Raw genomic sequence first — 80,798 nt, 5'->3', positions numbered from 1 at the left:
CCCGGCGGCGCATCAATCGCGGTAGACGCGGGCGACCCGCTTGACCGCGCAGGGCAGCTGGTAGGCGCTCACCCCGCAACGTGGCGCCAGTTCCGAAAGCGTCGGGGCCTGCCCCCACAGTTCCACCACGCTGCCAACGCCGGCCTGTGCATGTGCGGTCAGGTCCACCGTCAGCATGTCCATCGAAACCCGACCGATCAGCACGCCAGGCTGGCCGTCGATCAGTACCGGGGTGCCGTTCGGCGCGAACTGGGGATAGCCGTCGGCATAGCCCAGGGCCACCACGCCCACGCGTGTACGCGCCTTGGCCACGAAGCGCGCGCCATATCCCACCGGCTCACCGGCTTCGATCCAGCGCTCGGCAATCACCTTGGACTGCATGGTCATCACCGGGCGCAGCCGCGCGGTCAGATCCGTGTCGTCCGGCATCGGGTTGGCGCCGTACAGCATGAGCCCCGGGCGCACCCAGTCGCTGCGCACGTCGGGCCACCCCAGCAGGGCCGGCGAATTGCACACGCTGGTCTCACCCTGCAGGCCCTCGATTGCACGTGCGAAGGTGGCGGCCTGCTCGTGGGTACGTTCGCTGTCCAGTTCATCGGCACGCGCCAGATGGGTCATCAGCACGATCCGCTCCACCTGCGGCATCGCCTGCAGGCGCGCGTGTGCGGCGCGGAAGGTCTCCACGTCCAGACCCAGGCGATGCATGCCGCTGTCCAGCTTCAGCCAGACCGTCAACGGATGCGGGCTGTCGAAGGCAGCCAGCGCTTCCAGCTGCCACGGCGAGCCGACCGAGAACCACAGCGAATGCTCGGCCACCAGCGCCATCTCGCTGGCTTCGAAAATGCCTTCCAACAGCAGGATGGGCGCGCGGATACCGGCCCTGCGCAGCTCCAGCGCCTCTTCGATGGTCGCCACCCCGAAGCCGTCGGCCTCGTCTTCCAGGGCCTGCGCGCAGCGCACGGCGCCATGGCCATAGGCATCAGCCTTGATGATCGCCAGCGCCTTGCCGCCCCCCAGCTCGCGGGCGAGCCGGTAGTTGCTGCGCAGCGCGTGCAGATCGATCAGCGCGCGGGCAGGACGCATGTGCGGCTCTCGTGTTGCGGGGCATGGCCGAACTGGCCGTAGCGGAAGATGTCCAGGCCTTCAGTGCTGATCTGTGGCTGGCGTGCACTCATCAGGTCGGCCAGGTAGCGACCTGAACCACACGCCATGGTCCAGCCCAGGGTGCCGTGACCGGTGTTGAGATACAGGTTGCGGAAGGGCGTGGCGCCGATCACCGGCGTGCCATCCGGCGTGGCCGGGCGCAGGCCGGTCCAGAACTGCGCGCGCGACAGGTCCCCGCCCTTCGGGTACAGGTCACGAACCACCAGCTCCAGGGTCTCGCGGCGACGCGGTGACAGCGACAGGTCGAAACCGGCCACTTCGGCCATGCCACCCACACGGATGCGGTTGTCGAAGCGGGTTACAGCAACCTTGTAGCTCTCATCGAGGATGGTCGAGGTCGGAGCCATGGCCGGATCGGTGATCGGCAGGGTCAACGAATACCCCTTCAGCGGGTACACCGGCAGGCGCATGCCCAGCGGCGCGACCAGCGCCGGCGAGTAACTGCCCAGCGCGACCACATAGCGGTCGGCAGTCTCCAGCTTGCCGGCGATGCGCACGCCGGTGATGCGCTCTCCATCCGACTCGATGGCGCTGATGTCCTGGTCGAATCGGAACTCGACACCGGCGTCGGTGCACATCTGCGCCAGGCGGCGGGTGAACAGCTGGCAGTCGCCGGTCTGGTCGCGCGGCAGGCGCAGCGCACCGACCAGGCCATCAACGTGCGCCAGCGCCGGTTCCGCGGCGATGATGCCGGCGCGATCCAGCACTTCGTACGGCACGCCATAGCGGGCCAGGATCTCGATGTCCTGTGCCGAGGCATCCAGCTGCTGCTGGGTGCGGAACAGCTGGGTGGTCCCCAGGTCGCGCCCCTCGAACTCGATGCCGATCTGCGCGCGCAGCTCGTTCAGGCAATCGCGGCTGTACTCGGACATGCGCACCATGCGCGCCTTGTTGATCGCATAGCGCTCGTGGGTGCAGTTGCGCAGCATCTGCCACAGCCAGCGGTACTGGGCCAGATCCATGCCGGGACGGATCGCCAGCGGTGCATGCTTCTCGAACAGCCAGCCGATCGCCTTCTTCGGCACGCCGGGCGCGGCCCAGGGCGAGGTGTAGCCGAACGACAGCTGGCCGGCATTGGCGAAACTGGTTTCCAGCGCGGGGCCGGGCTGGCGGTCGACGACCGTGACATCAAACCCGGCCTGTCGCAGGTACCAGGCACTGGTGGTGCCGATCACGCCGCTGCCGAGAACTAGGACTCGCATGGAAATTCTCCAACCCGATCATTCCCTGCGTTTGAGCACGCCAGGGCCATAATCGGGGAAGTATATTCTTCCATTCATAGGCGATTTGCCTGTTTTTCACGCTGCGGGCAAGATGTTTCCCCGTGATTCACTTCCCCAGGTTGACGCCCATGGCCGCCCGCCCCCGTGAACTGGACAAGATCGACCGCAGGATCCTGCGCATCCTCCAGGCCGAAGGCCGCATTTCCTTTACCGAGCTGGGCGAGCGCGTGGGCCTGTCGACCACCCCGTGCACCGAGCGCGTGCGCCGGCTGGAGCGCGAGGGCGTGATCACCGGCTATCACGCTCACCTGGATCCCACGGCGCTGAAAGCCAGCCTGCTGGTGTTCGTGGAGATCAGCCTGGCCTACAAGTCCGGCGACATCTTCGAGGAGTTCCGGCGTGCGGCGCTGAAGCTGCCGAACGTGCTCGAGTGCCATCTGGTGTCCGGCGACTTCGACTACCTGCTGAAGGCGCGGATCAGCGAGATGGCCTCCTACCGCAAACTGCTGGGCAGCACCCTGTTGACCCTGCCGCACGTGCGCGAATCGAAGAGCTACATCGTCATGGAAGAGGTCAAGGAGACGCTCAGCCTGCCGATTCCCGAATGAAGGGCCAGAGCCCGCGCGGCGGGTTCCGGCCCTGTTCCAGGGGCGTCAGCGCTGCTGCGGGTGCTTCATCGAGCCCTGCTGCTGACGTGTCTCCTGCTGTTTGCCGCCCTTCTGCGGCCGCTGCGGGTCCATCTGCTGCTGTTGCTGCTGTTGCTGCTGCGGTTTATGGCTCTGCGCTTCCTTGCCGGGATGACGGTTCTGCGGGTTCTTCATGATCGCGATCCAAAGGACGAAGGACATGCGACGGCGGGATGCCGGCGCAGGGCCACGGTGGTCCTGCGGCGGTTAATCACAGGCGAAAAAGCCGTGAGCGGCGGCAGTGTGTTTTCAGGCGTTCAGCCGGCGCGGTCACCACCCGCCGCGGGCGGTGGCGGACTGCCCTATGGCTTGACCTGCTGGCCACTGCCGGCCGGCACACTGTCGTAGTAGCGGCCGGTACGGGAGTCGAACACACGGTTCGGGCCGACCGGCTTGACGCCGGGAACGATGCGCCCGTTGCGGTCATAGACCTTGTCCGGCAGCTTCGGCGCCGGCGTCGGCACCACCTGCGCCGGGCCGGTGGACTTGATCGGCTGCGTCGGCTGCGGTGACGGCAGGACCTGCGGCTGCGGTCTTGCCGGCTGTGGGGGCGGCGGCACCGGCGCTGGCGCCACGGTGGTGGTGCTGCGGGTGGTGGTCGGCGATGTGGTGGGCACCTGGGCCTGTGCCGACAGGGGCAGCAGAGCCGACAGCACCCAGATGGAAAGGGTCTTCATGGCACGCTCCAGCAGGAATCCTCCCCACCATGCGCCCGCGCCCGTGTGCCGCCCATGAACGCAGCTCACACTTGCAAGACGGCGGTCACACCCCCACGTCTGCAGGCATCCCCAGGCCATCGACCCCACGGAGAGCCAGCATGAGTGCCTTCGACCTGACGCCCCCTACCGCCTCCCAGACCGACACCCTGGTCGCCGGCCTCAGCAGCGAAGAACGCCGCGTGCTGCTGCAGCACGGCACCGAAGCACCGTTCTGTGGCGTGTTCCTGGACAACAAGCGTGAGGGTGTCTACTGCTGCCGGCTGTGTGGGCTGCCCCTGTTCCGCTCCAGCACCAAGTTCGATTCCGGCACCGGTTGGCCGAGCTTCTTCGCCCCCTACGACGCGGCACACGTGCGTGAGATCCGTGATACCAGCCACGGCATGATCCGCACCGAGATCACCTGCGCCCGCTGTGGCAGCCACCTCGGCCACGTGTTCCCGGACGGGCCGCCGCCCACCCATGAGCGCCACTGCCTGAACTCCGTCTCACTTTCGTTTGCCGGCAACGGCGAGGCCTGGCCCAACCCGTTGCAGCGTGGCGGTGCGGAAAGCGGCGTGGCGGGCTGAGACAACCCCGCCGACCGGTTTCACAGAATTCCCTCTTCAGAAATCCGCAGGGTGGGCCGACAAGGAGATATCCCCCCTCCCTGCGTTGCCCCATGCTCATCATCGTTGGATTCCTGGTCGTCATCATCAGCGTGATCGGGGGCTACCTCGGTGCCCACGGCCGCCTGGGGGCTCTCTGGCAGCCCTACGAGCTGGTCATCATCGGCGGTGCCGCGCTGGGTGCGTTCCTGGTCGGCACCCCGGCCAAGACGGTCAAGCAGACGCTGCAGGCCATCGTCGGCGTGTTCAAGGGCCCGCGCTACAAGCAGCAGGACTACATCGACGTCCTCAGCCTGCTCTACGAACTGCTCAACAAGGCGCGCCGGGAAGGCTTCATGGCGCTGGAGGACCATGTCGAACGCCCGGCCGAGAGCGCCGTGTTCGGCAACTATCCGAAGGTGCAGGCCGACCACCACCTGATCGATTTCATCACCGACTGCCTGCGCCTGATGATCGGCAGCAACATCGAGCCGCATGAACTGGAGCCGCTGCTCGAACTGGAGCTGGAAAAGCACCACGCCGAAGCGATGGCCCCGTCGCAGGTGCTGACCAAGGTGGCCGACGGATTGCCCGGTTTCGGCATCGTCGCGGCGGTGCTGGGCATCGTCATCACCATGGGCTCGATCGGCGGCGACATCGTCGAGGTCGGCGGCCATGTCGCCGGTGCGCTGGTCGGCACCTTCCTGGGCATCCTGCTGGGTTACGGGTTCGTCGGCCCGATGGCAGCGGCGATGGAAGCACGTGCCGAGCAGGACAGCCGCATCTACGAATCGGTGAAGACCGCACTACTGGCCTGCCTGCGCGGTTACAACCCGAAGATCGCGCTGGAATTCGCCCGCAAGACGTTGCCGTCCAACGTGCGCCCGGCCTTCTCCGATTTCGAGCAGCACCTGAAGACGGTCAAGTAAACCATGGCCGAGAGCAAACCCACCGTCATCGTCCGCAAGGTCAGGAAGCCCGGCCATGCCGCCCACCATGGCGGCTCGTGGAAGGTGGCCTATGCCGACTTCGTGACCGCGATGATGGCCTTCTTCCTGGTGCTGTGGCTGATGGCCACCACCAGCAAGAACGATCGTGCGGCCATTTCCGAGTATTTCCGCAACCCCAGCCCGCTCAGTGGCCAGAGCGCCACGCCGGCCCCGGGCATGGCCGGGCCGGGCGGTGCCAGCACGTCGATGATCAAGCTCGGCGGCGCCACCGACATCTCGCGTGGCAGCAGCAACGATCCCTTCCAGAACCAGCAGGAAGCCGTGCCGCACCCGGTGGACCAGCAGCAGCGCGACAAGCAGCAGCTGGAACAGCTGATGAAGGAACTGCAGGAAGCGATCAGCCGCAGCCAGGCGCTGGAGCCGTTCAAGGACCAGCTGCTGCTGGACCTGACCCCGGAAGGCCTGCGCATCCAGATCGTGGACAAGCAGAACCGGCCCATGTTCGACCTCGGCAGTGCCACGCTCAAGCCCTACACGCAGCAGATCCTGCATGAGCTGGCCGAGTACCTGAACCACGTGCCGAACCGGATCAGCCTGACCGGCCACACCGACATCACCGCCTACACCGCCGCCCGCGGCTACGGCAACTGGGAACTGAGCGCCGACCGCGCCAATGCGGCCCGCCGCGCCCTGATCGATGGCGGACTGGAGGACAGCAAGATCACCCGCGTGGTCGGCCTGTCCTCCTCGGTGCTGTTCGACCGGGCAGACCCGCAGAACCCGATCAACCGCCGCATCAGCATCGTGGTGATGACCCGCGCCGCCGAGCAGGCCGCGCTGGCCGGCGCCGGTCCACAGGTGGGTCTGTCGGCGCCGGTCATCGACGCGGACGTACAGGCGGCGCAGGGTGAGGCAAAGTAGACGGTGGGTGCGGACCTTGGTCCGCACATCCGGGAAAACATGCGGACCAGGGTCCGCACCCACCAGGGGCATGGCCCGGCGCACCCGGTACAATGGGGGTCTTTCCGTTTTCAGGTGACACCCCCGATGTCCAAGTCTTCCAAGGCCAAGCGCGACCAGCGCAAGAAGCAGCAGGCCAAGCGCCCGTTCCTCCGTCTGAACGCCCAGCAGCAGGTGCAGAACCACGCCGTGCTGACCAGCGAGGACGGCCAGGTGGTCGCCGCCATCGGCCTGCAGGGTCGCGAGTGGCTGCTGGCCATCGGCGGTCAGACCATGGGCAATGCCGAGAACCCGGTGCCGATGCTGGCCATGCTCAAGCACCTGGCCAACGTGCAGGAGAAGGAAGGCCGCAAGGTCAGCCTGGAGTATTCCGAACTGCTGCAGAAGCTGCTGGATACCCTGGCCGCCGAAGCGGGCCAGACCGCCGACGAGTACCTGGACGCGCTGGTCGCCGAGTTCGAAGGCGTGGAAGCAGAGGGCGAGACCGCTGAAGGCGATGTGGCCGAAGAAGCCAGCGCTGCCGAAGGTACCGCTGACGCCGAGGCTGCTCCGGCCGCCGACGCCGACGCCGACGGCAAGCCGCAGGCCTGATCCGGCCGCGGCGGTGACGGTCTACGTCGATGACGCAGTGCATGCCTGGCGCGACCAGCGCTGGGCGCATCTGATGGCCGACACCCTGGCCGAGCTGCACGCCATGGCGGCGCAGCTCGGCATCCCCCGCCGGGCCTTCCAGAACAAGGCCAGCGGCGCGCACTACGACGTCACCACCGAGCTGCGCGCACAGGCGATCGCACTGGGTGCCGTGGCGATTTCACGGCACACGGACCGCGCACAGGTGAAAGCGGTGATCGCCAACGCGCGGGCGCAGTACCGGCCGTAGGCCGCAGCGCCCCCGCCGGGCATGGCCCGGCGAACCGGGATGACGCTCAGAACGGGTCGCTGCCCAGGCGGATTTCCACGTTCAGCAGCGAGCACAGCGCCAGCATGGCGTCGTCGTCACGGGTCAGTGCCATCCAGCCGGTGAAACCCGCGCTGCCGGCATCCACGCTCCACAGCGTGTAGTTGTGCTCGCGCAGGCGGTCGAAGGCGGTGGACATCAGCTGCACGCCATCCAGGTCTTCGGTGAAATCCTCATCGTCCAGGTCGCCGCCCCAGTCAAGCTGCAGGTTGAAGCGCGCGGACAGCTCGTTCACCGCCGATATCAGCGTTTCCAGGTCATCCCGCTCCACCTCGAAGCCGGATTGCCAGCCGATCGCGGACAGCAGTGGCGGCAGCCAATCGGCGTCTGCTTCCAGCGGTTCGCCGGCTTCGGCCAGCAGCTCGCGCCAGCGGTTGAACTGCTGCAGCGCCAGTTCCTCGTCGCCCGGGTTGATCAGTACCAGCAGGTTCCAGACCCGCGCTTCGAAGCCATCCTCGTCGAAATCATGGACGTCCTCCTCGAAGTCGAAGTAGTCGCTGTTGTCGGGCATGGCGGGAACTCCTCGGGGCAGGCCGGCATTCTACGGTTTATCCTGTATCGCTGAAGCCGGCCTTGGTGGCCGTCACTGTGAATGAAGCGATGAGCGATACCCCTCCCGACCACCTGGCGATCAATCCGGCCAGCCCCTTCCATGATGCACAGGCGCTGGAGCGCGGCGTCGGCGTGCGCTTCAACGACGTCGAGCGCGACAACGTCGAGGAATACTCGGTCAGCGAAGGCTGGATCCGCGTGCAGGCCGGCAAGGCCCGTGACCGTCGCGGCAACCCGATGACGATCAAGGTCAAAGGCAAGGTCGAGGCCTACTTCCTCGACCAGAAGCCGGCCTGACGGAGCCCGGGGTCAGATCCCTTTCCGCGGGAAAGGGATCCGACCCCGATGCACAGGGCCGGTCACTCGCGCTTGCGCGACTCCAGCAGATCCAGGTTGCGGATCAGGCGCCTCGAGATCTCGTCGGAGATCACGCCGCGCCGGGTGAGGCGGAACAGTTCCTCGCGCTCGGCAGTGAGGCCGGCGCTGCGCAACTGGCGATAGCCCTCCTCCATCCGCTTCACCTTCTCCGGATCCACGTCCGGGTTCTCGCGATCCAGGTGCCGCTGATACAGCAGGCTGACCCGCGAGGCCGCGTCGTTGTACAACTGCACGTTCTCGGTGTTCTGGTTCAGCACCAGCTGCTGCCGCTTGCGCTCCACCCCGGCCAGCGCCGCCTTCGAGGACAACCGGCGGGCCAGATCCTCTTCCTTGCGCTCACCGGAGTCGGCCGGCAACTGCAGGCCCTTCAGCAGCTGCGGCAGCGCCACGCTGGCGCCGACCAGCGAGAACAGGATCACCGCTGCAGCCAGGAAGATCACCAGGTCGCGTGCGGGGAACGGGCTGCCATCGGGCAGGAACAGTGGCAGCGTCAGCACGCCGGCCAGGGTGATCGCACCGCGCACGCCCGCCACCGAGGTGGCCACCACGATGCGCCAGTTCGGCGCCTCGCCCCGCTCCAGGCCACGCCGACGCGCACGCAGCAGGTTCCAGCGCAGTGACAGCCACACCCACAGCAGGCGCAGGGCGATCAGGCTGGCATTGATCACCAGCACGTACACCAACAGCCACCATGCGCTCTGGTGACCGGTCTCGTTCATCGTGGTGGTTGCACGCTCGACGATGCCCGGCAACTGCTCGCCCAGCAGCACGAACATGATGCCGTTGAAGCTGAACTGCAGCATGTTCCACACGCCCGCGCGCTGCACGCGCATGCTGCCGGAAACACGGCCGGTCATTTCCACGTAGCTCATCGAGATGCCGGCCGCGACCGCCGCGAGGATGCCCGAGGCATTGATCTCTTCGGCCAGCAGGTAGGCCGCGAACGGGATCAGCAGGTTGACCAGCATCGCCGCACCCGGCTCTTCACCGAAACGGCGCCACAACCAACGCTGGAAGGTCGACACGCCCAGCGTCACCGCCACGCCCACCGCCAGGCCCGCCACCGCCACCCACAGGAAGGTCAGCGAAGCGGTGGCCAGCGAGAAGGTACCGGTCATCACCGCCGCCACCGCGAAGCGGAAGCAGACCAGACCGGAGGCGTCGTTGAGCAGTGATTCGCCCTCGAGGATGTGCATCAGCCGCTTGGGAATGGGGGCCTTGGAGGCGATCGCTCCAACGGCCACCGGATCGGTCGGCGAAACAATCGCCGCCAGCGCGAAGCACACCGCCAGCGGCATCACCGGGATCATCCAGTGGATCAGCAGGCCGGCGCCGATGACGGTGAACACCACCAGGCCGAACGCCAGCTCGAGAATCGCGCCCTTGTCGCGGAACAGGCCCTGCTTGGGGATGCGCCAGCCGTCAAGGAACAGCAGGGGCGGCAGGAACAGCAGGAAGAACACTTCCGGCTCCAGCGCATGGCCGCGGTTGAACACGCCGGCAATGACCGCGCCCAGACCGATCTGCACCAGTGGCAGCGGCAGTGAGAACGGCAGGACGCGGACGAGGTATCCGCTGGCGACGACCGCCACCAGCATCGCCAGCACGACTTCAATGGTATGCATGCTTCTTCCAGGAAGCGGCGCGCGGGGGGCATGAAGCCAGCGCCGGAAACCCGGAAAAAACTACCACAGGCGACCACGGCTGCGACAACCGCGGCGACGCTGCGTCAGCACAGGCTCATGCCCCGTCGAAGCGGTAGATGTCCATCGCCAGGAAGCCGCCATCGACGCCGGCATCGATGCGACGTGCGCCGAAGCGGTGGTCACCGGCCGCACCCATCGCGAAGAACAGCGGCAACAGGTGTTCATCGGTGGGATGGGCGCGTTCGGCGAACGGTGCCTGCCGGCGGTAGTCCAACAGCGCCGGGCGGTCATCGGCCGCCAGCCGCTGCTCCACCCACTCGATGAACGGCCGCACATAGGGCGCTTCCTTGCCGTCCTGGTAGTCGCCCCAGTCGTGCAGGTTGTGGGTGATGCTGCCCGAGCCGACCAGCAGCACGCCCTGTTCGCGCAGAGGTGCCAGCGCGCGGCCCAGCGCAAACTGGTGCGCAGGCCCCAGCAACGGCTGGATCGATACCGGCACCACGGGAATGTCGGCCTGCGGACGCAGCAGGCGCAGCGGCACCCAAGCGCCGTGGTCGAGACCACGCTGGGTATCGATGGCCACCGGCAGGCCTGCCGCGGCGATGCGCCCGGCAATGTCTTCGGCCAGCGCCGGATCGCCCGGTGCCGGGTACTGCAGTTCAAACAGCGCGCGCGGGAAGCCGCCGAAGTCATGGAGGGTCGGCGGTTGCGGGTGGGCGCCGACCAACGGCTGCCGCCCCAGCCAGTGGGCCGAGGCGATGACGATGGCGCGCGGCGTGGGCAGGTCGCGGGCCAGTTCGGCCAGGCGCACGCCCACCTCGCCCGGCTGCAGCGCAGTCATCGGGGAGCCGTGCGAGATGTACAGCGAAGGCAGGCGGGACATGGAATTCTCCGTTTGCAGTATCAGCCAGCGCTCAACGCGAACGCAGGGTCCAGCGACCGTCACCGACCAGGAACAGCACCACCAGCGCCAGCGCCCAGAAGGCCGGGTACTCCCAGCCACCGCCAGCATTGGCAAAGCCGAAGCCGTTCGCGCCGTGCACGGTGACGATGGTGCCCAGCAACAGGGGCACGCCGGCCAGCCCGAACCAGCGCGCGTAGACACCGAGCAGCAGGGCTGCGGAAATCACCAGTTCTGCCGCGAGGGTGAGGTAACCCAGCACACCCGGCAAACCGAGCGACTCGAAGAACGCCGCGGTACCGGCTGGGGTGAACACCAGCAGCTTGGTCAACGCGTGGACCAGGAACAGGACGCCCAGGGCCAGGCGCAGCAGCGTCGCGCCATAGGGCGCCAGGGGCGGAGCGGAAGCAACAGAGGTCGTCATGGCGGGGCCTCGAAGGGAAGAAGCACAGCTTATTGCGCCGACCCATGCCAATAAATACGATGATTCGACCGTATTTATTTCATAAGGCGCAACAATGGACACTCTGGACGCCATGCGTGTGTTCGTGGCCGTGGTCGAGCGCAACGGCTTCAGTGCGGCCGCCCAGGCACTGGATCTGTCCACCGCCGGCGTCACCCGGCAGGTTGCGGCGCTGGAGAAGCGCCTGTCGACGCGGCTGCTCCACCGCACCACCCGCCGGGTCAGCCCCACCAGTGCCGGCGCCGCGTACTACGCGCAGTGCGTGCGCCTGCTGGCGGAGTTCGACGCACTGGAGGCCAGCATCGGCGCACAGGCACTGGAACCGTCCGGTCTGCTGCGCATCAATGCGCCGGTCAGCTGGGGCATCGCCCGTCTCGGCCCGCTGCTGGCCGGCTTCCGCGAGCGGTTCCCGCAGGTGGAACTGGACCTGGCCCTGTCCGACCGCCTGGTGGACATGGTCGAAGAAGGCTACGACGTGGCCATCCGCATCACCCGCGAGCCCGGGCCCACGTTGATCGCGCGTCGCCTGGGCGAATCGCGGATCAGCCTGTGCGCGGCGCCCTCCTACCTGGCTGCGCACGGCGCGCCGGCCACGCCGCAGGCACTGCAGGATCACGCATGCCTGGGCTACAGCTACTGGGCCGGCGGCGACCAGTGGCCACTGCACGGCCCCGGAGGCGACGTCCAGGTCACGGTGAACAGCGTGCTGCGCGCCAACAACGGCGACGTGCTGCGCGAGGCGGCCATTGCTGGCATGGGCGTGATCCTGCAACCGGATTTCCTGCTCCAGGAGGCGCTGGCCGACGGCCGCCTGGTGCGCATCCTGCCGGACTGGGAAGCGGCGCCGATCGGCATCTTCGCCGTCTACACCAGTCGCAGCCACCTGGCGCCGAAGGTACGCAGCTTCATCGATTACCTGGTGGAGGCCGGGATCTGACCGCGCCACCGGACAACACCCGTGACACGCGGGCGCAAGGCCGTGCCCGGCGAGCCGCAACATGGGCTAGACAGCGACCTCGTCCAGCATGCCGATGATCCGCTCCAGAGGGGCCGGACGTCCCAGCAGGTAGCCCTGCACCTGGTCGCAACCGTGCGCGGCCAGCCAGTCGAGCTGCCCCGGCGTTTCCACGCCTTCGGCAATGATGGTCAGGCCCATGCTGTGGCCCAGCGACAGCAGCGCCCTGCAGATCGATGCGTTGCGCGGATTGGTCTCCACGTCGGCGACGAAGCTGCGGTCGATCTTGAGGATGTCCAGCGGCAGGTGCTGCAGGTAGGACATGCTGGAGTAGCCGGTACCGAAATCATCCAGCGACACGCAGATGCCCTGCTCGTGCAGGCGCTGCATGGTCTGCATCGCCTGCGCCGGCTTGCGCATCAGGCTGCTCTCGGTCAGCTCCACATGCAGCGCGCCGCGGGCCAGGCCGAAGTCCTGCTGGGCACGGGTGAACTCGGCCACCAGGTCGCTGTTGAAGAACTGCACGGCCGACACGTTCACCGCGATCGGCAGATCGCCCCAACCCGCCTCCACCAGGCGCCGCTGCGCCTGGGCCGCCGCACGGATCACCCAGCGCCCCAGGGCCAGGATCAGGCCGGTGTCCTCGCACAGCTGGATGAACTCGTTGGGAGGAATGAAGCTGCCATCGGCTTGCGGCCAGCGCAGCAATGCCTCCAGTGCCGCCGGACTGCCGTCGCTGGCGTGCCGGATCGGCTGGAAGTACAGCTGGAACTCGCTGTCGATCGCCGCATGGATGCGCCCGGCCAGGCGCAGGCGATCAGCCAGGCGCGTGGTCACCGCAGCGTCGAACCAGGCCACCACATCCCCTTCGGCGCGCGCGGCGTGCGCCGCCTGTGCCGCCATGCCGATCACCTGCTCGGCGCTGTGGCCATCATCTGCCGTGTGAACCGCCACGCCGATGCGCGGCTCGAACTGGTGCAGCGAATCCTTGCCACGCATTGGTGCCGACACGATCTGCAGCAGATCGTCGAGTACGCGCCGGGTGTCATGCGCGGCGCCGATGGCGAACACGAAATCTTCCGCCGGCTGGAAGGCCAGCGCGCCGTAACGTGCCGCCAGCACAGCCAGGCGCGAGGCCATCGACTGCAGCACCGCATCGCCGATCTCCCGGCCCAGCGTGTCGGCCACCAGCTGCAGGCCACGCAGCTGCACGAAGGCGATGGTATAGCCCTCCGCCTGGGCATCCAGCTGCTCGGTCAGCGCGCGCACGTTGAGCAGCCCGGTCGCCGGGTTGTGCCGCGCCTGGTAAGCCAGGTCGCGCTCATAGGCCATCCGCTCGCTGACATCCTCGGCCAGTACCAGGCAGGCCGGCTGGCCATCGAAATCCAGCCGGGACAAATGCGCGCGCACTTCGAACACACTGCCATCCTTGCGCCGGTGCAGGCGCACGGCAGCATCGGGAAGGTCGCCCACGCGCGCCCGCGCGATGGCTCCCTTGACCTCGTCCCACCCTTCCCGCGGCCGGATGTCGAGGATGCTCATGGTGAGGAATTCCTCACGGCTGTAGCCGTACTGCCGCACGGCCGCATCGTTGACCTCGATGAAGCGCAGCGTGTCCGGATCGAACACCCAGAACGGCGCAGGATTGCGGTCAAACAGCAGGCGGAAGCGCCGTTCGACCTGGTTCATCTGTTCACGGGCCTGATACCGCTCGCTGAGATCGGTGAGCGCGCCGATCATGCGCCGCTGGCGATCGGCCACCGGCACGCGCTGGCCCCGCGCGCCGACCCAGCGCACCGCACCCCCCGGCAGCACCAGGCGGAATACCTCATCCATCACCGCGTTGCCGGCAAATGCCTGGTCAAACGCCTTCTGCAGCCGTGCGGCATCATCGCGGTGCACCCGGGCAAAGAAATCGGCCACCGGCAGCGCGTCGGTCTGTACGCCGAAGATCTCGCGTGCCAGCGGTGACCAGCGCAGCAGTGCAGCGTCCTCATCGACATACCAGGTGCAGACCCGCCCGACCTGGTGGGCCAGCCGCAGTTCCGCATTGCCGGCCTGCAGTTCCTCGGCCATCGATTGCTGCCGGCGGATCGTTCGCCGGACGGCGAACAACAGCACCAGCAGCACGGCCACATAGACCAGCACGATGGCCACCGATGCCTGCAGGTAGGGCCACCACGGCGCCAGCACGTCCTTTTCGGCCAGGCCCACCTGCACCGCCAGCGGGTTGCGTTCCAGCGTACTGATGGTGGTGATGCGCGGCACGCCGTCGACCACGCCGGGCATGTTCCCCAGTTCGATCACCGCCTGCCTGCCGAGCAGATCGCGCCCGGGCAGCTCGTAGCGGTGTCCGACCGTGCCATGCGGATCGGGCACGCGCGCCAACATATAGCCTTCGGCATCACTGATCGACACCAGGCCGTTCGGGCCCACGTCCAGCCCGCCGATGATGCGCTGCAGTTCGCCGCAGCGCAGGCGCGCCAGCAGCCAGCGGTCGTCGTCCAGCGGCAGCGCCAGCGGCACCACCCAGCCATCATCGCTGCCCCGCTGCGGCGGCCCGATGTACAGCGCACTGCCAGGGCCGCGCCGTTGCGGATCGGTCCACAGGGGCAGCTGCAGGTCGCCCTGGCCCGCGGTCAGCGCACGTCCGTAGCTGTCGAGCACCACGATGCTGTGCAGCTCGGCGTGCCGTTGCAGCACGCCGGCCACGGCCGCATCGAGCAGCCGCGGTGCCTGTGCCGGCACGCTCCGGAACAGCTCGGCGGCGTCGGCGGAAATGCCGCCCATCGCCCGCTCCAGATTGCGCAGCTGCAATGCCAGCAGGCGCTCGCTGCCGACCGCCAGTGCCCGGCTCTGCCGCTGCGCCGCTTCCAACCGCCGATGGTGGTCATTGACCAGCATCATCGCCAGACCGGCCACCAGCAGCACGCCCAGCACCACCCCGCCCCAGGTGATGGCGCGCAGTGGCCGGGCCAACGCGCGTCTCAGCGCGGGCATCGGTGGGTGTTCCCTGTCCAGTCGGCTGGCTTCATGCGCGAACGATTCCTCCACATCCCCGACCTCAGCGGCCGGCGACTGCCATTCTTGACCGCCGGGCCCGCCAAGCCGGATCACCGCCCTGCGTCCGCGCAGGGGTCCGGCATGCAGCATGCACCACGGCGGTGACGGCGTGAAGATCGCCGCACCGCGTTCAGCCAGATCGTGCACAGCCTTGCGCCACAACGGTGCGACCCATCGCATCGGAGCGGATTAGACTTGGCGTTTTCCCGCCGCAAGAGAAGTCCATGTCCAAGCTGCGCCGTCCCACCCTGGCACTGGCCATTGCTGCCAGCCTGTCCCTGGCCGCCTGCGACCGCGCCGCCGATCCGGCGGCCAGTACCGCCGCGCCGGCCGCATCCGCCCCCGCAGCCGCCAAGCCGATGCTGGGCAGCTTCGGCTTCGATGCCAGCGGCATGGATCGCAGCATCGTCGCCGGAGACGATTTCTTCGGCTTCGCCAATGGCACCTGGGTGAAGAACACCCAGATCCCCGCCGACCGCTCGCGCTTCGGCAGCTTCAACGTCATCGCGGAGAAGACCCAGGCCGACACCCGCGCCATCCTCGAAGGCGCTGCCGGCAATGCCCAGGCCAACGGCGAGGACAAGCTGATCGGCGACTACTACGCCGCGTTCATGGATGAGGCCGGCATCGAGCAGCGGGGTATCGCACCGGTGCAGCCGCAGCTGAAGGCGATCGATGCGATCACTGACAAGGCCGGCCTGGCCCGCGCGCTGGGCGGCGACATGCGCGCCGATGTCGACCTGCTCAATGCCACCAACTTCTACACCGACCGCCTGTTCGGCCTGTGGGTCTCGGTCGATCTGCTGCAGCCGGACCGCACCGCGCCATATCTGGTGCAGGGCGGACTTGGCATGCCCGACCGCGACTTCTATCTGGGCGACGGCCGCATGGCCGAACTGCGCAAGCAGTACCAGGCCTATATCGCGCAGCTCCTGCAGCTGGCCGGCAGCGCCGACCCGGCCGGCAAGGCGCAGCGCATCGTTGCGCTGGAAACGAAGATCGCGCAGGCGCACGCCACCCAGGAAGAAACCAACGACGTGACCAAGGGTGCCAACCCCTGGACCCAGGCTGACTTCAACGCCAAGGCCCCGGGCATGGACTGGACCGCCTTCCTCGATGCCGCTGCACTGGGCAAGCAGCAGGACTTCATCGTCTGGCAGCCCAGGGCGGTGGCCGGCCTGTCCAGGCTGGTGGCCACCGAGCCGCTGGAGGTCTGGAAGGATTACCTGGCCTTCCATGCGCTGGATCGCGCCGCGGCGTACCTGCCGAAGAAGTTCGCCGATGCCCGCTTCGCCTTCCACGGCACCGCGCTGAGCGGCACGCCGCAGCAGAGCGATCGCTGGAAGCGCGCGGTGGATGATGCCAACCACGCCGTCGGTGAGGCCATCGGCAAGCGTTATGTCGAGAAGCACTTCGACGCCAGGACCAAGGAGCGCGCGGACGAAATGGCGAAGAACATCATCGCCGCGTTCGCCAGGCGCATCGACGCGCTGTCATGGATGTCGCCGCAGACCAAGGCCAGCGCCAAGGCAAAGGTGGCCGGCCTGACCGTGGGCATGGGGTATCCGGAAAAATGGCGCGATTACAGCGGTCTGGAAATCCGCCGCGACGACCCGCTGGGCAATGCACAGCGCGCCGAGCTGTTCGAGTACCAGCGCAACATCGCCAAGCTGGGCAAGCCGGTCGACCACGGTGAGTGGGCAATGCTGCCGCAGACCATCAACGCGATGAACGTGCCGCTGGAGAACCGCCTGGTGTTCCCGGCCGCGATCCTGCAGCCGCCGTTCTTCGATGGGGCCGCCGATGATGCGGTGAACTACGGTGCGATCGGTGCGGTGATCGGCCATGAGATCAGCCACGGGTTCGACAATGCCGGCGCGCTGTTCGACGAGACCGGCAAGCTGCACAACTGGTGGACCGCCGAGGACCTGAAGCAGTTCAACGCCGCCGGCGACGCGCTCGCGGCCCAGTTCAGCAGTTACGAGCCGTTCCCCGGCGTGCACGTCAACGGCAAGCTGACGCTGGGCGAGAACATCGCCGACGTCGCCGGTCTGGGAACGGCGTACGACGCCTACCAGCTGTCGCTGCAGGGCAAGCCGGGCCAGACCCTGGAAGGCTTCACCCCGGACCAGCGCTTCTTCCTCGGCTTCGCCCAGGCATGGCGCAGCAAGAGCCGCGAGCAGGCGCTGCGCAATTCGCTGCTGACCGACGTGCACGCGCCGGGCCAGTTCCGCGCGCTCACCGTGCGCAACATCGACGCCTGGTACCCGGCGTTCGAGGTGAAGGAGGGCCAGAAGCTGTACCTGGCCCCCGACAAGCGGGTCAAAGTCTGGTGAGATGAGGGAAACGGGCGCCGCGAGGCGCCCGTTTTCATCCGCACCGGGCCTGGCAGGCTGCGCGGTCGGTGCCGATTCAGGCCGAAGACGAGGCCGATTGCCGGGATCCCTGCTCATCCCCGGTTTCATGTGCGCCCGCAGCACGTTTCACCCTGCGACATCCTGTCGCAGGGTGCGGGCACTGTGCTGCATCGCACAAAACTTCACCCGGCCGGACAAGACCCTTACGCCGCTTGGCGTTCCGCCCATTGCACCGCTCGCTGGAAGTGCTAGAACTGAACCCGCCACACCGTCCAACGCTGATCGACGCACGTTCCACAAGGAGCCAGCCATGATTGCTTTGTTCAAGGGTTTGGGAATTCTGCTTCGCGACAACGAGCTCTACAGCAGCCCGTTCGACAAACAGGTCGCGCACTGGCGCAATCTCAGCGAGCAGCAGATCCGCGATGAAGTGGCGGTGCTGGCCCAGGCCAAGTGCCAGTGGCTGATCGCCTCCATCATCGGCTGGCAGGCGGCGTCGCTGGTGATTCTGGGCCTGATCGCCAACTACCTGTGGCGTGACGACTTCCATATCACCTTCACCCGCGTGGTGATCGTGTTCGGCTCATGGGTCTCGATCCTGTTCGTGATCTGGTTCATGGCCAACATGTTCGACCAGCAGGCCGGCTTCGAGCGCTGGATGAAAGCCTTCAACAGCCGGGCCCGCATCAGTTCCAAGGCCGACAGCGTCGAGCATGTGGCCGAGGCGTTGGACCTGGCCGAGCACTACCCGGAAGTGCTGGACTACAAGCAGGCGGTCACCGCCAGGCGCGAGCTGCGCCATGAGGACATCCGCATCATGACCGAGATCGGACGGATGAAGCAGCACTCCGAACTGGTCGGGCGGCTGAACCATGTAGGCGAAACCGAACACCATCACGAACTGACGCTGCAGCCTGCCTACTGACCCTTGCGGAAAACGGGGGGGTCCACAATGCCACCGTGATCACTCACGGTGGCATTGTTCTATCGGGTCCTGGCTGACGCATTGGTGGAAGCCCTCGGGCAGGCCTCGCATGGTTTCGGTTTGGCCTACGGCCACCGAAAAACGCCGCAGGGGCGGCGTGGCGCAGGTGGCCTCGGTGCTGCAGGCCGGATCCAGCACGAGATAGTGGCACCTGCCACTGCTGCTGGCGATGCATTGGAACCGCGCCTGACCATCGACGACGGTGCCCTTGCTGTACAGCGTGTCCACGCCGTTGGCGCGCGCGCGGGTAATCGAGGAATTACTGGATTTTTCGCAGCCGGCCAGTGCCAGCAGCACAGCACACACAAGCAGCAGACGGGGCATGGTCATTCCTCGGGGCAGATGCAACGTCGCGGCTACATGCCGCGGAACAGGCTCATGAAGGGCTGGCTGACCACCAGCGTTTCCGGCCGCTGGCGCAGGCGCAGCACACCGCGCCCGGTATCGTCGCGGCTGACCGCAGCGACCGATTTCATGTTGACGATGGTCGAGCGGTGGATCTGGCGGAAGTGCTGCGGATCGAGCACTTCCAGCAGTTCGCGCAGCGGGGTGCGCAGCAGGCTCTCGCCGGCGGCGGTGATCACGGTGGTGTACTTGTTGTCCGCGCGGAAGTAGACCACGTCCTCCAGCATGATCAGCTGGGTCTCGCGGCCATTGCTGGCGGTGATCCACGCCAGCGGCGGGCGGTCATCGTTCTGTCCCGGTCCCAGACGCTGCAGCAGGCGTTCCAGCACCGCATCATCGTGGCGCGTGGAGGGCAACCGCGCCAGGATGCGCTCGCGCGTGGCCAGCAGGCGCTCATCGCTGACCGGCTTGAGCAGGTAGTCCATCGCACCCTGTTCGAAGGCATCGATGGCGTACTGGTCGTAGGCGGTGACGAACACCACCTGCGTGCGCGGGCTGAGCTCGGACAGTGCACGCGCGACCTCGATGCCGGTGATGCCCGGCATGCGGATGTCGAGGAAAGCGATGTCCGGCTGCTTCTCGGCCAGCTGCTCCAGTGCACTGGCGCCGTCTTCGCACTCGGCCACCAGCTTCAGCTCCGGCCACAGCCGGCGCAGCTGGTCCACCAGCGACTGCCGCAGCAGTTCCTCGTCCTCGGCAATCAGGGCTTCAAGCGGCATGGCTGCGCTCCTTGCTGGATGGCGGCAATGTCATGGTCGCAGCAACGCCGCTGGGGAAATTGGCGACGATCGCTACGCCGGACTGCTCGCCGCAGGTCAGGCGCAGCCGCTCGCGCAGGTTCTTCAGGCCGATGCCGGTGCCACTGGTGGTGCCTTGGCTGAAGCCGAGCCCATCATCGGCCACGGTCACCGTCACGTGGTCGTCGAAACCGCGCGCCAGGATCCAGATCGTTCCCCCTCCGGGCTTGGGCTCCAGGCCGTGCTTGATCGCGTTCTCGACCAGCGTCTGCAGCGCCATCGCCGGCAGCTTCACCGCATGCAGTTCCGGCGGCACCTGCACCTCCACCGCCAGCCTTGCGCCCATGCGGATCCGCAGGATCTCCAGGTACGCGCGGGTACGCTCCAGCTCCACGCCGAGGGTCGACATCGATTCGTCCACCTGCGGCAACGAACTGCGCAGGTACTGGATCAGGTGCCCCAGCATCTGCTCGGCCCGCGCCGGATCGGTGCGGGTCAGCACCTGGGCATTGGCCAGCGTGTTGTACAGGAAGTGCGGCTCGACCTGCGCGTGCAGCAGGTTCAGGCGCGCCACCGACAGCTCCTTTTCCACCTGGGTCTGCTCCGCGGCGGCCTGCTCGGTGCGGCGCTGGTCGGCCACCCGACGGCTGATCGCACGGGTGACCGCTTCGGCATTCTCGTAGTTGCTGCCCTCGTCCAGCGCCAGCAGATCGGCCCACCAGCCCGCATCGGGCTCGAACAGCAGGGTGACGGTACTGGTGCCCTGCCCGGGCGTGACCGTGGCCAGCACACCGTTGCGCTTGATCGCCAGCCGCGCGGGCAGGTTCCAGCGCGAGGGCTGGCGGCCGTTCCAGGGGTCGACGCGGCGCACGTAGGCGCGCACCTGCAGGCTGCCGGCCGCGCTTTCCACGTCCTCCACCCGGGGCAGCTCGGCCACGGCCGCCTCGACCACGGCAAAGGCCTGGCCGGCATCCATCGGCAGTTCCACCTGCCGACGCTGGCGCCCGGACAGCGTGCTCGCGTCCAGGCGCCCGGCCACCAGCCAGACCCGGCGCACATGGCTGATCGCACTGCCCAGCGCGGTAATCATCAGGAACATCGCCAGCAGGCCGAAGATCCAGCCCGGGCCATCGTTCATGCCGCTGAAGATGCCGCTCCAGACCATGCCGGCCACGACCAGCGCCGCGGCCCAGGCCAACAGATGACGGAAAATGAGAGTGAGGCTGGCGAACACGGCGGCGCCTTGGTGAAAGGGGTAAGCCGAGCATAGGGCGGCCTGCCGGGCAGACAAGCGGCCTGCGACGAAGTGCGGGAAAGCCGCGATGGAACCCCTCACGGAAACGCCGGGCGTGGCCCGGCGCTACCGGGGGGGGCGGGGCAGCGCCCCGCCTTCCCTTACTTCCGCTGCCCCGCGCTTTCGTCACGCACGGCGCGGAACGACTCGTCCTTGCTCCAGTTCGGCCAGCTGCGCGAGTTCGCCAGCTGGTTGCCCAGGGTGTACAGCACCTCCAGGTCGCGGGCGGCGCCGGCGAACACCCAGTCGGGCTGCCACTCGTCGCCCTGCTGGTGGTAGCGCTTGGCGGTGTAGTCCTCCGACGCCTTCCTGCCAGCAGCCACGCCCCCGTCCACCCAGTCCTGTCCGGCCGACCAGGACAGCGCCGGCACGCCGCGCTTGGCGAACGGGAAATGGTCAGAGCGGAAGAACAGGCCCGCTTCCGGCTTCGGATCGGGCGTATAGCGGATGTCCCAGCCCTTGGCCACCTCTTTCAGCTGGTCCAGCAGCTCGAAGCGCGCGGCACCGTAGATGCCGAAGTCGCGCGAGGGGCCGAACGGCGCCATGCCATCCATGTTGATCACCGCCACGGTCTTCTCCAGCGGATACAACGGGTGGGTCGCGTAGTACTCCGAACCCAGCAGGCCCTTTTCTTCGGCGGTGACCGCCAGGAACAGCAGCGAGCGCTGCGGCTGCTTGCCCTTGGCGAAGCCACGGGCCAGTTCGATCAGCGAAGCGGTGCCACTGGCATTGTCCAGCGCACCGTTGAAGATGCGGTCGCCGCGGGCATCGGGCTCGCCCACGCCGATGTGGTCCCAGTGGGCGCTGTAGATCACGGTCTCGTCCGGGTGGCTGCTGCCTTCCAGCCGCGCCGCCACGTTGTGCGAGGTGATCACTTCGGTCTTCACCGCATACTTCGCGTCCAGGCTGGCGCCGGTCAGCGTGACCGGCGTGAAGTCGCGCTGCTGCGCCTTCTTCTTCAGTGCCTCGAAATCCTGGCCGGCCGCGCGGAACAGGTCCACGGCCAGGTCGCGCTGGATCCAGCCTTCCAGCAGGGGGTGACTGTCGGCCGGGTTGTCGCGCACCACATCGAACATGGTGTTGGTGTTGGAGCCGGCCACCGTTGCCCAGCCGTACGAGGCCGGTGCGGTCTCATGCACGATCAGCACGCCCAGCGCGCCCTGGCGTGCGCCTTCCTCGTACTTGTAGGGCCAGCGGCCGTACCAGGTCATGCCCTTGCCGTCGAAGTCGCCCTTGCCGGTCTCGAAGTCCGGGTCGTTGATCAGCACGACCGCGATCTTGCCCTTCAGGTCCACGCCCTTGAAGTCGTCCCAGTTGCGCTCCGGTGCCTTCACGCCGTAGCCGAGGAAGACCAGCGGCGCCTTGCTGATGTCCACCGTGCTGGCGCCGTTCATCGCCGCGCGCACGGCGATCTGCTTGCCCTGCTCCAGCGCGATGGTCCTGTCGCCCTGATGCAGGGCCAGCTGCGGCGTCCCCACGATGTCGCCCTTGCGCAGCGGCACGGCCTGGGTCCACAGGCGCTTGCCATCCTTCAGGTCGCCACCCGGCTGCAGGCCGGCGTCGGCAAACTGCTTGCTCAGGTAGGCGATGGTCTTCGCTTCGCCCGCAGTGGCCGGCGAACGGCCCTCATACGCGTCCGAGGCCAGTTCCTTCACGTCGGCGGAAATCCGCGCGCCATCGAATTTTGGCGTGGCCGCCATCAGCGCGCCCGACACCGACAGGGCCAGCACGCCCAGTGCTACTCGTTTCATTGCTCTCTCCAGCAGGGAAATCCCAGCCGAGTGTACAAAAGGGGCCCGAGGGATTTAAGGCGCTTTTGGCACTGTCGGATGGGCCCGCGCCAGCAGGTGATCGCGTTCGCGCACGTTGTCGGTGAGCGCGGCAGCGGCCTGGAACGCCTGCCGGGCGTCTTCGACCCGACCCAGGTGCTGCAGCACTTCACCACGGACGACCTGCAACGGTGCGTAGTCACGCAGACGGTCATCGGAGAGCAGCGGCTGCAGATGCGCCCAGGCAGCGAACGCGCCCTCGCTGCGCAGGATGGCCACCACCCGGTTCAACGCCACCACAGGCGAAGGCTGGATCTGCAGCAGCCGCGAATACAGCCCGGCGATGCGTGCCCAATCGGTCTGGTCGGCCTGGCGCGCCGTTGCGTGGCACTCGGCAATGCAGGCCTGCAGCACGTAGGGATCGTCGCTACCGCCGGCCGACAGCGCGCGCGCCAGCGCCTGCCGCCCGCGTTCGATCTGCAGCCAGTCCCAGCGTGCGCGGTGCTGCTGGTCCAGCAGCACCGGCCGGCCCTGCGCATCCACCCGCGCCGCGGCGCGCGACGCCTGCAGTTCCATCAGTGCCAGCAGTCCCAGCACGGCGGCGGCCGGCATGCGGTGGGCGAGAATGCGCGCCAGGCGAAGCGCCTCCTCGCACAGCGCTGGCCGCATCCAGTCATCGCCGGCACTGGCGGCGTAGCCTTCGTTGAACACCAGGTAGATCGCTTCCAGCACGGAGGCCAGGCGCGCGGGCAACGCTTCGGCACGCGGCACTTCATAGGGCACCTGCTTCTGCGCGAGCGTGCGCTTGGCGCGCACCACGCGCTGGGCGATGGTCGGTTCCGGCTGCAGGAACGCGCGCGCGATCTCGCTCGTGGTCAGCCCGCCGAGCAGGCGCAGGGTCAGCGCCACGCGCGCGTCCGCGGGCAGTACCGGATGGCACGCCACGAACATCAGGCGCAGCAGATCGTCGCCAAGATCGTCTTCCAGCGCGGTGCTGTCGTCCGGTGCCGGCAGCGCGGCCGGATGCAGTGCCTCGCCCCACTGCGCATGCTGCTGCGCCACCCGCTGGTGCTGGCGCAGTACATCGATGGCCCGGTTGCGCGCAGTGGTCATCAGCCAGGCTCCAGGATTGTCCGGGATGCCCTGCTCCGGCCAACGCTCCAGCGCAGCCAGCCAGGTGTCCTGGGCCAGTTCCTCGGCACGGCCGACATCACCGCCGAGCAGTCGCGCCAGGCGCGCGATCAACACTGGCGATTCCATCCGCCAGAGAGTCTCCAGGCGCTGGGTCAGGGCGGGCTCGTGCATGCGCCGATCACAGCATGCACGTTCCCGCCGCACAAGCACTGGCAGTCACGCTTCGACGATGGGCCTGAAACCGCCCCAGAACATCCGCCGGGTATCGAACGGCATGTCCTTCGGGCCGATGCCGGCCAGGCGCGGATCGGCCATCACCTTCGCGTTGATGCGGTCACGTGCCGCACGCGATCGGAACACCACGAAGGCCACGATCACGGTCTCGCCCGGCTTGGCCTTCACCGCACGCGGGAACGAGGTCGACGTGCCGGGTTCCACGTCGTCGGCCACGCATTCCATGTACTGAAGCGCACCGTGATCCTTCCACACCGCACCGGCCTTGCGGGCAAGGCGGCGGTAGGCCGCGACCTTGTCCTCGGGGCACGGCAGCACATAGGCATCGACGTAAGCCATGAGCGTTCTCCTGTCGTCGGGCGTGGCCGCTCAGCCCGGCTCGCCGTCCATGTGGGCGATTTCCCAGAGATGTCCGTCCAGGTCCTGGAAGCCACGCTGGTACATGAAACCATAGTCGCGCGCCGGCTGCGGTTCAGTGGCACCGGCGGCAAGTGCCTTGTCCACCATCACGTCCACTGCGTTGCGGCTGTCGGCGGACAGGCAGGTGATCACCTCGGTCTGCGCCTGCGCGTCGGCGATCGCCTTGGTGGTGAACTGCTGGAAGAACGGCTTGACCAGCAGCATCACGAAGATGCTGTCGCTGACCACCATGCAGGCCGCGTTCTCATCGGTGAACGCCGGGTTGAAGTGGTAGCCCAGTGCGGCGAAAAAGGCCTTGGACTTGTCCAGATCCTGCACGGGCAGGTTGACGAAGATCATCTGCGGTTGCGGTGTGCTCATTGCTCAGGTTCCCTGGGAAATGGAAAGAAGGCGGGCAATCAGGGCTGCTTCATGCAGTTGACCATCCACGGCTTGCCGTAGCGATCGGTCAACATGCCCCAGCGGTGCGCCCAGAACGTCTCGGCGATCGGCATCTGCACCTGGCCCCCATCGGCCAGCGCGGCGAACACGCGCTCGGCCTCCTCGATGCTGTCGACATCGACATTGATGGTGGTCGAGCCACCGTCGCCGGCACCGGGGCCGTCGGCGGCCATCAGGATGGCACTGCCGATTTCCAGCTGGCTGTGGGCCACGTGGTCAAGGGTGTCGGCCGGCATCTCGTTGCACCCCGGCGAGCCGTCGGAGGGGGGCATGTCGCGGTACTTCATTTCCGAGGTGACCTGGCCACCCAGGGCCTTGGCGTAGAAGGCCATCGCCTCGTGGGCCTGGCCGCTGAAGCCAAGGAAGGGAATCAGTTTCATCGGGGTGCTCCGTTCGGTTGAAGATGTCGAGTGTTCGCGGCGTGGCGGGGCTCAGCCTTCGAGCTGCTCGCGCAGACGCTGTTCCTGCTGCTGTAATTCGGGGGTGAAGGCTTCGCCGAAGTCTTCGGCGGAGATCAGCGGGCGCACCTCGAGCGTGCCACCACTGCCAAAGGGGGCGCGGCTGGCCCATTCCACAGCCTCGTCGAGCGAGCGGACATTCCACAGCCAGAAGCCTGCGATCTGGTCGGCGACGGGCGCGAACGGGCCGCTCTCGACCTGCGGTCCAGCGCCGCCGAAGTGAATGCGGCGGCCACGCGCGGTGGCATGCAGGCCTTCACCGGCCAGCATGATGCCGGCGGCAACCAGCTGTTCGTTGTAGGCGCCCATGGCCGTCAGCTCCTGCTCGCTGGGCAGGCGTCCGGCTTCGGAATCGGCGTTGGCTTTGACGATCACCATGACTTTCATGTGGGTCTCCCGTGGGGCGCAGGTGCGCGCCCTTCACTGTTACAACGAACGAGGGGACGGGGAATCGACAAATTCTGAAAGTTTTTTTTTGGGGGGGCATCGGGCACCGGTCTCCCGCGCTGCAACATGCCCCGGCGCAAACCTGCGCGATCATGCAGGTCCGCCCCGCCCCGCCAGGATCGCGCCATGCAGCAGTACCTGCTTCTGATCTACATCGAACCTGCCTTGCTGCAGGCCCTGCCGACCGAGGCGTTCAACACCTTGATGCGCGACTGCCTGGCCCACGCCGACAGGCTGCAGGCCGAAGGCACGCTGCTGCTGGCCCAGAAACTTCAGCCGGTGGATACCGCGCAGACCCTGCGCGTCCGCGACGGCCAGAGCCGGGTGCTGGATGGCCCGTTCGCCGAAACCCGCGAGCTGCTGGCCGGCTTCAATCTCATTGTGGCGCGCGACCGTGACGAGGCGATGCGCATCGCGCGCGAGTTCCCGTGGGCACGCTTCGGCAGCATCGAAGTGCGCCCGCTGGAGGACATGGACGCCGAGCGCGAGGGCTGCGGCGCCCCGCCCGCTATGGCAGCAGCCGTACTCTGACCTCGCGCTTGCCGATGCCCTCGTTGCCGCTGTAGTCGCGCACGCTGGCACGCACGATGTAGTCCCCCGGCGGCAGGGCTGCCGGCTGCCAGCGGCCGGTCTCCATCAGGCCATCGCGCACGGTGTTGGTGACCAGGTAGCGGAAACGGGTGACGGCGCTGCCGTGCACCGTGATGCCGCTGTCCGGTGCGTAGGCAACCTTTACGGCGGCATTCTGCGGCGGCATGCGGTTGAACACGATGTTCCAGCGCGGCTGCTCGTAGCCCTGCAGCGGCCGACCGGCCGCATCCAGGATCTGGTAGCCCACCTGGTACGCGCCCAGCCTGCGCCGGGCCAGGTTGTTGTCGACCTGGTCCCAGGCCTCGACCACGATCTGCACGCCCCGTCCCTGCCGCGCGACCATCACGCTGCCGTCGCTCCCCGCCGTCATCGGTTGGTCGTTGGCGTCCAGCAGCGCCACATCGGTGATGCGCGGCGCGAAGTGATCGGCGAAGTTGCGGAACCCCAGCGCGACCGCGTTGGTTTCAAAGCCGCTGGTGCCCACCGCCAGATGCACGTGCGCCTGGCTGTTGATGCTGCCCAGGCGATCGCCCACGTGGATGCGCGTGCCCCGGCGCACGCGGATGCGTTCCAGCGCGCCCTGGTCGTCATACAGCGCCTGCCAGCGCGCGTCGAACGGTTCCCCGCGCGGCGTGCGGCCCACCCGCATGTGGATGTACTTCAGCCGGTCCACCGCCAGCCCTTCGCCCTGCCCGCCCAGGCTCCAGCTGGCCACCGGGCTGCTGATCTTGCCCTCGGCAATGGCCAGCACGGTCTGGCCGACATCGCCGCGCACATCGAAGCCGCCGTGCAGATGGTGCCGGCTCTCACCCCTGAAATTGCCCCGCACCTCGCCCAGCGTGCCGACCACTTCGTGCCAGCCCTCCTGCGGTGCCAGCGGCCAGCGCCCGGCCGTGTCCGGCAGCGCTGCGTCAGCGGCGGGTCCAACCAGCGCAGGGGCCGGAAGCTCGCCCACCGGCAGCGGCCGCAGCCGATGCAGCCGGTATCCGGCCGCGTCGGCCACCAGCAGGCTGCCGTCCGCATCCAGCGCCAGGCCGCTGGGGCGCGCCAGCCGCGGCAGTCGGTCATTGCCCACCAGTGCGATCTGGTGGCCCTGTGCGGTGACCTGCACCACGCGTCCCTCAAGGTCGCCCACGTACAGCACGCCATCATGGGTCGCGGCCAGCGACAGCGGCCCGTTGATGACCCCGCCACTGCCGACCCACGTGCTGACCGTGCCATCGGCACCCACACGACGCACCGCGTTGTTGAACAGATCCGCCACCAGCAGGGCCCCGTGCGCGTCGAAGGCCAGCGCCACCGGTGTATCGAACCGCGCCTCGCCTCCTGCCGCGTCGATGAAACCGGGCCGATCGCCCCCGGCGAGGGTGCGCACACTGCCGTCGGTGCCGATCACCCGGATCCGGTCGTTCCAGGTATCGGCCACGTAGATCTGCCCCTGCGCATCCACCGCAATACCCATCGGTGCATCGAAACGTGCCTGCGCGCCGGGACCGTCGGCGTATCCCTGCTCGCCGCCGGCCACCGTGGTCACCTGGCCATCGACGCCAATGCGGCGGATCGCATGGTTGCCGGTGTCGGCCACGTACAGATTGCCCTGTGCATCGGCGGCGATGCCGGACGGCGTGTGGAAGCGTGCCTGCAATGCCGGGCCATCGACGCGACCTTCGCCCTGCCCGGCCACGGTCTCGACGCGGCCATCGGGCAGGCGGCGGCGGATACGGTTGTTGTCGCCGCCATCGGTGAAGTAGACGCTGCCATCGGCCAGCCGCAGCAGCGCGTAGGGGTCGGCGAAGCGCGCCTGCGCGGAGGCGCCATCCCGATCGCCCGGATGGCCATCACCGGCCAGCAGTTCGATCTGCGCGGTCCATGCCAGCGGCGTCGGCGCTGGTCCCGCAGGTGTGTCGGGGTGGGGTTCGTCCGGCAGCCAGAAGGTCGCTGCCAATGCACCGGCGGTTGCCACCGCAACCGCCGCCATCCAGTATCGCCGCGCCATCGTGTTCCATCATTCAACGGGGAGCGACGAACTTAGCCAGTAGTTCCACCAATGCCAACCCGCATCGGCCTCAGCCGCACGCTCGGGTGCTGTTGCAGCGCGCACTTTTATTTCGTCAGGCCAGGCATCGCTGTGCTTCAGCGGCCCTACCCTGCGCTCGCACAGCGCAGCCTGGTTGGCCGGCTCCAGCGCGGTGTCGAGCAGCAGCGCGTCGGCGAACAGCTTCCAGTCGCCATCCTGCATGTAGGACGCTACCGCATGGGGATGCGATCTCAGCGCGGGCTGCGGAAACGCGACGGCCCACACCTGCTTTCGCCCGTGCGATTCGCTGCTGCGCAGGTCGCGCCGTACCGCTGCGCAGGAATAGCGGATGTGGGTGGCCATGCAGGTGTTGCCCGCCATCCTGCACGACCCCAGCCGGCGGCCCTTGCCGGTGGCGAAATCGTGCCGGCTCAGGCCCAGGATCAACCGGTCGGGGATCGTGCCGAAGGTCTGCTCCAGGCGCGGATGATGGTAGTTGGCCATCGCCGTCGGCGGCTGCGCCGGCACCAGCATGGCCATGCGCAGGTTGCGCAGCGGCGGGAATCCATAGCCATCCAGACCGGCAGCGCGACGGTAGTAGGCGTCCTGCATGCCGCGCAGCGGCGAAGAGCCGTTGCCCAGTGCGTTGTTCATCACGTACGCACCCGAGCTGTGAGTGAACACCCGCAACGGCATGTCCCTGTTGTCCACACCCGCCAGCACCCTGCGCAGCTCCAGCCCCACGTAGGGCCCGTTGAGCTGGGCGGCGCCCCAGATCCGGAACGCATTGCCATGCAGGCCATCCCAGTACACACGCACGAATGACAACGTCTGCCCGCTGGCCGCCCCGCGCTCGCGGAAATCACGCTCCACCCGTTCGTACCAGGCGGCCGCCTCGCGGTAGTCGTTGTTGTAGCCGTGCACCAGCAGCACCACCACACGGCCGTCCTCCGCCGCACGATCCAGCTGCTGCGAGGCGCGCGCACGCAGCACCTGCTGGATCTGCTGCCAGGTGTCAGTGAAGGCGGCGTCGGGCGTCACCCCGGTATCGGCAAGCAGGCTGCGCCACGCCTCTGCCGAGGCAGCACCTGGCACCGCCGACTGCTGGTAGAGATGCCGGAGCGTCGCGAACTCCGCCGACGACGGGCGTGCCCCTTCCAGCATCTGCTGCACCGGCACCGCCACGCTGGCTGCGGGGTAGAGACTGCCCTCACGGTCCAGGAACAGCGCGGTTGCGTCCTGTCGTCGTTCGGCATCGCGATACAACACGTTCTTGCTGGCACAGCCATTGCATGCGATCGCGAACAGCAATGCCGCGACCACGCTCCTGATAGGCTTCATGCACATCCCCCTGTGGATTCGATGCTGCAGGCCGGATCGTCCCTCGACGCCCGGGCCGGCGCTCCCCCGCCCACCCGTGCAGCGCCATCCTGCCGCGGCCGAGGGGCGCCCACAATCACCGTCCGACGAGTGGCTACTTTGCCGGCACCTCGATGCGGATGCCCATCGCCTCGCGATAGCGCGTGTACAACGCCATCACCTTGTCCACGTAGGCCAGCGTTTCCGCGTAGGGCGGTACGCCCTTGTAGCGGGTCACCGCGCCGATGCCGGCGTTGTACGCGGCCGCCGCAAGCGTGCGGTCGCCGTTGTAGCGGCGCAGCAGCGCGCGCATGTAGCGCGCGCCACCGTCGATCGACTGCTGTGGCGAGAACGGGTCGCTCACCCCGTACTCCAGTGCGGTCTCGGGCATCAGCTGCATCACGCCCAGGGCGCCCTTGCTGGACACCGCCAGCGCGTCGAAGTTGCTTTCGGCGTGGGCGATGGCACGCAGCCAGGCATCATCAACACCGGTCGCCTTCGCTGCCGCCCTGAACTGCCGCGCGTGCGGTGCCAGCTGCGGCTTGCCGACCCGGCCCAGGCCCTCATGCGCAGGCTCGCCCGGCGGCGTGGCCACGGTGAATTTCAGGAACACCCGCGAGCCCGGCAGATTGCGGGTGGAATAGACCAGCCGGCCGTCCTGCTCACGTTCGTACAGCACGCCGCTGAACACACCCATGTTGCCCCACAGGTTCGGGGTCTGGATGGCGTTGTCGTCGATATCTCGCGCGGTGCAGCGCGAACCGGGTTCCGGCGCGGTGGCCAGGCTGACGGTGTTGCCCTGCACGCAGCGGTACACCGTGCGCGCAGCCGCCGTCCCGGCCCACAGGAGGGACAGCAGCATCAGCGCAGCGAGGACGGGGCGGCGGGTCATGGCGGCCGGATCATCCGGCCGCCCCCGCTAACGATGGGTGAATGCGGTGGCGGCCGCGCCCCTAGCGGGCCATCCGGCCGCGCAGCGCGTAGCCCACGCCCAGCAGCACGAACCACGCCGGGCTGGCGATCAGGGCCTGGCGGGTATCGGCCTGCAGGCTCAACAGGACCAGCACGCCCGCGAAGAACACCAGGCACGCCCAGCACATCGCCACGCCACCGGGCATCTTGAAGATCGAGGCCTCGTGGCGCTGCGGGTAACGGCGGCGGTAGACCATGTAAGCCACCAGGATCAGCGACCAGACGAAGATGAAGAGCACCGTCGCCAGCGTCGTCACCAGGGTGAAGGCGGTCACCAGATTCGGGATCAGGTAGATCAGCAGCGTGCCGCCCAGCAGGCACAGGCAGGAGAACAGCAGCCCGCGGGCCGGCACCGCCGCGCGCGACAGTTTCGACAGGCCGCGCGGCGCGTGGCCTTCTTCCGCCAGGCCATACAGCATGCGGCTGGTGGAGAAGATGCCGCTGTTGGCCGAGGACGTTGCCGAGGTCAGCACCACGAAATTGATCAGGCTGGCGGCGGCAGGGATCCCGGCCAATACGAACAGCTGCACGAACGGGCTCTTGTCCGGCACCACCTGCCGCCACGGCGTCACTGCCATGATCGCCACCAGCGCAAGCACGTAGAAGATGATGATGCGCACCGGGATCGAGTTGATCGCCTTGGGCAGGTTGCGCTCCGGGTCGGCGGTTTCAGCGGCGGTGGTTCCCACCAGCTCGATGCCGACGAAGGCGAACACCGCGATCTGGAAACCGGCAAAGAAGCCGACCAGTCCCATCGGGAACATGCCACCGTCGTTCCACAGGTTGGCCAGCGAGGCGGTGTGCCCGCTGGGCGAGGTGAAGCCCCACGCCACCAGGCCGGCGCCGGTGATGATCAGCGCGCAGATCGCCACGATCTTGATCAGCGCGAACCAGAACTCCATCTCACCGAACAGCTTCACTGTCACCAGATTCAGCCCCAGCAGCAACAGCACGCACATCAGTGCCGGAATCCACGCATCCAGGCCGGGGAACCAGAACTGTGCGTACGCAGCGATGGCGATGACATCGGCGATGGCGGTGACGATCCAGCAGAACCAGTAGGTCCATCCACAGAAGAAGCCGGCCCAGGGCCCAAGCAGATCGGTGGAAAAATCGATGAAGGATTTGTACTGCAGGTTGGACAGCAGCAGTTCGCCCATCGCGCGCATGACGAAGAACAGCATCGCGCCGATGATCAGGTAGACGAATACGATGGACGGGCCGGCCAGGCTGATGGTCTTGCCCGATCCCATGAACAGACCGGTGCCGATGGCACCGCCGATGGCAATCAGCTGAAGGTGGCGGTTGGACAGGCTGCGGCGCAGATGCTCGGGGGGCTGGGCAGGGTCGGTCATGGGCGGAATCGGCGGGCGAAGCGTCCGACGGTAGTCCTCCCGGGCCGGTTGCGCCAGCTGGGGACGGGCTGAATCCGGCAAAGTTGGCCGCTTTCACCACAATGTGACCGAATACCTGATTCGTCCCATTCCGCCCGGCGCGGCGGCATGCTCAGATAGCCGCATCTGCCCAAGGATCGGCCCGACCATGCGCCCTGCCCTGCCTGCCTTGCTGGAGCCCCGGACGTGAGCCGACTGCGGATCATCATCGGGGGAACCGCGCTGGCGCTGCTGGCGGCGGCCATTCCCATCGCCGTCATGGCCTACGCCACGTGGGACCGCGCCGTGAGCGTGGAGCAGCAGCGCCTGCACGACATCGCCGAGCGCACCCTGCGGCGCGCGGACCTGTCCTACCAGGAAGCGCTGGCCGCACTGAAATCAGCCGAGGCCACCGCACTCCCCGCCTGCAGCCCGGAGCACATCCGGCGCATGCAGACGCTGGTGATGACCACCCCTTCGGCCGATCAGCTGGGCTATTTCGAAGGCGGCAAACTGCGGTGCACCTCATGGGGGCCGTTCCTGTCCCACGTGAACCAGCCCAGGCCGGACCACGTCACCAGCGACGGCGCCGGCATCGCGGTCGATGTGCGTCCCGAGACCAGCGGCCGCCGCAAGGTGCTGTCGATCCTGTATGGCTCCTACGACGTACTGGTCGATCCCCGCCGCTTCGTCGATGTCATCGTTGATCCGAACGTGCGGCTGGCCCTGGCCAGCCCCGACGGCCGCCTGCTGGCCCGGCAGAACGACATGGATCCGGCGCTGCTGCAGAGCCTGCTGCGCGATCCCGGCATTGGTCTGGACCAGAACACGCTGTACGCCACCGCTCGCAATGAAGAATGGCTGGCCATCGCCACCACCCCGCGGACCGCGCTCACCGCCAGCTTCCGCCAGCAGGCGTGGCTGTTCGTGCCGCTGGGCGTGCTGCTGGCCGCCGCCGGTGCCGGCCTGGTGATCTGGTTGTCGCGCCGCCGGCTGTCGCTGCGGGGTGAACTGGCCACCGCCATCCGCCGTCGCGAGCTGTACCTGCATTACCAGCCGATCATCGAACTGGACACCGGCATCTGCGTGGGCGCCGAAGCGCTGGTGCGCTGGCAGCGTCCGGACGGCACCCAGGTGCGTCCGGACCTGTTCATTCCGCTGGCCGAAGAGGCCGGCATGATCGGCGATGTCACCGATCTGGTGATCGAGAACGTGGTGCGCGACCTGCGCGAACTGCTGGTCGGCGATCGCAGCGCGCACGTGGCGATCAACCTGGCAGCTGAAGACATCAGCAGCGGCCGCGCGTTGAAGATGATCGCCAAGCACATGACCGGCAGCGGCATCCTGCCGCAGCAGATCTGGATGGAGGCCACCGAGCGCGGCTTCCTCGACCTGGACCGCGCCCGCACGATGCTGGCCGCGGCACGCCGCGCCGGGCACAGCGTCGCCATCGACGATTTCGGCGTGGGCTATTCCAGCCTGCAGTACCTGGCACAGCTGCCACTGGATGCGCTGAAGATCGACAAGTCCTTCGTCGATGCGATCGGCACCGACAGTGCCACCAGCCCGGTCACCCCGCACATCATCGGCATGGCGCGCGAGCTGGGCCTGTGGGTCGTGGCCGAAGGCGTGGAGACAGAAGCGCAGCTGGCCTATCTGCACGGTCAGAAGGTGCAGTTCGGGCAGGGCTGGCTGTTCTCCCGGCCGCTGCCACGTGACGAATTCGTGGCGTTCCACCACAAGCGGCAGCAGCGCTACGGCGCAGCGCGCGAACAGATGCAGAACCCGCGCAGCGTACCGATCGAACAGGAGCCACTGCCGTAAGCGTTACGCCCAGGCCTTCGGGCGTGCGATCAGCCACGCCGCACTTGCCGCCAGCAACAGCAGCGGCAGCCAGCCCAGATGGCGCGCGTCACCGGACTGCAGCACCAGGCCACCGGCCACGCCGCCAGCCGCAATGGCCAGGTTCCAGCCGGTCACCAGCATCGACTGCGCAAGGTCGGCCGCCGCGCCGGCGCGCCGCGCCAATGCCGTCTGGAACAGGGTCGGCACCGCGCCGAACGCCACACCCCACGCGATCGTCGCCAGCAGCAGTGCGGTCGCGCTCACCGGCCACAACAGCAGCGCCATGACGGCGGCGATGAAGCCCAGCACCGTGCTCCAGACCAGCGCATGCAGGTGACGATCCACGCCCCAGCCAGCGATCGCGATACCGACAAGGGCCGCCATGCCGAACGCCAGCAGCAGGCGGTCCAGCCAGGCCCCCGCACCGGCCTGCAAGGCCAGAGGCTCGATGTAGGTGTACAGCACGTTGTGCGCGAGTACGTACAGCGCCATCACCAGCAAGGTGCTGCGCACGCCCGGCATGCGCCATACCGAAGCCAGCGACACACGCCGTCCGGAGCCGGCTGCGGGCAGGGCCGGCAGGGCCCAGCGCGCATAGACCAGCAGCAGCACCGCCAGCACGCTCATCAGGGCGAACGCCCAGCGCCACCCGATCTGCTGGCCCAGCAGGGTACCGGCTGGCACGCCCAGTGACAGGGCCAACGGCGATCCGATCATCGCCACCGCGATGGCGCGTCCCTGCAGCTCAGGCACCACCATGCGCGCGGCGTAACCTGCCACCAGCGACCACAGCAGGCCGCCACTGACGCCGGCCAGGAAGCGCGCCGCCAGAATCAGCGCGTAGCTGCTGCTCAACGCGGTCAGCGTATTGACCAGCACGAAGCCGGCGATCGCGGCCAGCAACAGGGGACGACGCGGCAAACGCTGGGTCAGCGCGGTCATCGGCAGCGCCGCCAGTACCGAACCCAGCGCGTACACGCTGACCAGCTGACCCACCGCCGCATCGCTCACACCCAGGCTGGCGCCCATCGGACGCAGCACCCCGGCCGGCAGTGTTTCCGTCAGCAGGGTGATGAAGGCACCGCCGGCCAGCGCCAGCAGGCCGGCCCAGGGCAGGCGCGAGGCCGCACCCGCGGGTGCGGCCGCATCGATCGCGTGGCCACTCATCGTGCAGCCTCCAGATCGGCGTAGACCGCATCGCGCAGTTCATCCACGAATGCACCGTCCATGCCCTCGTACAGCGTATTGGTCAGCGCCACCACGCTCAGGCCCCGTGCCGGGTCGACGAACCAGCTGTGGCCGTAGGCACCGCCCCAGCGCCAGCTGCCCGGCGCCTGCGGCGTTGCGCCGGCAACCGCATCGCGCAGCACGGCAAATCCCAGGCCGAAGCCCCAGCCTGCCGGCTCCGGCGGCCCCGCCTCACCCACCTGGGGCGTGCCCATCTGCGCCAGCAGCGGGGCCGGCAGCAGCGCAGGCGCCTGCCCGTCGCGCAGCGCCTCGAGCACCGTCATCAGATCGTCGGCCGTGCCGACCAGGCCCGCGCCGGCCGATGGATAGCGGCTGGCATCGGTGGCCCGGGCCAGGCTGTACTCGATACCGACCGTTTCCGGGAACACCGGCACGACCTCGCCCTCGCGCAGGCGGTGCGGCAGCGGGTCGTCGCTGACATAGGGCGTGGCCAGGCGGCTCGCGTCGCCGGTTGCGAAGGCGGTGTCGCGCAGGCCGAGCGGCGTCGCCAGCAGGCGCTCGAACAGCACCTGCAGGGTCTCGCCCGTTGCGGCTTCGGCCACCGCCCCGGCCACGTCCACGCCCAGCGAATACATCCACTGGCTGCCCGGCGGGAACAGCAGGGGCACCTGTGCGATACGCCGCACGTTGTCGGCCAGCGACAGCGGATTGGCATCCATGCCATCACTGACGCCGGCCCGCGCGTAGGGGCCGTGCGCATCGGCTTCCAGGAAGCGGTAGCCCAGGCCGCTGCTGTGACTGAGCAGCTGGCGCAGGCTGATGGCCGGGGTGCTGCCGTCGGCGAGCGCCGGCCGGAAATCGGGCAGCCAGCGCTGCACGGGCGCATCCAGATCAAGCACACCCTCGGCGACCAGGCGCAGGATCACCACCGTCAGCAGAGGCTTGCTCACCGATGCCAGGCGGAACAGATGGTCACGGCGCATCGGTTCCCCGCGTTCACGGTCGGCCAAGCCGGTGGCGCTGGCGTGGCGCAGCACCCCGTGCACGCGCACCTGCACGACCGCACCGACCAGCCGATGAGGGTGCACCTGCTGCAGCAGGCGCTGCACCGACGGCAGGGCGGGTTCAGTCACTGGGGAAAGAGCGGCATTCATGACGGCAGTCCGTGGGAGGAGAGGCCGCCACCTTAGGCAGCCTGGACGCCGGCAAAAAGCCGGTTGCCGCTCCGCGCATCATGGACCGGGGAGTCCGCAATGGGCATGATGCCCGGAACCGGAAGGCCATCATGCCGCTCCCCTGCCTGCCACGCCCATGTCCGTTCTCGACAATCTCGCCAACCTGCAGACCTTCGTGCACGCCGCCGACACCCGCAGCTTCGTCGAAACCGGGCGCCTGCAGGGCATTTCCGCCTCCGCGGCGGGCAAGTGCGTGGCGCGGCTGGAACAGGCCCTGGGCGTACGCCTGTTCCACCGCAGTACGCGCAGCATCACCCTCACCGCGGAGGGCCAACTGTTCCTGGCCCGTTGCCGGCGCATCCTCGACGAGCGCGATGCTGCGCGTACCGAACTGGCGCAACCGCATGCCACGCCCAGTGGCACCCTGCGCATCAGCCTGCCGCTGGTCGGCGACCTCACCCTGCCGCTGATGGCCGAATTCATGGCGGCGTATCCGGACATCCGCCTCGACCTGGACTTCAGTGACCGCCTGGTGGACGTGATCGAAGAAGGCTTCGACGCAGTGCTGCGCGTGGGTGAGCCCAGCGATTCGCGCATGAACGCGCGTCGGATGGGGGTGTTTCCCCGGCGTGTCGTTGCCTCGCCTGCCTATCTGCAGCGGCGTGGTACGCCCCGCACCCCGGCCGACCTGCTGCAGCACACGCTGCTGCACTACCGCTTCCCCAGCAGCGGCAAGCTGGAGCCATGGCCGATCCACTGGCCCGAAGGCGAACCCGTGCATGAGCTGCCCGTGCACATGGTCGCCAACACCATCGAAGCCCGTGTGGCCCTGGCCCTGCGCGATGTCGGCCTGGCCTTCGTGCCCGTGCATTCAGTGCGCGATACGCTGGCCGACGGGCGCCTGGTGACAGTGCTGGACGAGTACGTGCACTCCTGCGGCACCTTCCACCTGTTGTGGCCCTCGGGGCGCCACGTACTGCCGAAGCTGCGCGTGTTCATCGACTTCGTCGGCGCGCGCCTGGACACCGTGCCGTAGCCACGCCGCGGCGCGACCGTTCAGCCGCCGGCGCTATACTGGCCGCTCATTCCTCCTTGAGGCTCGCGACCGATGCGCCATTGATGCCGCCGTCTTCGAACTAGACGGCCCGACGCTTCCCGCCCCTGCGCGCAGGGGAGAACACGGCATCCATGGAGGTCGCATGACCGCACATTTCCTCACGCTCGATCGCGTGTCGTATCGACTGGCCGATGGCCGGTCGCTGTTTTCAGACCTGTCGTTTTCCTTTGAACCGGTCGCCATCGGCCTGGTCGGCGCCAACGGTGCCGGCAAGAGCGTGCTGGCGCGCCTGCTGGCGGGGCAGATCACGCCGGAAAGCGGCGACGTGCACCGCAGCGGCAACGTGTTCCTGCTGCCCACGCCCGGCCACCCACCCCGTGGCAGCGTCGGCGAACTGGCCGGCGTCGGCCCGCAGCTGGCCGCACTGGCGCGGATCGAGGCTGGCAGCATCGACGAGGCCGACTTCGCCTGCATTGGCGAGCATTGGGATCTGCGCGAGCGGCTGGCACAGCACTGGCAGGCGCAACAGCTACCGGACGATCTCGATCCTGCGCAGCCGGCGGCCCGCCTCAGTGGTGGCCAGGCGATGCAGGTGGCGCTGTCCGGCGCCTGGGCCAGTGGCGCCGACTGGCTGATTCTGGACGAGCCCAGCAATCACCTCGACGCCCGCCATCGGCAGCAGCTCTACGCGCAGCTGCAGCAGTGGACCGGCGGTCTGCTGGTGATCAGCCACGACCGCGAACTGCTATCGCACATGCAGCAGATCGTCGAGCTGGACGCGCACGGCCTGCGTCGCTACGGCGGCCCCTGGCAGCACTATGCCGAGGCACGCGCCGCCGAGCGGGACGCAGCCGATGCACAGCTTGACCAAGCACGTGCGCAGCACCGGCGGCAGCAACGCAGCGCGCGCGAGCAGCACGAACGCCAACAGCAGCGGCAGGCACGCGGCACGCGCGAGGCGAAGCAGGCCAACCAGGCACCGATCCTGCTCGGCCGGCAGAAGCAGCGCGCAGAAGCCAGCCACGGGCGTGCGCAGCAGATCCAGAACGAGCGCCTGCAGGCCAGTGCCGCGCAGGTGCGCGCCGCTTCATCGGCCGTGCAGGCCATACCCGAGCTGGCCCTGTTTGCAGGCGAGGGCGAACGTGGCAGTACGCGCCTGCTGCAGGCAACTGATCTCGTACTGCCGTACGGTTGCAGCCTGCCGTTGCAGCTGGAGATCCGTCGCCGGCAACGCATCGCCGTGATCGGCGACAACGGCAGTGGCAAATCGACCCTGCTGCGTGTGCTGGCCGATCACCTGCCCGCCCGCAGTGGCGCCGTGCAGCGCCTGGCGCCGCTGGCCCTGCTGGACCAGCAGCTGCTGGGGTTGTGCGGTACGCGCAGCATTCTGGACAGCGTGCAGGCCGCCAACCCCGCCGCCGATCCTGGCGAGCTGCGCACGCGCCTGGCGTTGCTGGGGCTGGATGCGCAGCGCATCCAGCGTCCCGCCAGCAGCCTCAGCGACGGCGAACGGGTGAAGGGCGGACTGGCCAGCGTGCTGTATGCCGACCCGGCACCCCAGCTGCTGCTGCTCGACGAGCCCGGCAATGCCCTGGACCTGGGGGCACTGCAGGCGCTGGAACAGCTGCTGGATGCATGGCCGGGCGGGTTGATGATGGTCAGCCACGACCGTCACCTGCTGCAGGCATTGCAGCCCACGCAGGTACTGCAGGTAACAGCAGACGGTTGGCAATGGCACGACCCACGCCCTTGAACTCCTCCCGTCAGCGCTTCCATGCCGGGAACGACTGAGGCAACTGCTGCCACAACAGCGGGCCGGCGCGGAGCTCCTGGTCATCCAGCAGGCACGCATCCAGTTCCGCGCGCACCGCACGTTCGTCCATGTGCACGCCGATCACCACCAGTTCCTGCCGACGGTCCCCCCATAGCGGATGCCACAGCCGCGCCATTGCGGCATGCGCGGCGCGATCCGGGAAGTCCTCCACGCCCGGCAGCGGAGCGCTCCAGCAGTTGGCCTGCTGGCGCGCCCAGCCCACATCGCTGTACGGCAGGGGCGTCGGCGGCAGCAGCGGCGTGGTGTCTTCCAGGCCTGCACGTACGCGATCACGCGCGGCGTACCAGAAGCCTGCGGCCTGCGTGCGCGTTGCCGCGCCAACCGCGTTCAACTCGCCCACCCAGTCCATGCGGTTGGCCAGCCAGAACCAGCCCTTGCTGCGGATCACGCCGGGCATGCCACTGCGCAACGCGCGCGCGAAACGGGCCGGATGGAACGGCCGCCGTGAACGGTAGACGAAACTGGCAATGCCATACTCTTCGCTTTCCGGCGTGTGCTCGCCACGCAACTCCTTCACCCAGCCCGGTGCGCGCTGCGCCCGCTCGAAGTCGAAGCGGCCGGTATCGAGCAGTTCCGTCAGCGGTACATCACCGAAGCTGGACAGCAGCGGCTTCGCATCGCGGTTGAGGCCGCGCAGCACGGCCAGCGTGTCCTGCACCACTTCCTCCTCCACCTGGTCGATCTTGCTGACCACGATCACGTCAGCGAACTCGACCTGCTCGCAGAGCAGGTCGACCACCCCGCGGTCGTCGTCCGGTCCCGCCTGCTGGCCACGCTCGGCCAGGCGCAGGGTCGATCCGAAGTCGGCCAGGAAGGCACTGCCGTCGACCACGGTGACCATCGTGTCCAGCCGGGCGATGTCGCTCAGGCTGAAGCCCTGCTCATCGCGCACCGCGAAGGTCGCGGCCACCGGCATCGGTTCGCCGATACCGGTGGATTCGATCAGCAGGTAGTCGTAGCGGCCGCTGTCAGCCAGCCGCCGCACTTCCTGCAGCAGGTCCTCGCGCAGCGTGCAGCAGATGCAGCCGTTGCTGAATTCCACCAGCGTCTCTTCGGTGCGGCGCAGTTCGGCGCCACCGTCGCGCACCAGCTGCGCATCGATGTTGACCTCGCTCATGTCGTTGACGATGACCGCCACGCGCAGGCCCTCGCGGTTGCGCAGGATCTGGTTGAGCAGGGTGGTCTTGCCGGCCCCCAGAAAGCCGGACAGCACGGTGACGGGCAAGCGGCGGTCGGCGCGGGAAACAGTGTTCATGTCGGAGCGGTCTGGCTGCGGAAAAGAAATGTTACTGTATAACAATTGCTACGCAAGGAACCTCCCCCATGAAGTCCCCTTCCCCCGCACTGCTCGATGCCGGAGCCCTCGCCCTGTCGAGCCTGTGCCTGCTGCACTGCCTGGCGCTGCCCCTGCTTGCCGCCGCGTTGCCACTGTTCGGCGCCTGGGCCCAGGCCGAATGGGTGCATCTGCTGTTCGTGGCGATCGCCCTGCCGCTGACCGGCTACGCCCTGTGGCGGGCCGACCGCCGCCATCGCCTGCCCGTCATGGCCTGGACCGCGGCCGGTCTCGGCCTGGGCCTGCTGCTGGCCGGCGCGCTCGAGCTGCCTTCGCATGCCTGGGAAACGCCGCTGACCGTCACCGGCAGCCTGCTGCTGGCCGCCACCCACATCTGGAACGCGCGGCGCCGGCACCGCCACTGCTGAGCATCGCCGACGGCCCGCCCGGCATTACTTCCCGTAACGCCGCAACAGTTCGACCAGCACCTCGGCCTCCGCCGCCCGCTGCTGCGGGTCTTCAGCCCCGACCACGTGCTCCTGCAGGTGCTCGTGCAGCAACTCCATCAACAGGCTGTGGGCCGCACCACGCACCGCCGCGACCTGCACCAGCACGTCCGAACAGTCGCCCGCTTCACCCTCGGGCCTGTCCAGCGCCTGCTCCAATGCCGCCACCTGGCCGCCAATGCGGCGCACCCGGGTCAGCAGCTGTTTTCGACTTCCGTGTACATGTGCCATGAGTGGATCGTATACCCTATGGGGGTATCAACTCCACCCGCCGGTCACTCCATGCATCTGGACACGCTCGCCGCTGCCCGTCGCCACGACCATCGGTTCGACGATGGCAATCCCCTTGCCGAACGCAATACCCGCCGCGCTCTGTGGCTGACCGTGGGCATGATGCTGGTGGAGATCGTCGGCGGCTGGTGGTTCAACTCCATGGCCGTGCTGGCCGACGGCTGGCACATGAGCTCGCACGCACTCGCGCTGGGCCTTTCGGTGTTCGCCTACCGCTGTGCACGGCGCTACGCGCACGACCCGCGGTTCGCCTTCGGCACCTGGAAGATCGAGATCCTGGCGGGCTATACCAGCGCCATTGCCCTGCTGGGTGTCGCCGCGCTGATGGCCGCGCAGTCCGTGCAGCGGCTGTGGGTTCCCGCGCCGATCCATTACGACGAAGCCATCGCCATCGCCGTGGTCGGCCTGGGCGTGAATCTGCTCTGTGCGTGGTGGCTGCACGACAGCCCCGGCCACGCGCATCATGCGCATGGGCACGAGCACGCGCATCATCACGGGCATCACCACGATCACGTTCATGCCCCTTCGCATGGCCACGATCTCAATCTGCGCTCGGCCTACCTGCACGTGCTGGCCGACGCGGCCACCTCGGTGCTGGCCATCGTCGCACTGCTCGGCGGCAAACTGCTGGGCCTCACCTGGCTGGACCCCGTGATGGGTCTCGTCGGCGCCGTGCTGGTCACGGTGTGGGCGGTCGGCCTGCTGCGTGACAGTGGCCGTATCCTGCTCGACGCGCAGATGGACGCGCCGGTGGTGGCCGAGGTCCGCGAGGTGATCGAGCAGGGCCCATGGCCGGCACGCCTGGCCGACCTGCACGTCTGGCAGGTGGGCCGGGGCAAGTACGCGGTCAGCGCCAGCGTGGTGACCAGCGACGCCCGCCTTGATGCCGATACCGTGCGCCAGGCGCTGGCGATCCACGAGGAGCTGGTGCACGTGACGGTCGAGATCCATCACAGCCCGTCCTGACAGCGCCGAGCATCGCTCGCCCCGGCTTCAGAGCTTCAGCATCATCCGCAGCAGGTACATCAGCAACGGCAGCGCACTCAGCACCGCGCCCACGATACCGATCCAGGGCCAGCGCTCACCCCGCACCCGCGATGCCACCGCCAGCCCGCATCCCACCAGTGCCGAGCCCAGCACGCCCACCCCCAGGCCCGCGGCGATGCCATTGCCTCCCGCGGCCACCGCCGCCTGTGCCGCAAGCGTGCCTGCAGCCCACCCCACGACCAGGCCCAATCCACTGGCCACACCGCACCACGGTGCCTTGCCCTGTGCCATTGCACGCGTCCTCTTGCCGAATTTCTGTACGGGCCACGCCCGCCTACTGCCTACACTAGCCGCACCTGCCTCGTCGGGACATCCCATGCGCGCGCTTCGCCTGCTGCTGCCCGGTGCCCTGCTGCTGTTCACCGCCTGTGGTGGCGATGCACGGCTGCCGTTCTCCTCCGATGCCCTGCAAGGCTGCTTCGCCACCAGCCCGCGCAAGACCGCCGATTTCCGCATCGAGCGCGAAGGCAGCCAGTACTTCGTTTCCTTCAACCGCGATGGCCAATGGCAGCGCGACCCGAACGGGCTGCACAAGGCCACCTCCAGCGAGATCAGCCGCTACTTCCGCGACGATGCGGCACAGATCGACAGCGCCTTGATCCGCATGGCCGGCGGCTTCGGCCTCTTCCACTTCAACAGGGGCGCCACGCTGAAGGGCAAGGCCAGTGACAGCGACTACATGGCACTGATGCTGATCGGTGCCGGGCCGGTGTATGCGGTGAAGTGCGATTGATCGAAGTGCAGGGATTCAAGCGGATGAGGAAAGTTTCAAATTCGATCAGGCACAGCTTCGGTCACAATCGAGATGCCGGATATTGTTGAGCCTACTGTCTCCGCAACCATGAAACGGAGACTCACACATGAGCAGACGCACGCTGATCCTATGTTTAGCGACGGCCATGGCTGTACCTGCGTTCGCAGAAACACCCTTGAGTGTCGACAGAACCGAGTTGGACTCCAAGGGCGAGATCATCATCGTTCGTCGTACAACGTGGCCAGACTTCGACGGAGCACACATCCAGGTTGATCAGCATCTCAAGCCAGATGGATTTGGACGCCTGATCTATCGATACAGTGACCAGTCGGAAGCCACCAAGCTCTATCATCAGGCCTTTTGCGCCTCCATGGATATGGAACCGTCTCAGGGGGAAGGGACGATTGAAGGGCCGGCAGCAGGTTGGGTATGCACTCGCGAAAATGCCCCCGGCAGTTGCGTTGGGATCCAACACCGCTCTTTCTATCCTTCATGGCAGCTGCGGTACCATGCCCTCCCCCGACCCACCCGATGCCTGCCGTGCCCCATTACACCGGCCCTCTGCTGACCCGCGACAGCGCCGACGCCCTGCGTCGTGCCCATGACAAGGGCGCGCCCGAGTGGCAGGGCTCGCTTGACCTGGGGCGCAGCCAGGACAGCGTGGGGCTGGACGCGGAAGGCTTCCATTTCCGCGGCCAGCACTACCCGTGGCCGGGCAAGCTGAAGGACCGCACGCTGTACTACTGGGAGGGCGAAGACTTCGCTCCCATCTCACGCTACAGCGGTTCACTGATCAAACTGATGCCTACCGAGTGGGGTGCGCCGACCTTCGAAATCGACGGCATCAAGATGCTGCCCACCTCGAAGCTGTCGCCGTTCGAGGACGCGCGCCGCAAGGTCGAGCTGGTTGCACCGGCGGGCAAGGCGCTGCTTGATACCTGTGGTGGGCTCGGCTACTTCGCCGCCTGCGCACTGGAGGCCGGCGTCGGCCAGATCCGCTCGTTCGAGAAGAACGCCGACGTGATGTGGCTGCGCACGCTCAACCCGTGGTCGCCCGATCCCGACTCGGCCGCTGCCGGTGGTCGCCTGCACTTCAGCCAGGGCGACGTCTCGCAGCAGATCGAGCAGATCGCCAGCAACAGCGTCGATGCGATCCTGCATGACCCGCCGCGCTTCGGCATCGCAGGCGAACTGTATTCGCAGGTGTTCTACGACCATCTCGCCCGCGTCCTGCGCAAGGGCGGCCGCCTGTTCCACTACACCGGCGCGCCCAACAAGCTCACCAGCGGCCGCGATGTGCCGCGCGAAGTGGCCAAGCGCCTGGAAAAGGCCGGGTTCAAGGCCGAGCTCGCGCTGGACGGCGTGCTGGCGGTCAAGCGCTGAGCGCTACTCCGAATCCACCTTCGCCAGCGTCATCACCCACGCCGGCACCACCGGTTCGCCGGCATAGAAATCCTTCGGCTTGTTCTCGGCCATCGCCCAGCGATGCAGCCAGCTCGGGCCGTAGCGGCCGTTGTAGCCTTCCGCGCCGCGCGCATAGGCAGGATCACGCATGGCTTCTTCCAGCGTGATGAAGCGGTAGCCGCGCCGCCGGGTGGCCGCCACCAGTTCGGCGAAGGTGGCCGCGTTCAGTTCATTGGCATGCATCAGCCAGACCTGCGGCAAGGCATAGCCCAGCAGCGCCTGCGACTGCCGCTCGTAGTAGTCCAGCTTGTTGAGCATGTACGGCACATAGCCCTTGCGCAGCTGCGCCAGCGTAGCCTCGCGGGCTGCGGACGGCGGCTGTTCATTCATCACGTTGGCGTAGGCGAAGGCCCAGACCCATTCGCCGTTGTCCACCGTCACCGGCGCCACGCGGTACCCGTGGTCGCGGAAGAATCCGTCCATTGCCGCGCGGTCCTCGGCGGTCCGGCCCGCACGCAGATACGGATGGCGCATCCACTGTGGCCGCTGGCCGCGCTCGGCCAGCAGTGGCCGCAGCACCTGTTCGCCACGCAGGAAATCCTGCTGGAAGGCGGCTACGCCCTGCGCATTGAGGTCCATGTGCGAATAGGTGTGGTTGCCCAGCCCATAACCCGCGTCGAGCCAATCGCGCAGCATCTGCACCCGCGCCGGCTGCACCTGGCCATCAACCTCCAGCTTGTTCTCGTTGACGAAGCCCACCACCGGCACATCGGCCTGACGCAGCTGCGCCATCAACGCCGCATGGCGCGCCTGCAGGTCCGCAGGCAGGATGGTGTCCACGCGCGCCCACGGCAGATCATCAATGGTCACCGCGATGCGCCGGTCCACCTCCGCGGCGTGCACCGCCAGCGACAACAGCAGCAACGGCAGGGCACGCAGCCACGTACGCATGGACCATCCTTGTGTCGGCAGGAACGCCGACTGTAGCCCAGCGCGCGAGCGCCGTCAGCGCCCCTCTTCAGCAGCCGCGGCCCGCCACAGCGCAACACCGCCCACCATCGCGGCCGTCAGCAGCGCCACCAGCACCAGGGCCAGGTCATCCGGATTGCGCTGCAGCGGCGCGTGCGCGCGGGTGAAAATATGGAAGACCACTTCCTGGGCCTGCTCCAGCGGCATGCGTCCCTGCTGGGTCAGATCGACCAGACACGCCGTCGGAGACAGCCTGACCACGCTGTTCCACGCGTCTTCGTACAGATGCAGGGTCCACGCCGCCAGCGCCATGGCGCTGGCATGCAGAGCCATCAGCCCCAACGCGGTGGTGCGCAGGGGCCGCCGTACCCGGTGCCACCAATGCACGCAGATGGCCATCGCACCCAGCAGTGCGAGCACCATTCCCGCTACCGGCAACCACCGCAGTGGCTGCCAATCATCCAGAGCGCCGGCACGCGCCATCAACACTTCGGCCATCCGCAGTCGCGCCGCGGGGTCCGGGCCACCGCAGGCAGCCGTCACCGGCTCCAGCAACAGATCCACGCGGTGATGGAAATAGCCTGCGGCCAGGCCAAGGCCCAGCACGGCGACCACCTGCAGCAGAAGCAACATCAGTCCCGGGGCGCGCGTGCGGCCCTGAGGGAACGGAGTGGATGTCATCGTTACACTCGTGTCGGCGGTCTGTCATCGTAACCAAGCCGATCACGGCTGTCGGCTGGCGGATGCGACAACACGTGTGCTCGGCGGTACGATGTCCACCGAGGAAGAACCGCTGCATGGAGTGCGCTGGATGCTGACGCTGTACCTGCTGGTGCATTACGGCACCGGCCTGTTGATGATCGCAGGGGCGGCCTACGCCGTGTCGCGTGTCATCCAGACCCAGCGCGCAAAGCTGCCACCGGTGACGTCGCCCCTCCTGCCTGCGGCCACACCACCGCGCCGTCGCGAACGCAAGGCACTACGGCGCCTGCAACGTCGTCATCCGCAGTGGAGCTACCCCGTTGCCGCACCGGTTCCCCGCGCGTGGTACTTCGTCGGCTGCATACCGATCTTCGCCACGGCAGCGGTATGGGCCGTCGCCATGCCGGACGGCGCACGCTTCCAGGTCATGGTTGAAAGCACCGTCGGCTACCCGGCGAGCATCGCACAGGTGCGCCTGCCCGCATCCCGGCACGCCGCGCTGTTGCAGGCGTGGCAGCCTGTCATCGCACAGGGCGCACGCACGGTCGAGATGGACTACACCATCGGCCGTCCACCGCTGGCAATCCAGTCGCGCGATGTCCTGCCGGTACAGGTACGGCAGCAGGGTGACCTGCTGCAGGTCGCGTTCGCACAGCCGATGCAGACAGACGCACTGCAGGCCGCACTGACCGCGCGGGGCGCTCTGGCCGCCGGTGCGGTGCAGGTCCACCCACGCACGTTCGCACCTTGGCGCGAACGCGGTTGGACGCCCCTGCTCGCCCCTGCACCAGCGGGCCGCCCAACGCCGCGCTAACCGCGCGGCAGCTTGGCCGCCCACATATTGTCGACCAGGTTCGGATAGGGTCGCCCGTTCTCCTCCGCGCGCTGCCGCGCCGCCTCCTTCTGTGCAGGCGACAACGGCTGCGACTTCTGGCCCTTCGGGTTGGGCTTCTTCCACGGTGGCGTGCGGGTCTGGCGCATGCGACGAGTGTAGAGGCCGGTTACTGCTTGAGGAAGTTCAGCAGCGCCAGATTGAAGTCGTCGGTGTGGCTGGTGTTGCAGCCATGCGGCGCGTTCTGCAGCACCACCAGCTCGCTGCCGCGTATGGCGCGCTGGGTCCGCTTGCCCGAGCCCTCCAGTGGCACGGTGGCATCACTGTCGCCGTGCAGCACCAGGGTGGGAACGCTCACCTTCTGCAGGTCGCGGCGGAAGTCGGTAGTGGCAAACGCCTTCATGCAACCCAGCGCCGCCGCCTGGTCGGACTGGTGGCACAGCGCAATCGCCGCCTGGCGCTCGGCCTCGGTGACCATCAGCTTGCCGTTGGCGCTGAAGAAATCGCGGGTGAAACCATCGAAGAAGGCTTCGCGGTCCTGTTCCAGGCCGGTGCGCATCTCGTCCGCCTTGTCCTGGGTCAGCGGGCCCTCCGGGTTATCGTCGGTGCGCAGCAGGTACGGCGGCACCGCAGCCGCGAACACCACACTGTGCAGGCGCGCCTCGCCGTGATTGGCGATGTAGCGCGCCACCTCGCCGCCACCCATCGAGAAACCGACCAGCGTGACCTCCTTCAGATCGCGCTGCTCGATGATGCCGGCCAGATCGGCCGCCAGCGTGTCGTAGTCATAGCCGTCAGTTGGCTTCTCGGAACGACCGAAGCCACGGCGGTCATAGCTGATCACGCGGTAGCCCGCATCCCGCAGGATCGGCACTTGGTCCTTCCATGCCTCGGCCGAGAGCGGCCAGCCATGGATGAGGATGACCGGGCGGCCCTCGCCGCCGGTGTCTTCGATGTGCAGCCGGATGGGGGAAGCAGGCATGGGAACTCCTGGTGAAAGGATGGCACCAGCCTAGGCAGCGCCGCCTGTGGCGACCGTGAGGGAATCCGCCCGCGCCATGACATGCCCTACACGCCTGGCGCCCGGCACCCGCACCCGGAATCCGGGCGTTCGTACCCGGCAGACGCGGCTTCGTCGCACCCATGCGCTGACCGCCCCCGCAGCGTGCCACTGTGCGCCCGACATCCACGGAGACGCGCCATGCTGTTCGCCCTGCCCCTGCTCGCCGCCGGCCTTGCCGCCAGCCCGGCCCCGTCCGATACCCTGCGCGAGCAGATCCGCCAGGCCGATACCCAGCTGTTCGCGGTGGCGTTCGAGGCCTGCGATGCCGATCGGGCCGCGGCGATGACCACCGAGGACATGGAGTTCTTCCACGACAAGGACGGCAAATCGGCCAGCAGCCGCGAGGACTTCCGGCGCAGCGTGGCCCGCATGTGCGACAGCGCGCGCCAGGGCGGCTGGCGCCTGCGCCGCGAGCTGGTGGACCGTTCGCTGCAGGTGTTCCCGTTGCACGATGAGCGTGCCTTGGAGATGGGGGACCATCGCTTCTACGAACGCGGCAAGGACGGTGTGGAGCGGTGGGTGGGGCAGGCGCGCTTCGTGCAGGTGTGGCGACGCGTGGACGGCACCTGGCAGGTGGAGCGGGTGATCAGCTATGACCACCGCGGGGTGGATCGAGATTCGGGGTGGCAGGCGGCGGAGGGTCCACGCCGCCACTCTGGCGCCCACCTGGCGAAATCACATGCCTGTAACAGGTGGCCGCGCTCTCCCAGCGCGGCCACCTCCAGCCGTTACAACTGGATGCGCGCCACGCTCTCGTTCGCGTCCTTGGCATCCTTCTCGCCGTTCTTGATGCTCACGTACAGCACGTTGTTCTTGGCATCCAGCGCCAGGCTGTTCGGGTGGGTCGGCACCGGGTAGGAGGCCACCTTCTGGTAGCTGTCACTGTCGTACGCGGTCACCGTGCCGCCATCGCGGTTGGTCACGTACAGGCGCTTGCGCGGTGCGTCCAGCAGGATGCCCAGCGGGCCGGCGTCGGTCGGGATGCTGGCCAGTTCCTTGCCGGTGGTGCGGTCGAGCACCAGCACGCGCTGGCCCGGGTGCTTGCTGGTGAAGCCCGCGCTGCTCTTGGTCATGTAGCTGCGGATCATCTCCGAGCCCTGGTCGGTCACGAACAGGCGCTTGCCGTCCGGGTGCAGTGCGATGTTCATCGGCTGCTCGGCGCTGATCTTGTGCTGGGCTACCACCTTGTTGTCGTCGGTACCGACCACCACCAGGTCGGCCAGCAAGTTGCTGGTGTACACGCGCTTGTTGGCGGCATCCAGCGCCAGGCCCGGCGCCTTGGCGTTGCCCAGGCCCGGAATGGTGTCGATCACTTTCAGCGTGGTGGTATCGACCACGAACAGCACGCTGCCCTCGCTGGAATGGCCGGTCACGTACAGACGGTTGGCCGGGCTGTCGACCACCAGTTCGCGCAGGTCGTGGGTGTAGGCGGCCTTGCCGTCCTTGCCGACCTTCTTCTCCATCAGTTGCACGATGCCGATGGCGTTGTTCTGGGCGGTATCGACCACGGTTACCGAGGTATCAACGGTGTTGCCGACGTACAGGCGGTTGTGGGCGTCATCCAGCACCACGCCGAACGCCTTTCGCTCCAGCGGGATGCGGGTTTCCACGGCCAGCGTGGCCGGGTTCAGGCGCAGTACCTGCGACGGTCCGGCGTCATCGCCGAAGCCACCGGATGAGGCGACGAACACGGCGTTCTGGGCGGGGCTGTACGCCAGTTCGTACAGACCCTTGGCGATGGCCTGACGCTGCACCGCAGTGGCGGTGCTGGCGGCGGGCGCGTTATCGGCGAAGGCCGCTGGGGCGCCGACGCTGAGCGAGATGGCAAGGGCCAGGGCGGCCGAGCGGAAAGCGGAATGACGGAACATGCGAGCATCCTTGAAAGGGCACGGAAGGGTGTCCTGGCTCGCTGGGCCGTACGGCGACGGCCCGCCCCGGGTGTGTCTGCGCGGGGTGGGCTGGCTGGGTTGCGGGGAAATGGTAGCAGGCTGGGGAGAGACGTGGCGCCGAGGACGACGGCCGGAGTGTCGCTTTTGGCTCGCCTTTTCGGCTGTGGGGCGGTGACGATGGCCCCATTCCGGTGTGGACGGATGCTTTCGGGAGGTCCTGCGCGATCGGCAGGCGGTTGCGTTCTGTGCGGGCGTACAGGCTGATTACGATCTTTCCTGTCGCAGAAAGCTTCCTTGAAGTTCGATTGCGGAGATTGTCGTCGCATACGGCACGCCGGCCATCTGCGACAATAGTTCCGCTCTGTGGAACTGCGTGTTTCCTCCGCAAATTCCAATTGGATTTCAGAGCGCAGGCGTGAGCAGATTGGCGGGCCACCGGAAAAGGGTGGCGCGGGACTCGAAAACCCGTCTGATACCCAGTGCTTTGCGCTTGTCAGTCGGCGTCACCTCTCGGTGGCGCCGGCTGACAATCCGTTCGCGTTCCATGGCGGGCGGTGCGTGGGGGCCTTCGAGCCCGCCGGCTTGGGTAATCACCGGTTTTCGAGCCACGCATCGTCCCGCCACCTCCACCGGTGGCGTTGCTTTCTGTCCTGTACGGAGCATTGCCATGAACGAATCGGATTTCCGTTCCCTGCACGCGCAGTACGATCCGGCCAATACCGAGCCCGAGCGCGACGCATCCCCCGATCCCAACGGATTTGTCTCCACCCTGCGTCGCATCGGAAAGGGTGCGGCCGCGGATGGCCAGCCGTGGCCGGAGCGGCATCAGTTGCCTGGGCGTTGTCTTCAGCTGGCGGATGCGGATTGCGCGCTGGCGGGATTGCGCGTGGTAGCAGAGCTGATGCTGGCTGCGGAGCGCACGCGGCAGAACGGTGCGCCCGAAGAGTACGTGGGGGATCGGGTGATGGAGGGGTTGAAGATGGCGTGTGTAGCGTTGACTGCGCAGGTTACTGAGCGGTTGCAGGTCGTGGCCTGATCTGGCGTCAGAGCGAAAAGCATGCGTCGCGCAATGATGCAGTTGCGCTTAAGTTTCGAAACAACATTCAACTCATGGACGGCGCCGCGACTGCACCAGTGATTAATATTATGGATGAAAGAATAGCCTTCACCGCCAAAATGTTGAATGACCAATCTTGCCCTACAAAGTCAACGTAGCGCGAGCCTCGCAATAAAAAATGGGCCCACGCAAGCTATCGGCGGTTTACATCAACACTCCATCCAGCTCCCATTAGTATCTGTCAACTTCAGACTATACCTTCAAAAATAGAGAATGATTCTCTCACTTCTCGCCTAGCCGTCGCTCCGGCCTTAAGCTCTCCCCACAAAGCGGAGGTCGGAAACCACGTATTCGTGGCCATGATCATCAGATTCAATCCGGCCACAGCATCTGAATTATTGGAAGCATTTTCCACAAAGGACACAAGATCCAAGATGCGACCAGTCTGACCAATAGCCTCAAGGCTATCAGAATACTCCCTTCCTCGCTTCAAATTCTTCCTATACCCCGCCACAGAGCCAATCAGCTCCGCACGCAGAATATCGTCACTAGATGTGGCAATCAGAACCCCTCCCTCCTTACCAAATCTAGAGATTCGCCTCCACTTACGCTTAGATACATCCTTCACATCAGCCACTATTTCATCAATTCGATCAAAGTACTCTTCGCTCGCCGCGCCATTCTGCCCTCTTGTCTGATCGATAAAGACGTCACTCATCCTAGACAGAAAACGGAACTGTATACCGTGATCCTCATTAATGAAGACAGTGTCACGCCCACCAACGCAACAATCTTCTATGAAGGGAAGTATGCACAGGTCTGACAAAAGGCCATGGTCAATTTCAAAGAGCAGAGACAGGAGACCGAAATATCTTTGAACATTCTCCCCAAAGAACATTCTTCTTATCAGCTCATCTCGATCCGAACCGGAATCAAAATATATAAACTGCGCCGAGAAATAGTCCTGGAAAGACTTGTGAGACCAACGATACTCATTAGCCTCCCGGACAAATAATGGGACCGCGGAAATCAGGTCAAGCCTCAAGCCTGCCGATTCAGCTTTAACACCCGCTTGCCTCAGGGCTTGATCGACAAGCAATGAAAATTCTTCCTGGGAATATTGTATAACGCCCTTCTTAAAAGACATGAATCCGAGATTTCTCATGAATCTATGAAAATCTTCAAGATCCAGACTGGAGCGCTTCCGTCGCTCAAACGCCCCTTCTTTGCTAAGGTCATGATCTTGATAAAGAGCATCAAAAACCTGCCTGTAGAAAATATTCTTCTTAATGGGAACAACGGCCTTGTAGTCAAATGCCTTGTATAGCAAAGTCACCAAAAGAGGGATCTTAAGGAACTCATCGACAGCAGGCATACTGTGTACTTTAGAGATGAGATTATCAGCCACTCCTCGATTACCATCATAGCGCCGCAATAGAGAGAAAGCCTCCTCTTTACTGAGGTCAGAAATATCGTATCGCTGATAACCGGCGAAGCCGACCAAGGCTTGGTCTGGACGAGACGTTAGAACAAAATTGCAGTACTGGAATCTCGCGGTCAGAACAGATATTTCTTCGCTTATCTTCTGGCGGACCGATGGGGAGAGTTCATCATATCCGTCGAGAAAGAAGACAAAATTACCCTCCTCCATAGCAGCAATTAGCTCTGCTTCCACGCCATCCCTTGCACCGCCTAGAAAATCTGAGCAGATTAAGCCAATCAGGCTTTCTTCATCTTTGATGCGACGAAGCTCGATGAGGATTGGAATTTTTGTGAGCTCCTTCAGAGCGCATCTGAACATATATTTGCTCAGCGTTGACTTACCCATCCCTGCGTAATCGACGATCAACACGCAACGATTGTCATCGAAGATCTGATGCGGGTAGTCCGAAATCCGAACAGAGGAGTCAAGCTGATCCGCGACCAACTCCAGCGGCTCATATACGTCTTCCAATGCAAACCTTCCGCCCGGAATCGCAATTGTCGGCACATATTTCGTACGTGCCTCCATGTTTCTGTAGTAAGTCCTGGCTGACTTGATCAGCTGTGCCTTTGCCTTCTTACCTGCAAAGAAGGGCGTGACAACTTTCTCGATGAAGTTCTTTACAAGAAGATTTGTTGCCCCTCGAGCAATCGCAGCGACAGCGGGTTTTCCAGCCGCCACAACCAAAGCCTCCGTGATCATGCTCACTCCTTTTCGCAAGTGCACTATGCGGCAGATATATCAATTTCGACAGAATAAAAAAAGGGCGGCCAATGGCCGCCCTTTCTCAAGTCAATTATTTGACGAAATCAAACCCCAACAGGATTAGCCTTCTCCGGATCAATCTTGTACTGCTTGATCGCCCGAGCAACATCCTTCGCGGTCATCTTCCCTTCCTTCGCCAGCGCCGCAATCGCGGCATGCGCGATGTAGTACCGGTCAACCTCGAAGAAGCGACGCAGGTTCGCACGGGTATCCGAACGGCCGAAACCATCGGTACCCAGCACCGTGTACGACATCGGCACGAACGCGCGGATCTGGTCCGCATACGCACGCACATAGTCGGTAGCGGCAATCGCCGGGCCCTGGCGGCCTTCCAGCAGCTCGGTCACGTAGGCCTTGCGCTGCTCGCCTTCCGGATGCAGGCGATTGTGGCGCTCCACATCGAAGCCGTCGCGGCGCAGTTCGTTGAAGCTCGGGCAGCTCCAGATATCGGCGGTCACGCCGAAGTCCTTGTCCAGCAGCTCGGCGGCGGCGATGGCTTCGCGCAGGATGGTGCCCGAACCCAGCAGCTGCACGCGCAGTTCGCCCTTCTTCGGCTTGCCGGCGTCGGTCAGCAGGTACATGCCCTTGACGATGCCCTCGGCTGCGCCTTCCGGCATGTCCGGGTGGGCGTAGTTCTCGTTCATCAGGGTCAGGTAGTAGTACTCGTCTACCTGGTCTTCCATCATCGCCTTGGTGCCGTGCTGCAGGATCACCGTCACTTCGTAGCCGAAGGTCGGGTCGTAGCTGCGCACGTTCGGGATGCCACCGGCCACCAGATGGCTGAAGCCATCTTCGTGCTGCAGGCCTTCACCGTTCAGCGTGGTGCGGCCGGCGGTGCCACCCAGCAGGAAGCCGCGGGTACGCATGTCGGCGGCCTGCCAGGCGATGTCGCCCACGCGCTGGAAGCCGAACATCGAGTAGTAGATGTAGAACGGCAGCATCGGCACGTTGCTGACCGAGTAGCTGGTACCAGCGGCCATCCACGAGCTGATCGCGCCCGGCTCGCTGATGCCCTGCTGCAGCACCTGGCCGCTCTGGTCTTCGCGGTAGAACATCAGCTGGTCGGCGTCCACCGGCTTGTACTTCTGGCCGAACGGCGCGTAGATGCCGATCTGGCGGAACAGGCCTTCCATGCCGAAGGTGCGGGCCTCGTCGGCCACGATCGGCACGATGTGCGGGCCCAGCTCCTTGTCGCGCAGGGTGATGTTCAGGCTCTGCACGAACGCCATGGTGGTGGAGTACGTGCGTTCGCCGCTGCTCTTCAGCAGGCGCTCGTAGGTTTCCAGCTTCGGTGCGTTGAAGCTCTTGTCGGCCTTGCGGCGGCGCTGCGGCAGGTAACCGCCCAGGGCGGCACGGCGCTCCTGCAGGTACTGCACTTCCGGCGAGTCCGGGCCCGGGTTGTAGAACGGCACCTGGCCGTCCTTGAGCTGCTCGTCGGTCACCGGAATGTTGAAGCGGTCGCGGAAGTGCTTGACGGCTTCGTCGTCCAGCTTCTTGGTCTGGTGGGTCGGGTTCAGCGCTTCACCGGCGCTGCCCATGCCATAACCCTTCACGGTCTTGGCCAGGATGACGGTCGGCATGCCCTTGGTGTTCACGGCCTGGTGGTAGGCGGCGTACACCTTGTGCGGGTCGTGGCCACCGCGGTTGAGGCGCCAGATGTCGTCGTCGGACAGGCCGGCGACCATCGCGGCGGTCTCCGGGTACTTGCCGAAGAAATGCTCGCGGGTATACGCGCCGCCGAAGGCCTTGCAGTTCTGGTATTCGCCGTCGACGGTTTCCATCATCAGCTTCTTCAGGACGCCGTTGGTGTCCTTGGCCAGCAGGGCATCCCAGTAACCGCCCCACAGCAGCTTGATGACGTTCCAGCCGCCGCCGCGGAACACGCCTTCCAGTTCCTGGATGATCTTGCCGTTGCCGCGCACCGGGCCGTCCAGGCGCTGCAGGTTGCAGTTCACCACGAAGATCAGGTTGTCCAGGCCTTCACGGCCGGCCAGGGCGATGGCACCCAGGGTTTCCGGCTCGTCCGACTCGCCGTCGCCGATGAAGCACCACACCTTGCGGTCGGACTTCTCGATCAGGCCACGGTTTTCCAGGTAACGCATGAACTGCGCCTGGTAGATGGCGGCCAGCGGGCCCAGGCCCATCGACACGGTGGGGGTCTGCCAGAAGTCCGGCATCAGCCACGGGTGCGGGTAGGAGGACAGGCCACCGCCGTCCACTTCCATGCGGAACTTGTCCAGCTGCTCTTCGCTGATGCGGCCTTCCAGGAAGGCGCGGGCGTAGATGCCCGGGGCGCTGTGGCCCTGGATGAACAGCAGGTCGCCGGGGTGGTTGTCGCTCGGGGCGCGCCAGAAGTGGTTGAAGCCCACGTCGTACAGGGTGGCGCCGGAGGCGAACGAGGCGATGTGGCCGCCCAGGTCGCCCGGCTTGCGGTTGGCGCGGACCACGGTGGCCATCGCGTTCCAGCGGATGATCGAACGGATGCGCCATTCCAGCTCGGCATTGCCCGGGCTCTTGGCCTCGAACTGCGGCTCAATGGTATTGACGTATTCGGTGGTGGGAGAGAACGGCAGGTAGGCGCCCGAACGACGGGTCAGCTCCACCATGCCTTCCAGCAGCTGATGCGCGCGCTCGGAGCCCTCGACATCAATAACGGCCTTCAACGACTCGATCCACTCCTGGGTTTCCACAGGATTCGGGTCGTTGTTCAGCACCTCGTTCAACCAGTTCATTAGCGCTCCCATAACCGCACGCACGCGCGCGACTGTTGTATAGATATCTAGACCGCAAAGTGTAGCGCACCAAGGGCTTTCGTCACTTGGCTACGCTGGCGTATGGACGCATGCAGCCAGTGTCCGCAAGGCATGTCCCGCCTGTCTTCGGCGGGCCAGCAGGCGCGCTGCAGGCCGCTGCGGCGGGCCTTGGACCGCTTCGGGCACGTCGCGATTGCCCGCCTGGCGCATGTGCAGAACGAAGTGTTACCCAGGGCGATGACCGTTGTAGGGCACGGCCGACCGCGTGTGAGCCTACGCCGGGGGCACCGCAGCTGAATGACTGATGCGGTGTCGCGCCTGGCTCTGGACCGGGCTGCGCCTGCCGCGCAAGGTGGCGGCGAGTGTTGGCCCTGCCGCAACGGCCCGCCGTCTGGCTGCCTCGCTCCCTTCCACAGTGGTCCCCGGGGCGCACCGCAAGGGCGCCCTTTCTGTGTACGTGGCCCAAACGCGGCACGGTTGTGGCCGGATCGATGCTTGCCGGCGCCTCCCCTATCGATATATCGTTTCGATACTCGTTACCGATATATCGAAATGAGCCGTTCCCCTTCCCCCAGAACCCGTTCCAGCGAATCGGCCATGCCCCGCCGCCATGGCCAGCCACGCGTGCTGAGCCGGGGCGACCTGCGCCTGCTGGTGCTGGCCCTGATCGGCGAGCAGCCGCGCCATGGCTACGAGCTGATGCAGTTGATCAGCAACCAGTTCCTGCAGGCCTACACGCCCAGCGCCGGCACCATGTACCCGCTGCTGGCGAGCTTCGAGCAGGCCGGCTGGGTGGCATCGGAGGAAGTGGATGGCCGCCGGGTGTTCCGCATCACCGCGGCCGGCGAGTTCGAGCTGAAGGTGCAGCGCACCCAGGTGCGCCTGGCCCAGCGACGGGCCTTCGATCGCGCCCGCGAGATCACCAAGGCATCGCTGCCGCCGCCGCTGGCCAGCGCCCTGCGTGACTTCAAGCGGGCGCTGGTGCATCACCACGGCCGCTGGGCCGAAGGCGAGGCCGAGCAGGTGGCGGCGCTGCTGTCGCAGGCATCGGCACTGATCAACGGCACCACCGGTAGCGAGCCCACCTCTTCAACGACCCAGCCAGACTGACTCCAGCCAGGTCTCCCCCTACGCCGCGCCCCCTGCGCGACACCTTTACAGGTATTCCCATGACTGAGCATCACAACGCGCGCCTGCGCCTGGATGTGAGATTCCGCGAACTGACGGTGCTGCGCACCGAGGTGGTCACCCCGCACATGCGCCGCGTCGTGCTGGGCGGCGATGATCTGGCCGGCTTCGATTCGCCCGGCGCCGACGACCACATCAAGCTGTTCTTCCCAAACGCCAGCGGCGAAATGGTGCTGCCGGTGCTGACGGCCGAAGGCCGCAGCTACCCGGACGGCAAGCAGCCGTCTCCGGCACGCGACTACACCCCACGCTGGTGGGACCACGACGCCGGCGAACTGGCCATCGACTTCGTGCTGCACGACCAGGGCATTGCCGGGCCGTGGGCTGAACGGGCGCAGCCGGGCGACACGCTGGTGATCGGCGGCCCGCGCGGCTCGTTCGTGGTGGCCGACAGCTACGACGCCTACGTGCTGATTGGCGATGAAACCGCGCTGCCGGCCATTGCCCGCTGGCTGGATGTGCTGCCGGAGGGCGCCGAGGTGCAGGCTTTCATCGAAGTGAGCGACGAAGCCGAGCGACAGGACCTGCCGCAGTACGAGAACGTGCAGATTCACTGGTTGGAGCGCAATGGCTTCCCGGCGGCCAGCAGCACGCTGCTGGAAGACATGCTGACCGACTTCGAGGCGCCGGAGGGCGACACGTTCTACTGGATCGCCACCGAATCGCGTCGCGCACGGATGATGCGCAAGTTCATCGAAGGCCATCTGGGCGTGCCGCGCGACTGGATCCGCTCGACCGGCTATTGGAAGGCGCACCCGGACGATACCGACGGCGACTGAGCGCGCCGCGTTTGCCTCAGTCTGCGTGAGCCGGGCATGGCCCGGCTCTGCAGCAGGCAGCCACCGGGATGTGTTGCTGTCGCCATCCGAACCGGTGCGCGGCCCAGATCTCCAGCGCCATCAGCAGCACAACGACCAGCCACGGCAGCAGCAGGCCGAAATACACGCCCGGCATCATGCCGTTGATCTGCGCTTTCACCAGCCGCAACACGCCGCGGGTGTGCAGCAGTTCGTCCACGCGCATCGTCAGCGCTTCGCGCACCACCGTCGGCTCCACGCCCAGTACACCGGCCTTGTCCACCAGAGTGTCTTCCACCAGCCCGCGCAGCACGCCTTCGCGCACCTTGCCGATCACCCAGCCACTGGCGCGTCCCAGTGCGCCATCGCCCAGGCCATCCAGTACCGGCAGCGGGTGTTCGCTGAGGTAGGCCGAGGCGACGGCTTCGGCCACATCGCCCACCGTGCCTTCGCTGTGCAGCGCATCGCGCATGCGCGGGTCGTCAAGCGAGTCGGTGAACCCGTGGCTCCACTGGGCCACGAGCGTCTGCAGATGCGGCTGGAAATGGTCCATCTGCTGGAGCAGCGCGCGGTGCGCGCCCGCGGTGAAACCCAGCTGCAGGCCGAAGAAGGCAGTGCCCAGCGGCAGCAGCAGCGCGTAACTGGCCAGCAGCCAGTGATGCCAGCGCCTGCGCCGCTGCAACCAGCCGCGGCGGCGCAGCGCATACCAGCCGGCCAGTCCGACCATGAGGCCCAGCAGCGCGCCCAGCACGCTGCCCACTGCCAGATCGAGCACGCTCAACCCGGCCCAGAATTCGTTCAACCAGTACTGCACGTCCTGCATGGCCTTCCTTCCGTGGATGAAACAGCAGGCGATTGTAGGACCGGGTTCACCCTCGGTGGCTCTTCGGCCCATGCCACAGGGTCAGACCCCTTGTCCCACGGAGCGGCGCATGACGCCGGCAGCGGATCGACCCGGGCAGATGCGACAATCGCGCTCCTTTCCAGTTGCAACGAGGCCCCTGTGGGCAAACTGACCTTGGCCGGCGTCGATGCGCTGCGCTCCCGCTTCAACGACGACGCCGCCTGTGATGGCGCGCTGGCGGCCTTCGCTGATCCGGCCGCCCTGCGTGCACCGCTGCGGGATCTGTTGGACGCCGAACACCGGTTCCTGCAGGCCGAGTACGAAGTGGCGCAGGTGGCCGATGTGCTGCGCCGCGACCAGAAGTACGCGCCGGTGGGCCGGCCGTCGGTGCATATCGTGCAGCTGCGCAAGCAGCAGGCGGCGACCAGGCAAGCCGCGTTGATCGCACGTCAGGTGGTGGCGCAGGCCGCGCAGACCTTCGTGCGGATGAGTGGCATGACGGTGAAGGCCAAGCAGAGCCCGAGCGAGGCGTGTGCAGCGTGGTTGGGCGCGCTGCGCTGAGCGCGCGTACCCGGTAGTGGCCAACACGCGTTGCCCGCGCTCAAAAAAGAAGGCCCGCTTCGCAGCGGGCCTTCTGCCTTCTCACGACGAGTGAGCGGGGTGCATCAAGCGGCCGGCTTCTCGCCGGTGGCTTCGGTGGTGATGCGGATCTTCACTTCATCGCTGACGTTCGGGGCGTAGGCGCCCACGCCGAAATCGCTGCGCTTGAGGGTGGTGGTGGCATCGAAGCCGGCGGCCGGAACCTTGGCCATCGGGTGCTCGCCACCGCCGTTGATGGTGACGTCCAGGGTCACCGGCTTGGTGATGTCCTTGATGGTCAGATCGCCAGTGACGGTCAGCTTGTTGGTGCCGGCCGATTCCACCTTGGTGCTCTTGAAGGTGGCCGCCGGGAACTTGGCAGCGTCGAAGAAGTCGGCGCTCTTCAGGTGCTCGTCGAACTTGGCGGTGAAGCTGTTGAGGCCGCTCAGCGGCAGCTTCACTTCCACGGTGGACTTGGTCACGTCGGCGGCGTCGTACACCAGGGTGCCTTCGGCGTTGCCGAAGTGCGCGCTCGGGTTGGAGAAGCCGAAGTGGCTCCACTGTGCCAGCACGTCGGTGTGGCTCGGGTCGAGCTTGTAGGTGCCCGAGGCGATCTGGATCGCTTCGGCGGCCGGCGCGGCAGCGGCAGCATCGGCAGCCGGGGTGGCGGCCGGCTGTTCGGTGGCGGCCGGAGCGGCGGCATCAGCGGCCGGGGCAGCGGTATCGGCCGGCTTGGAGCAGGCGGCGATGGCCAGGGTCAGGGCCAGCGGCAGCAGCAGTTTACGGGTGGCGCTCATCTGAGGAACTCTCCGGATCGTAGGGTGGGTACAGGGTGCAGCAATGGCCCGCCGCAACCGGCGGGCCCGAAACCGATACAGCGACTTACGCGATGCGCGCCGCTTCGTCGAACGACAGACGCGGCAGGCGCGGGAACAGGCCCGCCGGGTCACCGTACCCCAGGTTGACCAGGAAATTCGACTTGATGCTGGTGCCGGCGAAGAAGGCTTCATCGACCTTGGCCGGGTCGAAGCCGGACATCGGGCCGGCATCCAGGCCCAGCGCGCGCGCGGCCAGGATCAGGTAGGCGCCCTGCAGGCTGCCGTTGCGGATGGCGGCCTCGTGGCGGCCTTCCTGCGGGCCGTCGAACCAGGACTTGGCGTCGGCGTGCGGGAACAGGTACGGCAGCTTCTCGTGGAAATCCAGGTCGAAACCGATGATGACGGTGACCGGTGCGGCCATGGTCTTGTCATGGTTGCCTTCGGACAGCGCGGGGGCCAGCTTGGCCTTGGCTTCGGCCGACTTCACGAACACGAAGCGCGCCGGGCTGGCGTTGGCCGCGGTTGGGCCCCACTTCACCAGCTCGTACAGTTCCTGCAGCAGGCTGTCGTCCACCGGGGTGTCGAGGAAGGCATTCTGGGTGCGGGCGGTGCGGAACAGCTGATCCAGTGCGGCGGCGTCAAGCGCGTGGGACATCGGTGCATCTCCAGGGCGGCGAAGGGGAGTCAGTGCCCGCGGGCAACGCGGGGCGAAACGACCAGCCGCAGTGTAGAGTGTCGCGACTGTTGCAACACCCAGCAGGGCTGAAACGAATTAATGCCAATGGTGAAACGATCGAGCGCACCGTGGACGGTCACCGATGGCCGTGCAGGCAATGTCCGCCAAGCGGTCGCGCTGGCCTCGGCGCTGCGCCAGGGCACCTATCGACCCGTGGTACTACAGCCTCGGGCGCCCTGGCGCTGGGTCACCCCGCGGCGCCTGCCCGGGGATGCCAACGGCTACGGCGATGCGTTCGCGGCACTGGCTGCCGAGCCCCCTGCGCTGGCGATCGGCTGTGGCCGCCAGGCCGCCGGTGCGCTGCGCGTGCTGCGCGCCCGCGGCACGCAGGTGGTGCAGATCCTCGACCCGCGCATCGGCGCCAGGCATTGGGACGTGGTGGTGGTACCCGAGCATGATCGCCTGCGCGGCAGCAATGTGCTGACCTTGATCGGCAGCCTCAACCCGGTCGATGACGACTGGCTGGCCTGGGGACGGGCCGCGTTCGCCGGCTTCAGCACCCTGCCCGGTCCGCGCACTGCACTGCTGGTGGGCGGCCCGACGCCGCTGGCGCCGTGGGACGAAACGGCGATGGTCGGTGTGTTCCGCGCCCTGGCCGCGCAGATCCGCAGTGAAGGCGGCAGCCTGCTGGCCACCACCTCGCGACGCACCCCGCCGGCACTGGCCGAGATCCTGCGCGCGACCTTCGCCGACCTGCCGCACGTGATCTGGGGCGACGGCGGCGACGGGGTGAATCCGTATGGCGGCCTGCTCGGCTGGGCCAACCGGGTGGTGGTATCGCCCGATTCGGTGAACCTGCTCTCTGAAGCCTGCGCCACGCGCATGCCGGTGATGGTGGCGCTGGCGGAGACCGCGCAGGGACGCCTCGCCCGCTTCCAGCAGCAGCTGCACGAGCGCGGGCGATTGCAGACACGCTGGCTGGACTGGCAGTACGACCGCATCGAACCACTGCGCGAAACCGCGCGCATCGCCGCCGAGGTCAGGGCGCGGCTGGCATTGGGGTAACGCCCCACCGTTGACGGCTGGTGTGTTCCTGAACGGGTGGTTTTGGATTTGCCTTTGGCCGCGCGGATAATGGGCGATTCCCCTTGTCCTCCTGGCTCGCCATGTCCGTGCGTCCCGCCCCCGTTTTTGCCCCGCTGACCCCGCGCGCCCTGGTGCTGGCCGTGCTGGCGATGGGCGCGGTGGTGCTGCTGTCGAACGTGCTGGTGCAGTACCCGATCAACGACTGGCTGACCTGGGGTGCGTTCAGCTATCCCGTCGCGTTCCTGGTGAGCAATCTGATCAACCGTCGCTTCGGCCCGGGACCCGCCCGGCGCGTAGCCTGGATCGGTTTCGCGGTGGCGGTGCTGTTGTCGGTCTGGGTGGCGACGCCGCGCATCGCCATCGCATCGTGCTCGGCCTTCATCGTGGCGCAGCTGCTGGACATCACCGTGTTCGACCGCCTGCGCCGGGGCAGTTGGTGGCGTGCGCCGATGGTAGCCACCACCTGCAGCGCGACGGTGGACACCACGATCTTCTGGTCGATCGCCTTTGCCGGTTCCAGTCTGCCGTGGGTGAGCTGGGCGGCAGGCGATCTGGCCGTGAAGCTGGCCATCGGCGTGTGCCTGCTGGCGCCGTTCCGCGCGCTGCTGTGGAAGATGGCGCCGCTGCGCGCGGAAAGCGCGCGGTGATTCCGCCGGGCATGGCCCGGCGCTACCGTTGCGTTTGTTTGGATGACGCCGGCATGGCGCAGCGCGCCTGTTCGGGTAGTGCCGGGTCGTGCCCGGCGGCCTCGCCGCCGATCAGCCGAACGGCAGGCCGGCCGCCCGGCAGGCCGCACTGATTGCTGCGCAGGCCGCTTCGATGGCCGGTGTGGTCGGTGCCAGCCGCGGGCGACGGTCCAGCGTGCAGGCCAGGCCCACATCCAGCAGCGTGGCATGCGCAGCGTGCAGTGCCTGCGCGGTGGCGACCGGCAGGAATTCCGCTGCGGCCAATGCATCGATCAACGACGGCGTATCGCGGGGTGACAGCAGCGCCGGTACCTGTGCACTGCGCTCGAGCACACCGGTCTGCAGCAGGAACTCCAGGTCCACCACGCCACCGGCGCCCTGCTTCAGGTCGATGCGCGCGGCATCGCTGCGGTCCAGTTCGGTGCGCATGCGCCCTCGCATCTTCAGCACATCGGCATAGAGGGTGGCGGGGTCGCGTGCACGGCCCAGGGTCTGCGCACGCACCTGCTCGAAGTCGGCCAGCAGGCTGGCATCACCGGCCACGCCGCGCGCGCGCACCAGCGCCTGATGCTCCCAGGTCCACGCGCGTTCGCGCTGGTATTCGGTGTAACTGGCCAGCGACGAGACCAGCGAGCCTTTGCCGCCGTCCGGCCGCAGGCGCACGTCGATGTCGTACAGGCGACCGGCGGCGGTGACCGCGCCGAGCAGGGCCATCACCTTCTGTGCCAGCCTGGCGTACCAGCGTCCCGGCTCCAGCGCGCGCGCGCCATCGCTGGCCTCCACGCCCGCCGGATGATCGTGCAGGAATACCAGGTCCAGATCGGAACCGAAGCCGAGTTCGAGGCCCCCCAGGCTGCCATAGCCGATGATCGCAAAGCGCCCGCCGGGAATGCCGCCGTGGGCGGCCTGCATGTCGGACTCGGCCATGGCCAGCACCGTGACCACCACCGCCTGCGCCAGCTCGGCCAGTTGGCGGGTGCTGTCGACCGCGCCCTGGCGGCCGTCCAGCGTGGCCATCGCCATGCGGAAACTTAGGGCCAGCCGGGTTTCGTTGAGCCAGCGCAACGCGGCTTCCGGGTCTTCGACCGTCAGCGCCTGCTGGCATTCGGCCAGCATGCCGGCCGCATCCGGCATCGGGCCGGACACGCGCACGTCCAGCAGTTCGTCCAGCAGCAACGGATAGGCCGCCAGGCGCTCGGCCAGCAGCGCGCTGCGCGCCAGCACATCCACCAGCCGCGCCAGCGCACTGGGCTGTTCGTCCAGCAGGGCCAGATAACTGGTCCGGCGCAGCACCGCCTGCAGCAGGCCGAGTACGCGCTTGAGCGCGGCATCCGGTTGCGGCGAGCGCGTGGCGGCGTGCAGCAGCGCCGGCAGCACGCGGTCCAGCCGCGCGCGCGCGGCGTCGGACAGCGACTTCACGCCGGTGCTCTGCGCGAAATCGCGCAGCGACTGATCGGCGCCGTTCGCATCGAGGAAACCGGCTTCGGCCAGCAACGGCGCGTCACTGCCACCCGGCAGGCTGCGCCAGTAGTTGGCCAGCGCGTCCGGCGCCGCCTGGCCCTTGCGCGGTGCCAGCAATGCAGCGAACTCGGTGCTGACCCGCTGCTGCTGCACGGCCAGTGCAGCGCGCAGCGCCTCCCAGTCCGGGTAACCCAGGCCCAGGGCGATGCGCTCGCGGTCGATCGCATCGCTGGGCAGCACATGCGTCTGCGCATCGCGCAGCATCTGCAGCCGGTTCTCCAGGCGGCGCAGGAACAGGTAGGCCTGCTCCAGCGATGCGCCGTCCTCGGGCGCGATCTGGCCCGCCGCCACCAGCGCCTGCAGCGCCACCAGCAGACGACGTTCACGCAGGGCCGGTTCGCGGCCGCCACGGATCAGCTGCAGTGCCTGGCACAGGAATTCGATTTCGCGGATGCCACCGGCACCGCGTTTGATGTCTTCATGCAGTTCGCGGCGGGCGACTTCAGCCGTGATCGCAGCCTTCATCTCGCGCAGTCCGTCCAGCGCGGTGAAGTCCAGATAGCGTCGATAGACGAACGGACGCAGGGTCTGCAACCACGCCTCACCGGCGGCGACATCACCGGCCACGGCACGTGCCTTCAACCAGGCGTAGCGCTCCCAGTCGCGGCCTTCCCGCTGGAAGTACTGGTCCATCGCAGCGAACGACAGCGCAACGCGGCCGGCACTGCCGAACGGGCGCAGGCGCAGGTCGACGCGGTGGCTGAAGCCATCGACGGTGGTTTCATCCAGCAGCTTGGCCAGGCGCTGGCCGAGCCGCGCGAAGTACTCTTCGGCGGCCAGCGGACGCGGTCCGTCCGATTCACCGCCCTGCGGGTAGGCGTAGACCAGGTCGATGTCGGAGCTGAAGTTGAGTTCGCCACCGCCGAGCTTGCCCAGGCCAAATACGACAAGTTGCTCGACGCGGCCCTCGTCATCACGGATCACGCCGTGGCGCTGTGCGAATTCCTGCTGCAGGGCGTCCAGCGCCAGCCGCAGGCAGTCTTCGGCCAGGGCGGTGGCGCCGGCCAGGATCTGCGCCACGTCATCCAACCCGGCCAGATCGCGCCAGACCAGGCGGGTCGACATCGCTGCACGCCAACGCCGCAGCTGCGCCGGCCATTCACCGGGCTGCACCGGGTCGAGCACCGGCGTCGGCAACGGCGGGCACCCCGGCTGGGCCAATTGCGACAACAGGCCGGGCTGCCGCACCAGCGTGTCCAGAGCGAAGTCACTGGCGATGGCCAGGTGGGTCAGCAGGGGCCGCAGATCGGCCGGAATCGGTTCCGGAACCACCTGGGCCAGGCGCGACAGGGCACGATCAACCAGGGGCTGCAGCGCGGCGGGCAGTTCGGCGGGGGCGAGGGTCATGCGTTGATTCTCGCGGCGCCGGGCGCCTTTGCCAACGGCGGGAAGTCGCTGCGCCGCCGTCCATCGCGCGCATTCATCCTGGGCAGCGGGCAATAAAAAAGCCCGCTTGCAGCGAACTGCCAGCGGGCTCTGCTCCCTCCCCCACGTCGGGATGCAGGGCCATCCTGCGGGCTGCGAAAGGACTTTGCACGCTGCACTGCAAAACAGAACCGGCGGGTATGGATAGCCCCGCCCGCGAAAAGCCATTCCACGAAGGTAGCCCCCCCGTACGCCGGGGGATGGCCGATAATCGAGGCTCCCCCCAGAAACACTGTCGTCATGTCTGTTGATCGCATCGCCAACGCGCGTCTCCGCGACCGCGTGGTCTCCGCCGAGGCCGCAGCCGCGCTGATCCAGCCGGGTGAAACCGTGGCCATGAGCGGGTTTACCGGCTCGGGCTATCCCAAGGCCGTCCCCGTGGAACTGGCGCGCCGCATCGAAGCGGTGCATGCCCAGGGCCAGCCCTTCCAGATCAAGCTGATGACCGGCGCCTCCACCGCGCCGGAGCTGGACGGTGCGCTGGCCAAGGCCGATGGCATCGCCATGCGCATGCCCTTCCAGAGCGACCCGGATGCGCGCAACCGCATCAATGAAGGCAAGCTGGATTACATCGACATCCACCTCAGCCACGTCGCCCAGCACGTCTGGTTCGGCTTCTACGGCGAGATCGACACCGCCGTGGTGGAAGTCTCGGCCATCCGCGAGGACGGCTCGCTGGTGCCGTCCACCTCGGTCGGCAACAACAAGACCTGGCTGGACCTGGCGAAGAAGGTGATCGTCGAGGTCAACGAGTGGCAGCCGGCCGGCGTCGATGGCATGCATGACATCTACTACGGCACCGCGCTGCCGCCGCATCGCAAGCCGATTCCGCTGGTCAACGCCAACGACCGCATCGGCGATACCGCGCTGCGCTGCGACCCGGACAAGATCGTGGCGGTGGTCCGCACCAACGGCCCGGACCGCAACAGCCCGTTCAGCCCCATCGATGCGACCAGCGAGCAGATCGCCGCGCACCTGATCGACTTCCTCAAGCACGAAGTGAAGCACGGCCGGCTGCCGCCGAATCTGCTGCCGCTGCAGTCCGGCGTGGGCAACATTCCCAATGCGGTGCTGGCAGGCCTGGCCAGCAGTGGTTTCCGTGATCTGGCCGCGTTCACCGAGGTGATCCAGGACGGCATGCTCGACCTGCTGCGCGACGGCGTGCTGAGCTATGCCTCGTGCACGGGCTTCGCGCTGAGCCCGCAGGCCAACGAGACGTTCAAGGAGAACATCGACTTCTACCGCGAGCGCATCATCATGCGCACGCAGGAAATCTCCAACCATCCCGAGCTCGTGCGCCGGCTGGGCTGCATCGGCATGAACGGCATGATCGAGGTGGACCTGTACGGCAACGTCAATTCGACGCACGTGATGGGCACGCGGATCATGAACGGCATCGGCGGCTCTGGTGACTTTGCCCGCAACGGGTTCCTGTCGGCGTTCCTCAGCCCGTCCACGGCGAAGAACGGCACCATCTCGGCGATCGTGCCGATGGCCAGCCACGTCGACCACACCGAACACGATGTCTCGGTGATCGTCACCGAGCAGGGCCTGGCCGATCTGCGCGGCCTGACCCCGCGCAAGCGTGCGCAGGTGCTGATCGACCGCTGCGCGCACCCGGATTTCCGCCCGCAGCTGCAGGACTACTTCGACCGCGCCAGCCGTGAGAGCTATGGCAAGCACACCCCGCACCTGCTGCCGGAAGCGTTGTCCTGGCACCAGCGGTGGCTGGATACGGGCACGATGAAGGGTTGAGGCATAGGGTTCGCCGGGCATGGCCCGGCGCTACCCGTGCCGGGCGGTCGAGCAGGTAGCGCCGGGCCATGCCCGGCGAGCGCGCTACCCGTGCCGGGCGGTTGAACAGGTAGCGCCGGGCCATGCCCGGCGAGCGCGCAGCGCGGGATGAGGCGCGGCGGTCAGGGCGTGTCGCGCACCAGCGCGTCGGCCTCGACCACGCCACCGTCCTTGCCGTGCAGGTACAGATGCATGTCCTGCTGCGGGTAAGGAATGTTGATACCAGCCTTGTCGTAGCCCAGCTTGATCTGCTCGAGCAGCGTCACCTTCGTGCCGAACCAGTCGGCCGACTTCACATAGCAGCGGATGCCCAGATTGATCGCGTGCGCGCCCAGCTCGTAGACCACTACATCCGGCACCGGCGTCTGTAGTACGCGCGGGTCGGCCTTCATCAGCGCGAGGGCGGTATCGCGCGCCAGCTGGATGTCGTCGTCGTAGCCGATGCCGACCACCAGCTCGACGCGACGGGTCGGTTCGGCCGTGAGGTTGATGATCGGCGCCGCGGTGATCAGGGTGTTCGGAATGGTGGTGTGCTGGTTGTCAGCGCCGGTGATGACGGTCTGGAAAATGCGCACTTCGCGTACCGTGCCGGTCTGGCCGGCGACCGTCACCACATCGCCCACGCGGAACGGGCGCAGGGTCACCAGCATCACGCCTGAAGCGATGTTGGACAGCGAATCCTTCAGCGCCAGGCCGACGGCCAGGCCTGCGGTACCGAGCACGGCCAGCAGCGGGGTGATCTGCACGCCGAGCGTGCCGATGGCCAGCACCACCACGATCACCAGCGATGCGGCGTAGACCACGTTGCGCAGGAAACTGCCCAGCATCGGGTCCACGCCCATTCGCGCGGTCGCGCGCGGCATCGCGTTGGACAGGCGGCGTGCCACCCACAGGCCGACCAGCAGCACCACGATGGCGGCCAGCAGTGGCACGCCATAGGTTTCCAGCAGTCGCTCCCAGTTCAAGGTGTGGAACCAGGATGACGTGGCGGGCGTAGCGGGTGCGGCGGCGATCATGCGGGTGGTCCTCTGCTGCGAAAGGGAGTTGCCCAGGGCAGGGCAGGGCGTGCGCGCACGCCAGAAACAGCAAGCCCCGCAGAGGCGGGGCTTGCATGCAGCAGCAGTATGGGCGGACGTCGATGAAAACGACGTCAGCCTGCAGCCTTCAACGCATCATGCGCTGGCCTTCAGCTTGGCCAGGCGCAGCCAGGTATCGACCACGGTGTCCGGGTTCAGCGACACCGATTCAATGCCTTCCTGCATCAGCCATTCGGCCAGGTCCGGGTGATCGGACGGGCCTTGGCCACAGATGCCGACGTACTTGCCCTTGGCCCGTGCCGACTTGATCGCCATCGACAGCAGCTTCTTCACTGCCGGGTTACGTTCGTCGAACAGATGGGCGACGATCGACGAGTCGCGGTCCAGGCCCAGGGTGAGCTGGGTCAGGTCGTTGGAGCCGATCGAGAAGCCGTCGAAGATCTCCAGGAACTCATCGGCGAGCAGTGCGTTGGACGGCACTTCGCACATCATGATGATCTTCAGGCCGTTCTCGCCCTGCTTCAGGCCGTTCTGGGCGAGGACTTCCACCACCTTGCGGCCTTCTTCCAGCGTGCGCACGAACGGAATCATGACCCAGAGGTTGTCCAGGCCCATTTCGTTGCGCACGCGCAGTACGGCCTTGCACTCCAGCGCGAAGGCAGCCGAGAAGCTCGGATCGACATAACGGCTGGCGCCGCGGAAGCCGATCATCGGGTTCTCTTCGTGCGGCTCGTAGTTGCTGCCGCCGATCAGGTTGGCGTACTCGTTGGACTTGAAGTCCGACAGGCGCACGATCACCGGGTTCGGCGCGACCGACGCGGTGAGGGTGGCGATGCCCTCGGCCAGGCGGTCCACGTAGAAGCTGACCGGGTCGCCATAGCCGGCGATCTTCTCGTCGATCTTCTTCTTGGTTGCCGCGTCCTGGCGGTCGTACTCCAGCAGCGCGTTCGGGTGGATGCCGATGTGGCTGGCGATGATCATTTCCAGGCGCGCCAGGCCGATGCCGGCGTTCGGCAGCTGGCCGAAGTCGAAGGCACGTTCCGGGTTGGCCACGTTCATCATGATCTTCAGCGGAGCCGGCGGCATGTTGCCCAGATCGGTGGTGGTGCGCTCAAAGCCGAGCTTGCCTTCGTAGATGAAGCCGGTATCGCCTTCAGCGCAGCTGACGGTGACCAGCTGGCCGTCTTCGATGACCTTGGTGGCGTTGCCCGAGCCGACCACGGCCGGTACGCCCAGCTCGCGGGCGATGATCGCGGCGTGGCAGGTACGGCCACCGCGGTTGGTGACGATGGCCGAAGCGCGCTTCATCACCGGCTCCCAATCGGGATCGGTCATGTCGGCAATCAGCACGTCGCCCGGCTGCACGCGGTTCATGTCGTCCAGCGTCTTCACCACGCGGGCCACGCCCGAACCGATCTTGGCGCCCACGGCACGGCCTTCAGCCAGCACGTTGCCGCCCTTTTCGGTCAGCGCGAAGCGCTCGATCTGGGTGGCGTGGCTGCGCGACTTCACCGTCTCCGGGCGCGCCTGCACGATGAACAGCTTGCCGCTGACACCGTCCTTGGCCCACTCGATATCCATCGGGCGGCCGTAGTGCTTTTCGATCACCAGCGCCTGCTTGGCCAGTTCCTGCACGTCCTCGTCGCTGATCGAGAAGGTGTTGCGCAGTTCGGCCGGAGTGTCCTCGATCCTGACGCGCTCGCCGGGAACGTCCGAGTACACCATGCGGATCGCCTTGCTGCCGAGCGAGCGGCGCAGGATCGCCGGCTTGCCGGCCTGCAGGGTGGGCTTGTAGACGTAGTACTCGTCCGGGTTGACCGCGCCCTGCACGACCATTTCGCCCAGGCCGAAGGACGAGGTGACGAACACCACGTCGCGGAAGCCCGATTCGGTATCCAGGGTGAACAGCACGCCGGAGGAACCCACGCCCGAGCGCACCATCAGCTGCACGCCGGCGGACAGGAACACGTCCTCATGCTTGAAGCCGTGGTGTACGCGGTAGGCGATGGCGCGGTCGTTGTACAGCGAAGCGAACACTTCCTTGACCTTGTGCACGACATCGTCGGCACCGGTGACGTTGAGGAAGGTTTCCTGCTGGCCGGCGAACGAGGCGTCGGGCAGATCTTCGGCGGTGGCCGAAGAGCGCACCGCCACGGCCACGTCGCCGCCGCCGTTCTCGGCGCTCAGCTTGGCGTACGCGGTCCGGATGTCCTGGTCCAGCTGCGGCTGCAGCGGAGCGTCGATGACCCAGCCACGGATTTCCTTGCCGGCCGCGGTCAGCGCGGTAACGTCCTCGACGTCCAGCGTGGCCAGCTTGTCGAAGATGCGCTTGGACAGATCGTTGTGCGCGATGAAGTCCTTGAAGGCTTCAGCGGTGGTGGCATAACCGCCTGGCACCGACACGCCCAGACCGGCCAGATTGCCGATCATCTCGCCCAGCGACGAATTCTTGCCGCCTACGCGGGCCAGGTCGGCCAGACGCAGTTCGTGCAACCACAGGATGTTCTCGTTCAAGCGCGATGCTCCGTTTGGCCATCGCCCGAGGCGGGCTGTAATGGCCGCGTCCGTAGGAAGAAGCCGATATGATGCCGGGCAGAGTACCGTCGGCACAAGCTTGTGCTGGCGGCCTTTTTAGGCTTCGTAGGGGGTAAAAGCGCGCATGTCGACCATCCGCCCGGTGTTCTATGTTTCCGATGGAACCGGTATCACCGCTGAAACCATTGGACATAGCCTGCTGACCCAGTTCTCCGGGTTCAGCTTCATTACCGATCGCATGTCGTTCGTCGATGACCCCGAAAAGGCCCGTGAAGCCTGTGCCCGGATCCAGGCGGCGGGGGAGCGCTACCAGGTCCGGCCGATCGTGGTGAACTCCTGCGTGGACCAGAGCCTGAGCCTGATCCTGGCAGACAGCGGGGCGCTGATGCTGGACGTGTTCGCGCCGTTCATCGAGCCGCTGGAGCGGGAACTGTCCAGCCCGCGCCTGGCCCGGGTCGGCCAGGCCCACGGCATGGTCGATTTCGACACCTACCACCGCCGCATCAATGCGATGAACTTCGCCTTGACCCACGACGACGGCATCGCGGTGAACTACGACGATGCCGACGTGATCCTGGTGGCGGTGTCGCGGGCCGGCAAGACCCCGACCTGCATCTACCTGGCCCTGCACTACGGGGTGCGCGCAGCCAACTATCCGCTGACCGATGAAGACCTGGAAAGCGACCGCCTGCCTGCGCGGCTGCGCAACTACCGGCGGAAGCTGTTCGGCCTGACCATCGACCCGGACAGGCTGCAGCAGATCCGCCAGGAGCGCCGGCCGAACTCACGCTACGCCAATCTGGAAACCTGCCGGCGCGAAGTGGCGGCGGCCGAGACCATGTTCCGCATGGAGAGAATTCCGACCCTGAGCACCACCCACACCTCCATCGAGGAAATCTCCAGCAAGGTGCTGGGCACGCTGGGGCTGCAGCGCGAAATGTACTGATCCTCTCCCGCCGGCGCCGGCGATGCCGGGCCACGCTGGATGGCTGCGCTGCGTGCTCGCCGGGCATGGCCCGGCGCTACCCGTCGGCGCGTGGCTGGACAGGGACGATCGCGGCCGGTGGGTTGGCTGCGGCGTGAACCGCCCCCACGTTGAACCACCAACGTGTAGGATCGACCCATGGCCCGAGCCTTGCCCCGAACCGAACGCATTCCCCGCCTGAGCCGGCTGAGCTGGCTCATGGGCCTGTATGCGGAAAACTACCGGCACCTGGTGCGCCTGTTCGCACCGGCCGAGCTGGTTGCGGGCAGCTACATCTCTTCGGTGGGTGATGGTCTGGATGTGCGCCTGGACGTGATCGAGTGCCATCGCTACACCGTCGAACTGCGCCTGACCTACGACCTGGCCGACCCGGTGACCGGCGAGCCGGACCCGTCGGCCTATGTGCGCCTGTACCGCGACGCACGCCAGGCTGAAACCACCCATTGCTACGTCGGCCGCCGCTGGCAGGACACCATGGGGCTGTATCCGCCGCCGGCCGAACTGATCAGCCACCGCATGCGGATGAACACCTTCCTCGGCAAGTGGCTGGAATACCTGGCCGAGCGTGGCCATGGCGTGGCCACCCTGCGTCGCGATCCGGACGGCAGCGCGGCAGCCGATGGCGAGCGTCGCCTGTCGCTGGTGCGCTGATCGGCCATAATCCGGGGCTGACCTGCCGCCGGATGCCGCCATGCCGTATACCCCGATCGTCGCCACCCTGGGCTATGTGCTTTCGCCCGACGGGCGCCAGGTGCTGATGATCCATCGCAATACCCGCCCCGGCGACCACCATCTGGGCAAGTACAACGGCCTGGGGGGCAAGATCGAGCCGAGCGAGGACGTGGCAGCCGGCATGCGCCGCGAAATCGCAGAGGAAGCCGGCATCGCGTGTACCTCGATGCGTCTGCGCGGCACCATCAGCTGGCCGGGTTTCGGCAAGCACGGTGAGGACTGGTTCGGGTTCGTGTTCGTGATCGACGGCTTTGAAGGCAGCCCGCACGGCGGTAACCATGAGGGCACGCTGGAGTGGGTGGACCTGGACAAGCTCGACACGCTGCCGATGTGGGAGGGCGACCGCAATTTCCTGCCGCTGGTGTTCGACGCGGATCCGCGTCCATTCCACGGGGTGATGCCGTACAAGGACGGACGCATGCAGAGCTGGTCGTTCAGCCGGCTGTGAGCCGCGTCGAGGCAGTGCGGATTAATACCCGGGTGATATTGACGCCATAAAATTGCCCGGGTAATATTTCCGCATCGCCCCGGTGCCCGTGCCATGTCCAATGCTCCCCTTCCGCCGTTCAGCTGCTTCGACGGTCATCGACTTGTCGCTTCCGGTACGCCGGACGTCGCCGCGCTGGCGCTCAGGCAGCTGCGTGCCGATGCGGCTGCCGGCCCGCTGCTGGTGTTCGACAACGCCACCGGCCTGACCCGGGATTTCGACACGCGTGGCAGCGTCGCGCAGCTGCTGGTGCGTATCGCCCAGGCCTTCCCGGCATCACGCCCGGACGCCGATGTGCAGACGGCGGCCACCGATGAACCGGTGGTGGCGCGCGGGCGCGGGCGACCGAAACTGGGTGTGGTCGCGCGCGAGGTCACGCTGCTGCCGCGTCATTGGACCTGGTTGGCCGGACAGCCGGGCGGCGCCTCGGTGGCGCTGCGGCGGCTGGTGGAAGCGGCCAGCCGGGCCGGTGCCGATCTGGACCGGCAGCGCCGCAACGCCGAGCGCGCGTATCACTTCCTGCAGACCATCGGCGGCGATCTGCCCGGCTTCGAGGAAGCCACGCGTGCGCTGTTCGCGCACGACCGCGCGCGCCTGCAGGCTGTGCTGGAAAGCTGGCCCGTCGACGTACGCAGCCACGCTTTGCGTCTGGCCTTCGACGAACCTGCCGGCAGCACCGACGACTGACCTGCCGCCTCGCACATGCAAGCGGCCGCGCTGACCGCGGGCCGTTACTCCTCCCACCTGCGTCTCCTGCTGGCCCGTTGGCCGGGCAGGGCAACGCTTTGCCCATGGAATGCCCATGAATCCCCCATCACTGTCCGCAGCGCCTGTGTCGCCCCCCCTGTGGCGCGCCTATCTCGGGTTGTTGCTGCCGATGCTGTTGACCAACGCTCTGCAGCTGGCCTCCGGGACGCTCGACAACATCTACCTCGGCCACCTGCTCGGTGCACATGCGGTGGCCGCAGCGGCGGCGGTGTTTCCGATGTTCTTCCTGTTGCTGGCCCTGGCGATGGGCCTGGCCACGGGCGCCACGGTGCTGATCGGGCAGGCGTGGGGGTGCGGTGATGTGGTGCGGGTGCGGCGGGTCGCCGGAACGGCGGTCGCGCTGATGCTGGCGGTGTCGTTGCTGGTGATGGTGGTCGGCAACCTGTTCGCACCGCAGCTGCTGCAGGCGCTCGGCACACCGGCGCCGATCCTGGGTGAGGCCATCGCCTACGCGCGCATCATGCTGAGCGGCGTGCCGATGATCTTCCTGCTCTGGCTGGCAACGTCGGTCAGCCGCGCGGTGGGCGATGCGATGTCGCCGCTGCACGCGTTGCTGATCGCCACCTTGATCGGCCTGCTGTGTACACCCTTGCTGATCGTCGGTGCTGCAGGCCTGCCGAGGATGGGAGCAGCCAGCGCCGCATTCTCCGCGGTGCTGGCTTCCACGCTAGCGTTGGCCTGGCTGTCGTGGCGCTGGCGCCGACAGGGGCATCCGCTGGCACCCGATCGTGATCTGCTGCGTGCGGTGCGCGTGGATGCGGGCACGGCGCGATCAATGTTGCGGATCGGGGTGCCGTCGTCGCTGCAGATGCTCAGCCTGGCCGTTGCCGAAATCGTACTGCTGGGCTGGATCAACCGGCACGGTTACCTGGCGACCGCCGCCTATGGCGCGGTCAACCAGCTGATGAGCTGGGTGCAGCTGCCGGCGATGTCGCTGGGCATCACCGCCACTGTACTGGCTGCGCACGCGATGGGCGCAGGGCGCGTGGCGCGGCTGCCTGCGATCGCCCGCACCGGTGCGTGGCTGGGGGGCGGGCTGCTGGCTGCGGTGGTGGGGCTGGTGATGCTGTCGGCACCGTGGCTGGTCGGCCTGATCCTGGACGCACCGGACGTACGCGCGCTGGCGACAGAGCAGCTGCGCACGGTGGCCTGGGGCGTGCTGGCAATGGGCGGCGCCTCGGTGCTGGTGGGCGTGATGCGCGGCAGCGGCACGGTCGTGTGGCCGGCGCTGCTCGGAATGGCGGCCATCGTGCTGCTGGAACTGCCGCTGGCGGCTTGGCTGCATGCGCGGCATGGCCTGGCGGGACTGTGGTGGGCCTGGCCGCTGGGACTGGTGATGATGCTGGTGCTGCAGCTGTTCTGCTTCGCCGGTTGGCGGCGCCGGATTGCCGGCTGAGCGCCTGGGCGCCTGGCGGCTGCGCTCGCCGGGCCATCCCCGACGGAAAACGATCACTGCCGGTGCGCCAGCAGCAGATGGAAGTGCTTCTCGCGCTGCTGGCCATCGTTGCCTTCCGCGGTTTCACGGTGTGCCCGCCAGGCCGAAACACGGAAGCCCGAGATCCGCAGCGCGCGTTCCACCGCCTCCAGTTCGTGCAGGTGGAAGGTCGAGGCAAACGGCAGACCGCGCATGAAAGTGGCATCGCCGAACGCCAGGCACAGGCGGCCGCCAGGGCGCAGCACCCGCGCCAGTTCGTCCAGCACCGGCGCCAGGTTCGGCCAGAAGTAGAGGGTGTTTACGCTCAGCGCCGCGTCCACGCAGGCATCGGTGACGGGCAGGGCGTGGGCGTCGCCATGGCGCAGTTCCGCGCGATCACCCAGGCCGGTCGAGGCCAGTCGCTGGTTGCCGGCCGCAACCATGGCGGTGGACAGTTCGATACCGAGGTAGCGGCTGTTGGCCGCTTGCAGCAGCAGGGGCGCGAACGCGCCATTGCCCGGGCCGATTTCCAGCACGCTCTCACCTGCAGCGGTCGCGAGCAGGCGGATGGCGGCCTGGTTGAGCCCGCCATTGCTGCGGTTCATCGCGTCGGCCACGTCCAGGGCGTGGTCGCCATGGGGCATCCGCAGTTGAGCGGCCAGGGTGGCTGCGTCCAGCATCGGCATCGTCCGGTGAGGGGATCAGGACGTGGCGACGGCGGGTCCGCCGCTGACCATAGCGCCAGAGAGCCGGCTTGGGAAGGGCGGAAACCCCGCCAGAAGTGATGAGCAAATGTCCACCGTCGCAGTCGGTGAGAACGGGTTGTCCACAGGGGGTGTGGATTACGCGTGGGCAACTTTGTGGATAAGCCTCGACAGGCGCCACCCCCCTAGGCTGTCAAGATGGGTGGCGAAAAATTCACCGCTGGTGACGATGCGTGAGCGACCGGTGAAGGGGGAACGCGGGCCGTGCTGTCGCCAGCGGCTGCGCTCGCGGTAACCTGTGGCCCTTGATGCCCCGTGAGACTTCATGAAACGTCACTTCTCGATGCTGCGCGAGTTCCAGCTGGCGGACTGGTTCACCCTGGCCAACGCCTTCTGCGGCACCGGCGCGGTGTTCGCCGCCATGCGCTTCCTGCAGGATGGCGAGCGTGGCTACCTGCTGTTCGGCATGGCGTTGATCCCGCTGGCCTTCATCTTCGACGCGCTGGACGGCCGCATCGCGCGCTGGCGCAAATCCAGTTCGACGCTGGGCCGCGAGCTGGATTCGCTGTCCGACGTGATCTCCTTCGGCGTGGCCCCGGCCGCGCTGGCCTATGCCTGTGGCATGCAGGGCGGGTGGGACTGGCTGGTGCTGAGCTACTTCGTCTGCTGTGGCGTCAGCCGCCTTGCCCGCTACAACGTGACTGCCGAGGCGCTGGCCGGCGACGAGGGCAAGGTGAAGTTTTTCGAGGGCACCCCGATCCCGACCAGCCTGGTGCTGGTGATCGTGCTGGCGATCGCGGCGGGTACCGACGCGATCGGCCCGGACATCTGGCTTGGCCAATGGCAGCTGGGTCCGTGGCAGTTGCATCCGATGGTGCTGCTGTTCGCCCTGTCCGGGTCGCTGATGATCAGCAAGACCCTGCGTATTCCCAAGCCATGACGGCATCCTGCGGAGGCCTGCGATGACCAGTTCGGCCCATGACGCCGGCAGCAGCGATTTCGAGACTCTGGCCCGGCAGTATTTCGGGGCTTGGGGCGATGCCCTGCGCCATGCCTCCGCCGCCGGTGCGCCGGGCAGCGGCGATGCCGGCAGCTGGCAGCGCCTGTTTGACGGCTGGAGCCAGATGCTGCCCGAGCAGGGGCCGGGTGCGCCGGAGGACGCGGTGCGCCGGTTCCGCGAGCAGGCGGGCAGCTGGTACGGCACGATGCAGGAGGTCGCCAGCCGCTTCGCCGGTCGCGATGCCAGCAGCGCAGAAGTGGCACAGGCCTGGCGTGAGGCAGTGCAGGGCCAGGGGGATGGCCTGCTGCAATGGATGCTGCAGGGCGCGCGCGGCAGCACCCAGGCCGGCGGTTCGTTGCCGGAGTTCGCCAACTGGCTGCAGCAATGGCAGCTGCAGGCGGGCCCGTGGCTGCAGAGCCCCGCCTTCGGTCCCGGCCGTGAACACCAGGCGCGCTGGCAGGCCCTGCTGCGCGCGCAGGAGGATTACCAGCAGCAGTCACGCGCCTATGTCGAACAGATCCGGCAGGCGCTGGACGAGGCCTTCGAGCTGTTCGAGCAGCGGCTGGCCCAGCATGAGCAGCCCGGCAGCCAGTTGACCAGCGCGCGGGCGATGTTCGACCTGTGGATCGAGGCGGCCGAAGAGGCTTACGCCAAGGTGGCCCTGTCCGAGCCGTTCCAGCAGGTCTATGCCGACCTCGGCAACGCACAGATGCGCCTGCGCGCTGGGCTGCAGCGCGAAGTGGAGCAGGTAAGCGAGCGGATCGGCCTGCCGACCCGTTCCGAAATGGATGCCGCGCACCGTCGCATTGCCGAGCTGGAGCGCAGCCTGCGTCGCCTGCAGGCGCAGGTGACGGTGCTGGCGGGTACGGCGACGGTGGATCCGGCCGCACAGCCGGCCCCGGCCAGGGTGAAGCCTGGCACTCGCAGGGCGGCCGCGAAGAAGGCGGCGCCAGCGCCGAAGGCTGCAGTCAAGAAGGCTGCAGTCAAGAAGGCTGCAGTCAAGAAGGCTGCTGCAAAGCGTGCGCCAGCCAGGAAGGCGACATCCCGTACTTCCTCGCGGAAAACATGACCGATGAAGGGACCTCTGGGCTTCAATGCCGATGACCTGATGCAGGAGACCCTGGCCATGCAGCGCAAGCTGATGGAAGGGCTGAAGCTGCTGCCGCAGGTGGAAGATGTCGATTACGGGGTGACCGCCCGCGAGGAAGTCTGGCGTGATGGCAAGGTGGTGCTCTATCGCTTCGTCGGCGAACAGGCACCGACCCGGCGGACGCCGCTGCTGATCGTCTACGCACTGGTCAACCGCCCCTACATGGTTGACCTGCAGGCCGATCGCTCGCTGGTGCAGAAGCTGCTGGCACTGGGGCAGGACGTGTACGTGCTGGACTGGGGCTACCCGGATCGATCCGAACGGTTCCAGACGCTGGAGGACTACCTGCTGCGCTACATCGAGGGCGCGGTGGATGCCCTGCGCGCGCGCAGCGGCGGCCCGGTGGACCTGCTCGGCATCTGCCAGGGCGGTGTGTTCGCGCTGTGCTATGCGGCGCTGCGCCGGCAGAAGCTGGGCAAGCTGATCACCATGGTGACGCCCGTTGATTTCCACACCGCCGACAACATGCTCTCGCACTGGGCGCGGCAGGTGGACGTGGACCTGCTGGTGGACACGCTGGGCAACATCCCGGCCGACCTGATGAATGCCAGTTACCTGATGCTCAAGCCGTTCCGCCTGAACGTGCAGAAGTACGTGGGCCTGCTGGACATCCTCGATGACAAGGCCGCGCTGGAGGATTTCCTGCGCATGGAGAAATGGATCTTCGATTCGCCGGATCTGGCGGGCGAGGCGTTCCGCGACTTCATCAAGCAGTTCTACCAGGACAACGCGCTGGTGAACGGTACGGTGCGGATCGGCGAGGAAGCTGTGGATCTGTCGCAGGTGACCCTGCCCGTGCTGAACATCTATGCCGAGCAAGACCATCTGGTGCCACCGGATGCGTCGCGCGCGATGCGGGGGCGCCTGGGCACGGAGGACTACACCGAGTCCAGTTTCCGCGGGGGGCATATTGGAATCTACGTGTCCGGACGGGCGCAGCGCGAAGTGCCAGCTACGATTGATGGCTGGTTGAAGGCCCGGGACGGGAAGGGCTAGTCTCAGGCGCTCTGGACGGGCTGGAGCCAAGGATGCTGTCGCACAAATCACTGCTGGTTGCAGCGCTGCTGCTGACCCCTGCATGGGCCCCTGCGGCCCCGGGCCCCGTAGCGCGCGGCGAAATCGCGCAGCTGATCTCCAGCCTGGACGGCTCCCAGTGCCGTTTCCAGCGCAACGGCCGCTGGTACGACGGCAGCAGTGCGCGCGCGCACCTGCAGCGCAAGTACGACTACCTGCTGAAGAAGGACCTGGTGGACAGCGCCGAGCAGTTCATCGAACGCGCCGCTACCCAGAGCAGCATGAGCGGCAAGGCCTACCGCATCCAGTGCCCCGGGCAACCGGAGCAGGCGTCGGCTGCATGGTTCAGCGCACGGCTGCAGGCGCTGCGCCAACGCACGCCGTAGACAGGGGGCGGTGTAGAGTCGAGCCCTGTTCGACTGCCTTATGCACTCCCAGGAGGATCCGCCATGAGTACCGCGCCCCGCACGTTGTCGCGTTCGCTGAACGACCGGATGATCGCCGGGGTGATGGGCGGCATCGCGCATCGCTTCGGCTGGAATTCCACGCTGCTGCGGGTGGTCTTCGTACTGGTGTCGCTGGCATCGGCGGCATTCCCCGGCATCCTGGTCTATCTGATCCTGTGGCTGCTGATTCCCAACGAGGCCGATTGAACCGTCCTGCCATGGTCCGGCCGATCTGGCTGCGTGCGTTGCAGGTGCTGGGTGCAGCCTGGACCGTCCCCAATTCGCTGATCGGCCTGGTCGGAGGCCTGGCCGGGCTGCTGGGCGGTGCGACGGTGCGCTGGAGCGGCCTTGACTGCGCGCTGGTGTTCGACCGCTGGCCCTGGGGTCCCGGCGGGGCGATCACCCTGGGCAACGTGATCCTGCACACCGGGCATGACCTGGGCATTTCCTGCCGCACCTATGCGCATCAGGCGGGGTGGGGCGTGGAACCGCTGATCCGGCTGGATGATCACGAACGTGCGCACGTGTACCAGTACATGGTGCTGGGGCCGTTGTACCTGCCGGTGTACCTGTTGTGCGGTGGGGTGAGTGCGCGCAACCCGTTCGAGCGGGCGGCGGATCATTACGCCCGGTTCGGGCACGGCTGGTGGCCGTAGTCTGCAGCCAACGGCACAGCCCCTCGTGGGCGGCAATGGACGCCGTGAACCGTTCCCTGGGGGCTTGGCCGCGGCATCCATGCCGCGGACACCCCCGCGACCCCAACCCGACCGCCCTCTGATAGAGGGCTGTGGCCTGCACCACCCACGGAAAAGAAGAAAGAACAGCAGAAGCCGGTCGCCCGCTGCACGTGCTCGTGTAGAGCCGAGCCTGCGCTCGGCTTCGTGGACTGACCTGAAAGCAGCCGAGCGTGGGCTCGGCTCTACAAAATGCAGCCGGCCAGGCTGCTTTTGCTTTCGATCTTCTTTTTCTTTTCCGTGGGTGAACGTGCCCGAAGAACTGTCAGGGGCCGGGCGGGGTGGGTTCGCGGGAC

At 67.0% G+C, this 80,798-nt stretch carries 78 protein-coding genes and 1 pseudogene; 38 read left to right on the top strand and 41 right to left on the bottom strand.

The window, feature by feature from the left end:
- Positions 1-12 precede the first annotated feature (12 nt).
- Both alr and N5J29_RS14060 read right to left on the bottom strand, forming a co-directional pair.
- Positions 13-1,083, bottom strand: coding sequence for an alanine racemase (gene alr / locus N5J29_RS14065; RefSeq protein ID WP_164150996.1), 1,071 nt, complete (start codon positions 1,081-1,083; stop codon positions 13-15).
- A complete protein-coding gene (locus N5J29_RS14060; protein ID WP_053518245.1) occupies positions 1,062-2,366 on the bottom strand; it encodes a D-amino acid dehydrogenase in 1,305 nt (434 codons plus the stop codon). The genes alr and N5J29_RS14060 overlap by 22 nt, the downstream gene beginning before the upstream one ends.
- 149 nt (positions 2,367-2,515) lie before the next feature.
- Between N5J29_RS14060 and N5J29_RS14055 the strand changes: the two genes are divergently transcribed.
- Positions 2,516-2,995 (top strand): winged helix-turn-helix transcriptional regulator, encoded by a 480-nt coding sequence (locus tag N5J29_RS14055; RefSeq protein ID WP_053518243.1) that lies wholly within the window; start codon positions 2,516-2,518, stop codon positions 2,993-2,995.
- 45 nt (positions 2,996-3,040) lie between these two features.
- On the opposite strand, the gene N5J29_RS14050 is transcribed toward N5J29_RS14055, so the two are convergent.
- Positions 3,041-3,235: a hypothetical protein gene (locus N5J29_RS14050; RefSeq protein ID WP_053518241.1), complete on the bottom strand. Its 195-nt coding sequence runs from the start codon at positions 3,233-3,235 to the stop codon at positions 3,041-3,043.
- A gap of 140 nt (positions 3,236-3,375) precedes the next feature.
- On the bottom strand, positions 3,376-3,750 hold the full coding sequence (locus N5J29_RS14045) for a classical arabinogalactan protein 4 (RefSeq protein ID WP_111186593.1): 375 nt from the start codon (positions 3,748-3,750) through the stop codon (positions 3,376-3,378).
- A gap of 140 nt (positions 3,751-3,890) precedes the next feature.
- Between N5J29_RS14045 and msrB the strand changes: the two genes are divergently transcribed.
- The 5 genes from msrB to N5J29_RS14020 all read left to right on the top strand — a co-directional run bounded on the left by msrB (position 3,891) and on the right by N5J29_RS14020 (position 7,166).
- The gene (msrB, locus tag N5J29_RS14040; RefSeq protein ID WP_053518238.1) at positions 3,891-4,358 is read left to right on the top strand and encodes a peptide-methionine (R)-S-oxide reductase MsrB; all 468 of its coding nucleotides are present in this window, start codon (positions 3,891-3,893) and stop codon (positions 4,356-4,358) included.
- A 92-nt stretch (positions 4,359-4,450) separates the two neighbouring features.
- Positions 4,451-5,305, top strand: a complete 855-nt coding sequence (motA, locus tag N5J29_RS14035) for a flagellar motor stator protein MotA (protein WP_053518236.1) — start codon at positions 4,451-4,453, stop codon at positions 5,303-5,305.
- Positions 5,306-5,308: 3 nt separating this feature from the next.
- Positions 5,309-6,247 carry a flagellar motor protein MotB gene (gene motB, locus N5J29_RS14030; protein WP_164150998.1) on the top strand — a complete coding sequence of 313 codons (939 nt, stop codon included), beginning with the start codon at positions 5,309-5,311 and terminating at the stop codon, positions 6,245-6,247.
- A 126-nt stretch (positions 6,248-6,373) separates the two neighbouring features.
- A complete protein-coding gene (locus tag N5J29_RS14025) occupies positions 6,374-6,877 on the top strand; it encodes a hypothetical protein (protein ID WP_065175386.1) in 504 nt (167 codons plus the stop codon).
- Positions 6,878-6,890: 13 nt separating this feature from the next.
- Positions 6,891-7,166 carry a DUF4031 domain-containing protein gene (locus tag N5J29_RS14020; protein ID WP_111186594.1) on the top strand — a complete coding sequence of 92 codons (276 nt, stop codon included), beginning with the start codon at positions 6,891-6,893 and terminating at the stop codon, positions 7,164-7,166.
- 46 nt (positions 7,167-7,212) lie between these two features.
- Here N5J29_RS14020 and N5J29_RS14015 read toward each other — a convergent pair whose 3' ends face one another.
- Positions 7,213-7,755: a hypothetical protein gene (locus N5J29_RS14015; RefSeq protein WP_053520273.1), complete on the bottom strand. Its 543-nt coding sequence runs from the start codon at positions 7,753-7,755 to the stop codon at positions 7,213-7,215.
- An 89-nt stretch (positions 7,756-7,844) separates the two neighbouring features.
- Here N5J29_RS14015 and N5J29_RS14010 point away from each other — a divergent pair, with 89 nt between their 5' ends.
- A complete protein-coding gene (locus tag N5J29_RS14010) occupies positions 7,845-8,093 on the top strand; it encodes a DUF3297 family protein (RefSeq protein ID WP_053520274.1) in 249 nt (82 codons plus the stop codon).
- Between the two features lie 62 nt (positions 8,094-8,155).
- Here N5J29_RS14010 and N5J29_RS14005 read toward each other — a convergent pair whose 3' ends face one another.
- From N5J29_RS14005 to N5J29_RS13995, 3 genes are all read right to left on the bottom strand, one after another.
- Positions 8,156-9,799, bottom strand: coding sequence for a Na+/H+ antiporter (locus N5J29_RS14005; RefSeq protein WP_053520275.1), 1,644 nt, complete (start codon positions 9,797-9,799; stop codon positions 8,156-8,158).
- 115 nt (positions 9,800-9,914) lie between these two features.
- Positions 9,915-10,703 carry a class III extradiol ring-cleavage dioxygenase gene (locus N5J29_RS14000; RefSeq protein ID WP_164151001.1) on the bottom strand — a complete coding sequence of 263 codons (789 nt, stop codon included), beginning with the start codon at positions 10,701-10,703 and terminating at the stop codon, positions 9,915-9,917.
- Positions 10,704-10,734: 31 nt separating this feature from the next.
- Entirely contained in the window at positions 10,735-11,145 is a 411-nt protein-coding gene (locus N5J29_RS13995) for a DoxX family protein (protein ID WP_164151003.1), read from the bottom strand.
- A 94-nt stretch (positions 11,146-11,239) separates the two neighbouring features.
- On the opposite strand from N5J29_RS13995, the gene N5J29_RS13990 reads away from it, so the two are divergent.
- Entirely contained in the window at positions 11,240-12,121 is an 882-nt protein-coding gene (locus N5J29_RS13990) for a LysR family transcriptional regulator (protein WP_164151005.1), read from the top strand.
- 66 nt (positions 12,122-12,187) lie between these two features.
- Here N5J29_RS13990 and N5J29_RS13985 read toward each other — a convergent pair whose 3' ends face one another.
- Complete coding sequence (locus tag N5J29_RS13985; protein ID WP_239519757.1) at positions 12,188-15,139, bottom strand: EAL domain-containing protein; 2,952 nt, start codon at positions 15,137-15,139, stop codon at positions 12,188-12,190.
- 287 nt (positions 15,140-15,426) lie between these two features.
- Between N5J29_RS13985 and N5J29_RS13980 the strand changes: the two genes are divergently transcribed.
- Both N5J29_RS13980 and N5J29_RS13975 read left to right on the top strand, forming a co-directional pair.
- A complete protein-coding gene (locus N5J29_RS13980; protein WP_164151007.1) occupies positions 15,427-17,538 on the top strand; it encodes a M13 family metallopeptidase in 2,112 nt (703 codons plus the stop codon).
- A gap of 331 nt (positions 17,539-17,869) precedes the next feature.
- The gene (locus tag N5J29_RS13975; RefSeq protein WP_053518857.1) at positions 17,870-18,484 is read left to right on the top strand and encodes a hypothetical protein; all 615 of its coding nucleotides are present in this window, start codon (positions 17,870-17,872) and stop codon (positions 18,482-18,484) included.
- Between the two features lie 39 nt (positions 18,485-18,523).
- On the opposite strand, the gene N5J29_RS13970 is transcribed toward N5J29_RS13975, so the two are convergent.
- From N5J29_RS13970 to N5J29_RS13930, 9 genes are all read right to left on the bottom strand, one after another.
- Entirely contained in the window at positions 18,524-18,868 is a 345-nt protein-coding gene (locus tag N5J29_RS13970; protein ID WP_053518860.1) for a hypothetical protein, read from the bottom strand.
- A gap of 32 nt (positions 18,869-18,900) precedes the next feature.
- Positions 18,901-19,668 (bottom strand): LytTR family DNA-binding domain-containing protein, encoded by a 768-nt coding sequence (locus N5J29_RS13965; RefSeq protein ID WP_065182534.1) that lies wholly within the window; start codon positions 19,666-19,668, stop codon positions 18,901-18,903.
- Positions 19,658-20,920, bottom strand: a complete 1,263-nt coding sequence (locus N5J29_RS13960; protein ID WP_053518853.1) for a histidine kinase — start codon at positions 20,918-20,920, stop codon at positions 19,658-19,660. Before N5J29_RS13960 ends, N5J29_RS13965 begins: the two co-directional genes overlap by 11 nt.
- 161 nt (positions 20,921-21,081) lie before the next feature.
- Positions 21,082-22,731, bottom strand: a complete 1,650-nt coding sequence (locus N5J29_RS13955) for a M28 family metallopeptidase (protein ID WP_053518851.1) — start codon at positions 22,729-22,731, stop codon at positions 21,082-21,084.
- Positions 22,732-22,785: 54 nt separating this feature from the next.
- Positions 22,786-24,054 carry a sigma-70 family RNA polymerase sigma factor gene (locus N5J29_RS13950; protein WP_164151009.1) on the bottom strand — a complete coding sequence of 423 codons (1,269 nt, stop codon included), beginning with the start codon at positions 24,052-24,054 and terminating at the stop codon, positions 22,786-22,788.
- 45 nt (positions 24,055-24,099) lie between these two features.
- Complete coding sequence (locus N5J29_RS13945; protein ID WP_053518847.1) at positions 24,100-24,456, bottom strand: DUF1428 domain-containing protein; 357 nt, start codon at positions 24,454-24,456, stop codon at positions 24,100-24,102.
- 30 nt (positions 24,457-24,486) lie between these two features.
- On the bottom strand, positions 24,487-24,897 hold the full coding sequence (locus N5J29_RS13940) for a VOC family protein (protein ID WP_065175394.1): 411 nt from the start codon (positions 24,895-24,897) through the stop codon (positions 24,487-24,489).
- Between the two features lie 38 nt (positions 24,898-24,935).
- On the bottom strand, positions 24,936-25,358 hold the full coding sequence (locus N5J29_RS13935) for a VOC family protein (RefSeq protein ID WP_164151011.1): 423 nt from the start codon (positions 25,356-25,358) through the stop codon (positions 24,936-24,938).
- A 51-nt stretch (positions 25,359-25,409) separates the two neighbouring features.
- Positions 25,410-25,823 (bottom strand): YciI family protein, encoded by a 414-nt coding sequence (locus tag N5J29_RS13930; protein ID WP_053518842.1) that lies wholly within the window; start codon positions 25,821-25,823, stop codon positions 25,410-25,412.
- A 186-nt stretch (positions 25,824-26,009) separates the two neighbouring features.
- On the opposite strand from N5J29_RS13930, the gene N5J29_RS13925 reads away from it, so the two are divergent.
- Positions 26,010-26,414 carry a YciI family protein gene (locus N5J29_RS13925; RefSeq protein WP_164151013.1) on the top strand — a complete coding sequence of 135 codons (405 nt, stop codon included), beginning with the start codon at positions 26,010-26,012 and terminating at the stop codon, positions 26,412-26,414.
- Here the strand turns inward: N5J29_RS13925 and N5J29_RS13920 are convergent.
- The 4 genes from N5J29_RS13920 to cycA all read right to left on the bottom strand — a co-directional run bounded on the left by N5J29_RS13920 (position 26,392) and on the right by cycA (position 32,177).
- On the bottom strand, positions 26,392-28,470 hold the full coding sequence (locus N5J29_RS13920) for an SMP-30/gluconolactonase/LRE family protein (RefSeq protein WP_164151015.1): 2,079 nt from the start codon (positions 28,468-28,470) through the stop codon (positions 26,392-26,394). The genes N5J29_RS13925 and N5J29_RS13920 overlap by 23 nt on opposite strands.
- 9 nt (positions 28,471-28,479) lie before the next feature.
- A complete protein-coding gene (locus N5J29_RS13915) occupies positions 28,480-29,832 on the bottom strand; it encodes a hypothetical protein (RefSeq protein WP_164151017.1) in 1,353 nt (450 codons plus the stop codon).
- 133 nt (positions 29,833-29,965) lie between these two features.
- On the bottom strand, positions 29,966-30,742 hold the full coding sequence (locus N5J29_RS13910) for a lytic transglycosylase domain-containing protein (protein WP_053518833.1): 777 nt from the start codon (positions 30,740-30,742) through the stop codon (positions 29,966-29,968).
- A 61-nt stretch (positions 30,743-30,803) separates the two neighbouring features.
- Positions 30,804-32,177: a D-serine/D-alanine/glycine transporter gene (cycA, locus tag N5J29_RS13905; RefSeq protein WP_164151019.1), complete on the bottom strand. Its 1,374-nt coding sequence runs from the start codon at positions 32,175-32,177 to the stop codon at positions 30,804-30,806.
- 225 nt (positions 32,178-32,402) lie between these two features.
- Between cycA and N5J29_RS13900 the strand changes: the two genes are divergently transcribed.
- Positions 32,403-34,019, top strand: a complete 1,617-nt coding sequence (locus N5J29_RS13900) for an EAL domain-containing protein (RefSeq protein WP_164151021.1) — start codon at positions 32,403-32,405, stop codon at positions 34,017-34,019.
- 3 nt (positions 34,020-34,022) lie between these two features.
- Here N5J29_RS13900 and N5J29_RS13895 read toward each other — a convergent pair whose 3' ends face one another.
- Both N5J29_RS13895 and N5J29_RS13890 read right to left on the bottom strand, forming a co-directional pair.
- A complete protein-coding gene (locus N5J29_RS13895) occupies positions 34,023-35,207 on the bottom strand; it encodes an MFS transporter (protein ID WP_164151023.1) in 1,185 nt (394 codons plus the stop codon).
- Positions 35,204-36,382 (bottom strand): serine hydrolase domain-containing protein, encoded by a 1,179-nt coding sequence (locus N5J29_RS13890; protein WP_164151025.1) that lies wholly within the window; start codon positions 36,380-36,382, stop codon positions 35,204-35,206. Before N5J29_RS13890 ends, N5J29_RS13895 begins: the two co-directional genes overlap by 4 nt.
- A 157-nt stretch (positions 36,383-36,539) precedes the next feature.
- Here N5J29_RS13890 and N5J29_RS13885 point away from each other — a divergent pair, with 157 nt between their 5' ends.
- Both N5J29_RS13885 and N5J29_RS13880 read left to right on the top strand, forming a co-directional pair.
- Complete coding sequence (locus N5J29_RS13885) at positions 36,540-37,439, top strand: LysR family transcriptional regulator (protein WP_065175401.1); 900 nt, start codon at positions 36,540-36,542, stop codon at positions 37,437-37,439.
- A 163-nt stretch (positions 37,440-37,602) separates the two neighbouring features.
- Positions 37,603-39,213, top strand: coding sequence for an ATP-binding cassette domain-containing protein (locus tag N5J29_RS13880; RefSeq protein WP_164151026.1), 1,611 nt, complete (start codon positions 37,603-37,605; stop codon positions 39,211-39,213).
- A 10-nt stretch (positions 39,214-39,223) separates the two neighbouring features.
- On the opposite strand, the gene N5J29_RS13875 is transcribed toward N5J29_RS13880, so the two are convergent.
- Positions 39,224-40,549 (bottom strand): GTP-binding protein, encoded by a 1,326-nt coding sequence (locus N5J29_RS13875; RefSeq protein WP_164151029.1) that lies wholly within the window; start codon positions 40,547-40,549, stop codon positions 39,224-39,226.
- A gap of 68 nt (positions 40,550-40,617) precedes the next feature.
- On the opposite strand from N5J29_RS13875, the gene N5J29_RS13870 reads away from it, so the two are divergent.
- Positions 40,618-40,995, top strand: a complete 378-nt coding sequence (locus N5J29_RS13870) for a MerC domain-containing protein (RefSeq protein ID WP_164151030.1) — start codon at positions 40,618-40,620, stop codon at positions 40,993-40,995.
- Positions 40,996-41,019: 24 nt separating this feature from the next.
- Here the strand turns inward: N5J29_RS13870 and N5J29_RS13865 are convergent, their stop codons facing one another.
- A complete protein-coding gene (locus N5J29_RS13865) occupies positions 41,020-41,304 on the bottom strand; it encodes a metal-sensing transcriptional repressor (protein WP_279924452.1) in 285 nt (94 codons plus the stop codon).
- A gap of 51 nt (positions 41,305-41,355) precedes the next feature.
- Here N5J29_RS13865 and dmeF point away from each other — a divergent pair, with 51 nt between their 5' ends.
- The gene (dmeF, locus tag N5J29_RS13860; protein ID WP_164151035.1) at positions 41,356-42,330 is read left to right on the top strand and encodes a CDF family Co(II)/Ni(II) efflux transporter DmeF; all 975 of its coding nucleotides are present in this window, start codon (positions 41,356-41,358) and stop codon (positions 42,328-42,330) included.
- 27 nt (positions 42,331-42,357) lie between these two features.
- On the opposite strand, the gene N5J29_RS13855 is transcribed toward dmeF, so the two are convergent.
- Positions 42,358-42,642 carry a hypothetical protein gene (locus N5J29_RS13855; RefSeq protein WP_065175406.1) on the bottom strand — a complete coding sequence of 95 codons (285 nt, stop codon included), beginning with the start codon at positions 42,640-42,642 and terminating at the stop codon, positions 42,358-42,360.
- A gap of 85 nt (positions 42,643-42,727) precedes the next feature.
- Between N5J29_RS13855 and N5J29_RS13850 the strand changes: the two genes are divergently transcribed.
- The gene (locus tag N5J29_RS13850) at positions 42,728-43,144 is read left to right on the top strand and encodes a hypothetical protein (RefSeq protein ID WP_164151036.1); all 417 of its coding nucleotides are present in this window, start codon (positions 42,728-42,730) and stop codon (positions 43,142-43,144) included.
- Between the two features lie 513 nt (positions 43,145-43,657).
- Positions 43,658-44,548 carry an MnmC family methyltransferase gene (locus N5J29_RS13845; protein ID WP_197622755.1) on the top strand — a complete coding sequence of 297 codons (891 nt, stop codon included), beginning with the start codon at positions 43,658-43,660 and terminating at the stop codon, positions 44,546-44,548.
- Positions 44,549-44,551: 3 nt separating this feature from the next.
- Here the strand turns inward: N5J29_RS13845 and N5J29_RS13840 are convergent, their stop codons facing one another.
- Together N5J29_RS13840 and N5J29_RS13835 are read right to left on the bottom strand one after the other, a co-directional pair.
- Positions 44,552-45,520, bottom strand: a complete 969-nt coding sequence (locus tag N5J29_RS13840; RefSeq protein WP_164151038.1) for a polysaccharide deacetylase family protein — start codon at positions 45,518-45,520, stop codon at positions 44,552-44,554.
- Positions 45,521-45,574: 54 nt separating this feature from the next.
- Positions 45,575-46,219 (bottom strand): hypothetical protein, encoded by a 645-nt coding sequence (locus N5J29_RS13835; protein ID WP_053518811.1) that lies wholly within the window; start codon positions 46,217-46,219, stop codon positions 45,575-45,577.
- 91 nt (positions 46,220-46,310) lie between these two features.
- Between N5J29_RS13835 and N5J29_RS13830 the strand changes: the two genes are divergently transcribed.
- Entirely contained in the window at positions 46,311-47,054 is a 744-nt protein-coding gene (locus N5J29_RS13830; RefSeq protein WP_164151040.1) for a hypothetical protein, read from the top strand.
- Here the strand turns inward: N5J29_RS13830 and N5J29_RS13825 are convergent.
- Positions 47,051-47,221 (bottom strand): hypothetical protein, encoded by a 171-nt coding sequence (locus N5J29_RS13825; RefSeq protein ID WP_164972344.1) that lies wholly within the window; start codon positions 47,219-47,221, stop codon positions 47,051-47,053. The genes N5J29_RS13830 and N5J29_RS13825 overlap by 4 nt on opposite strands.
- Before the next feature lie 20 nt (positions 47,222-47,241).
- On the bottom strand, positions 47,242-48,054 hold the full coding sequence (locus N5J29_RS13820) for an alpha/beta hydrolase (protein ID WP_164151042.1): 813 nt from the start codon (positions 48,052-48,054) through the stop codon (positions 47,242-47,244).
- A gap of 219 nt (positions 48,055-48,273) precedes the next feature.
- Here N5J29_RS13820 and N5J29_RS13815 point away from each other — a divergent pair.
- Positions 48,274-48,747: pseudogene (locus N5J29_RS13815) on the top strand (nuclear transport factor 2 family protein); the annotation flags it as partial.
- Positions 48,748-48,863: 116 nt separating this feature from the next.
- Here N5J29_RS13815 and N5J29_RS13810 read toward each other — a convergent pair.
- Positions 48,864-50,003: a YncE family protein gene (locus N5J29_RS13810; protein ID WP_164151044.1), complete on the bottom strand. Its 1,140-nt coding sequence runs from the start codon at positions 50,001-50,003 to the stop codon at positions 48,864-48,866.
- Between the two features lie 688 nt (positions 50,004-50,691).
- Here N5J29_RS13810 and N5J29_RS13805 point away from each other — a divergent pair.
- A complete protein-coding gene (locus N5J29_RS13805; RefSeq protein ID WP_164151046.1) occupies positions 50,692-51,060 on the top strand; it encodes a hypothetical protein in 369 nt (122 codons plus the stop codon).
- Between the two features lie 268 nt (positions 51,061-51,328).
- Here N5J29_RS13805 and N5J29_RS13800 read toward each other — a convergent pair whose 3' ends face one another.
- Both N5J29_RS13800 and aceE read right to left on the bottom strand, forming a co-directional pair.
- On the bottom strand, positions 51,329-53,266 hold the full coding sequence (locus tag N5J29_RS13800) for an NACHT domain-containing protein (RefSeq protein WP_164151048.1): 1,938 nt from the start codon (positions 53,264-53,266) through the stop codon (positions 51,329-51,331).
- Positions 53,267-53,373: 107 nt separating this feature from the next.
- Positions 53,374-56,061 (bottom strand): pyruvate dehydrogenase (acetyl-transferring), homodimeric type, encoded by a 2,688-nt coding sequence (aceE, locus tag N5J29_RS13795; RefSeq protein WP_065175416.1) that lies wholly within the window; start codon positions 56,059-56,061, stop codon positions 53,374-53,376.
- Positions 56,062-56,634: 573 nt separating this feature from the next.
- Between aceE and N5J29_RS13790 the strand changes: the two genes are divergently transcribed.
- Together N5J29_RS13790 and N5J29_RS13785 are read left to right on the top strand one after the other, a co-directional pair.
- Positions 56,635-57,192: a PadR family transcriptional regulator gene (locus N5J29_RS13790; RefSeq protein ID WP_164151049.1), complete on the top strand. Its 558-nt coding sequence runs from the start codon at positions 56,635-56,637 to the stop codon at positions 57,190-57,192.
- A gap of 59 nt (positions 57,193-57,251) precedes the next feature.
- Positions 57,252-58,049 carry a siderophore-interacting protein gene (locus N5J29_RS13785; RefSeq protein ID WP_053520112.1) on the top strand — a complete coding sequence of 266 codons (798 nt, stop codon included), beginning with the start codon at positions 57,252-57,254 and terminating at the stop codon, positions 58,047-58,049.
- A gap of 16 nt (positions 58,050-58,065) precedes the next feature.
- Here the strand turns inward: N5J29_RS13785 and N5J29_RS13780 are convergent, their stop codons facing one another.
- The gene (locus tag N5J29_RS13780; protein WP_164151051.1) at positions 58,066-58,890 is read right to left on the bottom strand and encodes a hypothetical protein; all 825 of its coding nucleotides are present in this window, start codon (positions 58,888-58,890) and stop codon (positions 58,066-58,068) included.
- Positions 58,891-59,070: 180 nt separating this feature from the next.
- Between N5J29_RS13780 and N5J29_RS13775 the strand changes: the two genes are divergently transcribed.
- Entirely contained in the window at positions 59,071-59,472 is a 402-nt protein-coding gene (locus N5J29_RS13775) for a hypothetical protein (RefSeq protein WP_164151053.1), read from the top strand.
- Positions 59,473-59,576: 104 nt separating this feature from the next.
- Here N5J29_RS13775 and N5J29_RS13770 read toward each other — a convergent pair whose 3' ends face one another.
- Both N5J29_RS13770 and N5J29_RS13765 read right to left on the bottom strand, forming a co-directional pair.
- Entirely contained in the window at positions 59,577-60,287 is a 711-nt protein-coding gene (locus N5J29_RS13770) for a YceI family protein (RefSeq protein WP_074902043.1), read from the bottom strand.
- 85 nt (positions 60,288-60,372) lie between these two features.
- Positions 60,373-60,963, bottom strand: a complete 591-nt coding sequence (locus N5J29_RS13765; RefSeq protein ID WP_053520115.1) for a malonic semialdehyde reductase — start codon at positions 60,961-60,963, stop codon at positions 60,373-60,375.
- Positions 60,964-61,089: 126 nt separating this feature from the next.
- Between N5J29_RS13765 and N5J29_RS13760 the strand changes: the two genes are divergently transcribed.
- Positions 61,090-62,049, top strand: coding sequence for a mitochondrial fission ELM1 family protein (locus N5J29_RS13760; protein ID WP_164151055.1), 960 nt, complete (start codon positions 61,090-61,092; stop codon positions 62,047-62,049).
- 101 nt (positions 62,050-62,150) lie between these two features.
- Positions 62,151-62,717: a queuosine precursor transporter gene (locus N5J29_RS13755; protein WP_053520117.1), complete on the top strand. Its 567-nt coding sequence runs from the start codon at positions 62,151-62,153 to the stop codon at positions 62,715-62,717.
- Between the two features lie 111 nt (positions 62,718-62,828).
- On the opposite strand, the gene glnE is transcribed toward N5J29_RS13755, so the two are convergent.
- Positions 62,829-65,624, bottom strand: a complete 2,796-nt coding sequence (glnE, locus tag N5J29_RS13750) for a bifunctional [glutamate--ammonia ligase]-adenylyl-L-tyrosine phosphorylase/[glutamate--ammonia-ligase] adenylyltransferase (RefSeq protein WP_164151057.1) — start codon at positions 65,622-65,624, stop codon at positions 62,829-62,831.
- 318 nt (positions 65,625-65,942) lie between these two features.
- Between glnE and N5J29_RS13745 the strand changes: the two genes are divergently transcribed.
- Positions 65,943-67,457 (top strand): acetyl-CoA hydrolase/transferase family protein, encoded by a 1,515-nt coding sequence (locus N5J29_RS13745; protein WP_053519658.1) that lies wholly within the window; start codon positions 65,943-65,945, stop codon positions 67,455-67,457.
- Positions 67,458-67,618: 161 nt separating this feature from the next.
- Here N5J29_RS13745 and N5J29_RS13740 read toward each other — a convergent pair whose 3' ends face one another.
- Together N5J29_RS13740 and ppsA are read right to left on the bottom strand one after the other, a co-directional pair.
- Positions 67,619-68,512 (bottom strand): mechanosensitive ion channel domain-containing protein, encoded by an 894-nt coding sequence (locus N5J29_RS13740; protein WP_164153104.1) that lies wholly within the window; start codon positions 68,510-68,512, stop codon positions 67,619-67,621.
- A 156-nt stretch (positions 68,513-68,668) separates the two neighbouring features.
- Complete coding sequence (gene ppsA / locus N5J29_RS13735; protein WP_053517874.1) at positions 68,669-71,047, bottom strand: phosphoenolpyruvate synthase; 2,379 nt, start codon at positions 71,045-71,047, stop codon at positions 68,669-68,671.
- Positions 71,048-71,192: 145 nt separating this feature from the next.
- Between ppsA and N5J29_RS13730 the strand changes: the two genes are divergently transcribed.
- The 5 genes from N5J29_RS13730 (at position 71,193) to N5J29_RS13710 (ending at position 75,436) form a co-directional block, all read left to right on the top strand.
- Entirely contained in the window at positions 71,193-72,014 is an 822-nt protein-coding gene (locus tag N5J29_RS13730; protein ID WP_053517875.1) for a pyruvate, water dikinase regulatory protein, read from the top strand.
- Between the two features lie 177 nt (positions 72,015-72,191).
- On the top strand, positions 72,192-72,704 hold the full coding sequence (locus N5J29_RS13725; RefSeq protein WP_053517876.1) for a DUF1249 domain-containing protein: 513 nt from the start codon (positions 72,192-72,194) through the stop codon (positions 72,702-72,704).
- A gap of 40 nt (positions 72,705-72,744) precedes the next feature.
- Positions 72,745-73,233 carry an 8-oxo-dGTP diphosphatase gene (locus N5J29_RS13720; protein WP_053517878.1) on the top strand — a complete coding sequence of 163 codons (489 nt, stop codon included), beginning with the start codon at positions 72,745-72,747 and terminating at the stop codon, positions 73,231-73,233.
- Between the two features lie 93 nt (positions 73,234-73,326).
- Positions 73,327-73,959: a DUF2239 family protein gene (locus N5J29_RS13715; RefSeq protein WP_053517880.1), complete on the top strand. Its 633-nt coding sequence runs from the start codon at positions 73,327-73,329 to the stop codon at positions 73,957-73,959.
- Between the two features lie 115 nt (positions 73,960-74,074).
- On the top strand, positions 74,075-75,436 hold the full coding sequence (locus tag N5J29_RS13710; protein ID WP_204313645.1) for an MATE family efflux transporter: 1,362 nt from the start codon (positions 74,075-74,077) through the stop codon (positions 75,434-75,436).
- Positions 75,437-75,489: 53 nt separating this feature from the next.
- Here N5J29_RS13710 and N5J29_RS13705 read toward each other — a convergent pair whose 3' ends face one another.
- Complete coding sequence (locus N5J29_RS13705) at positions 75,490-76,140, bottom strand: class I SAM-dependent methyltransferase (RefSeq protein WP_065182725.1); 651 nt, start codon at positions 76,138-76,140, stop codon at positions 75,490-75,492.
- A gap of 343 nt (positions 76,141-76,483) precedes the next feature.
- Between N5J29_RS13705 and N5J29_RS13700 the strand changes: the two genes are divergently transcribed.
- The 6 genes from N5J29_RS13700 (at position 76,484) to N5J29_RS13675 (ending at position 80,424) form a co-directional block, all read left to right on the top strand.
- Complete coding sequence (locus tag N5J29_RS13700) at positions 76,484-77,098, top strand: CDP-alcohol phosphatidyltransferase family protein (RefSeq protein WP_053517884.1); 615 nt, start codon at positions 76,484-76,486, stop codon at positions 77,096-77,098.
- 22 nt (positions 77,099-77,120) lie between these two features.
- Positions 77,121-78,227, top strand: coding sequence for a class III poly(R)-hydroxyalkanoic acid synthase subunit PhaE (gene phaE / locus N5J29_RS13695; protein ID WP_197624576.1), 1,107 nt, complete (start codon positions 77,121-77,123; stop codon positions 78,225-78,227).
- Positions 78,228-78,230: 3 nt separating this feature from the next.
- Entirely contained in the window at positions 78,231-79,304 is a 1,074-nt protein-coding gene (locus N5J29_RS13690; protein ID WP_053517887.1) for a class III poly(R)-hydroxyalkanoic acid synthase subunit PhaC, read from the top strand.
- A 32-nt stretch (positions 79,305-79,336) separates the two neighbouring features.
- Positions 79,337-79,708, top strand: coding sequence for a YfeK family protein (locus N5J29_RS13685; RefSeq protein WP_053517888.1), 372 nt, complete (start codon positions 79,337-79,339; stop codon positions 79,706-79,708).
- A 63-nt stretch (positions 79,709-79,771) separates the two neighbouring features.
- Complete coding sequence (locus N5J29_RS13680) at positions 79,772-79,975, top strand: PspC domain-containing protein (RefSeq protein WP_074899197.1); 204 nt, start codon at positions 79,772-79,774, stop codon at positions 79,973-79,975.
- A gap of 11 nt (positions 79,976-79,986) precedes the next feature.
- Positions 79,987-80,424, top strand: coding sequence for a hypothetical protein (locus N5J29_RS13675; protein ID WP_164153109.1), 438 nt, complete (start codon positions 79,987-79,989; stop codon positions 80,422-80,424).
- Positions 80,425-80,798 lie beyond the last annotated feature (374 nt).

Origin of the sequence: Stenotrophomonas sp. GD03680, from assembly GCF_029844625.1 — a bacterium.
Lineage (GTDB): Bacteria > Pseudomonadota > Gammaproteobacteria > Xanthomonadales > Xanthomonadaceae > Stenotrophomonas > Stenotrophomonas maltophilia_P.
The sequence above is the reverse complement of the archived record's forward strand: the minus strand, read 5'-3'. Positions and strand labels throughout refer to the sequence as shown.

Excerpts from the sequence above, each read along its gene's own strand:
- N5J29_RS13730 (WP_053517875.1), top strand. The coding sequence starts at position 71,193 with ATGTCGACCATCCGCCCGGTGTTCTATGTTTCCGATGGAACCGGTATC.
- N5J29_RS13925 (WP_164151013.1), top strand. The coding sequence starts at position 26,010 with ATGCAGCAGTACCTGCTTCTGATCTACATCGAACCTGCCTTGCTGCAG.
- N5J29_RS13850 (WP_164151036.1), top strand. The coding sequence starts at position 42,728 with ATGCGCGCGCTTCGCCTGCTGCTGCCCGGTGCCCTGCTGCTGTTCACC.
- N5J29_RS13830 (WP_164151040.1), top strand. The coding sequence starts at position 46,311 with ATGTCCACCGAGGAAGAACCGCTGCATGGAGTGCGCTGGATGCTGACG.
- N5J29_RS13945 (WP_053518847.1), bottom strand. The coding sequence starts at position 24,456 with ATGGCTTACGTCGATGCCTATGTGCTGCCGTGCCCCGAGGACAAGGTC.
- glnE (WP_164151057.1), bottom strand. The coding sequence starts at position 65,624 with ATGACCCTCGCCCCCGCCGAACTGCCCGCCGCGCTGCAGCCCCTGGTT.
- N5J29_RS13915 (WP_164151017.1), bottom strand. The coding sequence starts at position 29,832 with ATGAAGCCTATCAGGAGCGTGGTCGCGGCATTGCTGTTCGCGATCGCA.
- aceE (WP_065175416.1), bottom strand. The coding sequence starts at position 56,061 with ATGAACTGGTTGAACGAGGTGCTGAACAACGACCCGAATCCTGTGGAA.
- N5J29_RS13975 (WP_053518857.1), top strand. The coding sequence starts at position 17,870 with ATGATTGCTTTGTTCAAGGGTTTGGGAATTCTGCTTCGCGACAACGAG.
- N5J29_RS13780 (WP_164151051.1), bottom strand. The coding sequence starts at position 58,890 with ATGCAGGACGTGCAGTACTGGTTGAACGAATTCTGGGCCGGGTTGAGC.
- N5J29_RS14060 (WP_053518245.1), bottom strand. The coding sequence starts at position 2,366 with ATGCGAGTCCTAGTTCTCGGCAGCGGCGTGATCGGCACCACCAGTGCC.
- N5J29_RS13755 (WP_053520117.1), top strand. The coding sequence starts at position 62,151 with ATGTCCGTGCGTCCCGCCCCCGTTTTTGCCCCGCTGACCCCGCGCGCC.
- motA (WP_053518236.1), top strand. The coding sequence starts at position 4,451 with ATGCTCATCATCGTTGGATTCCTGGTCGTCATCATCAGCGTGATCGGG.
- N5J29_RS13805 (WP_164151046.1), top strand. The coding sequence starts at position 50,692 with ATGAACGAATCGGATTTCCGTTCCCTGCACGCGCAGTACGATCCGGCC.
- N5J29_RS13720 (WP_053517878.1), top strand. The coding sequence starts at position 72,745 with ATGCCGTATACCCCGATCGTCGCCACCCTGGGCTATGTGCTTTCGCCC.
- N5J29_RS14015 (WP_053520273.1), bottom strand. The coding sequence starts at position 7,755 with ATGCCCGACAACAGCGACTACTTCGACTTCGAGGAGGACGTCCATGAT.
- N5J29_RS14045 (WP_111186593.1), bottom strand. The coding sequence starts at position 3,750 with ATGAAGACCCTTTCCATCTGGGTGCTGTCGGCTCTGCTGCCCCTGTCG.
- N5J29_RS13875 (WP_164151029.1), bottom strand. The coding sequence starts at position 40,549 with ATGAACACTGTTTCCCGCGCCGACCGCCGCTTGCCCGTCACCGTGCTG.
- N5J29_RS13865 (WP_279924452.1), bottom strand. The coding sequence starts at position 41,304 with ATGGCACATGTACACGGAAGTCGAAAACAGCTGCTGACCCGGGTGCGC.
- N5J29_RS13985 (WP_239519757.1), bottom strand. The coding sequence starts at position 15,139 with ATGCCCGCGCTGAGACGCGCGTTGGCCCGGCCACTGCGCGCCATCACC.
- N5J29_RS13885 (WP_065175401.1), top strand. The coding sequence starts at position 36,540 with ATGTCCGTTCTCGACAATCTCGCCAACCTGCAGACCTTCGTGCACGCC.
- N5J29_RS13840 (WP_164151038.1), bottom strand. The coding sequence starts at position 45,520 with ATGCGTACGTGGCTGCGTGCCCTGCCGTTGCTGCTGTTGTCGCTGGCG.
- N5J29_RS13685 (WP_053517888.1), top strand. The coding sequence starts at position 79,337 with ATGCTGTCGCACAAATCACTGCTGGTTGCAGCGCTGCTGCTGACCCCT.
- N5J29_RS13745 (WP_053519658.1), top strand. The coding sequence starts at position 65,943 with ATGTCTGTTGATCGCATCGCCAACGCGCGTCTCCGCGACCGCGTGGTC.
- N5J29_RS13950 (WP_164151009.1), bottom strand. The coding sequence starts at position 24,054 with ATGCACGAGCCCGCCCTGACCCAGCGCCTGGAGACTCTCTGGCGGATG.
- N5J29_RS13715 (WP_053517880.1), top strand. The coding sequence starts at position 73,327 with ATGTCCAATGCTCCCCTTCCGCCGTTCAGCTGCTTCGACGGTCATCGA.
- N5J29_RS13995 (WP_164151003.1), bottom strand. The coding sequence starts at position 11,145 with ATGACGACCTCTGTTGCTTCCGCTCCGCCCCTGGCGCCCTATGGCGCG.
- N5J29_RS13910 (WP_053518833.1), bottom strand. The coding sequence starts at position 30,742 with ATGACCCGCCGCCCCGTCCTCGCTGCGCTGATGCTGCTGTCCCTCCTG.
- N5J29_RS13870 (WP_164151030.1), top strand. The coding sequence starts at position 40,618 with ATGAAGTCCCCTTCCCCCGCACTGCTCGATGCCGGAGCCCTCGCCCTG.
- phaE (WP_197624576.1), top strand. The coding sequence starts at position 77,121 with ATGACCAGTTCGGCCCATGACGCCGGCAGCAGCGATTTCGAGACTCTG.
- N5J29_RS13700 (WP_053517884.1), top strand. The coding sequence starts at position 76,484 with ATGAAACGTCACTTCTCGATGCTGCGCGAGTTCCAGCTGGCGGACTGG.
- N5J29_RS13880 (WP_164151026.1), top strand. The coding sequence starts at position 37,603 with ATGACCGCACATTTCCTCACGCTCGATCGCGTGTCGTATCGACTGGCC.
- N5J29_RS14010 (WP_053520274.1), top strand. The coding sequence starts at position 7,845 with ATGAGCGATACCCCTCCCGACCACCTGGCGATCAATCCGGCCAGCCCC.
- N5J29_RS13725 (WP_053517876.1), top strand. The coding sequence starts at position 72,192 with ATGGCCCGAGCCTTGCCCCGAACCGAACGCATTCCCCGCCTGAGCCGG.
- N5J29_RS13785 (WP_053520112.1), top strand. The coding sequence starts at position 57,252 with ATGACTGAGCATCACAACGCGCGCCTGCGCCTGGATGTGAGATTCCGC.
- N5J29_RS13895 (WP_164151023.1), bottom strand. The coding sequence starts at position 35,207 with ATGAGTGGCCACGCGATCGATGCGGCCGCACCCGCGGGTGCGGCCTCG.
- N5J29_RS13765 (WP_053520115.1), bottom strand. The coding sequence starts at position 60,963 with ATGTCCCACGCGCTTGACGCCGCCGCACTGGATCAGCTGTTCCGCACC.
- N5J29_RS13770 (WP_074902043.1), bottom strand. The coding sequence starts at position 60,287 with ATGAGCGCCACCCGTAAACTGCTGCTGCCGCTGGCCCTGACCCTGGCC.
- N5J29_RS14000 (WP_164151001.1), bottom strand. The coding sequence starts at position 10,703 with ATGTCCCGCCTGCCTTCGCTGTACATCTCGCACGGCTCCCCGATGACT.
- N5J29_RS13845 (WP_197622755.1), top strand. The coding sequence starts at position 43,658 with ATGGCAGCTGCGGTACCATGCCCTCCCCCGACCCACCCGATGCCTGCC.
- N5J29_RS13740 (WP_164153104.1), bottom strand. The coding sequence starts at position 68,512 with ATGATCGCCGCCGCACCCGCTACGCCCGCCACGTCATCCTGGTTCCAC.
- motB (WP_164150998.1), top strand. The coding sequence starts at position 5,309 with ATGGCCGAGAGCAAACCCACCGTCATCGTCCGCAAGGTCAGGAAGCCC.
- dmeF (WP_164151035.1), top strand. The coding sequence starts at position 41,356 with ATGCATCTGGACACGCTCGCCGCTGCCCGTCGCCACGACCATCGGTTC.
- N5J29_RS13855 (WP_065175406.1), bottom strand. The coding sequence starts at position 42,642 with ATGGCACAGGGCAAGGCACCGTGGTGCGGTGTGGCCAGTGGATTGGGC.
- N5J29_RS14050 (WP_053518241.1), bottom strand. The coding sequence starts at position 3,235 with ATGTCCTTCGTCCTTTGGATCGCGATCATGAAGAACCCGCAGAACCGT.
- N5J29_RS13690 (WP_053517887.1), top strand. The coding sequence starts at position 78,231 with ATGAAGGGACCTCTGGGCTTCAATGCCGATGACCTGATGCAGGAGACC.
- N5J29_RS13710 (WP_204313645.1), top strand. The coding sequence starts at position 74,075 with ATGAATCCCCCATCACTGTCCGCAGCGCCTGTGTCGCCCCCCCTGTGG.
- N5J29_RS13920 (WP_164151015.1), bottom strand. The coding sequence starts at position 28,470 with ATGGCGCGGCGATACTGGATGGCGGCGGTTGCGGTGGCAACCGCCGGT.
- N5J29_RS13955 (WP_053518851.1), bottom strand. The coding sequence starts at position 22,731 with ATGAAACGAGTAGCACTGGGCGTGCTGGCCCTGTCGGTGTCGGGCGCG.
- N5J29_RS13970 (WP_053518860.1), bottom strand. The coding sequence starts at position 18,868 with ATGCCCCGTCTGCTGCTTGTGTGTGCTGTGCTGCTGGCACTGGCCGGC.
- N5J29_RS13835 (WP_053518811.1), bottom strand. The coding sequence starts at position 46,219 with ATGACATCCACTCCGTTCCCTCAGGGCCGCACGCGCGCCCCGGGACTG.
- N5J29_RS13800 (WP_164151048.1), bottom strand. The coding sequence starts at position 53,266 with ATGATCACGGAGGCTTTGGTTGTGGCGGCTGGAAAACCCGCTGTCGCT.
- N5J29_RS14005 (WP_053520275.1), bottom strand. The coding sequence starts at position 9,799 with ATGCATACCATTGAAGTCGTGCTGGCGATGCTGGTGGCGGTCGTCGCC.
- N5J29_RS13790 (WP_164151049.1), top strand. The coding sequence starts at position 56,635 with ATGAGCCGTTCCCCTTCCCCCAGAACCCGTTCCAGCGAATCGGCCATG.
- N5J29_RS13980 (WP_164151007.1), top strand. The coding sequence starts at position 15,427 with ATGTCCAAGCTGCGCCGTCCCACCCTGGCACTGGCCATTGCTGCCAGC.
- cycA (WP_164151019.1), bottom strand. The coding sequence starts at position 32,177 with ATGACCGACCCTGCCCAGCCCCCCGAGCATCTGCGCCGCAGCCTGTCC.
- N5J29_RS13680 (WP_074899197.1), top strand. The coding sequence starts at position 79,772 with ATGAGTACCGCGCCCCGCACGTTGTCGCGTTCGCTGAACGACCGGATG.
- msrB (WP_053518238.1), top strand. The coding sequence starts at position 3,891 with ATGAGTGCCTTCGACCTGACGCCCCCTACCGCCTCCCAGACCGACACC.
- N5J29_RS13890 (WP_164151025.1), bottom strand. The coding sequence starts at position 36,382 with ATGAATGCCGCTCTTTCCCCAGTGACTGAACCCGCCCTGCCGTCGGTG.
- N5J29_RS13705 (WP_065182725.1), bottom strand. The coding sequence starts at position 76,140 with ATGCCGATGCTGGACGCAGCCACCCTGGCCGCTCAACTGCGGATGCCC.
- N5J29_RS13810 (WP_164151044.1), bottom strand. The coding sequence starts at position 50,003 with ATGTTCCGTCATTCCGCTTTCCGCTCGGCCGCCCTGGCCCTTGCCATC.
- N5J29_RS13825 (WP_164972344.1), bottom strand. The coding sequence starts at position 47,221 with ATGCGCCAGACCCGCACGCCACCGTGGAAGAAGCCCAACCCGAAGGGC.
- N5J29_RS13965 (WP_065182534.1), bottom strand. The coding sequence starts at position 19,668 with ATGCCGCTTGAAGCCCTGATTGCCGAGGACGAGGAACTGCTGCGGCAG.
- N5J29_RS13760 (WP_164151055.1), top strand. The coding sequence starts at position 61,090 with ATGGTGAAACGATCGAGCGCACCGTGGACGGTCACCGATGGCCGTGCA.
- N5J29_RS13820 (WP_164151042.1), bottom strand. The coding sequence starts at position 48,054 with ATGCCTGCTTCCCCCATCCGGCTGCACATCGAAGACACCGGCGGCGAG.
- N5J29_RS13930 (WP_053518842.1), bottom strand. The coding sequence starts at position 25,823 with ATGAAAGTCATGGTGATCGTCAAAGCCAACGCCGATTCCGAAGCCGGA.
- N5J29_RS13675 (WP_164153109.1), top strand. The coding sequence starts at position 79,987 with ATGGTCCGGCCGATCTGGCTGCGTGCGTTGCAGGTGCTGGGTGCAGCC.
- alr (WP_164150996.1), bottom strand. The coding sequence starts at position 1,083 with ATGCGTCCTGCCCGCGCGCTGATCGATCTGCACGCGCTGCGCAGCAAC.
- N5J29_RS13990 (WP_164151005.1), top strand. The coding sequence starts at position 11,240 with ATGGACACTCTGGACGCCATGCGTGTGTTCGTGGCCGTGGTCGAGCGC.
- N5J29_RS13935 (WP_164151011.1), bottom strand. The coding sequence starts at position 25,358 with ATGAAACTGATTCCCTTCCTTGGCTTCAGCGGCCAGGCCCACGAGGCG.
- N5J29_RS14025 (WP_065175386.1), top strand. The coding sequence starts at position 6,374 with ATGTCCAAGTCTTCCAAGGCCAAGCGCGACCAGCGCAAGAAGCAGCAG.
- N5J29_RS14055 (WP_053518243.1), top strand. The coding sequence starts at position 2,516 with ATGGCCGCCCGCCCCCGTGAACTGGACAAGATCGACCGCAGGATCCTG.
- N5J29_RS13940 (WP_065175394.1), bottom strand. The coding sequence starts at position 24,897 with ATGAGCACACCGCAACCGCAGATGATCTTCGTCAACCTGCCCGTGCAG.